The following is a 115,343-nucleotide window of genomic DNA, read 5'->3' as shown; positions in this document are numbered from 1 at the left end:
GTTGCGTACCACCAGAGATTGGTGACGATGGGGAAGAAGCTGGTGATTACTATGGAGGGGAATGTGGATCTGTTTATGATTGCGAATGCCGCCAGTAAGGTGAGACTCCAGAACAACAGTTCCCGCTCCATCAGCCATATGCGTTTGAAGTTTTGCTTAATGGACTGCGCGGAGTCGATGAAGAACCATGCAGAGATGGAGAAAAAGATGACAACGCCGATTTTGCCGCCGCTAAGGAAGAAGAATGAGAAGATTTCTCTGCCCGGTGTTAGTGGGAATTGTGAAAGAGGGCTTCCGTTGTGCACAATGAAATGATGGGAAATAATCATCAGCATGGCGATGATGCGTAGTAATTCGATGCTAGAGTTGCGTTGTTTGCGCTTGCCGGTGCTGCGCCGTCCCTTCAAGGCGACGTCGATCTGTGTGGTCATTAACCGTCCTTCATCATAGAAATCTCTGAAAATCTTCTGCGCTTATCTTGCCGAACCGTATCGACGGTGTGACGCACATATGAATCATGCCGCCGATGCAACGCGTGCAGTAAGGTGTACTGCATGAGCATTCCGTTGATTCTTGCCTCCAAGTCCCAGCCGCGTCGTGATGTGCTGTTCAACGCCGGCATCTGCCCGACGATTCGCGTGTCGCATGTCGACGAGGACGCCGTGATTGAGCGCAGGGCGCGGGAGCAGGGCGTGAGCGTGGACGAGCTGCCGATCGCCGACAAGGTGTGCACGTTGTCCCGTGCGAAGGCGATGGCCGTCTATGAGATCTACCGCAACGTCGTGCGCACGGCCTCGGAGGCCGCCGGCGAACGCGTCATCGGCCGTCCGCTCGAAGTGGCCGCGGAGCAGATGGTGACGGATGCGGGGTCGCCGGCCGCCGAATACACGGTCGAAGCCATCGCGTCGGCGCAGACGCGCGATTTCTCCGGCGTCGACATCCCGACCGAGTGCGAGCCGATCGATACGACCGGCGGTCTCTCAGACCGCAAGGTCGGTCCGCTTATCCTCGGCTGCGACTCGATGTTCCTGCTCAACGGCCACGCGTACGGCAAGCCGCACACCGAAGCGGTCGCGCGCGAACGCCTGCGGGCGATGAGCGGCGCGACCGGCGAACTGTGGACCGGGCACACGTTGATCGATTTCGCGACGGGGCGCATGGAGACCGCGGCGAGCATGGCGACGCTGACGTTCTGCGAGTTCACCGAGACGATGATCGACCGCTACATCGCCTCCGGGGAGCCGCTCGAGGTGGCGGGGTCGTTCACGCTGGACGGTCTCGGCGGCGCGTTCATCGATTCGATCACCGGTGCGCCGAGCGGCATCATCGGTTTGAGCCTGCCGCTGGCGCGTGAACTCGTCGAACGGATGGGCATCGAATGGACCGACCTGTGGAACGTGCCGCGCGACGAACGGTTCCAGGAATCCTCGGCGAAGGCGCCGAAGACGAACGTGCATCAGCCGGGCGACGGCTGGGTCGAATGCGCATGCGGACGCCGTCATTGGGGAACCAACGGCGCCGCGGGAGTGCTGCTTGCGCGCCGTGACGCGACGACCGGTAAGGTCACGCACGTCGTCATGCAGCACCGCGCCGCGTGGAGCGCCGAAGGCGGCACGTGGGGCATCCCGGGCGGTGCGATCGCCAACGGCGAGTCGACTCTTGAGGGCGCGCTGCGCGAAGCCGACGAGGAGGCGAACATCACGCCGGAGGACATCGAGGTCGTCGGCTCCTACTGCGAGGAGCACGGCCCGTGGTCCTACACGACGGTGTTCGCGTTCGAGAAGCCGGGGCATACGGTGCATCCGAAGGCGAATGACGACGAAAGCATGGAGATCGAATGGGTCGCGATCGACGAGGTCCCCGACCACAGGCTGCTCACGGCGATGCGCACCGACTGGCCTCGGTTCCGCACACGCCTCGACGCGCTCGCCGCCGAATACCAAGGACGCTGATGGCCGCGCGGCGATGACGGGGCCGACGATTTGCGTTCGCAGACGGGAACGCGTAGACGTAATGGCATGACACGCAGACGCTCCCAGCATTTCGGCCGCAAGTACATCAACGGCGCCGGCCTGTTCGAACGTATGCTCATCCTGCTCGTCATCCTCGTCGTCATCGGTGTGACGATCGGCCTTGTATTGCCCCGAGTCAGCCCGAAGCTCGCCGAGATGACCGGCAGATACCGTGCGACGGGCACGGCTGCGCAGACGCTCGACTCGCTCACCGTCGATGATCATCCGTCGTCGCGCGGCTACGACCGCGAGAAATTCGGCTACCGGCAGACCGACGTCGACGGCAACGGCTGCGACGTGCGCGACGACGTGCTGGGCCGCGACCTCGAAGACGTGCGCTACACGCAACGCGGCGGCTGCAAGGTCCAGTCGGGCGTCCTCGAAGACCCGTACACCGGCGACGAGATCCATTTCCAGCGGGGCAGGGACACGAGCGCAGCCGTGCAGATCGACCATGTCGTGGCGCTGCAGAACGCGTGGCAGTCGGGGGCGAGCACCTGGAGCGCGAAGAAACGCTACGAATTCGGCAACGACATGTACAACCTCATCGCCGTGGACGGCGCGGCGAACCAGGAGAAATCCTCGGCCTCGGCCGCATACTGGCTGCCGGAGAACAGCGGGTACCGCTGCGCATACGTCGCACGGCAGATCGGCGTCAAGGACAAGTACGGACTGACGGTCACCACACAGGAGAAACGTGCGATGCTCGCCGTGCTGCACAGCTGCCCCGGGCAGGCGGTGCCCGAGGAATGACGACGATTGAGCGAGCCGCGAACAGACGTCGATTCGTTATGTTGGCCCTCTAGGACTGCTTGATAGGGCAACGCGATGAGGAGCGGCGATGACACGGCGAAGCGAAACGAAACCGGATGGCACGGCGGACGGCATAGTGTGCGATGCAGCGGCCGGCGTCCAGAAGCCGGTGGACATCGATACGCTCGGACTCGACGCGGAGGCCGCGCAGGACATCGCCATCGCACGCCAGGACGAAGGCAGGCCGGAGAAGACGACGCATGCGCTCGCGAGCATGCTCGGGCCGGCATTCGTCGCGGCCGTCGCCTACGTCGACCCCGGCAACGTCGCCGCGAACCTCACCTCCGGCGCGAAATACGGATACATGCTCGTCTGGGTGCTCGTCGCCGCGAACTGCATGAGCGTGCTCATCCAGTATCAGGCGGCGAAGCTTGGCGTCGTGACCGGCAAAAGCCTGCCGCAGATCCTCGGCGAACGCATGGGCGCGGCCGGATGCTTCCTGTTCTTCATGCAGGCCGAGGTGATTGCGATCGCCACCGACCTGGCCGAGGTGATCGGCGGCGCGATCGCGCTCAACCTGCTATTCGGTATACCGATGCTGCTCGGCGGGTGCATCATCGGCGCTGTCTCCACATTGCTGCTGTTCGTCCAAGGCGGCGAAACGCACAGGATCTTCGAGCGGCTCGTCATCGGACTGCTGCTCGTCATTACCTTCGGATTCATCGCAGGGTTGTTCATGGACCCGCCGAACCCGCTCGCGGTGGCCGAAGGGCTCATGCCGCGCTTCTCGGATGGCGCCTCGGTGCTGATGGCCGCGTCGATGCTCGGCGCGACGGTCATGCCGCACGCGATCTACCTGCATTCGACGCTCGTGAATGACCACTTCGGCAAAGGCGTCGACCGGCCGAGCGTGCCCGAGATGATGCACGGCAGCCGCATCGACGTCGTGTGGGCGCTCGCTATCGCAGGCAGCGTGAACATCGCACTGCTCGTCATCGCGGCGAATTCATTGCATGGCATGGGCGGCACCGACACGATCGAAGGCGCGCAGCATGCGATCACGCAGGTGCTTGGGCCCACCGTCGGCACAATCTTCTCGATCGGGCTGCTCGCGTCCTCGCTGTCCTCCACGTCGGTCGGCACCTACGCCGGTTCGGAGATCATGAAGGGGCTGCTGCGGGTGAAGGCGCCGATGTGGGCGTGCCGCATCGTGACGCTTGTGCCGGCGCTCGTCGTACTCGCCTTCGCGAGCAATCCGACCGAGGCGCTGATCATCGGTCAGGTGGTGCTTTCGATCGGCATTCCCTTCGCGATCATCCCGCTGATGCGCTACACCCATGACCGAGAGATCATGGGCAAATACGCCGACGGCATGGTGAAGCACATCATCTGCCTCGCCGTGTGCGCCGTGATCGTGCTGCTCAACCTGGTGCTCATCGTGCTCACGGCGATGGGCAAGGCGTAGCGGCTACTTGCCAGAGACGGCCATAGCGGTGCGGGGAGCGGGCCGGTCCTTCTCATGGCCCAGCGCGCGGCGCACCGCGTCGCGCGCGGAGCCGGCGTCCTCGCCTTTGACGCCGAAGACGACCAGCAGGATCATGATGAAGTTGATGATCGCGCTGATGCGCAGCGCCCATTCGATGCCGATGACGTCCGCCGCGATCTCGGTGCGGACGGAGGACATCTGCCCCGCGGCGATTGAATACATCGTCAGGATCATGACCGGCGATCCGATCGCGCCGGCTATCTGCCGCACGGTGTTCGTGACCGCTGAACCTGCGGACACCTCGGCCGGCTTGAGGCAGTTGAGCGACCATGTGGTGATCGGCATCATGACGAAGCCCATGCCGATCTGCCGGATGAACTGGCAGATGGAGATGTACCAGATCCAGGTCTGTATGCCGATCATGCTCATCATCACGGTGCCGAGGCACAGCAATATCGTGCCGACCATCGCGACCGGACGCGCGCCGAACCGGTCGAGCGCGCGTCCGCCGAAGAACTGGGCGATCGCCTGCGCGATGGCGCCGGGCAGCATGACGAGACCGCTGATCGTGGCCGTGTAGCCGCGGCAGTTCTGGATGTACAGCGGAATGAGCACGACGAGGGAGCTGAACGCAAAGAAGCTCAATGCCGCGATGAGCGTGCCGACCGAGAAATGCGCGTTGCGCAGCACCGACAGATCAAGCAGCGCCGGACGTTTCGCGTTGCCGGCCTTGAAACGCTTCTCGTTATGGATCTGCCGCAGCACGAACCAGATGATGCCGGCGATGCCGATGACCATCGGGAGCCAGACGACGGGAGCCACAATCGGATAGGACTGGATGTTCGTGAACCCGAACATGAGCGCGCCGAAGCCGATGATCGACAGGCCCACCGAGAAGAAGTCCGCATGCGCCGTCTTGTCCGATGCCCCGAAATTGTGCAGTCCGCAGGCTGCGAGCACGATTGCGATGCAGCCGATGACGGTGAGCGTCAGGAAGATCGAGCGCCATCCGTTCATATCGGTCTGCAGGCCGCCGAGCGTCGGGCCGATCGCCGGGGCCACGGCCATCGCCATGCCGACGACGCCCATCGCCATGCCGCGCCGGTCCAACGGGAAGATCGAGAAGACGGTGATCTGCAGCACCGGCCACATGACGCCGGTGCCGGCAGCCTCGAGGAAACGGCCGAACAGCGCGAGCGAGAAGGTCGGGCTGAGCCACGCGAGCACCGATCCGACCGTGAACACGACCATCGATGTGATGACGATCTGCCGTGTGGAGAAACGCCGCGTCAGATACGCGGTCAGCGGCACCATGACGCCCATCGTCAGCTGGAAGATCGATGTCATCCATTGGCCGAGCGTCACCGAGATGCCGAAGTCGTCGACGAGCGTCGGCAGCGCGGCGCTCAGCTGCAGCTGAGTGAAGTTGCCGACGAAGGTGATGAAGGTCAGGATCGCGAGCGAGACGAACGCCGGACGCGTCAGATGGCCGTCCCGGTACGCATGTTCGCGGGTGAGCGCGGCGGACAGCCCGGCTATTCCGCGGTGCGTGGCCACATCCGGCTCCGGCTCGTGGTGCACCTCGCGGGTGTACGGACGCCCGGGGCGGATGGGCGGTGCGCCTCCTGTGTCGCCGGGTTGTTCGTGCTGTGGATGCTCCTGTTGTCCGTGTGCTGCCATGCGTTCCTAGGTTCTTGTCGGATGCGGCGCTTGCGCCGCGGTTTGATCAGTCTTCTGCGGTGGTGTCGTCTTCGATGGTCGTGATAGCCCCCGACACGATGGCTTCGTCGACGATCGGCGTCTCGCCGGTGGGGGTGTCGTCGGCCGACTGCTCGTCGTCCTGATACTGCGGGCTGTATTCGGCGACGTTGAGTACGGCGATGCCGTCCGCGGTGCGCACGAAGACGTTCGCGCGGCCGCCGATCTCCTCGATGCCCTCGAGCAGGTGCGCGATCGGCTCCGTGTCGAGCACCGGCAGCACCTGCGCGACGCCCTTCTCGTCGATGACGCGCAGCGTCTCGTCGAGTTCGCCGGTGGCGAGGATCTCGTCGATGCGGCGTTCGAACTGGTGGAGCTCGTCGTCCTCGATGGCGTCGTCGCTCTCGTCCTGCGTGGTCACGGCGTCGATCTCACCGGTCTGGATGTCGTCCTGTGTGTTCGACGTGGCGGTCGTCGTCTCCTCGATCACGTCGTCGGCCCCACCCTTGACGTGTTCCTTATACTCTGCCATTGTGGCCTCCTTCGAATCGGCATCCGCCGGCATGCGCGGAACGCAGGCTCGCGGATGCGGAAGGCGCACGGTGCGCGATCTCGCATTGGACGCGTGGAATCGGCGGGATGCTCGGTTTAGTTGAGATACCTCATCTCAATACTAGACGGAAGGCATTCCTTATTCACTGTTCGAGAAACGGCGGTCGGGCGGTCGCGGCGATGTGGAGGCTTTGTTGACAAGCGCCGTGCTGAACAGGGTTCGCGTTATGATGAATCTTCGTGTGCGCGGGAACTCATGATCCGTGCCATGATGCGACGTCGTTTACGCATCAGATGACCATGTCATTTCATCAGAGGGAGAATGATGAGCGGAATGCAGAGCGACGCGCAACTGGCTCAGCAGGTTGATCGTCAATCCGCCAAGGTGCTGCAGTGGCGGTTCGTCATGAACCTGGCTCTTATGGCGTTCGACGCGCTGGTGTTCTTCTGCGTGAATCTGGGCGTCATGGCGATGTACAGGGAGATGCGCGTCTTCACGACGCGACTGCAGTGGAACGTCACGATTAACCCGTATCTGTACGCGGCGGTGTGCGCGATCATCTGGGTGTTCTGCGCGCGCGTCGCCGGCGTCTACCATCGTCACGTGTTCGCCGACGGCTACCAGCTCAACGTCCTGCTGCTCAAGGCGGCCTGCATCAGCTGGATCAGCATCTGCGCCGTCAACTACATCATGCAGACGACCATTTCGCTGGCCGACGTCACCGTGGCCTGCCTGTGCGTCTGGATCGTCGAGATGATCGTGCGCATGGTCGCGAGGATGTTCCTGACGGCGCGCCACCGCAAAGGCGAATACGCCTATCCGACCGTCATCGTCGGCTCGCCGGAGGGCATCGGCCAGATCCTCAAGTTCCTCAACCAGCGCAAGCAGCTCAACTACAAGCCGGTGCGCGTCTGCCCGATCCGGGTGAGCCCGGCCACCGGCCTCATCGAAGCCGATCCGGACCGCAACCTCCTCAAGGCCGAGGTGGAGGAGTCCTGGGGCGAGTTCATCCAGCCGATCACCTACGGCGACGACCTTGCCGCGCGCATCGCGCAGACCGGTGCGCAGACCGTCATGGTGACCGACGTGCTCGACCGGTTCTCCGACAACCTGAGCACCTTCGCCGTGCAGATGGAGGCCCTCAACCTGGAGATCGCGCTGATCACGTCGGCGCTCGACATCGCCGAACATGCGACGCAGATGCGCAACATCCAGGGCATGAGCATCATGACGATCAGGCTGCCGCAGTATTCGCCGGCGTCTCGCATCAAGAAGCGCGTCTTCGATTTGGTCGTCTCCTCGATCGCGATCATCCTGTCGTCGCCGATCATGCTCATCGTCGCATTGGCGATCAAACTCGAGGACGGCGGCCCGATCTTCTACAAGCAGGAACGCATCGGCCAGCACGGCAAGCCGTTCTACATCCACAAGTTCCGTTCGATGCGCGTGGACGCCGACAAGCATCTCAAGGAGGTGCTCGAGGCGAACGGCCAGGAGATGGGCGCGCGCTACAAGCTCAAGCATGATCCGCGCATCACGAAGGTCGGCAATTTCATCCGCAAGACGAGCCTCGACGAGCTGCCGCAGTTCTTCGACGTGTTCACCGGGTCGATGAGCGTCGTGGGCCCGCGTCCGCAGCGCGACTTCGAAGTCGAGGAATACGATCAGGTCTATGCGACGCGCCTGTTGGTTAAGCCGGGCATCACCGGACCGTGGCAGGTCTCCGGCCGCAACGACCTGAATGAGGAGGAAAGCCGTCAGCTCGATGTGAGCTATGTGCAGGATTGGAGCGTTCTCGGCGACGTCGTCTACATCCTGCGCACAATCGGCATTGTCGTGCACCCGCACGGCGCGTACTGAGCGATGTTGTCCTAATCAACCAAACCAACCGAAACTAGAAGAATCGAGAATGAGATGAAAATTGCGGTCGCTGGAACCGGCTACGTGGGTTTGTCCGTGGCGTTGCTGCTCTCGCAGCACAACGAGGTGCATGCGTTGGACATCGTGCCGAAGAAGGTCGAGATGCTCAATGAGTGCACGAGCCCGATCGTGGACGTGGAGATCACACGCTTCCTCGATGGCAAGCGCGACGGTACGATGTCGCTCGATTTCCAGGCGACGACCGATCCGGCCGTGGCCTATACCGGCGCCGACTACGCGGTCGTCGCGACGCCGACGAACTACGACTCGAAGAAGAACTACTTCGACACGTCGAGCGTCGAGGCGGCGATCAAGGCAATCCGTGAATACGACCCGGACTGCTGGATCGTCATCAAGTCGACGATCCCGGTCGGCTACACGGCGCAGCTGCGCGAGAAGACCGGCGACGAGAAGATCATCTTCTCCCCGGAGTTCCTGCGCGAAGGCCATGCGCTGTACGACAACCTGCACCCGTCGCGCATCGTCGTCGGTGCGCCGATGGACGATCCACAGGCCGTCGACGCGGCGCACGTCTTCGCGAATCTGCTCGCCCAGGGCGCGGCTCCGGAGGAGCGCGAGCGCGTGAACGCGGACGGCACGACCGGCATCCCCGAGCTTGTTTGCGGAACGACCGAAGCGGAGGCGATCAAGCTGTTCGCCAACACCTTCCTGGCGTTGCGCGTCGCCTATTTCAACGAGCTGGACACCTATGCCGAGTCCCGCGGCCTCAACACGTCCGAGATCATCCGCGGCGTCTGCCTCGATCCACGCATCGGCGGCCACTACAACAACCCGTCCTTCGGCTACGGCGGCTACTGCCTGCCGAAGGATTCGAAGCAGCTGCTCGCGAACTACGCGGACGTGCCGCAGAACCTCATCGAGGCGATCGTCGCGTCCAACGGCACGCGCAAGGATTTCATCGCCGAGCAGATCCTGTCGAAGATCGAAGGCGCCGAGAAGCCAACCGTCGGCATCTACCGCCTGACGATGAAGTCCGGTTCGGACAACTTCCGCCAGTCGAGCATCCAGGGCATCATGAAGCGCATCAAGGCGAAGGGCGTCCCGGTCGTCGTCTACGAGCCGACGTTGGACGACGAGGAGTTCTTCGGCAGCCCGGTCATGCATGATCTGGACGCGTTCAAGGACGCGGCGACGATCATCGTCGCCAATCGTTGGAACGACGAACTCAAGGACGTGACGGACAAGGTCTACACGCGCGACCTGTTCAAGCGCGACTGAGGTCGCACCGTCCCATATGCGCGCAGGCGTGTAGGAACGTTGCCGCGCATATGGGACGTCGGCGTTGGCTGAAGGAGTGAAATGGGCCTGTCATCCTGGAACGCGAAGATCAGGAACCGGTTGCGTTATGTGGGCAGCGCATGGCGGCTGTTCGGCCCTCGCATGGGGATGACCAGCCTGATGCATCATCTGACGGGACGTGGCGGCGCCGTCTACTACGATCGGCTCGTCGAAGCAGTATGGCGCCGTTTCATGTGCGAACTGCCCCTTGACGTGCAGGCGCTCGCCGCCACGCCGGCCGTGAACGACGGGCCAATCTGGCTCATGTGGTGGCAGGGACTCGACGGCGGTGAACCGGACCTGGTGAAGGCCTGCGTGGCGAGCATACGCAGACATGCGGCGGGGCGTTCCGTCCATGTCATCACCCGTGACAACATCGCGCAGTATGCGACGATCGATTCGTCGGTCATGCGTAAGGTCGAGGAAGGGAAGATCACGCTCACGACGTTGTCGGACATCGTCCGTTTCGCCGTGCTGAGCGCGCACGGCGGCATGTGGATGGACGCGACGATCTATCTGACCGCCGACCTTCCGCAACGGATCGCCCATTGCCCGTTCTACTCGATTCCGAACCACGAGACGGCGCCGACGCGCAACTGGACCGGGAACTTCATCGGAGGCGCCCCGGGCAATCCGTTGTTCGCCTATATGTATCAGGCCTTCGTCACGTTGTACTCGCTCACCGACCATACGCCCGACTATTACATGATCGACGTCATGCTGTCGGCGGCCTACACGCATATTCCCGTCGTGCGTAAGATAATCGACGCGGTACCGCCGAACAACCTGCACCGGTTCTTCCTGGCGCAACATCTCGGCTCTGCGAAAACATCGCTGCCTGCGGATACCTATGCGTATAAATTGTCTTATAAGAACGTCGCACAGTACGAGGACAGGGACAATATGTACCGATGCGTCCTTAACGGCGAGCTGTAGCCAACGGTTGGGGGATTCGTAGTTTGTTAGCGCAGTGTGTCGAAATGCTAATGTAACGTGATTGAGTTGGTGATAATCCATAAGACTATCTCGGAAAGGAGCGCGGGAATTGGAACAGGCTAAAGTATCCGTGATCATCCCCACCCTCAACGCGGGAACGATGATCGGACCGCTGCTGACCAGGCTGGAGCAGCAGCACCGCGTCCCGGATGAGATCATCGTCGTCGATTCCTCCTCCGATGACGACACCGTCGCCGAGGTGCGGCGCCACCCAAACGTGCATCTGACGGTCATCGACCGCAAGGACTTCAACCATGGCGGTACGCGGGACCGTGCGTTGCGCGCAAGTACGGGCGACTATGTGTTGTTCCTGACGCAGGATGCGCTGCCAAAGGATGACGGATACATTGAACGCATTCTGCAGCCCTTTGAGGATGGACGTGTCGCTCTCGTCTATGGGCGACAGCTACCGCGGGAGGACGCGAATGCCGCCGAACGTCTGATTCGCGGCTATACCTATGGGCCGAATTCGTCCGTGATCACGCAGAGGGACGTGCACCGATTGGGGATCAACGCGTTCCGGGCAAGCGATGTCTGCGCCGCATACCGGCGCACCGCATACCTTGAAGTTGGTGGCTTCGAGAATCCGGTGCTCACCAACGAGGATATGTTCATCGCGGCCCGTTTTCTGCATGCGGATTGGAAGATCGTCTACGAGGCGAGTGCTGAGGTGATCCACTCGCACAACTTCACGTTCAGGCAGCAATACAAACGCAACTACATCCAGGGTGTGGAAATCGAAAAGCATCGCGACATCCTGGGCAATGCGCCGCTAACAGGGGAGGGGCTCGCGATGACAACCTACACGATAGGGCATCTGCTCAAGCAGGGGCGGCTCATCGCGGCTGGCCGCTTCATCATCGACTGCGGCTTCCGCTACGTGGGCAACCGCAAAGGCAAATTCGACGCCAAGCGCGAAGCTCGGCGTCATGCATGAGGACCATCATGGCTGATTCGGAACAAACCATCATCTACATTGTTTCCCATAAGGACTTTGTTGCCCCCAACATGGCTGGATACGTCCCGATCCTTGCCGGCGCCGCGCGCAACCATGCCGACATCGCGACGAGGGACGACGCCGGCGACAACATCTCCGCGAAGAATCCTCGGTACTGCGAACTGACTGCGCAGTACTGGGTGTGGCACAACGCGCTCGATTGTGCGCGCAACATCGGCTTCGTGCATTACCGGCGTTACTTCTATACGACGCGTACGAAGAAGCAGATCGTGTCGGTCGGGCAATTCGCCGAGGACCTGCGCCATTACGACGTCGTGCTGCCCGAACCGTGGATTCTGACGAAGACGGTGCGCGACCAGTTCACGCAGTTCCACAACATCGCCGATCTGGAGACGGTGCGTGCAATCCTGAGCGAACGCCACCCGGACTACGTGGCCGCCTTCGACGAGGTGCTCGACGGCCATGCGCTCTATAGCTACAACATGTTCGTCATGGACCACGCACACTTCGACGCCTATATGACTTGGCTGTTCGACGTGCTCGGCGAGGCGGAGCGCCGCATCGATGTCGGCTCCTACGACCAGTACAACCAGCGTCTGTTCGGATTCCTTTCGGAACGACTGCTTACCGTCTGGGTCAAGGCGCAGCGTCTAAAAATCAAGTGTTATCCCGTGTACAAGCCTGACGATTGTTGGTGGAGAGAGGCTGTTCGCAATGCAGTCAAAGAGATTATCTATCGCTAATATATGACTTAAGGCATTTGAGAGTATGAAATATCAAGAATATGCAGCTTCCGTTTTTGATAACTGTGTAAAAGAAAATAAAGCAGACTTGATTCTTGATTTCTTTCTAATTCTTACAATTATATATAACTCGAATTCTGTTTGGGCTCTTGCGAACGATCAGTTTGCGCTATCATGTTTTGCATTGTTTGGCGTGAGTTTAATATATTATTTATACTATTTAATGCAGAAGAAGTATCTACTGCAGAAGACTCTAGTTCCGGTACTTATAGTAGCATGCGCAACAATAATAGTGCAATTGTCGATTTCTTTGGCGCATAATGGTGAAGGTCTTTTGAATGGGTCTTGGATTCAGCTTACCTTTATTCTGCCTTTATTTATTGGGTGTATGCTGGCCAGAGGGAAGGAATATGTATATAATATATTCTTACTTCGAGTCGTGAAGATTTCTTCGGTATTATGTGGATTAAGCATTCTCTTTTGGATTCTTTGTAATTTTTTTGGCATGCCACCTGTGTCACAAACGAGTTTGAATTGGACCAGTGGAAGTAGCATGGGGTCGTATTATAACCTTTTTTATCAAATCCAAAGTATTGGTTTTGGTTCATCTAATCTCTGGAGGAATGTTTCCATTTTCCCTGAATCACCGCAGGCGGCGGTGTTTTATGGTCTGATGCTAGGGATCGATCTACTCCTCATCAAGAAGACTAATTATGTATGTGCTATTACCCTATCTATAGGTCTCTTCACTGCGTTATCTACAAGTGCATATCTTTATTTGCTCTTTCTATGGTTTTCATTTTTATTTATAAAGTTAATAAATAATAGCAATAAAAATGAGGCTAAAGTATTAATCTCTGCACTACTGATTGTCCTTATCTGCATTTCTTGTGTTGCGATAAGAATAGTTTCATCAAAGATAAGTGGTTCATACTCTGGGCTGACACATCTGACGGATATTACTGAAGGTGTGCGTATATGGCTCGATAATCCAGTTTTTGGTTTTGGTTTCGAATCCGATGAATATATATGGTCTCATTATCTTATCAACTATCGTAGTGGTATGGGGTATACAAGTGGATTAATATTCTGTCTCATTCATGGAGGTATACCTTTTTTACTTACTTATATTATACCGATTGTATTCTTTTTTACTTTCAGCAGTGATGCATTGCATAAGACTTTTGCGATATTCCTCTTACTTATTTATATAACAGTCGTTGTTCAAAACTTTGGCTTATTTATATATTGCTTGTCGCTGGGATATATTTCCTTTATATGGAGAAAGTGAGTTGTGCTATGTCAATAATGCGTTGTGCGGGAATTGTCTCCTACAATCCAGACATCGAACGTTTGCGTACGAACCTGCATGCCACTGTGCAGCAGGTGCGGGAAGTATTCGTGTATGAGAATGGTTCGAGGAACGCTCAAGCTGTGCAAAGGTTGTGCGAAGACGAGTTTACAAATGTGCGGGTCATCGCAGATACGCAGAATCGTGGTATCGCCTTTGCCCTCAATCGATTGCTTGCGGCTGCCCATGATTGCGGATATCCGCATATTCTGATGCTGGATCAGGATAGTGTACCCACCGAGGGCATGTGTGATGAACTTGAACGCCATTTGTCAGGGGATGTGGCGATAGTCAGTCCGTTCATCCTCGATCGCAACCGCATGACGATGGCTCAATACCAGGAGATGCGCCTGCCTGCGATTGAAAGGCTTAAACACGCAGCCAGATCCGGGGCAATTACATCCGGAACCCTGAACAATGTGTCGGCAGCTCTTGCCGTGGGCGGGTTCGACGACGAGTTGTTCATTGATTACGTGGATTTCGATTTCAATGAGAGATTGCTGCTGAACGGATACAGCATTGTAAAGGACAACCGTGCATGTCTTATCCATGAGAAGGGCAAATCCAGGCATACGCCGTTCAAGATTCCGCGCCGGCGTTCCGACGGCAAGATCGTCTGGGCGCCGCTGTTCACGTTGGGATACGGGCCGATGCGCTGCTACTATCAGGCGCGCAACCGCGTCGTCTACTGGAGGAAATACCACCGCTGGACGAAGCTCGAAGGTCTCGTCGAGCTGCCGCCGCTCATCGTGCTCTCGATGTTCGAGCCCCATCGCCTCGCTAAGCTCAAGGCGTATTGCCGCGGCATCAGGGACGGTGTGCGCATGCCTGTCAAGGAGTACCGCAAATGACGGATCCGAAGAACCCGGCCATCAGCGTGGTCGTGCCCGTCTACAATCAGCAGGACTACGTGGGCGCATGCATCGCGTCGATCCTCGCGCAGACGATGACCGATGCCGAGCTGCTGCTCGTCGACGACGGCTCGACCGATGATTCGCTGGCCGTCATTCGCCGCGTCGCCGCCGACGATTCGCGCTGCACGATCATCGAGCAGCCCAACCGCGGCGTCGCCGCGGCGCGCAACGCCGGACTGGACGCGGCCCGTGGCGCATGGGTCTGCTTCATCGACCCGGACGATGTCGTCGACGACGATTATCTGGCCACGCTGTTCGCACAGACCAGCGAGCATCCGCAGGCGGACGTGATCATGTCGACATGCGTCGCCTTCGACGACGCCGGTGAGCGCCGCCAGCATTTCTTCCCCGAGGATTTCACGGTGCGCGGCGACGAAGCGAAACGGCAGCTCTACCATCAGCTGATGGACGGGGCCTACCGGCAGCAGCCCGGATTCGTCACGGCGATCGGCGTGCCATGGGGCAAACTGTACCGCCGGGCGCTGCTGGACGAGGACGGACTGCGCTTCGATCCGAGGCTGCCGCGCATGCAGGACAACCTGTTCAACATGGAGGTCTTCCATGCGGCACGCGAGCTCGTCTACATCGACTACGCCGGCTACCGTTACCGCGTCGGCGGACTCGGCGCGCGCACATTGGCGAACACGGCGAAAGGCCTGTACCATCCGGCGATCGACGCGCGCAGCCGTCTGATGCGCGACTACCGGCTTGACGCGGACGACGAGCTGCGGCGGGCATGGCATATCGAGCAGGTCAATCTGTACTATCAGGAGCTCAAGGCCGTCGCGATGCTGCAGCCGCGCCGATGGAGCCGCATCCGCAAGGCGTGCCTGCGCCGTGCGCACGAACTGCGTGGGCGGCTCGACATGATCGACCCGGCCGTGCTGCCAAGGTCGATCCGCCTCAAATACCTGATGCTGACCAACCGGCTGATGAACGCGGCGGCGGCCACGCTGCTGTGGAAATCCCACGAACGCTGACAAGACAAGGGGAGACCATGTCCAAACTCCACGGATTGCCTGAACGGCTCTCCAAGATCAACTCCGCCGCGCGCAACTGCGTACGGCTGCTCGGCTGGAAGCCAGCGGCGCTCGGCGTCGTCTACCATTGCACGCATCTGCTGCGCGAACGCTACTACCGTGTGTTCGACGACGCGCTGTGGACGAAGGTGATGGCGGAGGTTCCCTTCGACGCGCAGGCGATCGCCGGGCTGCCGGAACACAACGACGGCCCGATCTGGGTCGCCTGGTGGCAGGGGCTCGACGAGCGCACGCCCGCGGTCATCAACGCGTGCATCGACAGCATCAGAAGGCACGCGAACGGCCGCGAGGTCATCATTGTGACGCGGGACAACTATGCGCAATACGCGGACATCGATCCGGTCCTCGTGCGCCGCCGCGAGGAGGGCACGTTGACGATCAACGCGTTCTGCAACGCGCTGCGCGTCAAACTGCTGTACGAGCACGGCGGCGTCTGGCTCGACGCGACGCTCTATCTGACCGCCGACCTGTCCGAGGATTTCGCCGATCACCCGTTCTACTCGATCCACGGCGAGCGCCCGGAATGCCATTGGACGACCTACTGCCTTGCGTCGGTGCCCGGCAACCCGCTGATGAAATACATCTACGACTGCTTTGTCGCCGTGTTCTCTCGGATCCCGGCCGTGCCCGAATACTTCCTCTTCGACGAGTTCTTCCACGACGCCTACATACACATCCCGCAGGTCAGGACGATGATTGACGCGATACCGGTGAGCAACGACGGCCGTTTCGAGCTGTCCGAGCAGATGGATTCGACGGCTGCCGAACCGACGGTGGCTCCGGGGACCTATATTCATAAACTCACCTACAAGATCGCCTATCCGACGACGGTGGGCGGCAAGCCGACGCTGTACCAGCGCGTGCTCGACGGCACCTTGTAGAACGGACGCCGATGGACGGGAAAGGAACTGTGATGCCAACCTTCGGATTCGTCGTGCTGCATTATCTGGTCGACGACGCCACGACGCAATGCGTCGAATCGATTCGCAAGCACTGCGCCGGCGGCGACTACCATGTCGTCGTCGTGGACAACAACTCCGCGAACGGCAGCTATGAGCGGCTGCGGGAACGCTATGCCGGCGCCGGCGACGTCACGCTGCTGCACAACGCCGCCAACGAGGGTTTCGCCCGCGGCAACAACAAAGGCTATGAGTATTGCTGCACGCAGTTGGGCTGCGACTACATCGTTACGTTGAACAACGACGTGGTGCTCGCGGACGATGGCCTAATGCGGTGGGCGGTTGCGGATTACACGGCGACCGGCTGTGCGGTGATTGGCCCGGACATCATCTCGGGCAAGGACGGCGACCATCAGAACCCAATGTCCGCGGTCGTCGACTCGCCACAGCAGATTCATGCGCTGCGTAAGCACATCCGTCGAAACATGCTGCTGCTGCGCACGCATCTGTATGGCGTGTTCAAACAGCTTAAAGGCGACGCGGGCTGTGGGCGCACCCCCGATAATGCAGCCTCCTTCGCACGGGAACATGCGGCGCAACGACCCTGTGTTCCGGTGAAGCTGCATGGATCATGTCTGATATTCACTCCAGCGTTCCTCAAGGCGTTTACGGAGCCATTCGACCCGGGTACCTTCCTGTACATGGAGGAAGACATTCTCGTGCTGCGATGCCGGCGGCAAGGACTGACGTTGTACTACGATCCGCGTATCGTCGTGCACCATGCCGAGGATGTGTCGACGGAGGCGCAGGTCAACTACGATCCGCGGCGCAAGCAGATTAACTATCTGCGTTACCATCGCGACTCGCTGCGCGTCGTCGAACATTATGTCTGAGCCGCAGCGTTCCGGTATTACACAACATCCGAGAGAAATCGATATGGCTTCACAGACCAAACTTCCGTCGCTGACGCGCAACGCATTGCTTAACTCGATGCGCACCGTGTCCAGCCTGCTGTTCCCGTTGATTACTTTCCCCTACGTGTCCCGTATTCTGGGTGCGGAGAACATCGGCAAGATCAATTATTCACAGTCGATTGTGTCGTATTTCGCACTGTTTGCGGGGCTCGGCATTACGAACTACGCGATTCGCGAAGGCGCGAAAATCAAGCGCGATCAGGAAAGCCTGACGCGATTCGTCCAGCAGATTTTCACAATCAATATCATCTCTTCGGCGATCGCCTATGTGGCCTTCTTTGTGACAGTCGCTGTCATCCCGAACCTGCATGCATATCTGGTGCTGCTGTTCATCCAATGCCTGACGATTGGTTTCACAACGTTGGGCGTCGAATGGCTATACTCGATTTTCGAAGACTACCTCTACATTTCGGTGCGCACAATCCTCGTGCAGGTCGTTTCGCTGATCCTCATGTTCGCGCTGGTGCACAAGCCCTCCGACTACATCATCTACGCGGCGATCAGCGTGTTCGCTACATCGGCGGCGAATATCTGGGGATTCTTCTATTCCCGGCGGTACGCAAAGCTCGCGCTGACACGCGCTCCGCAGGCTCGACGCCACTTTAGCCCGATTATGACGCTATTCATGAACAACGTAGCGACGGCCATATACAGCAACGCCGGCACGACCTTCGTCGGCGCGATGCTCGGCAACGTGCAAGTAGGCCTGTATAGCGTGGCAATGAAGGTGTACGTCATCATCCGACAAGCCATCAATTCGCTGACGGGCGTTTCGATGCCGCGCCTGTCATACCTGTCCACGAACGACCCGAAGGGTTATCTGCGGTTGCTCAACAAGCTGTTCAATGCGGTCATCGTCGTCTGTCTGCCAGCCGCGGTCTTGGTGTTCGCGCTCAGCAGGCCGATTGTGCTGATCATCAGCGGCCCGAAGTACATCGAAGCTGTGCCGATGCTCGAGATCATCGCTTTTGCGCTCGCATTCACCGCGCCGGGCGTGTTCCTGATGAACGGCATCCTGATTCCGCTGCGCAGGGAGAAGAAGGTCGTCATCTCAACGGCGAGCGGTGCGGCGATCAACATCGTCATCTATGCGCTGGGCATCCGCGCCTTCGGCGCGCCGGCGGCCTGCGTCAGCATCGTCGTCGCAGAGTGCACGGTATTCTCGCTGGCGTTGTGCTTCTCATGGGATCAGGTACGGCAGCTGCGGCTGGGCGCATCGATCATGCACGCCGTAGCAGGATGCCTGCTCGTTCTGCTGTGCAACGCGGTGTTCGCGCGCACCGTGCGCTTCGACAACGTCTTCATGGATTTTGCGGTGCGGGGAACGACGTATGCGGTCGTGTACGCGGCGACGTTGCTAGCGTTGCGCGACGAGAGCGCGCTGTTCTTTCTAAAGAAGCTGCTGCCGAGGAAGGGCTGAAGATAGCCCATAATTGCTAGGATGAAAACCATGACCGATACGTTTGAACCCAAGAACATCATCGTAACCGGAGGCTGCGGCTTCATCGGCTCGAATTTCGTGCACTACGTCGTGAACAACCATCCCGAGACGCATGTGACGGTGCTCGACGCGCTGACCTACGCCGGCAACCTCGAGAACATCAAACCGCTGCTCGGCGACCAGGTGGACTTCGTGCACGGCGACATCTGCGACGCGCAGCTGCTCGACGAGCTCGTGCCGGGCCACGATGCAATCGTGCACTACGCGGCCGAATCGCACAACGACAATTCGATCGCGAACCCGGAGCCCTTCCTCAGGACGAACGTCGAAGGTACGTTCCGCCTGCTCGAGGCGGCGCGCAAATACGACGTGCGCTTCCACCACGTGAGCACCGACGAGGTGTACGGCGACCTCGCGCTCGACGATCCGGCGAAGTTCACCGAGGAGACGCCGTACCATCCGTCGAGCCCGTATTCGTCGACGAAGGCGAGCTCGGACCTGCTCGTGCGCGCATGGCACCGCACCTACGGGCTGCGCACGACGATCTCGAACTGCTCGAACAACTACGGCCCGTACCAGCATGTCGAGAAGTTCATCCCGCGCCAGATCACGAACATCATCGAAGGCATTCGCCCGAAGCTGTACGGCGACGGCCTGAACGTGCGCGACTGGATCCACACCGAGGACCATTCGAGCGCGGTGTGGACGATCCTGACGACCGGCCGCCTCGGCGAGACCTATCTGATCGGCGCGAACGGCGAACGCAACAACCTGACGGTGCTCAAGGACATCCTGCGCGTCATGGGCCAGCCGGAGGACGCCTTCGACTGGGTCAAGGACCGACCGGGCCATGACCGCCGCTATGCGATCGACTCGACGAAGCTGCAGACCGAACTCGGCTGGCGTCCGACGCACACCGACTTCGAATCCGGACTGCGCCAGACCGTGCAGTGGTACGTGGACAACCCGCAGTGGTGGGAGCCGGCCAAGGCCGCCACCGAGGCGAAGTACAAGGCCCAGGGCCAGTGATTCTCGCCGATGATGGGCCCCATCAGCGTGGATGGGGCCCATCATCGCGTCGATACGGCAACCGTCAACAACAGTGTAAACAGTGTAGAAGGAACACGATGGAATTCGAAAAGGAACTCAAGGTCACGACGACGAACATCCCCGGACTGCTCGTCCTCGATCTGCCGGTGCACGGCGACAACCGCGGCTGGTTCAAGGAGAACTGGCAGAAGGCGAAGATGACGGCGCTCGGGCTGCCCGAGGACTTCGAACCGGTGCAGAACAACATCAGCTTCAACGCCAAGCGCGGCGTGACGCGCGGCATCCACGCCGAGCCGTGGGACAAGTTCATCTCCCTTGCCACCGGCGAGATCTTCGGCGCTTGGGTCGATCTGCGTCCCGGCGATTCCTTCGGGCAGGTCTTCACGACGCGCCTCGACCCCTCGCGCGCGATCTTCGTTCCCCGCGGCGTCGGCAACAGTTTCCAGGCGCTCGAGGACGGCACCGCCTACACCTATCTCGTCAATGCGCACTGGTCGCTCGAGATGAAGAAGACCTACACCTTCGTCAACCTCGCCGACCCGGAGCTGGGCATCCAGTGGCCGATCCCGCTTGAGGAATCGGAACGCAGCGAGGCGGATCTGCACCATCCGATGTTGAGGGACGCCAAGCCGATGGAGCCGAAGCGCACGTTGGTGACCGGTGCCAACGGCCAGCTCGGCCGCGCGATCCGCGCCTACGTCGAGGCGCACGGCCTCAAGGGCTACGAATTCACCGACATCGACGAATTCGACTTCTCCGATCCGGCGGCATACGCGCAGATCGACTGGAGCCTGTACGGCACGATCATCAACGCCGGCGCCTACACGGCCGTGGACAAGGCCGAGACCCCCGAAGGGCGTGCGCTCGCATGGAAGGCGAACGCCGAAGGCCCGGCGCTGCTCGCGAAGACGGCGCAGCGCCACCATCTGACGCTCGTCCATGTCAGCTCCGACTACGTGTTCGACGGCACGACCGAGCTGCACCGCGAGGACGAGCCCTTCGCGCCTCTCGGCGTCTACGGGCAGTCGAAGGCGGCCGGTGACATCGCCGTGGCGATGACCGACAAGCACTATATCCTGCGTTCGAGCTGGGTGATCGGCGACGGCCATAATTTCGTCAGGACGATGATGGCGTTGTCCGATCGCGTCGCCAATGACGGCGATGCGCTGAACGAGGTGACGGTCGTCGACGACCAATTCGGCCGCCTCACCTTCACCGACGACATGGCGAAGGCGATCTTCTTCCTGCTCGACACGGACGCCGCCTACGGCACCTACGACCTGACCGGCTCCGGCGACGTGGTCAGCTGGGCGGCGATCGCCAAGGAGGTCTTCGCCGAGACGAACGGCAACGGCGAACATGTGCGCCCGATCAGCACCGCGGAGTACTTCGCGAACGCGACGGCGCCGGTCAGCCCGCGGCCGACCTACAGCGCGCTCGACCTCGCGAAGATCGAGCAGGCCGGATTCGAGACGACCGACTGGCGTACGTCGCTGCACGACTACGTGCGCGCGGCGAAGGCCTGAAAGGACAAGACATGAAGGGCATCATCCTCGCCGGCGGTTCCGGCACGCGACTGTACCCGCTGACGACGGTCACATCGAAGCAGCTGCTGCCGGTCTACGACAAGCCGATGATCTTCTATCCGCTGAGCACGCTGATGCTCGCCGGCATCCGCGACATCCTGATCATCTCGACGCCGAAGGACCTGCCGAACTTCGAACGGCTGCTCGGCGACGGCTCCCAATACGGCGTCTCGCTGCACTACAAGGTGCAGCCGAGCCCCGACGGGCTTGCGCAGGCCTTCCTGCTCGGCGAGGAGTTCATCGACGGCGACGCCTGCGCGCTCGTGCTCGGCGACAACATCTTCTACGGCAACGGGCTGGGACGTCAGCTGCGGCGCGCCGCCACGCTCGAGCACGGCGCGACCGTCTTCGGCTATTATGTGGACGATCCGGAACGCTACGGCGTCGTCGAATTCGACAAGGACCACAAGGCCGTGAGCATCGTCGAGAAGCCGGAGCATCCGACCTCGAACTACGCGGTGACCGGCCTGTACTTCTATGACGATCGCGTCGTCGACTTCGCGAAGCAGGTCAGGCCATCGCCGCGCGGCGAACTGGAGATCACCGACCTCAACCGCATGTACCTCGATGACGGCAGCCTGCATGTGCAGACGCTCGGCCGCGGCTATGCGTGGCTCGACACAGGCACGATGGACAGCCTCTTCGAAGCGGGTGAGTTCGTCCGCACGATCCAGCGCGCGCAGAACATGCCGATCTCGGTCATCGAGGAGATCGCCTACGAGAACGGATGGATCACGAAGGAGCAGCTCGTCGAAGCCGGCCGCAAGTATGGCAAGAGCCCCTACGGGCAGCATCTGCTCGACGTGGCCGACGACAAGATCATGTTCGGCCATGACGACTGAACCGGTGCGTTGAGCTCGGCGAGTTCGCCGTGCATGGCTACAATGGCATACCGGCGTGCGCGCGCCTTTCGCGCACCGCGTCGGTGACATGCCGTCCGTGGGATCAGACGTGGACGGCGTCGCAATGCGTTTTTGCATGTTGAGAATGACCACCGAGAGGAATCGTGATGCCCACACATGACGACGAGCATGATATCGAAGCCGTGCAGGACGGCATGACGACGCCGGACGTCGGCGACGCCGGGCCGGCGGATGACGCCACGATGGACGACGTCGCAGAGCGCATCGGCGCCGCCGACGGCGCAGATACGGCGGCAGCCGAGGCGGACGGGGACGACAAGGACAAGCCGGCATGGTATCGGCGAGTGCGTTGGTGGGGGTGGGTCCTCATCGCGATCGCCGCGGTCGTCGTCGCCTTCATCGGCACGGTCGGCACGCAGGCGCTGCTCGTCAAGCATCATGAGGAGGCGGCGATCGCCGTCGTCAAGGACGCCGTCAAAAACAATCGCCTCAACGACCTCGACGGCGTCGTCGCCGACGTGCAGCAGCAGACGCGCGCCGCGAGGGACATCACGAACGGCGGATTGTGGTCGTTCACCGAGAAGATCCCCGGCATCAAAGGCAGCATGCGCGTCGTGCGGATGATGACCGACGTCGTCGACGAGATGGCGCAGGACACGGCGCCGAAATTCGTCGACGTCGCGCAGCGGATCGACGTCAAGTCGATCTACAAGAACGGACGCATCAACGTCGAGCCCATCATGCAGTCGCTGCCGGAACTCGAAACGGCCGCGCAGTCGCTGCAGCGGTACACCGAGGAATTCGACAAGATCCCCGAACCGGGTATCGGCGTCGTCGCGAACGCGCTCAACAGCAGCCGCGGCATGCTTGACAAGGCCAATCGGTATCTGCAGGATGGCGTCTACGAATATGCGCCGAAACTGCCCGAATGGCTCGGATACGACGGCAAGCAGACCTACGCGGTGCTGGCGATGACTCCTGGGGAGATGCGTGCCAGCGGCGGTCTCATCGGCGCCGTCGGCACCGTCACGATCGACGACGGCAAGATTGAGATCGGCGATTTCCAGAGCAATCTGAAATTCTCTGGATCTAAAACCACGGCGCGTAACCTGTCCGAGGACGAACAACGTCTGTACAAGGAAGAAGGCCCGATGAGCCTGAACTACGATATACGCGACATCGCGAATTCGCCGGATAACGTGCGCGTCGCCGAATACTTCAAGGACATCTGGGATCAGACGGATATGGGCAAGCACACCGAACTCAACGGCGTCATCCTTGCAGATCCGCTGATGGTGCAGGGGCTCGTCAAGGTCCTCGGGGACGTGAAGCTCTCCGACGGAACGGTGCTGACCGGCACGAACACCGCCGAATTCCTGCTGAACACCGCCTACAAGGAGTATGAGCCCGAGGACACCGACGCGATGTTCGGCACGGTGGCGAAGGCCTGCGTCAAGCGGCTTATGGGCGATCTGAGTGCGGGGAAGATGGTGAGCCTCGTGTCCGAGATGCTCACGCTCGCGCATGACCGGCATCTGTCCGTCTACTCCTTCGATCCAACCTTGCAGCAGATTCTCTGGGAGCGCGGATTGACGTCCACGGTGCCGCTCGATGAGGCCAAGCCGGAGATCGGCATCTACATCACCGAGAACAACCCGTCGAAGATGGGCTGGTACATCAAGCGCTCCACGAAGATCACGCAGCTCGACTGCGGTGAGGAAGGCGCGGCGAAGTACCATGTGGAATACACGATCCAGAACACGATGACGGATGAGGAATCGAAGACGCTGCCGGAGTACATCACCGGCATCAGATCCGAGTATCCCGACAGCCACGGCACGAGCTTCGAGAAGATCATGTTCATGCCGCCGGCGGGAGGCACGATGAGCAACTTCGAGGTCACCGGCAACGGCGCGGATCCGGTCGCCGACTCGCTCAACTTCAGGCTCATCTACACGACGATGACGCAGGTGCAGCCGGAAAGCAGCGTCACCTACTCCTTCGACGTGACGGTGTCGCCGGACGCGACGCAGAAGCTCGGCGTCGACGAGACGCCGACGACGTCGGCGAAGCCGGACGTCACCTACACGAAGCTGTGCCGCGTGCAGTGACGGACGGCATCGTGACGGTGCCGCTGCGCCGCATACGCTGATGGTGCGAATGGGGCGGAACGAATATTCGTTCCGCCCCGTTTTCTTATTCGCTTATGCTTATCGTGGAGACCTATCAGCAATGCACGACACTTCGATTTTTAAAAATACGATATATGGTATATAGTTTAAGGGCAAGCAATCAAAATCACGACGTAAGGAAGTTCGAATATGTCGGTTTTACAAGGTTTTGAGCCTGTCAATCCTGTCAGCGCCGCTGGCAACGCCGTGCTCACGGTGACGCCCCGGTACATGCGGTTCAACAAGAACACGGTGCAGGAATTGGATGCTCCCAGCTATGTGCAGATCCTGACGAACCCCCATACCAAGCAGGTCGCCATCCGTGAATGCGCGGAGACGGACCCCAACGCCATCGAATTCGTCACGCCGAGCCGCAAGACCGTGTCGGTCACGCTGAACAACCCGGTCGTGCTCAGCGCCGTGCTTCGATTCTTCGATTTCCCCGAGGTCGCCGATGATGAGGTCGCCTTCGCGCAGCTCAAGGGCACACCGTTCCCGGAAGACAAGACGGTCATCTTCGACGTGCGCGATTGCCGTCAGGGCGTCATGAAGAAGCGCGGCCGCAAAAAGGGCGTCGATTACAACGCGCCGGAGCGGGAATCGGCCCCCAAGCACGCCGCCTGATTGTTTCCGGCGCGTCAATGCGCATTGAGGCCCCATGGCACATGCCATGGGGCCTCAATGTTGCTTGGACGGACGGAACCGCCGGGGGATGCCCGGAATCGGTATCGGGATCAGTACCAGTGGTTCGCCTGCCAGAACGAGTACGCGCCCTGGATCGAGCCGTAGCGGTCCTTGCAGTAATCCCAGAACCACTTGAGCTGCGTCTGGTAGTTCGTCGCCCAGTCGGCGCCGTGCGAGGCCATCTTGCTACCGGGCAGCGCCTGCGCCAGACCGTAGGCGCCGGAGGACGGGTTCGTGGCCGTGACCGACCAGCCGGACTCGTGGGAGATGATGAAGACGGTGGCCGTGAAATCGGCTTCGGTGCCGCCGTTCGCGAGCAGGTAGTCATGCGCCCACTGCTGCATCTCGCCGACCGGGGCGGTCGTGCCGATGCTGTTGCTCGCTGCCGGCTGCGACGCGTTGCCCGAATCTGACGAGGCGCCGCTCGATGAGGCGCTGTCCGACGTGTCCGTCGTGGGCTGCGGCTGCTCCGTGGGCTGCGGGTCCGCGGTGCCGACGAGGATGACCTTCTCGACCGGGGCCTTCTTCACCCACGAGGCGAAGGTGTTCGACGAGATGACCTTGTCACCGCTGCGTTCGACGAGGTTCGTCTTCTCGAGGATGCCCTCCTGGCCTTCGGTCTCGACCTGCTCGGTGCCCTTCGGCAGCGACGACGTCTCCTTCTTGATGGTGTTGAACGGAATCTTCGATTCCTCGGTCTCCATCTTCGCGCCGGCGCGGTTGATCGTGATCGTCGTCGATTCGTCGACCTTCGTCTTCAGCGAAGGTTCGACGGTGTCACCGCTCTCCAGCGTGATGTCACCGGCGTCAAGCACCGACTTCACGTCGGTGAAGTCCGTGCCGAGCACGGTGCGCGTCTTGCCGTTGATCGTGACGTTCACGTAGGTCGGCGCGCCATCGAGCGCGTCACGTGCGTTGCCGCGGGAGGCCGCGTGTTCATCGGAGATTGAGTAGGCGGTCGGCTGCGCGGTGGGGGTGCCGCTGGCATGGGAGTAGATGCTTCGCGTGGCCGCACCTCCAGCCACGACCAGACCCACTGCTGCGCACACGGAGGCGATGCGGATCCACTGCCTCTTGGTGAGTGAACGAAGCGTCGGTTGGTCTGCTTTGTGACGGGTAGCCATTGTGCTCCTCAACGTACGTCTGATAATCCTCGGCGGTATTCGCGGCCCCGATCGTGCAAAGGGCGTCGCGGTGCGCGCGGTCTCATATGACCGCCGCCGGAATACACACTAAACAACAGTATATCGCACGCCTCTCGGCATGGCATGGGAATACCGATATCTTCACAGTTCGGGCATCAGGGTCCACGATTCGTCGGCACAGGGGAGAAGTGCAGGACGGCGCCGCGTCACGCACGGTGCTGTGACGGCCGCTGATGCGCCGACGGCGGAACACCGAAGTCCGGACGGACGAAGAACGCCCGCCCCGGCATAAGGCCGGGACGGGCGTTCTTCTCTGGTGAACGGTCGGCTTACTTGTCCTCGTTCTCCTCGAGGATCTCATGCGGATCCTCATCGTTCTTCTGCGCCTCCTCAAGCGCGGCCTGCACGTCAAGCTTCTTCGCCTGATCGATGATGTCATCGAGATCCGGTGCGCGCAGCGCACCCGGCTCCTGATAGATGATGTGGCCATCCTTGACGATCATCAGCGTCGGCACGGCCTGGACGTTCGCCTGCGCGGCGAGGTCCTGGTTCTTGTCGATGTCGATCTTGCCGAAGAAGACGTCCGGGTTCGCCTCGCTAGCCTTCTCGAAGATCGGGCCGAAGGCGCGGCACGGGCCGCACCAGGTGGCGAAGAAGTCGAAGAACGCGATCTGATGGTCCTTGACTGCCTGCGGGAAGGTCTCGGTGGTGATTTCCTGAACTGCCATGGTGGTCTCCTTAATGACGTTCGTGTTCGATACAGCTGCCATAAACAACCGCATCGTCTCCTCCAGCATTCCACAAACACGCACGAACGCCCCCGAATCAGCCAGCGGGGTAATCGCGGCGAAGCCGGCGTGCGTCGGATAGTCGGATATAGGCGTCCGCGTTGCGCAGCGGCGCCGACACGCCGCTTCCATGCAAGCGCCCGCGCATCGATAATGGGTACATGCCAGTTCTGAATGACGAAGTGCCGGACGACGACGATTACGACGCGGGACGTCGCCGCGGCGAGTTCGACCACATCACCCCCGAGGACTTCACCCGCGCGCGCGGTTCGGGACGCGTCACGCCTCCCGGATGGATCGACGAACATGAACTCGGCCGCGTGCGCCGCGAGATGCCGGTCGCATACGTGGAGGTCGTGCCGGTGCGCGTCGACGACTTCGGCCGCGTGACGAGCATCGGCTCGCTGCTGCGCGTCTCCGACGGCGGCACGATCGTCGAACGCACGCTCATCGCGGGCCGCGTGCTCTACCATGAGACGATCCGTGAGGCGATCGCGCGCAACGTCGCGAAGGACCTCGGCGACATCGCGTTGCCGGTGCTGCCGCAGGGGCTGACGCCGTTCACCGTCGCCGAGTTCTTCCCGACGCCCGGCGTCTCGCCGTACCACGACGAACGGCAGCACGCGATCGCGCTGTGCTACATCGTGCCGATCGCCGGCGATTGCAAACCCCAGGACGAGACGCTCGACGTCGAATGGGTCGACCCGCACTCGGACGCCTTCGACGAATTCCTCGAGCAGATGAGCGACGGCCACGACTATATTGTGCGGCAGGCGCTCGCATGGACGGGGCTGTGACGCGATCGTGACGGCACCGGCGACGGGTGCACGACGTGAAGGACGCGGACAAGGAGACGCAAGGATGACGCTGACGATCGAAAACCACATCCACAGGGACGGCGAGGGGACGCCGCTCGTCCTCGTGCACGGATTCCCGGTCGACCACAGGATGTGGGACCGCTGCGCGACGGCGTTGATGGAGACGACGGACGCGCAGGAGCTCGTGCAGTTCCCGATCTGGGCGCCCGACATGCCGGGAGCCGGGGCGTCGCCGGTGCCGACGCCGCAGGAAAGCGGCACGGTCGCCGCCGACGGCGCGTATCCGCAGGCGCTGGACCTGATCGCCGACGCCTACGTCGAGCTGCTGCATGCGGCCGGCTACCGGCAGGCGATCTGGGCAGGGCTGTCGATGGGCGGATACGTCGTGCTCGACATCCAGCGGCGGCATCCCGAGACGGTCGCCGGCATCGCGCTGCTCGACACGAAAGGCGACTCCGACAGCGAACGGGCGCGCGAGAACCGCGTGCGGATCGCGCGTGAATGCGTCGAACGGCATACGACCGAACCGGTCATGTTCTTCACCGACGTGCACCCCGGCGATTCGAGCGTCAAACGTTCTCCGGCCTACATCGAGCAGTTCGGCACATGGATCCGCGAACAGCAGCCGGCGGGCGTCGCATGGCGCGAACTGATGGCGGCGGGGCGCCCCGACCTCAACGACCAGTTCGCGCGGATCACGGCGCCGGCGGCCGTCATCTGCGGGATCGACGATCCGTCGAGCAGCCCGAAGGTCATGCGACCGATCGCGGACGCGATGACGCACACCGACGTCAAAGTCACCGAAATCGAGGACTGCGGGCACTTCAGCGCGTGGGAACGGCCGCAGATCGTGGCGGACGCGCTGCTCGACCTCATCGCGCGCGTGCCGCGCGCCGTCGACGAGAACCGGTAGACGCCGACGTCGGCGAGCGTGGGGAGCGCGTCGTGCGGTCCACGGCGGAATATCGGCCGGTGGCGCAAGCCGTATCGCGCAACGCGTAGCCGCCGCGGCGGCGTCATAGGGCGTCGTGCCCTACAGTGGAGGGAAGGGCCGCGCCGGCCGGACGGCTGCGGATTCCACGGCCCCCGACGGAGAAGACGACGACCGGAAACGGTTCCGAGGAGATGATGCCGATGTTCTCATCGCTCGCATTGACGCAGGCGCTGCCATATCTGCCGCTCGCACAGGGCGACATCGATTACGGCGTGGAGCGTCGCGCCGACCCGCATCTTATCGACGACGTGCTGCGCGAAGCGGGCACGAGCGTCGTGCTCACGCGCGCGGGACTGCTCGCCGTGCCCTTCGGACAGCGCGCGCTCGTACGGCAGTCGGCCGCGCATATGCGGCTCGCGACATTGCCCGGGCAATATGTCGCCGACGCGCTGCCGCACCATCCGGAGGTCAAGGCGATCTACCTCGGCTCCTACACGGGAGCGACGCCGCAGCACGTCGTCGCGCTCGACCTGACCGACGTCGCGCACGAGACGCCCGAGGACGATGCCGCGCGGCACGTCGACGACGACTTCGACGACGCGGACAGCGGACATGACATGAACGACGGCGTCTTCGCATCGGCGATCGCACGATTCGACTGGGTCGATCTGCGCGGATTCGCGCCGCGCGCGTCGGCACGGGAGATCGGGCAGGCGACGACGATGCTCGCCTTGTCGAACTGGTTCGCCTACCAGCGGCACTGCCCGCACTGCGGATATCCGGTCGAGCAGGCGATGAGCGGATGGGCGCAGCGCTGCACGAACGAGCAGGACGACTTCAGGCTGCTGTTCCCGCGCGTGGAGCCGGCCGTCATCATGACGGTCGTGGATGCGCAGGACCGGCTGCTCATCCAGCACAACAAGGCGTGGAAGAACCCGCTGCTGTACTCGGTGTCCGCGGGATTCGTCGAGGCGGGCGAGAACCTCGAACACGCATGCCGGCGCGAAACGCTCGAGGAGACGGGCATCCGCGTCGGCGAGGTCAAGTATCTGGGATCGCAGCCATGGCCGTACACGCTGTCGCTGATGATGGGCTTCAAGGGGCAGGCGCTCAACACCGACGTGCAGGTGGACGGCGAGGAGGTCGCCGACGCGCGATGGGTGACGCGCGACGAATACACCGAGCTGCTCGTGACCGGGCAGATCGAAGCGCCGGGCAAGGCGACGATCGCGCGCGTCATGATCGAGGAATGGTACGGCCGGCAGATCTGAGCGTGGCCGCCGGCGGGGGCCGGCCGCGGCGAAAGCTGGCATAATGGCAACGGCAACGGCGTCGCCGGCATACGGCCGACGTGGACCGTCGGACGGCGCAACAGCGTAGGAAACCCAAAAAATCAAGGAAACCAAGGAAACGAGGCAAACATGGCACAGGAGGAACAGGCGGACAGGCTCGACATCCCGCGGCACCTGCAGTACAGCGAGGACCACGTGTGGGTGGACGACTCGGTCGAACCGGCCGTCATCGGCATCACAGAATACGCGGCCGAACGCATGGGCGACATCGTGTTCGTCGACCTACCGCAGATCGGCACGCGCGTGGAGGCGGGCGACGAGCTCATGCAGATCGAATCGGCGAAGGCCGTCGAACCGGTCATCAGCCCGGTCGCCGGCACCGTGAAATACGTCAACCACGAAGCCGAGGACGACGCCGCAATCATCAACGACGACCCCTACGGCGAGGGCTGGCTCGTCAAGATCGAGCTCGACGACGACGTCCCCGAGCTGCTGGGCGCGGACGAATACGCGGCCGTCATCAAGCAATAGAAGCAACGGCGGCGGCGTGCCGTGGGACGGGATCGGCACGCCGCACGACCACGGCGCACAGATACGGGCGCACGCATACGTACGGACGTACACATAGGTAGGGAATGAAGGGAGCTGACATGAGCGATCCGGAAGCATCAGAACGACGGCTGCGGACGACGAAACGGCTGCTCGACCGCGCGCTGAACGAAATCGAGCGCGAAGGCCGCGCCGGCGTGCGCCGTGTGCGCAGCACGGCCAGACCCGGCGCCGAAATCGTCGAGGACGACGCCGCGCTCGCCGCGCTCACGGCGCAGGGGGACGGCGAGGCGGCCCCCGCCGCCGTCGCGCTGCGCACGACGTCGGCGGCGACGGCGACCGACGACATGCCGACGGTCGCCGTGCCGCTCGGCGAGATCGCGACCGGCGTGCCGCGCCACCGCTTCGTGCGTCGGCGTCGGCTGCAGATGACGAATCCGGTCAAGGCGATCGCGCGCAAGGCCGTCATCGCCCTGTTCGGCGTGTGGATCAAGGTCTCGACGTCGCTCGTGCGCAAGCTCAACTGGTTCCCGAGCGTCAAATCGTACGTCGGATACGGCACCGAGGAGTATTCGCGCCTCGTCTGCCGCACGATCTATGCGCCGACGCACGCCAAGCCGCATACGCCGATGCGCGGCATCCACGCGATGCTCGAAGTGCCGGCGGCGCATGAACGCGTGCGCATCGACATCGACGACGTGCCGCTCAAGACGGTGCAGGTCGGCACGATGGAGGTCTACGATCCGATGGATCCCTCGCGCAGCCAGACGATGGACTATTCGATCTCCGACTCGGCCGGGTACCTCGACCTGCTCGCCGAGCACCGGCTGCGGCCGGGCGTCCACACGATCAGCTGCATGGTGCCGCGCCGTCCGCCGGTCGAGGCGGAACTGTTCACGATCCCGAGCGACACGAAGGTGGGCGTCATCTCCGACGTGGACGACACGATCATGGTCACGCAGGTGCCGACCGTGTGGAAGGCCGCCTACAACATGCTGCTGCTGTCGCCGCACAAGCGGGCGTCGGTGCCGGGCATGGCCGTGATGTACAACAAGATTCGCGCGATGTTCCCGAACGCGCCGTTCTTCTATCTGTCGACGTCGCCGTGGAACGTCGAAAGCCAGATCCGCGGATTCATCACCGACTACGGATTCCCGGACGGTCCGCTGCTGCTGCGCGACCTCGACCCCAGGCCGAAGACCTTCGTGCCTTCCGGCGTGCAGCACAAGCTTGAATACGCCGAACAGCTGATGGAGGACTTCCCGGACATGAAGTTCATCCTGATCGGCGACGACGGGCAGAAGGATCCGACGACGTACGCGCAGATCGTGCGCCGGTATCCGGGACGTGTGCTCGCGATCGGCATCCGGCAGCTGTCGCCGCGCGAGGCGGGCGGCGGCCTCGCGTCGATGACCGGATTAGCGGCGACGCAGCCGGTGCCGGACACCGACGTGCCGGTGTTCACCGGCGCGACCGGCGCGAACATGATGAAGACGATGCTGCCATACCTCGAGCAGTTCGTCTGACGCCGGGCTGTGACGTCCTGCGCCCAATGTGCCGCGGGGCTCTGTCGTCCTGCGGCGCGTACATGTGCGCGGATCGGGACGCCGGGCAGGGTGCTGGCGGCCTGTAGCGCGTATGCATGCGCGGATTGGGCCGCTGGGCGCAGTGCTGGCGACTCAGAGGGCGTACATGTGCGCGGATCGGGACGCCGGAAAAGGGGCTGGCGATCCAGAGGGCGTATGGTTGCGCGGATTGCGACGTCGGACGGGATGCTGGCGGCCTGCGGCGCGTATATGGGCGCTGGCCGGGACGCGTGCGTGCGTATAATCGGCGCATGACCAACGAGCAGAACGCGCAGGCGGGCACCCGGCCGCCGCAGGCCGCGCGGATCAACAACGAGCGCAGTTTCCACGACGACGTCTTCGTCGACCCCTACGAGTGGATGAGGGACAAGGAGTCGCCGCGTCTCAAGCAGTACGTGGCCGACGAGAACGCATACACCGAGTCGCGCATGGCGCATCTCGAACCGTTACGCAATCGGCTTTTCGAGGAGTTCCGTTCGCATGTCCAGGAGACCGACATGTCGGTGCCGACGCGCATGGACGGCTACTGGTACTACGCGCGCACACAGGAGGGCAGGCAGTACGCGGTGCAATGCCGGCTGCCGGTGCGTGATGAGGACGACTGGAATCCGCCGGAAATCGACGCGACGCAGCGTCCGGGGGAGCTCGAGGGCGAACAGGTCATCCTTGACGCGAACGTCGAGGCGCAAGGCCATGACTTCTACCGCATCGGCGGCATGGACATCAGCAAGGACGGTCGTTGGATGCTGCTCGGCGTCGACACGAACGGCGACGAACGCTACGATTTCACGATCCGAGAGATCGCGACCGGGCATGAGCTGCCGGAACGATTCGAAGGCATCGCGGCCGCCTGCTTCACGCCGGACGCGCGCTACGTGTTCTATACGGTGCTCGACGAGGCGCAGCGGCCGTGGCTCATCCGCCGGCACAAGGTCGGCACCGACGTCGCCGACGACGTGGACGTCTACCGTGAGGAGGACGAACGCTTCTGGACCGGCATCGGCGTGTCCTTCGACGAGCGGCATCTGGTGATCGGCACCGGCTCGAAGACGACGAGCGAGGTGCTGATGCTGCCGGTGAGCGACCCGGAGGGCGAGTTCACGCCGTTCATTCCGCGCCGGGAGGGCGTCGAGTACGACGTGAGCTTCGCGACCTTCGAAGGCGCCGGCGAGCGCGGCGAGGACGTGCCGGCCGCCGTCGTCTACCACAACGCGACGAACCCGAATTTCGAGATCGACGTCATCGACATGCGCGCGCATGCCGCGCCGTACTCGCTCGGCGACGGCACGATGATCGCGTGCGGATCGCCGTACGGCTGCGAGCTTGGCGACGCCGTCATCGAGGGGGCGTCGGCGATGCCGGTCGGCACGCCGTTCGACGACCCGCGCAACCCGGAGCTGCTGCGCGGCGTGCGCGGCCTGGCGATCGACGGCATCGCGCTGCACCGGCATTTCGTCGCATTGTCCTACCGTGCCGACGGCCTGCCGCGTCTCGCCGTCATGGGCAAGGACGCGGCGGCCGATGATTTCCTCCATGGCCGTCCGTGGCGGTTCGAGGCGGTCACGCCGCCCGCGCTCGACGGCGACTGGACGCCGCGGGACGTGCCGGTGCCGGCGCTCGACGGCTTCGACGGCGAGGCGGGACGGCTCTATTCGATCGGCACGGCCGGCAATCCCTCGTATGACGCGCCGCGCATGCGTTACCTGTTCACGAGCTACACGCGTCCCGGCGAGCTGCACGAGCTCGACACGCGCGACGGCGCCGACGTGCTGCTCAAGGAGGCGACGGTGCTCGGCGGTTACGATCCGCGCGACTATGCGGAGCGCCGTGTCTGGGTGACGGCGCGCGACGGCGAACGCATCCCCGTCTCCCTCGTCTACCGGCGTGACGCGATGCGCGAGCGTATGCCGATGTTCGTCATCGGCTACGGCGCCTATGAGATCAGTTCCGATCCGGGTTTCTCGATCGCGCGGCTGAGCCTGCTCGACCGCGGTGTGCTGTATGCGGTGCCGCATGTGCGCGGCGGCGGCGAGATGGGACGCGCATGGTATGAGAACGGCCGCAGGTTGCGCAAGAAGCACACTTTCGAGGATTTCGTCGACGTGACCGCCGCGCTGCAGGACTGCGGACTCGCCGACCCGGCGCGCACCGTCGCCAACGGCGGATCGGCGGGAGGATTGCTGATGGGCGCCGTCGCGAACATGGCGCCGGAGCGGTACGCCGGCATCGAGGCGGACGTGCCGTTCGTCGACGCGTTGACGACGATGCTCGACCCGTCGCTGCCGCTGACGGTGACCGAATGGGACGAGTGGGGCGATCCGCTGCACGACGCCGAGGCCTACCGCTACATGCGCGACTACTCGCCGTATGAGAACGCGCCGATGCCGGAGCCGGCCGCCGACGACGCGGCGCACGCCGTGTGGCGCGACGGCGAGGCCGTGGCACGGTACCCGAGGATCTTCGTGACGACGTCGATGAACGATTCGCGCGTCCTCGTCGTCGAACCGCTCAAATGGGTCGCGCGGCTGCAGTCGGCGGGGCTTGACGCGCTCATCAGGATCGAGGTCGAGGCCGGGCACGGCGGCGGCACCGGACGCTACAGGCAGTGGCGTGACGTCTGCTATGAGAACGCGTGGTGCCTGGAGGCGATGGGCGCCGAGGAGCTGCTCGAAACAGCCGTGCGCTGACGGGGGCGGTGCCGACGCGGCCGGCGCCGGCACGATGTCTCAATCGAAATCCCACTATATGGAATCGAATGGCGGCGCTGTCCACGGAATGAACGGCGCCGCATGCGCGCCGTCCGCGCGCGTGTACGCTCGCATGTCATGAGCGAACACAAGCAGTACACGATCGCCGTCATTCCCGGCGACGGCATCGGCAAGGAAGTAACCCCGTGGGCGCAGCAGGCGCTGGAGAAGGCGGCCGCGGACGTGGCGGCATTCAACTACGTGCCCTTCGATCTCGGCGCCGAACGTTATCTGCGCGACGGCGAGATCCTGCCGGACGAGGACCTCGAGGCCATCAAGAAGACCGACGCGATCCTGCTCGGCGCGGTCGGCGACCCGCGCGTCAAGGCCGGCGTCCTCGAACGCGGCCTGCTGCTCAAGCTGCGCTTCGCGCTCGACCAGTACGTGAACCTGCGCCCGTCGAAGCTGTACAAGGGCGTCACGTCGCCGCTCGCGCAGCCGGGCGACATCGACTTCGTCGTCGTGCGCGAAGGCACCGAAGGCCTGTACTGCGGCGCCGGCGGCGCGATCCGCAAGGGCACCGAGCACGAAGTGGCCACCGAAGTCTCGATCAACACGGCCTACGGCGTCGAACGCGTCGTGCGCTACGCGTTCGAGCTGGCGATGAAGCGCCGCAAGCATGTGACGCTCGTGCACAAGAAGAACGTGCTCGTCAACGCCGGCGACATGTGGCAGCGCATCGTCGACAAGGTCGGCGAGGAGTACCCCGAGGTCACGCACGACTACAACCACATCGACGCGGCCACGATCTACCTCGTCAACGATCCGCAGCGTTTCGACGTCATCCTCACCGACAACCTCTTCGGCGACATCCTCACCGATGAGGCGGGCGCCGTCGTCGGCGGCGTCGGCTATTCGGCGTCCGGCTGCATCAACGCGATCGACGAGTATCCGTCGATGTTCGAGCCGATTCACGGTTCGGCGCCGGACATCGCCGGCAAGGGCATCGCGAATCCGACGGCCGCGATCCTGTCGGCCGCGATGCTGCTGCGTCACCTCGGATTCGACGACGCCGCGGCGCGCATCGACGCGGCGGTCGAGGCGGATATCGCCGAGCTCGGCTCGACGGCGCGCTCGACCGATGAGGTCGGCCGCGACATCCTCGCGCGCATCTGAACGCCTGCGGGACGTCCGGATGATGCGGCCGGCGGCGTCTGCGCGATGCGTAAACGGCTCCGGCCGTTCTTCGGCCCTCGGCTGTAGAATGAGCGCCGTATGTGCAACGAACCGCGCAAGCGGTTCCCGGTAACGAAACCACGGCACGACCACGTGCCGTACGAAAGAGGTAATCATGTGCTGCAACTGTGAAGAAGCGTCGATGAACTACAGCAACGGCTTCCAGACCTATGCGCGTCCGACGTCGGGCCCGTACATCGCGACGACCCACGTTCCGAGCGAGTACGGTCCGGTCTACGTCGCCTGAGCGCGTCGGCCACAACGCTTCGACGGACGTCCGCATGCACGCGGGCGTCCGTTTTTCGTTGTTGCGTGGCGGGTCGCCGATGGGTGTGCGGCGGCAGTGGATAGGTGAGTTTACCTGAATACTGCCGTCGACGTTGTTATGCGGCGGCGTTCCGTGAATGAGAATACGCGGACGCCGACGCGTTGCCGATCGCCGCGGGTGCGGGTCGGGACGGTGGCGTTCGCTAGGGGGGGCGGCTACCTTCGCGGACGAGGCGGTTGCGATCGGCGTGGGTGCGGATTGGGGCGGATGTGCTCGCTGAGCGGTGTGGCCGCGATCATCAGGGGTGCGGTTTGCGGCGGCGGTGTTCGTTAAAGGGCGGCGACGGTCGCTAAGAGGCGGTTGCGGGTATCGGGTGGGCTGGTTGGATGCGGCTGCAGGTGCCGATGGCGCAGGTGCGCGCGAGGCGATCGGCTGGGGCAGATGCGTTGTGTGCGCGGATGTGCGGTACGTTACGCTGAAAGTCGGGAAACGTGCAGCCAACTCCCATCGGAGGCGGCTACCGTTGACGTTAGAGCCAACGGCAACGGCATGTGTGCGCCGCGCATATGCATGAGGAAATCGAGGAACCGATGACACAACCACAGACCAATCCGGACAATCCAACCAACCCGACCGATCCGGACAACCTGAACGACGCGAGCGCCGATCTGCAGGCCGACCCGCAGACGGTGGCCTTCGAGCAGACGAGCGTGACCGACCCGGCGGGCGACACGGTCACCGAGACGATCGCGGCCGAGGACGTCGCGGACGCGACCGTCACGGAGGCGATTTCCGACGCGCCGTCCTCCGCTGCGACCGCTTTCGACATGGCGCCGGACGGCGCGCAGCCCACCTTCGGCAATCCGTCCGCCTACGGTGCGCCGGCCCCCGCCTCCAACGTTGCGCCGACGACCACCGACACGCCGACTTCGGCCACGCCCGGCATGCCGACCGCGATCTATGCGCAGACGTCGGCGCCGGCCGCGCAGACCGTCGACTCGATGGGCAACCCGTATACGGCGGCCCCGACGTCGAGCCCGTATGGGCAGCCGTCAACCGATGCCTTCACCGACCACACGATGCCGGCGGACGCCTACACCGCGCCGACCTATGCCGCGCCGGGCTCCGCGCAGCAGCCGTATACGCAGCAGCCTGCCTATGGTGCGCCGAACGGCGCGCAGCCGGCCTATGCGGCGCCGGCGACCTACTACATCGCGCGCAACAAGATCCTCGCGGGCCTGCTCGCGCTCTTCTTCGGCATGTTCGGCATCCACAACTTCTACCTCGGCTACACCGGCCGCGGCATCGCGCAGCTGCTGCTGACGGCGCTCGGCTGGGTCGCGCTCGGCCTGGGACCGCTCGCCGCGCTGATCTGGTCGTGGATCGAAGGCGTGCGCATCCTCACCTCCGACTACGGCACGCCCGAGCATCGCGACGCGCGCGGCGTCGAACTGATGGACTGACGGGATGCGGCCATGACCGAACGTTCCGGTTCCGTCAAAGTGCCCGGCGGCAAGCTCGTCCGTGTGACGCTTGCCGCCGGCGCATGTCTCGACGGCGATTTCTTCGCCGACGATGATGCGCGCGCCGCCATCGACGCCGTCGAAAACGTCATCGCCGACGCCGCCCGCGAACTCGATATGACGCTCGCCGATGCCGCGTCGGCCGACGGCGGTGCGATGGCTGGCGTCGCCGCGCCGGATGACGGATTCGTTCCGACAGCCGATGCCGTCGATGACGTTGATTCCGTTGATGCCGATCCGCGTATACGCGCGGACGAGATCCATGTCAAAGAGGATGATGACGGGGACCTTCGCGATGCCGATCCGCGCATGCGCGCGACGGAGAACGCGGTGGAGGCATGGTACCGACGCACGGTGCGGCGCATCGACGATGTGCTCGGCGATCGGCTCATCGGTGCGAACGCCGACGCGATCGCGTTGGCGGCGCTGCGCGCGGCGGCCGGGGACGACGGCGCCGCGCGCGCCTTCGAGGAACGCCATACGGCGCGGGTGCGCCGTTCGTGGCGGGCCGCGCAGCATCCGCGGACGCCGTCGCCGATATGCATCGGCGCCGACGAGATCCGTTCGCGCTGGGCGGCGCTGCGGCCGCATGTCGTCGTCGACCGGCCGCGGATGCCCGAGGAGCAGATGGCGCTCGAACCACAATGGGCGCGCCAGATGGCCGACGGCGAGCGCCCGCCGACGATCCGCGTCTGGCACTGGGCGGCGCCGGCCGTCGTCTGCGGCCGCTACCAGTCGATCGAGGATGAGGTGGACGTGGCGGCGGCGCATGCGCGCGGCGTGCACATCGTGCGCCGCGGCACCGGCGGCGGCGCGATGTTCGTCGAACCGGCCGACACGATCACCTATTCGCTGTACGCGCCGTTGTGGTTCGCCGACGGACTCGACGCCGTGCAGGTCTATCAGCTGTGCGACGCGTGGCTGCTCGCGGCGCTCGCCGAGTGCGGCGTGCGCGCATGCTATGCGGGGCTCAACGACATCGCCGCCGTGCATGACGGCGGCGCCGGCGAGACCGTCGTCGGCGGCAAGATCGGCGGCGCGGCGCAGATGCGCGTACCCGCGCGCGACGGCGGCCCCGGCTGCCTGCTGCACCACGTCACGCTCGCGTATGCGATCGACGCGGCCGCGATGGGCGACGTCCTCATCACCGATCCGGAGAAGATGTCGGACAAGGCCGTGAAATCGGCGCGTCGGCGCGTCGAGCCGATGACGGCGCAGACGACGATGACGCGCGAGGAGGTCATCGCGACGATGGCGCGGGTCGCGGCGTCGTTCGGCTCGCAGACGTCTATGCGGGCATAGGGCATAGCAGGACCAATGCGCAGGATCGTCTCCGCGCTCCGGAAGGCGACGGCCATCGGCGGCGCGCTCGATGCGTCGGTCGTGTCCGTGTTCGCCGCCGGCGGCGGTTTGACGGCGTCGCGGCGCCGCTTGTACAGACCGCCGCCGTCCGCGATCGGGTATGCCGCGGCGCGGACGGCGGCATGTCGCGGGATACGCCGGGCATGACGCGCTGCACAAGGGCGCCGGCGCATGGGGCGGCGGACGGCCGCCGCCTCCGGGTTGGCGGCGGCGATGCGACGACGGTACAATGGACGTCGGCGCGCGCGCCGCGCGGCCGTGTGAAACAACCGTGAAACGAGGTGGTCATGGCATCGGACGAGACGTACAGGGAGGACAATGCGCTGCTGCAGACGGCGTTGTTCAGGCACGTCTCCGCCGAACAAGCCGAGGAACTGCTGCCGGCGCTGCACCATGAGACCGTGCAGAAGGGCGATTGCATCTTCCGCGAGGGGGACACCGACCAGCGGATGTACGTCATCGAGAGCGGACGCGTCAAGCTGACGCGCAAGTCGATCGACGACCGTGTGCAGCTGCTCAGCATCCAGGCGCGCGGCGAGGTGCTTGGCGAGATCCCGGTCTTCGATCCCGACGGCGGCCCGCGCACGGCGTCGGCGATCGCGATGATGAACGACACGCGCCTCGTCTGGCTTGAGCATGACGCGCTGTTCCGGTGGCTCGACAAGTATCCGCGCGTCGCCGTCGACATGCTGCAGGTGCTCGCGCACCGCATGCGCGCGAACAACGAACGCATCGCCGACCTCGTGTTCATGGACGTGCCGGCCAGGCTCGCGAAGACGCTGCTCGACCTCGCGTCGCGCTTCGGCAAGCCGGTCGAAGCCGGGCTGCAGGTGCCGCACGACCTCACGCAGGAGGAGATGGCGCAGCTCGTCGGCTCGTCGAGGGAGACGGTGAACAAGGCGCTTATGGATTTCGCGAACCGCGGATGGATCGCGCGCGAGGGGCGCACGATCGTCATCTACCAGCCGGGCAAGCTCATCCGCAGATCGCAGCGCTGAACGGATTCGCGGCCGTACGGGCGCGGCAATGCTGGCGATGCGCTGTGAACAACGTGTGAAATCGCTGGATGCGTGTCGCGCGAAGGGCGCGGAATGTGGCCAATGCCACGATTGACGCCTCTGGTGTCGGTAGAGCCGGCAACATAGAATGGTGCGCATGCCCAAGAAGAAGAAAACCCTGAGCGGAGTGCGCATTCTCGCACTCGCGCTGGCGTTCATCACGCTGTGCGTCGCCGGCGGCGCGACGACGTGCCTGCTGTTCCTTCCCGCGGTCATGGGTGCGAACAACGTGGCGCGGGCGGTGTCGCCGTCGATGGAGGTCGAAGGCATCGACTTCGACGTGACGAACCTGCCGCAGAAATCGACGATGTACGCGAACGACGGCAAGACCGTCATCGCTGAGTTCTACGCGCAGAACCGCGAGGTCGTGCCGCTCAAGGACATCTCGAAGCCGATGATGCAGGCCGTCGTGGCCCGCGAGGACAAGCGCTTCTGGGAGCACTCGGGCGTCGATGTGCAGGGCGTCATGCGCGCCTTCGTGCAGACGTACATGAAGCAGGGCGACCAGCAGGGCGGATCGAGCCTCACGCAGCAGTACGTGAAGAACGTGCTCGCAACGAAGGCGCGCGAAAGCGACGACCCGATCGGCGAATACCACGCGACCGAGGACACGATCGCCCGCAAGCTGCGCGAGATGCTGCTGTCGGTGCAGATGGAGAAGAAGTACTCGAAGCAGGAGATCCTGCAGGGCTACCTGAACATCGCGCAGTTCGGCTCGAACTCGCTCTACGGCGTGCAGGCGGCCGCCGAGCGCTACTTCAACACGACCGCCGACAAGCTCACCGTCGTCCAGGCGGCGACGATCGCGATGGTCACGAAGAACCCGTCGAAGTACGATCCGTCGATCCCCGAGAACCAGGAGGAGGCGCAGAAGCAGCGCGACATCGTGCTCAAGCTGATGCTCGACCAGAAGTTCATCACGCAGCAGGAGTACGAGGAGGCCGTCAACACGCCGCTCAAGGACACGCTGCAGCTGACCGACGTGAGCCGCGGATGCATGGCCGCGAAGTACAACACCGGCTTCTTCTGCGACTACGTCGTGCACAAGATCGAGAACTCGCCCGAGTTCGGCAAGACGGCCGAGGAACGCGAGAAGCTGCTGCAGGAGGGCGGCCTCAAGATCGTCACGACGCTCGACCTGGACGCGAGCAACGCGATGATGGAGACGGCGAACCAGACGATCCCGGCGAACGATCCCTCCGGCATGGAGATCGTCATGGCCTCGGTCAAGCCGGGAACCGGCGAAGTGCTCGGCTTCGGCCTCAACCGCACCTACGACGCGACCGATGCGGCCGCGACCGATCCGACGAAATCGTCGATGAACTACGCCGTCGACCAGATCGACGGCGGCGGCCAGGGCTTCCCGATCGGTTCGTCGTGGAAGCCGATCAACCTCATCGCGTGGATGCAGCAGGGACGTTCGATCAACGAGATGCTCGTCGCGCCGACCGACTTCCTGACGAACCGCTTCAACTGCAACGGCTACGTCGGCGGCACCGACAACTGGCACGTGACGAACGCGTTGACGAACGGCACCGTCTCGCCGGAAAGCCCGTTCCTCGGCCTCGTCCACTCGCACAACACGACGATGGCGGCGATGGGCGCGCAGATCGGCCTGTGCGCGGTCGCCGACGCGGCGAAGGCCGTCGGCTACCACAACGCGAAGATCGGCCAGGAGGACGTCTACTCGGACATCTCGATGCACCCGGCGCTGCTCATCGGCGGCACTACCTCGGTCTCGCCGCTGACGATGGCGAACGTCTACGCGACGTACGCGGCCGACGGCGTGCAGTGCACGCCGATCGCGATCAAGTCGGTCGAGAACACCGACGGCGAACAGCTCGACGTGCCGAAGGCGAATTGCCATCAGGCGGTCGACAAGGACATCATCCAGACGCTCGCGTACACGATGAACCAGGGCGTGACGCGCTCCGACGGCGCGGCCGGCGCGGCGCAGCTCGCCAACAACCGCAAGACCTTCGCGAAGACCGGTACGAACGAGAACATGTACGTGACGACCGGCGGCTTCATCCCGAACCAGATCGCGACCTTCGTGCTCGTCGGCGACGCGCAGGACCCGACGAACCACCCGATCGAGAACATCGCGATCAACGGCAACTACCACGGCTACTGGGACGGTTCGACGATCGCGGCCCCGGCCTTCAGCCAGGCCGTGAGCAAATACGCGGAGAAGAAGAACCTGCCGATGGACAACGACTACGGACAACCGGTCGACAAATATATGCGCTCGACCGGGCAGACGACCGGCACGACCGGTACGACCGGTACGACCGGCACGCAGCAGGGCACGACGACCACACAGTAGTCGGCCACGGACCGCGGCCGTGCGCTCCGGTCCGAACGGCGACGCGAGGGGCGCCCTTCCGGCATGGAGGGGCGCCCCTCGCGTCGCCATGGCCTTGTTCCCCGCATCGCCGGCGGGATCTGCGGCCCGCGACGTCCGCGCGCGCATGTGCTACAGTGCGCGGTATGGGAAAAGCAAAGAAGCAGAAGCGAGGCTCGGCACAGCGCACGGCGGCGCGTCCGATCCTGTTCGAACCGATCACGATCCGCGGCGCGAGCGCGCGCAACCGCATCTGGCTGCCGCCGATGTGCATGTACTCGGTGACGGCATGCGACGGCAGGCCGACTGATTTCCACTACCAGCATTACGTGTCCCGGGCGCTCGGCGGCTTCGGGCTCATCATCGTCGAGGCGACGGCCGTCACGCCCGAGGGGCGCATCTCGCCATGCGACCTCGGCCTGTGGGAGGACGGGCAGATCGACGCCTACCGGTGGATCGTCGACGGCATGAAGCGCGCCGGCGCGACGCCGGCGATCCAGCTGGGCCATGCGGGACGCAAGGCGTCGACAGGCTGTTTCGACATCGGCGTGCCGGGGGAGGGCCTCGCGCCCGACGAAGGCGGCTGGCGCACCGTCGCGCCGTCGGCGATCGCCTACGGCGACCTTCCCGAGCCGCGCGCGCTCGGCGTCGACGAGATCCACGCCATCGAGGACCGTTTCCGCGACGCCGCCTGGCGCGCGCAGGAGGCCGGGTTCGAGGCGATCGAGATCCATGCGGCCCACGGCTACCTGTTGTCCGAGTTCCTCGATCCGCTGACGAACGTGCGCGACGACGAGTACGGCGGATCGCCCCGGAACCGCGCGCGCATGCTCATCGAGACGGTGGACAAGGTGCGCGCCGTCGTGCGCGACGACATGCCGGTGTTCGTGCGCATCTCGGCGACCGACTGGGCCGAGGGCGGATTCGGCGCCGACGACGCCGTCGCGCTCGCGAGGACGCTCAAGGACCACGGCGTCGACCTGATCGACGTCTCGACCGGCGGCGTGCTGCCGCGGGTGACGATTCCGGAGGGCCCCGGCTACCAGGTGCCGTTCGCCGACCGCGTGCGCAACGAGGCCGGCATCGCGACGACGGCGGTCGGTCTGATCACGAAGCCGCGTCAGGCGCTCAGGATCCTCACGCACGGGCAGGCCGACGCCGTCGAGATCGGCCGTGCGGCCCTGCGCGAGCCGTACTGGCCGCTGCGCGCCGCCGCGAAGCTCGGCATGGCGCGCGACGAGATCGACTATCCGTCGCAGCTCGTGCGCGGCGCGTGGCGCGACGGCGAAAACTGGTGAGCGCCGCGTGAACGAAGGAGGCCCGGACGCCGTCAATGGCGTCCGGGCCTCCTCATGTTCGCCGGCGGTTCCTCACGCGTCGACGCCGACGGCGTCGGCCACGTTCTCGAAGCCGTCGCGGCGCAGCAGCTCGGCGAGTCCGCGCTTGAGCACGGTGATTTGCTGCGGGCCGCGGTACATCAGCGCCGAGACGAACATGACGAGCGACGAGCCGGCGCGGATCTTCTCATACGCCTGCTTCGGCGTGAAGACGCCGCCGATGCCGGCGATCGCGAAACGGTCGCCGTAGTCGCGGTGGACGCGGCGGATCAGCTCGGTGCTGTCGACGGTGCAGGGGCCGCCCGACAGTCCGCCGAGCCACGAGGGCGGGATGTCGAGTCCGGTGCGGTCCTTCTGCAGGTTCGCGATCGACAGGCCCTGCACGTTGTGGTCGGCGAGCACGTCGATGAGCTCGCGGAACTCCTCCCACGTCTTGTTGAGCGGCATCTTGACGAGCGTCGGCTGCGGGCGCTCGATCTTGTCGAGCTCGGTGAACAGGCGGTCGAGTGCCTTCGGGTCCTCGTTGAACGGCTCGCCGACCGCCGTGTTCGGGCATGAGATGTTCACCTCGACCATCGCCGTGCGGCCGGCCGCACGGCGCATCGAGACGCAGTAGTCCTCGATGCCTTCGTCGATGCCGCCGACGAGGTCGTCGTTCGTGCGCGCGATCGACACCGACATCTGCATCGTGCGCGTGCGGCGCCACGCCTGCTCGGTCTTCGCGATGATCTTGTCGGAGCCCTCGTTCGCCAGGCCCACATGCACCATCATCGAATCGTATTCGGGCAGCCGGTGGAACCACGGGCGCGGATTGCCGGCGCACGGACGCGCCGTCGTCGAACCGACCGTCTCGAAGCCGAAGCCGGCGTTGTCGAGCAGCGTCGCCATCTCGCAGTCCTTGTCGAGGCCGGCGGACAGGCCGAAGGGGTTGGCGAAGTCGACGCCCATGACCGAGGTCTCGAGGATCGGGTCGGTGTAGTCGAGCATCTGGCGCAGCAGCCACATCAGCGGCGCGATGTTGCGCGTGGCCTTGCAGAACTCGGTCATCTGGGCGTGCGCCTGGTCCGGCGGCTTGTTGAAGACGAAATGGGGTTTGATGACGTGCTTGTACGCGCAGGTGAACAGGTCGGTCGTCGCCTTGTTGACCGCGTCGTGCAAGCTGTTTTCGGAAACGTAAGCCATCGTTCCATTGTGCCATGGCCGGCGCTGGAACGCACGTGCGAACCGCGGGGGAGCGGCGGGCGCGCCCGTGTGCGCGGACGCCGAGGCCCGTCCGCCTGCACGGCGTGGCAGACACGCGCGGCGAAGGGCGCGCGGTTTTGCCGATGGCTGCACGATATGCGGCGGCGGGGCGCGCTGACTACAGTCGGTATGCAGATCGGAGGCCGGGCGGGCGCCGCCGCGCCATGCGGTAAAGTCGGGTGCAGACGGCCGGCGGCGGCCGACGGACGGGAGGCGGATATGACAGGTCGTGTATGCGTGGTCATGCCGACGTACAACGAGCGCGCGAACCTTGAACCGACGCTCAGCGGCGTCTTCGAGCGCAACCCGGACGTCGACGTGCTCATCGTCGACGACAACTCGCCCGACGGCACCGGCAGGCTCGCCGACGTCATCGCGAAGGCCACGCATATGACGCCCGGACTGAGCGTCGAGGTCAAAAGCAACGACATCGCGCAGGACGTCGCGTTCCGCAAGGACGACGACGATGCGGCGCTGCTGTCCGATGCGAACGTGAGCACCGCCGACCTCAAGATCGCGAACCGCGTCAACGCGACGACGACAGGCTCGAAGCTGCACGTGCTGCACCGCGCCGGCAAGCTCGGCCTCGGCTCCGCGTACATCGACGGCTTCAACTGGGCGCTCGCGCGCGGCTACGACGTGATCTGCGAGATGGACATGGACGGCTCCCACCGTCCCGACGACCTGCGGCGCATCCTGCAGCGGATCCGCGGCGACGAGCGCGTCGACCTCGTGCTCGGCTCGAGGCGCGTCCCCGGCGGCACGACGCAGAACTGGCCGTGGTACCGCGACGTCATCTCGCGCGCCGGCTCCTCCTACGCGCGCTTCATGCTCGGGCTCAAGGTGCGCGACATGACGAGCGGCTTCCGCGCCTACCGCGCGCGCATCCTGCGCAGGATCGACCTCGACGGCATCGACGACAACGGCTACGTGTTCCAGATCGACATGACGCGGCGCGTCGTGGCGGCCGGGGGCGTCGTCGTCGAGGTGCCGATCGTGTTCCCGGAGCGCGCGCTCGGCACCTCGAAGATGGACGGCGCGATCGTGCACGAGGCGATGCGCAAGGTGACCGGGTGGGGGTTCTCGCGCATGCACCGGCAGCTGCGCGACCCGCGCGAACGCGAGTTCAAGCGTCTCGCGGCGCGCCGTCAGATCGCCGACGCGCCCGACGACGAGTTCGGCGACGACCTCGAGGCCGAGGCCGAGAACATCGACTGACAAGCACGAGGACACCGGCTGACGCGGACGTTGTCCGACGGGGAGGCCAGCCGGTGCGGACGCCTGCGTCCGTTTTGCATACGTGTGTAAAAGATCGATTCATGTGAACTTCTGTTTGGAAAACACGCCGAAATGTTTGTTTCGAGTTGTCTGATGAAATGAAATGTGCGATAATGTTCACATGATTTCCTCACAACGACAGCATCTCATCCTGAGCCGCTTGCGCACGCGTGGCGCGGTGCGCATCACCGCGCTGTCCAAGGAGCTCGGCGTCTCGGCGATGACGATCCGCAGGGACATCGCCGAACTCGCGGACAAGGGCCTGCTGCGCCGCGTGCACGGCGGCGCCGTGTCGACGAGCACATTGCTGAGCGAACCGCTGTTCTCGGTCAAGTCGCAGATGGACATCGGCCTCAAGGACGCGATCGCGCAGCAGGCGATCGACTACGTCTCGCCGGGCGACGTCATCGCGATCGGAGGCGGCACGACCGCCTACGTCTTCGCGCAGCACCTGCTCGAGTCGCAGCGCTCGAACGGCATCACGATCCTGACGAACTCGATCCCGGTCGCCGAACTCGTGCAGGCCCTTGAATCGAAGGACGTCGAGGTCATCGTCACCGGAGGCGTCATCACGCGATCGAACTCGCTCGTCGGGCCGATCGCCGACAAGGTCATCGCGTCGCTGCGCGTGAACACCGTGTTCCTCGGCACCCACTCGGTGTCGATCCCGCGCGGCTTCCTGATGCCGAACTCGCTCGAGGCGGCGACCGACATGGCGATGATGGACATCGCCGACCGCACGATCATCCTCACCGACCACACGAAGTGGAGCAGCACGTCGCTGTCGCTGTTCGCGCGCTTCGACCAGGTGGACACGGTCATCACCGACGACGGCCTCGACGCGGATTCGGTGACGAAGACGCGCGACCTCGTCAAGGAACTCGTACTCGCCCACGACAGGGCGTCCGAAGAAACAGAAAGCGAATGACGACAATGTCACGATATGCACAATACGAACCCGGTGACTACGCGAAGGAGCACATCCGCATCACGCCGACGACGCTCGCCGACGGACGCGACTTCTTCTACCTCGACGACGAGCCCGAGTTCGTCTCCGGCGAGCGCGCGCGCCGCATCGACGATCCGCGCGGGCTGCCGTACCGTTTCGCGCCGCATCTGGACGCCGACGGCGTCGAGGTGCGCTACCAGGCGCCGCAGATGCGCCGCGACCCGCTCACCGGCGACTGGATACCGATGGCGACGGCGCGCATGAACCGCCCGATCACGGCCGGCGCCGGTGCGACGGCGAAGGGCAATCCGCTCGCCGCGCGCAAGCCCGGCGACCCGTATCAGGACGGCGAGGTTCCGGACACCGACTACGACGTCGTCATCTTCGAGAACCGCTTCCCGTCGATGGTGCAGGTGCCCGGCGCGCCCGACGAGGCCGGCTGCGTCGACGGCAACCCGCTGTGGCAGGTGCGCCCGGCGGGCGGCCGCTGCGAGGTCATCTGCTTCGACCCGGACGAGGACGGCCTGCCCGCCGACCTGCCGGTGTCGCGTCTGCGCACCGTCGTCGAGGCGTGGGCCTTCCGCACCGCCGAACTGAGCACGATCGACGGCATCGAGCAGATCTTCCCCTTCGAGAACCACGGCGAGGAGATCGGCGTCTCGCTCGCGCACCCGCACGGCCAGATCTACGCGTACCCGTTCATCGCGCCGAAGCTCGAGACCGAGCTGGAGCACACCGAGGCCTACTTCGAGCGCACCGGCGGCAACCTGCTGCACGACCTGATGGCCGCCGAGATCGACGCGCGGCACCGCGTCGTCATGCGCAACCACAGCTGGGTCGCCTACGTGCCGGCCGCCGCGCGCTGGCCGCTCGAGGTGCACGTCGCGCCGCTGCGCGACGGCGTCCTCACTCTCGACCAGCTCGACGACCAGGAGCGCTGGGACCTCGCGCAGATGTATTCGACGCTGCTCAAGCGCGGCAACCGTTTCTTCGACAAGGGCGACGGCAAGGGCATGGACCTGCCGTACATCGCCGCCTGGCATCAGGCGCCGGTGCGCGACGCGCGCCGCGACCACTACCGGCTCAACCTGCAGTTCTTCTCGTTCCGCCGCGCGGCGAACAAGATCAAGTACCTCGCCGGCTCCGAATCAGGCATGGCCGCGTGGGTCTCGGACACGACCCCCGAGCTCATCGCCGCGCGCTTCCACGAGCTCGGCCCGGTCGACATCGCCGACGAAGGCTGAACGGCGGCGCCGACGCAGGCGCCGCCGACGCGGCCGATCACCAACCAGACATCACCAATACAGACATCGCACCCCGCGTCGCACACGACCATCGACGCGGACGACAGACACGGAAGAACAGCACTATGGCACAGGTGGAATTCATCGAAGCGATGGGCGACGAAGACGGCGCGCGCAAGGCGGCCGCGCTGTTCCGAGCACGCTACGGCAACGAGCCGGACGGCGTATGGGCGGCGCCCGGACGCGTCAACCTCATCGGCGAGCACACGGACTACAACGGCGGCCTCTGCCTGCCGATCGCGCTGCCGCACCGCACCTACGTGGCGCTCGCCGCGCGCGACGACACGACGGTGCGCGTCGTCTCCGACGTCGCGCCCGAGACGGTCGCCGAAGCCGGGCTCGACGGCCTCGAGGCCGGCGGCGTCGACGGATGGGCGGCCTACCCGGTCGGCGTCGCATGGGCGCTGCGCGAAGTCGGCTTCGACCAGGTGCGCGGCTTCGACGCGGCCTTCGCCTCCTGCGTGCCGCTCGGCTCGGGGCTGAGTTCGTCGGCGGCGATGACCTGCTCGACGGCGCTCGCGCTCGACGACGTGCACGCGCTCGGCTTCGGCGGCGACGACGCCGGCCGCCTCACGCTGATCGACGCGGCGATCCGCGCGGAGAACGACATGGCCGGCGCCTCGACCGGCGGCCTCGACCAGAGCGCGTCGATGCGCTGCGCCGAGGGCCGTGCGCTGCGCCTCGACTGCCGGCCCGGCCTGAGCGCGCTCGAGAGCGTCGAGCAGGAGCCCTTCGATCTGGCAGGCCACGGCCTCGAGCTGCTCGTGCTCGACACGCGCGCGCCGCACCAGCTCAACGACGGCCAGTACGAGGCGCGCCGCACGATGTGCGAGCAGGCGGCGGCGATCCTCGGCGCCGCGAACCTGCGCGAGGTCGCCGACGCCGTCAACGCCGCCGACGATCCGCAGCGGGCGCTCGCGGACGTGCTCGCGCGGCTCGACGACGGGACGATGCGCCGCCGCGTGCGGCACGTCGTCACCGAGATCGGGCGCGTCGACCGTTTCGTCGACGCCTTCGCGCGCGGCGACATGCGGCAGGCCGGCGCGTTGTTCGACGCGTCGCACGATTCGCTGCGCGACGACTACGAGGTGACGGTGCCCGAGCTCGACATGGCCGTCGACGTCGCGCGCGCCGAGGGCGCGTACGGCGCGCGCATGACCGGCGGCGGCTTCGGCGGCTCGATCATCGCGCTCGTCGATACCGGGGCGAGCGAAGGCGTCGCGCATGCGATCGCCGACGAATTCGGCCGCCGCGGCTTCCGCGCCCCTCGCGCGTTGCCGGCCCATGCGGCCGCCGCGGCGCGTCGTGTGCGCTGACCGCGCGCCGGCATCCCCTGATCCCCCACGGCCGTCCCCGCCCCGTCCACCGACGCGGCGGGGACGGCCGTCGTCGACGCCGCCGGCCGCGGGGCGGGGCGCACGCGAAACGTAAAGGTTTGGGAAGGCGGCGTGCGTACGCGCGTCGGTGCGGTTATGCTCTAAACGGACAACAGACGGCAGCGACGTCCGCGGCGCGGACGCGGCACGGCGGGAGGGTGAACGCGCGATGGCTGACAGGTGGGACGACGGCAACCACGACGGACACGACGGCGACCACGACGACTGGGACATGTGGGAAGACATGCGCGGCGACGCGGATGAGGGCGGCGCGGACGCGGACGCCATGCACGCGGGGGGAGAGACGCCGGCGCACGACGGCGCGCAGGAGGCCGCGACGGACGGCGTCGGCGGCGCCGAAGGCTTCGGTGACATCATCGACCCGCACGAGCCCGGCGCGCCGAGGCTGACGGCGCAACAGCTCGCCGTCAAGCGCAGGAAGGACAACCGCAGGTTCTTCGCGATGCTCGCCGCGATGAGCGCGCTGCTGCTCATCGGCGTCGGCCTGATCCTGTATCCGACGGTCGCCGACGCCTGGAACCGCCACGTCGCGTCGCGCGCCGTCGCGGGATACATCGAGAAGGTCGCCGACACCTCGAAGGAGGACCGCGACAAGGAGCTCGCGCGCGCGAAGGAATACAACGAGTCGCTCATCGGGCAGGGCACCTCCAGGTTCCTGCCGACGCCCGAGGAGAAGAAGACGTACGAGTCGATCCTCGACGTGAGCGGCACCGGCATCATGGGCTATGTGACGATCCCGAAGATCAAGGCGCGTCTGCCGATCTACCACGGCACCGACGAGACGGTGCTGCAGATCGCTGCCGGCCATCTCGAAGGCTCGAGCCTGCCGATCGGCGGCGAGTCGACGCACACGGTGCTCACCGGCCACACCGGCCTGCCGAGCGCGATGCTGTTCACCGGCCTCGACACGCTCGGCGAGGGAGACAAGTTCACGGTCACCGTCTACGACGAGGTGCTCACCTACGAGGTCGAGTCGACGCACACGGTGCTGCCGAACGAGGTCGAGGACCTCGCGATCCAGGAGGGACGCGACCTGGCGAGCCTCGTGACCTGCACGCCGTACGGCGTCAACTCGCACCGCCTCATCGTCACCGGGCACCGGATCCCGACCGAGTCGCCGCAGCAGCACATGCCGTACCGCGACGACGGCCTGACGCAGGACATCACGGTGACGGCGATCATCGTCACGCTCGTCGTCGCCGCGTTCATCGCCGTGTTCGTCGTGCAGCGCCGGCGCCTGCGCGAACAGCCGACGCACCACGCGAAGCGCTGAGCGACCCGGCACAGGCGGCCCGCGCCGCGCCCCGTACCGGCGGGCGCGGCGCGGGCCGCCGGCCGTATGCGCCCGACGTCCTGACATGCGGAACGCCGTCGAACTTGGCACAGCTCTTCCCTATACTTGGGGCTTGCCGGTACTTTTCAAGGCGACCGCGCCCGAGACCCAGGGAGATCCATGAACAAGGCAATCATCACCGTCGTCGGTCAGGACACCGTCGGCATCATCGCTCGTGTCTGCACGTACCTCTCCGAGCACCACACGAACGTGCTCGACATTTCGCAGACGATCATCGACGGATTCTTCAACATGATGATGATCGTCGACTACTCGGACGCCGACGTCGCGTTCGAGACGATCGTCGACGACCTCGAGGCCCTCGGCGAGGACATCGGCGTGCGCATCCGCTGCCAGCGCGAGGAGATCTTCACGAAGATGCACCGCGTCTGAGGACGCGCGGCGGCCGGCGCGGCCGCCAACCCGAACGCAACAGGCCAGAGGCCGGAAGGAACCAGCATGCTGAATATCATGGAGGTCCACGAGACCAACCAGATGATCGAGCAGGAGAAGCTCGACGTGCGCACGATCACGATGGGCATCAGCCTCATGGATTGCGCGACGACCGACGTCGACGAGACCTGCGGCAAGATCTACGACAAAATCACGACCTACGCGAAGGACCTCGTCTCCACCGGCGAGTCGATCGAACGCGACTTCGGCATCCCGATCGTCAACAAGCGCATCACGGTGACGCCGATCGCGCTCGTCGGCGCGAGCTGCTGCAGGACGAGCGCCGACTTCGTCAAGATCGCGCACGCGCTCGACCGCGCCGCGAAGACGGTCGGCGTCGACCTCATCGGCGGCTACTCGGCGCTCGTATCGAAGTCGATGACGCCGGCCGAGGAGCTGCTCATCCGCTCGCTGCCGGCCGCGCTGAGCGAGACCGACATCGTCTGCTCGTCGGTCAACGTCGGCTCGACGAAGACCGGCATCGACATGAACGCCGTCGACATGCTCGGCCACATCATCAAGGAGATCGCCGAGGCGACCGCCGACAACGACTCCTACGGCTGCGTCAAGTTCGTCGCGTTCTGCAACGCGCCGGACGACAACCCGTTCATGGCGGGCGGCTTCCACGGCGTGACCGAGGGCGACGCCGTCATCAACGTCGGCGTATCCGGGCCGGGCGTCGTCTCGCGCGCGCTCGACGCCGCCGTCGGCAAGGACTTCGAGTTCCTGTGCGAGACGATCAAGCGCACCGCGTTCAAGATCACGCGCGTCGGCCAGCTCGTCGCACAGGAGGCGTCGAAGCGCCTCGGCGTGCCCTTCGGCATCATCGACCTGTCGCTCGCGCCGACGCCGGCCGTCGGCGACTCGGTCGGCGAGGTGCTCGAGAAGATGGGTCTGGCGCAGGTGGGCGGCCCCGGCACGACGGCCGCGCTCGCGATGCTCAACGACCAGGTCAAGAAGGGCGGCATCATGGCGTCCTCGTACGTCGGCGGTCTGTCCGGCGCGTTCATCCCGGTCTCCGAGGACAAGAACATGATCGACGCGGCCGAAAGCGGCTGCCTGACGATCGAGAAGCTCGAGGCGATGACCTGCGTGTGCTCGGTCGGCCTCGACATGATCGCGATCCCCGGCGACACGCCGGCCTCGACGATCTCCGGCATCATCGCCGACGAATCCGCGATCGGCATGGTCAACCAGAAGACGACGGCGGTGCGCATCATCCCGGTCGTAGGCAAGACCGTCGGCCAGATGGCGAACTTCGGCGGCCTGATGGGCTACGCGCCGATCATGCCGGTGAACACGGCGAGCTGCGAGGCCTTCGTGACGCGCGGCGGCCGCATCCCGGCCCCGATTCACAGCTTCAAGAACTGAGACCCCACCCCGAAATGCGAGATGGGCGTGCGTCAACCGGTTGACGCACGCCCATCTCGCATTTCGGGGTGGATGTTCATCGGCCCCCATCAAATCCGAGCTGCCTCCACGCCTCGTAGATCGCGATCGACGCGCAGTTCGTCAGGTTCAGGCTGCGCAGGCTCGGGCGCATCGGCAGGCGCACCTGCTCGGCGACATGCGGGCCGAACATGATGTCGGTCGGATCGGGGATGTTGCCCGGCTCGGGGCCGAACAGCAGGATGTCGGTCGGCCTGTACTCGACCTCGGTGTACAGCTTCGTCGCATGCGCGGTGAACGCGATGATGCGCGAATCGGGCATCGACTCGACGAGGTCCTCGAAGTCCGGATGGAGCACGACATGCGCCATGTCATGGTAGTCGAGGCCGGCGCGGCGCAGCTTCGTGTCGCGCAGATTGAAGCCGAGCGGCTCCACGAGGTGCAGGATCGTGCCGGTGACCGCGCACAGGCGGATCGCCGAGCCGGTGTTGCCGGGGATGCGCGGGGAGTAGTAGCACAGATGCGGCGTCGACGTCGGCGTGTTCGCCGCCTCCTTCGCCGACATCATCGCGTCGACGACCGAGATCGGATTGCCGTGCGCGTCGGTCACGAGTTCGTCGGGGCCGTAGTTCGACTTGCGGTAGCCGTACTCGAACATCTTCTCCACCTGGGCTTCCGGATCGACGCCGGCGGCCGCGGCGTGCGCGGGATTCGTTGCTTCATTCGTCACGTGACACACGATATTGCCCCGGTGCGACGCGCGCTTTCCCAACCGCGCGCGCTCCACTACAATGGCGTGGCTATGGTCACACGAACGAAGACGGCGCGCACGAAGCAGCCCGCCGATCCGCGCGACGTCCTCGGCGTCCCGCGCGCCCGGGCCGCGCGGCGGCTCGCCGAACAGCTGCGCCGGCCGTTGTTCGCATGGTGGGACATGCACGCGCGCGAGCTGCCGTGGCGCGACGGCCGCACATCGCCATGGGGCGTCCTCGTGTGCGAGGTCATGAGCCAGCAGACGCAGATGGGCAGGGTCGTGCCGTACTGGAGCGCGTGGATGCGACGATGGCCCGACGCCGCCGCCCTCGCCGCCGCGCCGCGCGCCGACGTCCTCGAGGCGTGGGGGCGCTTGGGCTACCCGCGCCGCGCGCTGCGGCTGCAGGAATGCGCGCGCGTCGTCGCCGCCGAATGCCGCGACGGGCTGCCGCGCGACTACGCGGCGCTCACGGCGCTTCCCGGCATCGGCGACTACACGGCGAGCGCCGTGCTCAGTTTCGCCTACGGCGAGCGCATCGTCGTCATCGACACGAACATCCGCCGCGTGCTCAGCCGCGTGTTCCTCGGCGAGGAGTCGCTCGGCGGCGCCGCGAGCGCGCTCGAGCGCGCGCTCGCCGACGTCGTGCTGCCGGACGACGCGGGCGCGAGCGCGACATGGAACCAGGCGGTCATGGAGCTCGGCGCGCTCGTGTGCACGGCGAAACAGCCGGAGTGCGACGACTGCCCGCTGCGGGAGCGCTGCCTCTTCCTGGCCGCCGGTCGGCCGCGTCTGGGGGAGCGGCGCACGAGGCCGCGGCAGCGTTTCGCCGGCACCGACCGGCAGGTGCGCGGCCTCGTCATGCAGGCGCTGCGCGAGCTGCCGGACGACGCGCACGGCGTCCTGTCGCATGAGGCGGCGGCGCGGCTGTGGGCGGACGGCGTGCAGCTCGACCGCTGCATCGCCTCGCTCGATGAGGACGGCCTGGTCGAGATCGTCGACGGCCACGGCGTGCGGCTGCCGGCGTAGCGGCCGTCGGTTTCGGGTGGGCGGCGTGGATAAGATGGTGACCATGCCGAAGCCACCACATCAGCGCACGTCGTCGAACCGTCCGCAGCGTTCGTCGGGCGCGTCGTCGTCCCGATCGCCGCGTCCAGCGCCGAAGGGGGGCGCGAAGCCGCGCAAGCGCGCGATGTCCAAGCGCCGTCGCGCGATGTACCGCAAGCGGCGCCTTGTGTTCTTCGCCGGCCTGCTCGTGTTCCTGATCGTGTGCGTGCTGTGCGTCTACAGCCTGATCCGCGGCGCCGTGGCCGCGCATGACTGGATCGGCGCCGCTGACCGCATGGCCGTGTCGCGTTCCGCGGTGCCGGCGCCGCCGCAGACGAGCAAGGTGAAGGACTGCACGGCGAAGAACCTGCAGATGACGCTGACGCCGGCGGCCGACGTCGTGCCGCTCGGCGGCTCGCTCGAGTTCACGGCGACGATGACGTACGTCGGCTCCGACCCGGCCGGCTGTTTCGTCGACGGCGCCGACGACTCGCGCGTGCTCGTCATCAAGTCGGGCGAGGACACGGTGTGGCGTTCCGACGCCTGCGAGGCGACGTACCGTCCGCTGCTGATGATGGAGGGCGTGACCGACGAGCAGAAGATCGTCTGGGACACGGTGCGCTCCGGCGACGAATGCAAGGCGTCGGCGGATCTGCCGCATGTCGACCGCGGCTCGTACACGGCGCAGCTCGTCATCGACGGCGACACGCATGTCGAGAGCAAGTCGGTGGCCTTCACCGTCGGGTGAGCGGCGCGGGCGGACGTCGGCGGCGACGCGCATTGTTATGTGATATTGCTCACATTTTTGGAATACCGATTGCGACCGTTGGTTGGAAACGGTAGTATATTGATTTCGTGTCTTAGTATGTCATATGGCGGGCATGCTATCGAAGACGAAGCGCCCGCGCACCCAGGCATATGGCGGCCGGTGACCGCGCTTCTGACCGTGAGCATAGTTACGAACAACAAGCAGCGATAAGGAACGTCCATTGTCTGAGACTACGACGAACACCACTTCCATCATCGCGCGTGCCGACCAGCGGGACATCGACCTGCACAAGGCGTCGGATCGCGTGAACTTCGGCTCGATCGCCGAACCCATCGACGTGCCGTACCTGCTCGGCGTGCAGACCGACAGCTTCGACTGGCTGATCGGCAACGAGCGCTGGCGGGCCCGCGTCCAGGAGGACGAGGAGAAGGGCACGCACACCGTCGCGCACATCTCCGGCCTCGACGAGGTCTTCCAGGAGATCTCCCCGATCGAGAACTACTCGCAGACGATGAGCCTGACGTTCTCCGACCCGTACTTCGAGGAGCCGCGCCACACCGTGCAGGAATGCAAGGAGAAGGACTACACCTACTCGGCGCCGCTGTACGTCAACGCGGAGTTCGAGAACGGCGACACCGGCGAGATCAAGTCGCAGACCGTCTTCATGGGCGACTTCCCGCTGCAGACGCCGCACGGCACCTTCATCATCGGCGGCACCGAGCGCGTCATCGTCTCGCAGCTCGTGCGCTCCCCGGGCGTCTACTTCGACCGCCAGCAGGACCGTTCGTCGGACAAGGAGATCTTCGGTGCGAAGATCATCCCGAGCCGCGGCGCGTGGCTCGAGTTCGAGATCGACAAGCGCGACTTCCTCGGCGTGCGCGTCGACCGCAAGCGCAAGCAGTCGGCGATCGTCTTCCTGATGGCGATCGGCATGTCCCGCTCCGAGATCCGCGAGGCCTTCGAAGGCTACCCGCTCGTGCTCGACGCGCTCGACAACGAGAAGATCGACAGCCAGGACGAGGCCCTCGTCGACCTGTACCGCAAGATCCGCCCGACCGACGCGGCGACGCCGGAGGCCGGCAAGAACCTGCTCGACTCCTTCTACTTCAACACGAAGCGCTACGACCTGGCGCGCGTCGGCCGCTACAAGATCAACCGCAAGCTCGGCCTCGAGAAGGACTACAACGACCGTTCGCTCAGCCGCGAGGACATCATCGCGACGCTCAAGTACCTCGTGACGCTGCACGCCGGCGCCGCGACGTTCCCGGGCAAGCGCGACGGCGAGGACATCGAGCTGCGCGTCGACGTCGACGACATCGACCACTTCGGCAACCGCCGCATCCGCCAGGTCGGCGAGCTGATCCAGAACCAGCTGCGCACCGGCCTGAGCCGCATGGAGCGCGTCGTGCGCGAACGCATGACGACGCAGGACGCCGAGGCTATCACGCCGCAGTCGCTGATCAACATCCGTCCGGTCAACGCGACGATCAAGGAGTTCTTCGGCACGTCCCAGCTCTCGCAGTTCATGGACCAGAACAACCCGCTCGCCGGCGTCACGAACAAGCGCCGCCTCTCGGCCCTCGGCCCCGGCGGCCTGTCGCGCGACCGCGCGTCGATGGAGGTGCGCGACGTGCACCCGTCCCACTTCGGGCGCATGTGCCCGATCGAATCCCCTGAAGGCCCGAACATCGGCCTCATCGGCTCGCTCGCGACCTTCGGCCGCATCAACCCCTTCGGCTTCATCGAGACGCCGTACCGCAAGGTCGTCAACGGCCATGTGACCGACGAGGTCGAGTACATGACTGCGGACCGCGACATCGAGCACGTCATCGCGCAGGCGAACCAGAAGCTCGACGAGCACGGCGACTTCGTCGAGAAGGAAGCGCTCGTGCGAGACGCGGCCGGCGAGGCGGAGGACGTCCCGGTCGAGATGGTCGACTACATGGACGTCTCCCCGCGCCAGATGGTCTCCGTCGGCGCGTCGCTGATCCCGTTCCTCGAGCACGACGAGGGCCACCGCGCGCTCATGGGCACGAACATGCAGCGCCAGGCCGTCCCGCTGATCAAGTCCGAGCGTCCGCTCGTGGGCACCGGCGCCGAATGGCGCGCGGCCGTCGACTCCGGCGACGTCATCCTCGCCGAGAAGCCGGGCGTCGTCACCTACGTGTCCGCGGACATCATCCGCGTCATGAACGACGACGGCACGACGAGCTCCTACAAGCTCGCGAAGTTCCAGCGCTCGAACCAGACGACGTGCTACAACCAGGTCCCGCTCATCCACGACGGCGAACGCGTCGAGGAAGGCACCGTGCTGGCCGACGGCCCGGCGACCGAGAAGGGCGAGATGGCGCTCGGCAAGAACCTGCTCGTCGCGTTCATGCCGTGGAACGGCTACAACTACGAGGACGCCGTCATCATCTCGCAGCGCCTCGTCCAGGACGATACGCTCTCCTCGATTCACATCGAGGAGTACGAGATCGACGCGCGCGAGACGAAGCTCGGCGCCGAGGAGATCACGCGCGACCTGCCGAACGTCGGCGAGGACGCGGTCGCGAACCTCGACGAGCGCGGCATCATCCGCATCGGCGCCGAGGTCGAGGCCGGCGACATCCTCGTCGGCAAGGTCACGCCGAAGGGCGAGACCGAGCTGACCCCGGAGGAGCGCCTGCTGCGTGCGATCTTCGGCGAGAAGAGCCGCGAGGTGCGCGACACCTCGCTGCGCGTGCCCCACGGCGAGACCGGCACCGTCATCGCCGTCAAGGAGATCACGCGCGAGGACGCCGAGGAGGACGGCGACGAGCTGCCCAACGGCGTCAACCAGATGATCCGCGTCTACATCGCGCAGCACCGCAAGATCACGCAGGGTGACAAGCTCTCGGGCCGCCACGGCAACAAGGGCGTCATCTCGCGCATCCTGCCGGAGGAGGACATGCCGTTCCTCGCGGACGGCACCCCGGTCGACATCATGCTCAACCCGCTCGGCGTGCCTTCGCGAATGAACCTCGGCCAGGTGCTCGAACTGCACCTCGGCTGGGTCGCGCACGCGGGCTGGGACATCTCGCTCGACCCGGACCTCGAGGCCGCCTGGAAGCAGTACGTGCCGAAGGGCGCCGAGAAGGGCGCGCCGGGCACCCCGGTCGCCACGCCGGTCTTCGACGGCGTGCGCCAGGAGACGCTCAAGGGCCTGCTGTCGACGACGCTGACCGACCGCGACGGCAACAAGCTCGTCGGCGAGGACGGCAAGGCGACGCTGTTCGACGGCCGCACCGGCGAACCGTTCCCGAAGCCGATCTCGGTGGGCTACATGTACATGCTCAAGCTGCACCACCTCGTCGACGACAAGATCCACGCGCGTTCGACCGGCCCGTACTCGATGATCACGCAGCAGCCGCTCGGCGGCAAGGCGCAGTTCGGCGGCCAGCGCTTCGGCGAGATGGAGGTGTGGGCCCTCGAGGCCTATGGCGCCGCGTACACGCTGCACGAGATGATGACCACGAAGTCCGATGACGTCGACGGCCGCGTGCGCGTCTACGGCGCGATCGTCAAGGGCGATAACCTGCCGCCGGCGGGCATCCCCGAGTCGTTCAAGGTGCTCCTCAAGGAAATGCAGTCCCTGTCCCTCAACGTCGAAGTGCTCAACGCCGAAGGCGTCGCGATCGACATGAAGGAAGAGGACGACGATCCGGTCTCCTCCTCCAACGACCTCGGCTTCAACATCGGCGCCCGCCCGGACGCCGCCGCGAAGGCCGACCAAATCGTTGATGAACCTGAATACAAGTAATCACACGAGTCATTCAAGAGAAACAAGAACCTACACAGACAGGACAAACGTAAGTGCTGGACGTCAACGCATTTGACAAACTGAAAATCGGTCTGGCCACCGCGGACGACATCCGCGGCTGGAGCTACGGCGAAGTCAAGAAGCCGGAGACCATCAACTACCGCACGCTCAAGCCGGAGAAGGACGGCCTGTTCGGCGAGCAGATCTTCGGACCGACGCGCGACTGGGAGTGCGCGTGCGGCAAGTACAAGCGCGTGCGCTTCAAGGGCATCGTGTGCGAGCGCTGCGGCGTCGAGGTGACCCGCAGCCGCGTGCGTCGCGAGCGCATGGGCCACATCGAGCTGGCCGCGCCGGTCACGCACATCTGGTTCTTCAAGGGTGTGCCGAGCCGTCTGGGCTACCTGCTCGGCATCGCGCCGAAGGAGCTCGAGAAGGTCATCTACTTCGCGTCCTACATGGTCACGAAGGTCGACGACGAGCAGCGCCATCAGGATCTGCCGGACCTGCAGGAGGAGTTCGACACCGAGGTGAAGAACCTCGAACGCCGCCGCGACAACGAGATCGAGGAGCGCGCGAAGAAGGTCGAGGCCGATCTGGCCGAACTCGAGGCCGACGGCGAGGTCAAGGGCAGCGCCCGCACGAAGCTGCGCAACGGCGCCGAGCGCGACATGGCGGCGATCCGCCAGCGCTACGACGACCAGATCGCGCGCCTCGGCGCGGTCTTCGACAAGTTCAAGAACCTCAAGCCGGGCGACATGGAGAACGACGTCGACCTGTGGCGCGAGATGGAGGACCGCTACGGCGACTACTTCGAAGGCTGCATGGGCGCCGAGGCGATCAAGAAGCGCCTGCAGGACTTCGACCTCGAGGCCGCCGCGAAGGAACTGCGCGAGGAGATCGAGACCGGCACCGGCCAGCGCAAGGCCCGCGCCCTCAAGCGTCTCAAGGTCGTCAACGCGTTCCTGACCACCGGCAACAAGCCGGAGGCGATGGTCCTCGACGTGATCCCGGTCATCCCGCCGGACCTGCGCCCGATGGTGCAGCTCGACGGCGGCCGCTTCGCGACCTCCGACCTCAACGACCTGTACCGCCGCGTCATCAACCGCAACAACCGACTCAAGCGCCTCATCGAGCTCGGCGCCCCGGAGATCATGCTCAACAACGAGAAGCGCATGCTCCAGGAGGCCGTCGACTCGCTGTTCGACAACGGCCGCCGCGGCCGTCCGGTCACCGGCGCCTCGAACCGTCCGCTCAAGTCGCTGTCCGACATGCTCAAGGGCAAGCAGGGCCGTTTCCGCCAGAACCTGCTCGGCAAGCGCGTCGACTACTCGGGCCGTTCGGTCATCGTCGTCGGCCCGTCGCTGCGCATGCACCAGTGCGGCCTGCCGAAGCCGATGGCGCTCGAGCTGTTCAAGCCCTTCGTCATCAAGCGCCTCGTCGACCTCAACTACGCGCAGAACATGAAGAGCGCGAAGCGCCTCGTCGACCGCGGCGACGCCGAGGTCTGGGGCGTGCTCGAGGAGGTCATCTCCGAGCATCCGGTCCTGCTCAACCGTGCGCCTACGCTGCACCGTCTGGGCATCCAGGCCTTCGAGCCGATCCTCGTCGAAGGCAAGGCCATCCACCTGCCGCCGCTCGCCTGCGCCGCGTTCAACGCGGACTTCGACGGCGACCAGATGGCGGTCCATCTGCCGCTGAGCGCCGAGGCGCAGGCCGAGGCCCGCTCGCTGATGCTGGCCTCCGACAACATCCTCAAGCCGGCCGACGGCCACACCGTCACGATGCCGTCGCAGGACATGATCCTGGGCCTGTACTACCTGAGCACCGTCGTCGACGGCGCGAAGGGCCAGGGCCGCGTCTTCTCGTCGCTCGACGAGGCGCAGATGGCGCTCGATCGCCACGAGATCGATATGCAGGCCAAGGTGCTCATCCGCCTTCCCCAGGACTTCGTGCTGCCGAAGGACTGGGAGCCGGGCGAGGTCAAGGTCGTCGACCCGGAGCCGGGCAGCCCGGACGTCGTCAAGGAGGAGCGCTTCACCGACGGCACCGTGCTGTTCGCGACGTCGCTCGGCCGCATCCTGTTCAACGGGACGCTGCCGGTGAACTACCCGTTCATCAACGAGCAGTGCCCGAAGGGCAGGCTCTCGAAGATCGTCGACGACATCGCGACGCGTTACTCGACGCAGCAGGTCGCCGCCGTCCTCGACGCGCTCAAGGACCTCGGCTTCACGCGCGCGCCGTGGTCGGGCGTCACGATGGCCTTCTCGGACATCGTCGCCCCGTCGGACCGCGAGGAGATCATCAAGGGCTATGAGGACGAGGCCGCCAAGGTCAACAGCCAGTACGACCTCGGCCTGCTCACCGAGGAGGAGCGCCGCCAGGAGCTCATCAACCTGTGGACCGAGTGCACCGACAAGGTCGCCGAGGCGATGCGCGAGAACTTCCATGACGACAACAACGTGAACATCATGGTGCAGTCCGGCGCACGAGGCAACTGGATGCAGATCCGCCAGATCGCCGGCATGCGAGGCCTCGTGGCGAACCCGAAGGGCGAGATCATCCCCCGACCGGTCAAGTCGAACTACCGCGACGGCCTGTCCGTGCTCGAGTACTTCATCTCCCAGCACGGCGCGCGCAAGGGTCTGGCCGATACGGCACTGCGTACCGCGGAATCCGGTTACCTCACCCGTCGACTCGTCGACGTCTCGCAGGAGGTCATCGTCCGCGAGGAGGACTGCGGCACGAAGCGCGGCCTGGCGATGACGGTCGCCGAACGCGACGAGGACGGCAACCTCGTGCTCGTCAAGGCGGCCGACGGCGGTCCGTACTCGCGTCTGCTCGCGGCCGACGTCATCGACCCGGCCGACGGCGAGACCGTGCTCTACCATGCCGGTGACGCGCTGTCGATGGACGTGCTCAACGACCTCGTCGCGCACGGCGTCGAGGAGGTCAAGGGCCGTTCGGTGCTCACCTGCGAGTCGAAGCGCGGCGTGTGCGCGAAGTGCTACGGCTGGTCGCTCGCGACGAACAAGCTCGTCGACGTCGGCGAGGCGGTCGGCATCGTCGCCGCGCAGTCGATCGGCGAACCGGGCACGCAGCTGACGCTGCGTTCGTTCCACTCCGGCGGCGTCGCGTCGGCGTCGGATATCACGCAGGGTCTGCCGCGTGTCACCGAGCTCTTCGAGGCGCGTACGCCGAAGGGCGAGGCGCCGATCGCGCAGGTCGCCGGCACCGTGAGGATCGAGGACAGCGAACGCGGTCGTCAGGTCTTCATCAAGCCCGACGACGGCAGCGACGAGGAGACCTATCCGGTGACGCGCCGCGCGCCGCTCCTCGTCAAGGACGGCGAGCACGTCGAGGCCGGCACGCAGCTGATCGAAGGCTCGGTCGACCCGAAGAAGATCCTGCGCATCCTCGGACCGAACGCCGCCCAGAAGAACATCGTCGAGGAGGTGCACAACGTGTACCGCTCGCAGGGCGTCGACATCCACGACAAGCACATCGAGGTCATCGTCCACCAGATGCTGCGCCGCATCACCGTCATCGATTCCGGTGACACGACGCTGCTGCCGGGCGAACTCGTCGACCGTGCGCGCTTCACCGAGGCGAACCGCGCGGCCGTCGCCAACGGCGGCAAGCCGGCGGCCGGCCGTCCGGAGCTCATGGGCATCACGAAGGCGTCGCTCGCGACCGACTCGTGGCTGTCCGCGGCGTCGTTCCAGGAGACGACGCGCGTGCTCACCGAAGCCGCGCTCAACGAGAAGGAAGACGACCTCAAGGGCCTCAAGGAGAACGTCATCATCGGCAAGCTCATCCCTGCCGGCACCGGACTGGCGCGTTACCGCAACGCCGTCGTCGAGCCGGACAAGGCGATCCGCGACACGATCTACCCGAACTTCGGTCTCGGCGACGACGCGCTCGGCGGCGAGTTCGGCGATGGCGACATGTCCGACGTCGACTTCTCGAACATCGACTTCGGCGATCTCAAGCTCGGCGACGACTTCAACCCGGACGACTTCCTGGATGACAACGGCGGCCAGGAGGACCTCGGCGGCGATCTCGGCGACGACTTCAAGTTCTGACCGATGCTGACCGGCGACCGTCGGCGCGATGCGCGCCGGCGGCGGTCTGAATGAGGGGCGCGGTCCGTGCATGCATGCACGGACCGCGCCCCTTTGCCGTATCCGTCCGGCCTTGGCGGCGGCGTTGCCGGACACGGCCTTCCGCGGGCCGTCCATACCGTGGCGGCAGTGCGCGGTTTTCCAATCCGGTGTGCTAAGACTGGAATATGCAGAAATTACCGTATCCTCCGGCGCCCGAGATGGGCTGGTACGCCGACGATGAAGTCGAAGCGGACATGCTCGTCCCCGAACACGGCGATGCCGCGCCGCAGCAGACCACCCAGCAGGACATCTTCGAGGCGCGGCCCGCGTCGACGGACGCGCAGCCGGTCGCCACAGCGCAGCCGGAGCCGGCCGTGGCCGGAGCGGGCGCGATGGACGGGCAACCGTCCTCCGACGCCGCGTCGGCATTCGCGCAGCCCGAGCCGGTTGCGGCCGCGGAGTCGCTCCACGCGGAGGCGCATATCGGCGCGACGACGTCGGAACAGCCGGCGCTCATCCCGGACGATTCCTACAACGCGCATCTGGGCGACGACCTCGAGTACACGGCCGAGGAAGGCGCCGAGGGCAGCGACGAATGGGACGGCACCGTGCTGTCGACGGCTTTCATGAAGAAGGAGCCGCGCCACGTCTACCGCCTCGTCAACGAGGTCACCGGCCAGAGCATCGTCGTCGACATGGGCGTGCTCATGGGACGCAAGCCGTCGCAGGACATCCCGCAGGGTGCGAAGTCGGTGCGGCTCGTCGACCCGACGCGCACCGTCTCGCGCAACCATGCGGCGATCAGCTTCGACCAGGACGGTTCGCTGTGGATCGAGGACTACGGTTCGCTCAACGGCACCTACGTAGTCGACGGCGAAGACGAGCGCCAGGTCGTCAAAGGCACGCCGATGAGGCTCACGGCGCCGTGCAAGGTGCGCATCGGCGACCAGATCTTCGATTTCGAGGACGCCGCCGAATAGCTGGCATACGCCAAACCGTCCGGATCACCCGCCGACCCGGGCAAGTCGGACGTCTGGCTGACCGGTTCCGTCCGGTTTGCGATCATGCCGGGTCGTGGCCCGCACGGGATGCTCGCAAACCGAATTGAACCGCATACGACCGCGGGGCCGGCCGGGGAATCCGCATGATCCCCGTCCGGCCCCGCGGTCGTATGCGTGTGGGCTCAGTGCTGCTGGCGCTGGGCGATCGACGCGTTCGTCGCCGGTTCGCCGAGCATGCCGAGCCAGTTGAGCAGTTCCGGATAGATGTACGGGTTCTGCGCGAGCGCCGGATGCAGTTCGGGCGCGTACTGCGCGATCTGCTGCATGACCGTCGTATCCGGCGTCGTCATCGCGATCTCGGCCGTGAATCCGTAGGGGTTCGTCGCCTGGATCTGCGCGTACGCCTGCGCCGGCTGCGCCTGATCCACCGCCGGCTGTTCGGCCTGCGCCATGTCGGGTGCGGCGACGGCGGGGGAGAGGGCGGGCTGCGAGGCGTCCATGTTCGTTTGCGACGCGTCCATGCCGATGTCGTCGAAATGCGCGCTGAGCATGTCGACTCCGGTCTGCTGCGCCGGCTCGAAGGAGACCGGCTGCGCCTCGGCGCTCGCGTATTCGACGGTGCCGGTCTGGGATGCAATCGGATGCGAGTTGGCGCCGGCGGACGCGGCATCCATGACGAGGCCGGCGGCCGCGTTGTTCGCGGCCGGGCGTGCGGCGGCGTTCGCCTGCGCGGCGTCGATCGCCGTGGCGATGGCGGCGGCCTCGTCCATTGCGGCGTCATCGACCTGACGGTCCTCGACGGCGCCGAGCTGCGCCTGATAGCCGAGCTGCGCGACGGTCGTGCGCGCGCGCTCGTCGCCGAACTGCGCGATCCAACGCAGCAGTCCCGGATAGGCGCGCGGATGCGCGGCTACGTTCGCGCCGAATTCCGGATTCTCGTAGGCGACCTTCGCGAGCGTGACCGGGTCGGCCTGCGGGTCCTGGATGATCGCCACGGCGTCGTCGTAACTGACCATGATGTGCTCCTCTTTCCCTCGCCTCGTTCCGGCGCGTGGAACATGCGCCGGAGCAGGACGAATCCATGTCCTTGTCTTCTTAACTTATCGTCTTCGCGGCTTTCGATCGCACGCCGTCTCACATCCGCCGTGCAATCGTATTCACGGCCGTACGGCGCCCGTCAGCGGCCGCGTTCACGTCTGCAGCGTCGCGTCGTCGATGTCCGAGAGGTCCTCGTCGACCTCGAGCCGTTCGCAGTGCCATGCCTCGGCGCGCTCGGCGTCCCACGGCATGTCGACGACGATGACGGTGACGTTGTCGCCGCCACCAGCCTCCAGCGACGCGTCGATCAACGCGCGCGCCGCGGCGTCGGCCGTGTCGTGCTGCGCTGCAACGTGTGCAATCGTAGCATCATCGATCTCTCCGTGGCAGCCGTCGGAGCAGATGATGAACCGTCCGGCCGCGTCCGCCATGAAGAAATCCGGGCGGATGCCCATCGGCGAGCCGATGCACTGCGTGATGACGTTGCGCGCGATCGAACGCTGCGCCTCCTCGGGCGTCATCTCGCCGGACTCGATCGCCTCCTGCCGGCGCGAATGGTCGTGCGTGATCTGCGTGAGCGACGCCGCGTCCCAGCGGCCGTCGGCGCCGGGGGCCATATGGTAGGTGCGCGAATCGCCGACGTTGACGACGTAGCACACGTGCGGTTCGGCGTCCGGCAGCAGCTGCCTGATTGCGATCGACCATGCGTCCGGCGCGACGTCGGCGCGGTGTTCGCCGAAGCGCGCGCCGTCATCGGACGCGGCCGGCTCGGCGTCCGCCGCGGCCCCGTCCGCCGCGTCCGCGCCGGGCTGCGTCATGTCCCAGTCGTCGCCGAATCCGGACAACGGCCGCAGCTCGTCGATCGCGCCGAGCGTCGCGATCGCGTTGTACCGCGCGCTGTGCTTCGGATGATGCGTCGTCGTCGGCTTCCTGTGCGCGTCGGCGAAATGCGTCGCCCCGTCCGCGCGGCCGCATTCGAGTTCGTCGGCCGTCGCGACGTCCGCGGCGTCGTCGTCCGCGCCGCCGACGGCATGCCGCGCGCCGGTGGCCGCGAACCACTGCGGCAGCACGACGCCGGTGACCGTCGTGCCGGCGATGCCGCCGAGCGTGAGCCCGAGCGCACGGGTGCGCGACTGCGCGCGTTCGAGCGTCTCGTCGATCGAGTCGCGCGTGCGCGACGCCTCCCGCGCGAGCTGGGCGAGCTCCTCGACGGCGATCGCGCTTGCGCGCTCGCCGCCCGATTCGCCGCCCATGCCGTCGCAGACCATGTAGACGCCGCGCTCGGCGAGCCAGCTGTCCTGGTTCGTGCGGCGCCTGCGTCCGATGTCGGTGAGCGCAGCGACACTGATGACCGCCTGTTGCATGCGCATCCTTCCTACCCGTCTCCCCGTGCCGTGCCGTCAGTGACGTGCATGGGAGAAACGGCGCTTCGTGTGCTTCCTGTCCGCCGATCCGGATTCGCCGGCGCGACGCGGCCCCGACTGCTGCGCGTCGGTGGCCTCGGCCTTATGATACCCGACCGTCACATCGACCGGTTTCATCTGCCGCACGCCGCGCAGCGACAGCTTCGTGCGCCAGCGCCGCATGCGCGGCAGCGTCGCGAGCATCGCCGCACGCAGCTCGTCGATGCCCTTCCAGTACGCCGACGCCTGCTCGTCGCTGACATCCTGCCCGGAGAAGGTCGCGTAGTCGGCCTGACGGCATGCGGACTGCATCGCCGTCGGATCGAGCTTGAGCTGCTCGGTGATCTGGTGCGCCTGCTCACGGCGTGTGCCGTGCGCGTCGATGCCGCTCTGCCGTGCGAGCACGGCGATCGACTGCCAGCCCGAGGCCATGCGCATCTGCGGCCGTCCGCGCTTGCGCAGCATCGCGAGCTGGATGGCCTTGCCCAGCAGGATCGCGCCGCATATGAGCAGGATGATCCACACCGGCGAGCCGTAGAGCGCGACCTGGCCGATGACATGCCCCGCCTGCGCCCACTTCGACGGCTCCGGCGCCTCGGCCGCCTCGGCGCCGCCGAACGACGACTGGCTCGTCGTGTTCGTCTCGTCGCGCAAGGGGTCGGTCAGCGGCAGCGGGGGCTGACGCACGAGGTTCTGCGGATTCGGCGGCGTGAGGTTCTGGTCGTCGTCCGGCGTCTTCGTCTCCTTCGGCGTCGGATAGAACGGAACCCAGCCGTATCCTTCGAGGTTGATCTCGACCCATGCGGTCACGTCGTTGCCGGTGAAGTCGATGACGGTGCCGTCGCCGTCGGTCTGCGTGCGCGCGTTCGAGATGTCGCCGTCCTCGTTCTTCGGCAGGAAGCCGAGCACGACGCGGCTGGGCAGGCCGAGCTCGCGCGCCATCAGCGCCATCGCCGACGCGTACTGTTCGCTGTCGCCGACCATTTCGCCGCCGAGCAGCTGCGCGATGCGATGGTTGCCGTGTCCCGGACTCGACTGGTAGTCGGAGCCGAGGCCGTGCGAGAACCAGCCCTGCTCGCGCAGCATCGCGACGAGCTGCTGCGCCGCCTCGCCGCCGTGCGCCTTGCCGCCGGCCGTCGCCGACGCGAGCTTGCCGACCTCGTTCGGCACGTCGTCGGCCTTCGGCTGGTCGATGCGCGCCGCCTCGGCCTCGGCGACCTGCTTGTCGTTCGGCTCGTTGGGGAGGATGCCGCTTTCCGTGTACGTCAGCCCCTTCTTCACGCCGTCGCGCAGCAGGCCGGAGTCGGTGCCGACGTTGTAGTAGAAGGATTCGGCGTTCTTCTCGTCGCCGAAGCGCACCGACGTGGCCGCGCCGGCGAGCGGCAGCCAGTCGTCGCCGAGGCCGTCGTGCACCGTGAACGTCGCCGTGAACGGCGTGCCTTCGGCGTCGTTGCGGATCGACGTGCCGACGCGCGTGTAGTTCGCCGAATCGCGCGACTCACGCGAATCGGAGAGGTTCCAGACGTTGCCGTCGAAGCGGTCCATGACGGCGAGGCGTACGCCCGTGCCCTCCGGCAGGCCGCGCACGGTGAGCACCGTCGTGTCCTTGTACGATTTGATGTAGGCGCGCATCGTGCTCAACGGGCTCGTGTAGTCGTTCGGGCTCAGCGGCGGCTCGTAGTGGTCGCGCAGGATCGTGCGCTGCGCCGGCAGCAGCAGGCAGCCGCCGAAGGCGACGGCCGCGGCGAGCACGACGATGACGAGCGAACTGATCCAGCGTCCCGACTCGAACATCCGCATCCGCCACGACAGCCAGACGATGAGCGTCAACGCGAACGCGATGCCGCAGGGGACGCGCGCGACGCCGTCCGCGGTGCCGAGCAGCGCGCACCCGCACATCGTCGCGATCTCGAGCGCGATCGACGCGACCGACCAGCGCGGGTCGTCGAGCAATGCGAAGAAGCCGGCGATCGCCGCCGTCCACAGGCACAGCGTCCACACGGCGAGCAGCGCGCCCTGCGCGTCGCCGACCGGGGGTTCGATCGCGATCAGGTACTTGAACGAGCCGAAGGTCTCGCGCCAGCCGAGCCGCAGCGTATCGAGCGAGGGGATGACATGGCCGATCGTCGTGTCGTTGAGGCAGACGACCGGACCGACGATCCACTGCGCGAACACGAGGAAGAACAGCTGCCACCACAGCCTCAGGCTCGGAGCGACGCCGGCGAAGGCGATGAGCGCGCCGATCACGGCGGCCGGCACGGCGGCGGCCGCCCATGCGCCGGCCGATCCGTACACGTCGATGAGGTTCGCGGCGCACAGCAGCGTCGCGACGGCGACGACGGCGCACGAGACGAGCGCGGGGCGCGCCTCGGTCTTCTCGCGCACGATGCGGTGCGTCGGCCTGCCGGTGTTCGTCGACCAGATGACCGAATGCGTCGTCATCGCCCACGAACCGGTCTCGGTCGACGTCTGCGTGCCGCCGGTCGTCAACGAGACGTCGGGAATCGGAGTCGGTGCCATGCTCATCTCAGTGCCCCCATGATCTGCGGAAGGTCGTCGAGCGTGTTGACGGTCGCCAACGTGAAGTCGGGGAAGCGGCGCAGCGTGCGCGGCTCGTTCGGCGTCGTCTGCAGCACGAGGCAGGTCGCGTTCGGCGGCAGCGCCATCATCATGCGGCGGATGTCGTCGAGCGGCTTCGCATGGCCCACGGTGAAGCAGTAGAAGGACGCGTCCGGCGTCGCGGCGAGCGCCTCCTGCGCGAGGTTGCGCCGGTCGCGGAAGTCGGGTTCGATCGCGCTGCACATGTCGAGCAGCTCCATCGGGTTGCGCGGGTTGAGGTTCGTGCGCGCCACATGCGTGTAGAGCGGCCGGTCCTCGAGCAGCGCCTGCACGCCGATCGACGCGTGCACGCTGACGGCGAGCTCGAACTCGTCCTTGCTCATGTAGTCGTCCGGGTTGACGTCGAGCGTCACCGACGTGTCGGTGCGGCGCGTCGCCTCGTACTGGCGCAGCATCAATGTGCGCGTGCGCGCCGAGCTGAGCCAGTGGACGTGGCGCACGTCGTCGCCGGGCTCGTATTCGCGCAGGCCGTAGAAGTCGAGGTCGTCGTCGACGATGTCGCCGCTCGGGTTGCCTTCGAGATCGCGCGGGATGCCGGCGTGCAGCGAGTCGAGCATGACGATGTCCGGATGGATGTAGACGTTGAAGTGCTCGGCGAGCTGATGCTCATGCCGCATCAGGCCGAAGGGGTCGCCCTTGCGGATCGTCAGCGGGCCGACGTCGAGCACCGAGCGCGACAGTGCGCGGAACGTGACCGTCGTGTGCTTCGACTGGCGCGCCGCGAGCATCGGGATCGAGAACCGTTCGTGCTCGTGGCCGAGCGGAAGGTCGGCGCGGGCGCTCGCCGTCGGCGTCGTGCCCGGGTTGGTGACGTCGACCTGCACCGCGACCTCGTCGCCGACGCCGACGCGGCGGTCGGAGACTTCGATCGCCGCGTCGAAGGACGTGTTGCCGATCGACAGGACGAGCGCGGCGAGCAGCATCGTCACGAGCACGAGGCACAGCGCGAGCATCTCCGCCCATCCGAGCGTGAGGTAGAGGACGAGCCCGGCGACGGCGAGCGCGAGCGCCGTCCATCCGAGCGGCGAGACGTAGGCGGTGACGACGTGGCGCGCGCGGCGCGTGAATCGGCTCCAGCCGCGGATGAACGCGCGTTTGCGCGCTCTGGCGCGCAGTGCGGAATCGGTCATGGGATGAACCTTCCGATGGGACGACGAGGTGAGGGGGGAAAAACGGGATTGGCGATGTCGGCGGCGATGTGGATTGTCGGCGGCGAAGTTCCACATCGCAATCCACATCGGTGCACAATGCGGCGATCAGCGCACGTCGAGCTGCGGCGCGGGGATCTCGCCGAGGATCCGCGTGAGCACGTCCTCGGGGGTGTTCGCCGCGAACACGGCGTCCGACGTCAGCAGGATGCGGTGGGCGAGTACCGGCACGGCGAGCGCCTTGACGTCGTCGGGGATCACGTAGCCGCGGCCGTCGGCGGCCGCCCAGACGCGGGCGCAGCGCGTGAGCGCGAGCGCGCCGCGCATCGACGAGCCGACGGCGATGCTTTCGTCATGGCGGGTGCTTTCGACGATGCGCATGATGTATTCGAGGATCGCGTCGGCGACCCTGACCTTGTTCGCGATCGTGCGCATCGCGAGGATGTCGTCGCCGCCCGCGACGGCCTTGAGCTCGCCGGCGCGGTCGGTGATGTTTACCTGGCGCAGGATGTCGAGGCTGTATTCGGTGGACGGGTAGCCGATCGTCGTCTTGATCAGGAAACGGTCCATCTGTGCTTCGGGCAGTTTGTAGGTGCCGAGCTGCTCGACCGGGTTCTGCGTCGCGATGACGATGAAGGGCTGCGGCACCGGATGCGTATGGCCGTCGACGGTCACCTTCTGCTCCTCCATGACCTCGAGCATCGCCGACTGCGTCTTCGGCGAGGCTCGGTTGATCTCGTCGGCGAGGACGATCGATGCGAAGATCGGGCCTTCGCGGAAGCTGAACTCGCCGGTCTTCTGGTCGTAGAACGTGACGCCGACGACGTCCGACGGCAGCAGGTCCGGCGTGAATTGGATGCGCTTGAACGAGACGCTGACCGAGTTCGCAAGCGCGCGGGCGAGCTGCGTCTTGCCGGTGCCCGGATTGTCCTCGAGCAGCACGTGGCCGCCGGCGACGAGCGCGGTGACGCACTGGCGGACCGGTGTCTCCTTGCCGACGACGGCCTGCGAGACGTTGTCGACGATCGCCGAGAAGTGGCGCTTGAAGTCGGCGATCTCCTCGTTGCTCGCCGTGCCGGCGCCGGCGACGGCGCCGATCGGCGGCAGCGCGTTGTGGACGGTCGCCGTCGTGCCGCCGAGCGCGGGGGAGGAGGGCGCGGACGGCGTGTGCGCGGCGGACGCGACGGACGGGGCGGCCGCCGGCGCCGCCGTCTGGGACGAGGCGACGAGCGTCTCGGCGACGCGGACCGGCGTGGCCGGAGTTGTCGACGCCGACGAAGCGGCCGGCGCACTTGTCGAGGCGGCCGGCGTCGAGGCGAGGACCGTGCCGTCGCCGTCGAGGTCGGTGTCGCCCGCCGTATGCGTGTGCTCGAACATCTCGCGCGTCGGCAGATCGGGCATGACGACATGCGGCACCGACGGCCTCGGCGTCGACGCGCCCGCGAGCACCGTCTCGTCGGCGCTCGCGGCGGCCGCGTCCTCGACGGCCGATTCATGTGCGCCGGCGAGCACCGTCTCCTCGTCGATGTCCTGCCCGTGCGGGGTCTCGTTGTGCTTCGTCATCTGCTGACTCCTTGTGTTGATGATGGTTCGATGTGTTGATGAGTTGTTGCGTCGATGATTCGTCCGTGGTGCGACCGGTCACAGGAACACCATCGACTGCCTGCCCGGCACGGCGACGAGCCGCCCGTAGGGGCGCAGCGAACGCTCGAGGAAGGCGCTCGGCTGCGTCTCGCCGTCCTCCGATGGCGATGGCGACGGCTCCGGCTCGCTCGGCGATGGCGAAGGATCGGGCGTCGGGGCGGGCTTCGGCTTGCGTATGCCGTTGATCGTACCGTCCGCAGTGGCGGAATACTGCGGTTCCTTCTCGAACTGCACGAGGAGCTCCCAGCGAGCCGTATCGCCGGTGTCCTCGTCCACATCGACGAATGTGGACGTTTGATTGAATGGGTATGTCTTGTCGCCAATCGTCAGAGTGAAGGATGCCTTCTGACTGTAAAGGTCGAATCCGTTGTTGACGATCTGAATCCTGTTGCGCTCGTTCGTATCCCATTTCAGCGCGAATCCGGAGTGGATGCCCGGGTTCGTCTTGTAGATGTAGCCATGATCCTTCGAGACCGGAGTGCCGTTCTGCCCCTTGAAGCGTGGCGTTACCGTGATCGTCGGGCACTGCTCCCACTGTCCGATGCGCACTTCGGCGGAATCGCTGGCGCCTTTCGTGCCGGATTCCGGGCCGAAGGTGAACTGCACGTCGTCGACCTTGCCGCTATGCGACCACGCCGCCGTGCAGATGTTGTTATCGCGCACCGAGACATCGGTGATCGTGACGGTGCCGGTGTCCGCCGTGATCCTGATCGTGTTCGACGTCGCCTTCGCCTCGGATGCTTTTGCCTTGGCTGGTTTGAGGATCGCATCGACCTTGAAATCGGTGAGGTACATCTCATGCGTGATCGGAATCTCCATGGAAACGCCGCATCCAATCGATTTGTGGCCGACGATTTCGATCGTCGAGCATCCGGCGCCATGCAGGTTGCCGGTCTTCGTCGTGACGAGGATGTTGTCATCCTTCGTCTGCGCGATGGTGATGTTCGGCGGCTCAGGGTCGCCATACGCATCGTTCACCGGTATGGGCTCGCTCGGCTTGCCGGCGCCGATCTTGTTCGTCGCGCTGACGGTGATCGAAAGCTTGCCGTCCCCATCCACGGGAATGTCGAGATCCGTGCGCGTGCCTTCAGAGGCGTGCGGCGTGCCGTTGACCATGACCGTGTACCCGGTCGGCGCGCTCGCCGTGTCTTTCGGCGCGGTCCAGGACACATGCACGTTCTTGTAGCCTCCGGTGGCCTTCACGTTCTGCGGCGCGTCGGGCACCTTGTCCGGCGTCGCGGAGACCGGCTTCGACGAATCGGACCAGCCGACCTCGTTCTGCGCACGCACGGTGAACGTGTATTCGGTGCCGTTCTTGAGCCCGGTGATCTGGCAGGCGGTCACGGCGCCGCACGACTTCTTGCCGCCGTCCCAGCTGACCTCGTAGTCGGTGATCGGGCTGCCGTTCGCGTTGCCCGGCGTCCAGGACAGCGACACGGCGCTGTCCTGCGCTTCGCCTGAGATCGCGGAGAAGATCGGCGCGTCCGGCCTGTCGACGACCGAGAACGTGTAGGTGGCCGTCACCTGGCGGTCGGCGCTGCCGGTCGCGTCGCCCACCGTCACGAGGACACGCGTCGACGATGCGCCGATGTCCTTCGCCGCCGTCACCGAGATGCGCGAGCCGTCGACCGACACGGACAGCTTGCCGCCGTCGTCGCAGGACGCGGACACGATCTTGAGCGGCGAATCGGGGAACGGGTTGTAGGCGTCGGCGAGCACGTCGACATGCTTCGTCTCGCCGGCCTTGATCCGCGTCGTCGTGCCGTTGACGCGCGCGAGCGGACGCGTCGACGCCGTCACGCGCGCGGTGATGCCCGCCTGCACGACGCCGCCGTTGTCGCCGTAGGCGATCGAGATCGGGATCGACGCGGTCGCGCCCGGCTTCGCCGTCGTGTCGGCGCTCACGGTGAGCTTGCCGTCGGCGTTCACGCTCGCCGTGATGGCGCCGGAGTCCGTGCCTCCCGAATACCTGAACTTCGCGTCCTCGTCGGATTCGGTCGTGTGCGTCAACGCGCGCAGGTCGATCGTCGTCGGGCTTTCGCCGGCCACGACGTCGACGGTCGTCGACGAGAAGGTCGGCGCCGGCACCTCATGGCCGATGACGGTGATCGGCAACGTGATGACCGACGAATTGATGATCTTCACGTTGCCCTTGCCCTCGCGCTTGCCGTCGGTCACCGTGAAGGTGATCGACGCGGGGCCGCCGTAGTCCTTCGCCGCCGTGAACTTGAGCGTCTGGTCGTTGACGTAGAGGTCGGAGTTCGCGGCCTTCGTCGCGCTGACCGAATCCTTCTCGACGACGGCCGTCTTGCCGACGCCGACGCGCACGTAGTCGGCGACGTTGATCGTGATCGACGAGCCGGCGTTGACGGTCAGCGGCGGCGCCTTCGGGCGCAGCTGCGGCGGGAAGACGCCGTAGGCGGGCACCATGATGAAGGCCGTCGACGTGATGCCGTGCTCGGTGTTCGTGACCGTGTACGGCACGGCGCGCGCCTCGTCGGTCAGTTCGATCGAGATCGTCGTCGGCTTGCCGGAGGCCATGTGCGCGTGGTCGCGCGCCGACTCGTCGACGTCGACGGCGAGCACGTCGCTCGAGCCGGAGGGGTTCGCGATGAACTTCGAGACGTCGACGTCGACCGAGCGCTTGTCGATCGTCGCGATCGCCGGCACATGGTAGTCGTAGGCGGTCGGCGGTTCGATCGGTGCATCCGGGTCGACGTTGACGGTGAGCGTCGCGCGGTCGGTGATGCCCGCCTTGTTGCTGATCGTGTAGACGATGTAGCCGGTGCCGGCGGTCGACGGCGTCGTGAACGAGACCATGTCGTTCGTCACCTTCGCGTCGGTGACGCCCTGCGCCTCGAGCTCCTTCGCGACGGTGAGCTCGCCGTCGTCGCTCGAGACGTCGTTGAGCAGCACCGGCACCGTCGTCGCCGTGTTCGGGCGCAATGTCACCGTGTCGTCTCGCGCGTAGACGCTCGAGTTCGCGCCGCTCTTGAAGATGCCGACGCGCACGTTCGCCTGCGCGCGCCGCCCGGTCCAGTCCTCGACCGCGTAGCTGAACTCGTCGGTGCCCGACGAATCCTCATAGGCCTCGTAGACGAGGTAGTCGGCGCCGACCTCGCTGATGCGGCCGAGCTGGGGCGCCGTGTTGCCCAGGCCGAGCAGCTGCACGTCGTCGCCGTCGTTGTCGATGCCGCGCAGCGTGATCGGGATGCGGATCTTCTGGCCGGCGGCGACCTGCGCCTCGACGTCCTTCGGGCTCGCGGCGGCCTTCGCGTCGGCGTCGGCGCGGTGGACGTTGAAGGTGATCGTCGCGGACGCGCTGTTGCCGAGCGTGTCGGTGACGGTGTAGGTCACCGGGTAGGAGCCCGGTTCGCCCGGCGCCTGGTAGCGTACGATGTCGGAGGAGACGAACACGAGTCCCTTGAACGTGCTCGTGTCGTACTGCAGCTTGTTGCTCAACGTGATCGTCGTGCCGTCCGCGTAGGTGACATGGTCGGGCACGTCGACGGAGACGATGCCGCCGGTGCGCACCGAGACGTCGACGTTGCTCGCCTTCGGCGCGCTGCTCGCGCCGGACAACGCCGGCGGCTGCAGCACGATCGTGCCGGTCGACGATCCGGACGCGTTCGCGACCGTGTATTCGATCTCGACGGGCGCCGTCGGCAGCTGCATGGCCGTCAGGTAGACGCGCTTGTTCGAGACGATGCCGGCCTTGATGCTCGAATCGGCCGGCGCCCTCACGTCGGTCACCGAAAGGACGCCGCCGAGCGGGTCGACGTCGTTCGACAGCGGCTCGACGATCGCCGTGTTGTCGGCGCCGAGCAGCGCGACGTCGTTCGCGGCGACCGGGCGCGCCTCGTCCTTCGCGAGCGCCTCGACCTCGACGCGCACGAGGCCGGTCGCCGGGATCGCGCCCTGCGTGGCCGTGTAGGAGACGTAGTAGGTGCCGGTCTGCTGCGCCGTGAACGTGAAGCCCATGTCCGAGGGGTGCGGCGAGGCCGTCGTCTTGTCGGGGGCTTCGACGTCGCTGATCTTGACCGGGTCGACGGATGTGCCGTGCACATAGGGTTTGAGGTCGATCTGCGTCGGCGTGTTCGGCGTCGTCTTCTTGACGACCGGGTCGATGCTCGCCGGCAGCGTGTGCGCCGGGCGCACGGCGAAGTACATCGTGCCGGTCGCAGTCTCCTTGCCGTCGGAGACGGTGAGTTTGACGGTCGCGCGTCCCGAGTTCATCGATCCGGCGTTGAACGTGAGCTGGCCGTCGGCGCGCGTCGAGACGGTGGCCTCCTCGGTGTTCTCGACGTGCGCGTCGACGAGCGTGAGCGGGTCGCCGTCCTCGTCGGTGAAGCCGCCGAGCGCGTTGCCGGTGTAGCTCGCGCCCTGTTCGACGTCGATCTGCTCGGGCGTCTCGACCTGGCGCGGCGCGTGGTTGCCGGAGTTGGATTCGATTTTGAGCGTGACCGTCGCCGAGCTCGTCTGGTCGCGGCCGTCGCTGATCTCGTAGGTGAAGGTCGCCGTGCCGGCCGACGCGTCGGAGGCGTTGAGCTGCAGGTAGCGGCCGTCGTAGATCGGCGAGACGGTGAGCGAGCTGTTCTTCGGCGCGCTCACCGACGTGATGCGCAGCACCGAGCAGTCGGTCTGCTCGTCGTTCCTGAGCACGTCGAGGATCTGGTGGGAGCCGACGCGCGCGCCGAACTCGTCGTCCTCGGCCTTGATCTGGCCGGATTTCGACGAGCACTGCTTCTCGAAGTTGCGCTTGCTGTTCGTCGACTCGTCGCTGTTCTGCTCGCGGCTTTCCTGTTTGGTCTCGATCTTCTTCCACTGGATCTTGATGACGCTCGTGTCGACGTCCGGGTCCCACAGGTTGCCGTTGAGCACGTCGTTGAGCACGGCGCGGCGGTGGTTGACGCGGTAGACGAGCTGCGAGGTGGGCGTGACCTCCTCGAGCGTCTTGAACTGCGCGTCCGAGCCGGCCGAGCACACCTTGATCGCGTTGTGCGCCTTCTGCGCCCACGCGCCCTGCACGCAGCCGCCGACCGAGACCGGCTGCGCCGGTTCGCCCTTGGCCCCCGAGCTCAGCAGGCGCGGGTCGCCGTTCTTCGATGAGAGGTCGACGAGCGCCAGGCCGCTTTGCGCGCCGGCGGCGACCCAGTCGGTCTGTCCTCCGTCGGCGCTCGGCGCCTGCAGCGTCAGCGGACCCGCGTCCTTGAACTCGGCGCCGCCGTCGTCCCAGATGAGACGGTCGCCGGAGGCGATGACCGGATGGTCGCCGACGACGGTGAACGAGTCGGCGCTTTGCGCGCCGTCGGCGAGTTTCGCGACCTCGCGCGGCTCCATCGACGTGCCCGGTTCGACGGCGAGGACCTTCGCGTCGCGCGGACGGTAGCCGTAGACGGTGCCGTCGTGCGTGACGACGACCTTGCCGCCGACGCCGAGCTTCATCGTCGGGTCGCTGTCGACGGGACGGATCGATTTGATGTCGGAGGCGTCGCCGACCCAGACGCTGCCGCGCTGCGTGTCGACCATCGCGACGGTCTCGCCGCCCACATAGGTGCGGATGCCGTTCTTCGTCGGCGTCGTGTCGGCCATCGACACCGTCGACTGGTCGATCGACGCCGTCGACGCGTCCTCGTCGAGCATCGTGACGGCGCCCGCCTGCGCGACGTCGAACTGCGCGCCGGTGGCCATGACGGCCACGTCCGCCTCCTGCAGCGTCACGTTGAAGCGCGCCGCCTTGCCGTCGTTGAGCGACGTCACCCACACGGTGCCGTCGTCGAGCTTGAGGTGGCGTTCGGTGACCGAGCTGACGATGAACGCGCCGATGATGACGGCGAGCACGGCGAGCAGGCACACGAGCGGCACGATCCATGGCCTCCTGCCGGTGCGCATGATCGAGCGCAGCCGTTCCTTGCGCCGCGTGCCACGTTCGTATCCGTCGTTCGTGCGCCTGCCGTTGAACTTCATCGTTGCCTCTTCTCCGTCGTCCCCGTAGTGCCTGTGCCGCCGTCCGTGCCGTTCACTTGACCGCGCAGGCGGTCGCCGGCGTAGACGACATGCGCCGGTCCTGGCGCACGATGCTCACCTGGATGCAGGTCTGCGCGCCGTCCGAGGCCGGGACCTCGACCGACGTCCCCTCGATCAGCTTCGCGTTCGCCTGCCCGGAGCCCGTGCCGTTGATGACCGACCATGCGTAGCGGTCGCCGTCCTGCGGGTCGGGGTTGCTCCACGTGAACTTGACGGTGTCGCCCGCATAGGCGCCGGACAGTTCGATCGGCGAGGGCACCGTCGTCGTGGTGCCGTCGTCATCGTCGTCGCCTCCCGAGGTGCCGTTCATGCCCGGGTTGACGACGGCGGCCGTCCCCGTGTCCCCCGAATGGTCGATGTTCGGCAGGATGACGGCGGCGAAGACGACGCCGAGCACGGCGAGCACGACGAGCACGACGGCCGCGATGATGAGCGGCCTGCGGTCCTTCGGCTTCGCCGGCGCGGCCGGCAGCGCGCCCTGCGCGCCCGCCGTCGCCATCGCGGCGCGCGTCGGATACGGCTCGATGCCCTGCACGTTGACCGGCGTGGCGTGCCCGTACAGCTGGATCTGCACCTCCTGCAACGCGCGCGCGAACTCGACGGCCGTGAAATAGCGGTTCGCCGGGTCCGGGGCGAGCGCCTTGAGCAGCACCTGCTGCAGCGACTGCGGCACGTCGGCGCGGTTGATCGGCGGCACCGGCTTGTGCATGATGCAGTCGACGAGCTCGTCGATCGTGTGCGGGTCGTACGCGTATTCGAACGGCGACTTGCCGGCGAGCATCGCGTACAGCGTCGCCGCGAGCGAGTAGATGTCGCTGCGGTCGTCGCCCGAGCCGCGCGAGGCGATGACCTCCGGCGGCGCCCACGGCGGCGAATAGCCGGTGCTGCGGTGGTCGTAGATGTTCGTCGCGATGCCGAAGTCGGCGATCGCCGGCACGCCCTGCGCCGTGATCAGGATGTTGCTCGTCTTGAGGTCTCGGTGCACGGTGTTGTTGCGGTGCGCCAGATACAGCGCGCTCGCGAGCTGCACGCCGTAGTCGAGCGTCCTGTCGACCGGGTAGACGCCCTGCGTGGCGATGATGTCCTTGACCGAGCCGGCGGGAGCGTATTCGAAGATCGTGTACGGGCGTCCGTCGTCGGTGACGCCGGCGCCGTGGACGGTGAGGATGTTCGGATGCTGCAGCGACGCCATGAAGACCGCTTCGGTCTTGAAGCGCGCGCCGGCCTTCGAGTCGAGGTGCGTCGTGCCGACCTTGATCGCCACGTCGCGTTCGGTCGCCTCCTGCCGGTAGCGGAAGACGTAGGCCGTCGACCCCTTGCCGATGACGCCCACGTAGCGGTAGCCCCGCAGGCGCGGGGGCGCCGGGGTGCCCGCCGGTGTATGTGCGGCCGTGGATGCGGTCCTCTGTGGCATGAATCCGATTCCGTTCCTCTTCGCGGCCCCGCCGACGCGGTTCCGCCCCCGGGGCCGCCTCGAAACGCGCGCGCATCATCAGTTTCCTCTAGTGCATAATAATGGCCGAAACGGTGGTCAAGCGGGGCCTTGTATTCACGATGCGGATGTTCCCGGCCGCGATCCGCTCCGGCGCCGCGCCGGTGGCGCGTGCGCCGCGCGGACGGTATGCTGGGGTTTTCGGACCGGACGCCGACGTCGGCGTCCGGATGAAGGCGACAATCGAGGGGAACGGGGGCGCGGTGCGGGAATCGGCAGCGAGCGAATCGGAGGAGACGATGATGCGGGAACGGGACCACGACGGCCGGACACGGGCCGCGGAAGACCTCGATCGGCGGATGGGCGGCGCCGAGGCGGCGGTGCGCCGGACGGTGCATGAGGCGCTCATGAGCGAGCCGGTGCGCGCGGCGCTCGACGCGCGGGACGCACGTGCGCCGCAGAACGGGCAGACGCCGGCCGTCCTCGTCGTCGGGCCGCCGCGCAGCGGCAAGACGTCCTTCGCGATCGACGCGGCGAAGGAGGCGATGACGGCCTTCGGCGCGCAGGGCGCCGTGCTCGCCGTGACGAACCGCCGGCTCGCCGACGACTACACGCCCGAACTCATCCGCCATGTCGGCGTGAGCACGAGCACACGTCCGGCGACGACGCTCAACGCGCTCGCGTTCCGCCTCGTAGCCGCGCGCCGCGCGCATGACGGCGAGCCGGCGCCGAGGCTGCTCAACGGCGCCGAGCAGGACGCGCTGCTGCGCCGCGTGCTCGCCGTGCATCTCGACCATGTGCGTTCGGGCGACATGTGCGGCACGTGCCGCCTGCTGCGCGACTACTTCCGCAACGAGCGGTGGGCGGCCTTCGTCGCCGACGGCGACGCGGCCATGGGCGACGACGACCCGTCGGGCGCCGTGACGACCGAGGCGCTGCTCGAGGAGGGCGTCAGCGCCGCCTTCGTCGCCCAGCTGCGCGACATGCTCGCACGCATGGACGAGGTCGGCGCCGGCGCAGGCAGCGAGGAGGCGATGCTCGCCGCCGTCGGGCGCTGCGGCATGCGCGGCGAACGGCTGCGCATCCAGTGGCGGCTCGCATACGCGCTGCGCGCCGAATACATCGCGACGATGCGTGCGGCCCATCCCGACGAGTACCGGCTCGACGCCAGCTATCTGCAGGTCGCCGGCACCGAGGCCGTCCGCACGCTCGACGAGAGCGACCTGCCGCGCATCGTCATCGTCGACGACGTGCAGGACCTGACGCTCGCCGGCTTCGGCTTCCTCGAGGCGCTGCATGCGCGCGGCGTGCGGCTCGTGCTCGCCGGCAATCCGGACGAGTCGGTGCAGTCGTTCCGCGGCTCGTACCCCGAATACCTGTTCAGGCAGATCGACGAACATCTGCGCCCGGCGCGGCTCGTGCTCGCCGACGCCGGCGACGACGACTACCTGCGCACCGTGCAGGCGCGCGTGAGCCTGTCGGTCGCGACGAGCGAGGACGGCCTCGCGCCGATGCCGCAGCGGCCCGGCAAGATGCCGGCGCTGCCCGGCGCCTACCCGATCGCGCCGGTCACGCCCGACGACTCGGTGCTCGCGGCCCTCTACCGCACGCCGGTCGAGGAGGGCGACGACGTCGTGTGGCACATCAAGACCGAGCATCTGCTCAACGGCACGCCGTGGAACGACATGGCCGTCATCATGCACGACAACGGCGCGATCCGCGCCTACGGTGAACGCCTGCGCCGCGACGGCGTCCCGGTGCGCTTCTCGTCGGTGACGCGTCCGCTCGCCGACGAGCCCTTCGTCGAAGGCCTGTTCTCGCTCATCGAACTCGCGCAGCTGCGCTGCGACGGCGTCGCGGGGCGCGCGACGCCGCTCAAGGCGCTCGCCGCCTTCGTGCGCTCGCGTGTGCGCGCGATCGTCGCGAGCCCGCTGCTCGACGTCGCGCCGAAACGGCGTGACGGCGCGGACGACGACGCGACGCATCCGATGGACATGCACATGATCGACGCCGCGATGCGCGCGCTGCAGTCGATCGCCGACGTGCAGGACCGCGCCGAGCTGATCCGCAAGGTCCATGACGACGAGGCCGCCGATCCGGCGCGCGCCGCGCTCGACACGCTCGCCGAGACCTGCGCCGAGGTTGACGCGGCCGCCCCCGCGCAGGCCCTCGACATGATCGCCGACGACGCGCGCGACGCGGCCGACGGAGACGGTGAGGGCGGTGCGGACGTCGACGGTGCCGCCGGCGGCGCGGCCGCGGGCTCGTCGCTCGGCGAGCTGCGCGGGATGTGGACGGCGCTGCACGACGCGGCCGCCGCCGCGCACGCCGCCGGCAACGTGCATGTGCTCGGCGACGAGGACGGCGACGACGTCGGCTTCGGCGTCGATGCGCTGTATCTGCTGCTCGCCGACGACGGCGCGCCGAAGGTCGTCGAGACGGTCGCCTCGATCTGCGGCGCCGGGGCCGGCGACCGCCGCCACGTCGGACGCAACGCGCCCGCGCGCCGCTTCGCGCGGCTGTGGGAGTACGTCGGCCGGATCGCGCGGCAGCTGCGCACGTTGGCGGCGCAGGACGCCGCACGGCCGCGCTTCGCGCTCGAGGCCGCATGGGGCGTGTGCGACGTCGCCGCGCATTGGCAGCGCCTCTCATTGTTCAACACGCCGGTCGGGCGCGCCGCGAACGACCGCCTCGACGTGGCGATGCGCCTGTTCGACTACGTGGACCGCAACGGCGGCACGATGTCGATCACGACCTTCATCAACCAGGTGCGCCAGCTGCAGATCGAAGCCGATTCGCTCGCGAGGACGGCGCCGCTCGACCAGGCCGTCACGCTGACGACGCCCGCCGGCGCCGTCGGACGGCACTGGCGCCATGTGTGGCTGCCGGGCGTGCAGGAGGGCGTATGGCCGAACCTCGCGGCGCGCAACACGATGTTCGGCGGCGAGGACCTCGTCGACATCCGCCTGTACGGCGAACTCGACATGACGCGCGGCGAACGCACCGGGCAGCGCGACATCGCGCTGCAGGAGGTGCTCGGCACCGAGCAGAAGAGCTTCCTCGTCGCGCTGACGCGCGCCGACGTGCAGGCGCATGTCAGCGCGACGCTCAACGACGACGCCGTGCCCTCCGAGTTCCTCTACGGCTATATGCCCGAGCATTTCGACCGCGCACGCGACGCGAAGCCGGAGACGCGCGTCTACACGCAGCCCGGCGACGGCGACGGGCTGGCGCTCGACGCCGACGCGCGCGGCCTCATCGCACTCGCGCGCGCACGGCTCGCGGCGTCGGCCGACGGCGGCGTGGACGACGCCGAGGTGGACGACGCCATCGACGCGCTCGCCCTGCTCGCCGTCAACGGCTACGCCGACGCCGGCCCCGGCAACTGGCCGTTCCTCGGCCTGTGGGGCGAATACCGCCCGGAGCGCAAGCCGGGGGAGGACGCCGCGTCCGCCGCCGACGCCGCGGCGAGCGCCAACACGAACACCGCTGTGGAACGCGGCGTGGAACATAGTCGCGGCGACGGCAGCAGCCTGCTGCGCGCTACGATCCCGAGCATCTCGAACGTGCCGTTCATCCCCTGGAGGCATGGGGAGGCGGCCGCGTCGCACGGGGCGGACGCGCCGGACGCCGCCGGCGGGGCGCCGACCGTCACCCTGTCGCCGTCCGCCGTCGACGCGCTGTGGGGATGCCCGGTGTGCGCGCGCATGGAACGCGAGTTCTTCGGGCCGACCGTGCAGCCGTTCACGCTCGACTACGGCTCGATCGTGCACGCCGTGCTCGAGCATGCGACGCGGATGGGATGGGACATGCCCGACTACCAGGACCGGCTCGACCTGGGAGACGCGCAGCTCGAGGCGCGATTCCGCGAATCGGATTCGCCCGACTACGCGACGTGGGACGAGGTCGCGCGCCGGCGCGCCGAACGCCTCGCCGGACAGATGATCGCCTACTACGAGACGCTGCGCATCGACCCGGAGACGATCCGCGACGCCGACGAACGCTACGACGCGACGCTGCGCGACGAACGCACGCGGCGGACCCTGCTCAACGCGGCCGACTACCTCGTGCGCTCGAACCTGCCAATCTACGAGCAGGGGCCGGAGTCGACCGAGGAGGTCACGGTGACCTCCATCGGCCGCAACGGCAAGGAGAAGACGAAGACCGAACGCCACCCGCGCCGCTACACGCACAGCAGCCTGCCGACGGTAGGCAGGCTCGTCGAGGCCGAGGCGGAGATCTCCTTCGACGCGTCCTTCACGCTCGCCGACGTCACGGCGGCGTTCAACGACGCGACGAAGCTGCAGCTCGACGCCGACCAGCTCGCCGCGGTCATGGGAGCGCTCATCGGCGGATGGCCGTGCGAATGGGACCATCGGATGCGCATCCGCCTAGCCGGCCGCATCGACCGCCGCGAGACGCGCCGCGACGAGGGCGGCGCGCTGAGCTGGCGTCTCATCGACTACAAGACCGGACGCATGCACGGGCGCGCCGAGAGCTTCAGCGACCTGCAGCTCGTGTGCTACCAGCTGGCGATGCGCTTCCCGCACGTCGAGGACGGCGGCGCCGGCGCGCGGGGAGCGCGGCTGCCGGTCGCGCGCGCCGCATTGTTCGACGTCGCCGAGGTGACCTATCCGTCGGCGAAGAAGTCGAAGGCGGAGATGCACTACCAGGAGCCGCTGTTCGCCGGCGACGCGCTCAACGCCGGCGACGTGGGCCGGCGCGACGACCCGAACAGCACCTACGCGATCGCGAAGCTCGGCGGCCTGTTCCCGCAGATCAGGACCTTCGGGGACATCAAGCCGCCCGACGGTGTGGACGAGGAGGTCTGGGGGATGCTGGCGGCGAGCGCGCGCGGCGAATCGAAACTGCTCGTGTGGTCGTTGACGATGATCGCGCGCGTGTTCTACGCGGCCGCCGCGAGCTTGGCGTCGACGATCGACGCGCATCCGACGCCGGAGCACGTCAGGTACTGCCACGACAAGCCGATCTGCCCGGCATGCGCCGAGAAGATGCAGACCGTGTACGAGACGAAGGGAATGTGACGATGGGCATGCAGCGCACGCAGGCGCAGGAACCGCAGCCGGGGCGCCCGGCGAAGAAGACGCCGAGCCGCCAGCAGCGGGCGATCATCGACGCGGCCGCCGACGAGGACCTGCTCGTCGTCGCCGGCGCGGGAAGCGGCAAGACCTTCACGATGACCGAACGCATCATCGCGCTCATCGCGGAGCCGAACAACGTGCCGCCCGAGCGCATCCTCGGCCTGACCTTCACGAAGAAGGCCGCCTCCGAGCTGCTCACGCGCGTCTCGGCGGCCGTGGACGCGCGCGCGAGGACGTCGATGTTCATGAAACCGGACGTGTACACCTACGACGCGTTCTTCCAGTCGATCGTGCGCCAGTACGGGCTGCTCGTCGGCTTCGACCAGCAGACGCAGCCGCTGAGCGAGGCCGGCGCGCGCCAGCTCATCGCGACGACCGTCGGCGAGCATATGGACGTCGTCAAGGACAGCGGCGTCGCGTTCACGCGCTTCACGGCGATCGTCGACGCCGTCTTCGCGCTTTCGTCGAACATCGCGAGTTCGATGATCGGCGGCGACTGCGACGGAGTCGACGAGGCGATCGCACGCATCCGCGCATGGGACCGCGCGTTCCTCGAGCGCATCGACGCCATGGGCGTCGACTTCGACGCCGTCGGCGACGAGGCGCCGTCGGTCCCCGACCTGAGCGCCAAATCGAAGCGGCTGAGCAAATACCAGTACGACCGCCGCGTCAAGGCGAACGGCGAACCGTACGCGCAGGCGGCGCGCACGAACGAGAAGATCGATCACTGGCGCGACCACATCCAGCAGTTCCACATCAAGCAGATGCGCGAGGCGACCGTCAAGCGCGAGCTGCTGCTCACGCTCGTGCAGCTGTACACGGACGCGAAGCGGCGCAACCACATGGCCGAGTTCAGCGACTTCACGGTGGCCGCCTACCAGCTCGTCACCCGCTTCCCGTCGATCGGCGAACGCTACCGCGCCCGCTACACGCATGTGCTGCTCGACGAATACCAGGACACATCCACGACGCAGGCGATGCTGCTCGCGAAGCTGTTCTGCGGGCCCGACGGCAAATCGGCGGTGAGCGCCGTCGGCGACCCGTTCCAGTCGATCTACGCGTGGCGAGGCGCGAGCCCGGGCGCCTTCCGCCTGTTCCAGCGCTCCTTCGGGCTGCCCGACGACTACCGGCCGTACGAACTGTCCGAGACGCGGCGCAACGCCGTCGTCGTGCTCGAGGCCGCGAACAACCTGACGGCCGCGCTGCGCGACCAGGCGCACGACGGCAGCAGCGTGCGGGTGCGCGAAGTGGATGTGCGCACCTTGTCGATCCCCCGCGACGGCAACACCGAGGTGCACGAGGGCACGCTCGGCGTCCTCGGCTACGCGACGCGCGGCCAGGAGATCGACGGCGTCGTGCGCTTCGCGAAGCATGCGATCGCCAGACACGAACGCGACGACGCCGAACGCGCCGCGCGCGGCGAGGGGCCGCGGGGCACGAAGCCGCACGTCGCCGTGCTGTTCCGCGGCAAGGCGCAGATCCCGTACTTCCAGGCCGCGCTCGAGGAGGCGGGGCTGACGACCTTCGCCGTCGGCACGTCGTCGCTGCTCGAACAGCCCGAGGTGCTCGACGTGCTCGCGCTCATGCACGTCGTCTCCGACCGCTCCGACGCCGCGTCGCTGATGCGGCTGCTCGCGACGCCGCGCTTCGGCCTGGGCGCCGCCGACCTGCGCAGGCTCGCGCGCATGGCCGACGAACGCAACGTCGACTACCGCTACCGCGCGCTCGTCGAGGCGGGCGTCGTGGCAGGGCCTCAGGCGGCCGGGGCGGACGCCGCCGCGCGCCGGCGCACCGTGCGCGACCACGCGCGCGAGGTGCCGAACGCCGTCTTCGCCGCCGACCTGCTGATGGACGACGACGCCGACGGGACGATCGAAGGCTCGCGCATCTCCGAGGCCGGCAAACGCGCGCTGCACCACGCCGGCGCCGTGCTGCGGCGCGTGCGCCGGGTCGCCTACGGGCCTATCGAGGAGGTCATGCGCGCCGCCGTCGAGGCGCTCGACCTCGACGTCGACATGCTCGTCGCGGACGCCGAACGCCGCCGGCGGGGCATGGGGCGCGAGGCGACGGCGAACGTCGCGGCGACGCGCGCGTCGATCGACGCGCTGCTGGGCACCGTGCGCACCTACGTCCAGGAGATCGCGACGATGCAGACGCCGACGCTGCGCGGCTACCTGTCGTGGATCGACGCGCAGCGCTCCGTCGACGAAGGCGCCGCGCCGATGCCTGACACGCCGGTCGACGTCATCCTGATGACGGTGCACCAGTCGAAGGGCCTCGAATGGGACGCCGTCGCCGTCGTCGGCCTGCAGCGCAACAAGTTCCCGTCCAACCAGGGCGAGCGGCTCAAGGTCGAATACGCCGACCGTCCGGGCGTCGAGACGGCCGACGACCCGCTCGACATGCTCGGCGCGTGGACGCCGCCCGACTACAAGGCGCAGGCGCACACCTGGATCACCGACCCGGCCGCCGTGCCGGTGCCGGTGCGCTCCGACGCGGCGATCCTGCCCGCCTTCCCCGGCGACGCGCGCAAGATCGCCGGCTCGAACGACTACGATCCGATCGCCGCGCTCGCCGCCGACGACGAGGTCGGACTGCTCGACGACGACGTGTTCGGCAGCCTGCGCGAATACAACATCGTCAACGACGAAGGCTTCCCGCGCAACGCCGACGCGTTGTGGGGCGACGCCGAACTGTGGACGATGCCGCAGACCGAGGAGTTCGGCCGGCGGCTGTACGCCGACGAACGCCGCCTGATGTACGTGGCGCTGACGCGCGCCCGCGACGAGGCGCTGCTCACCTACAGCGAGGACGCGTCGATGGCGCGCATGTCGGACGCGGCCGCCTCGCCGCGCACGGCCGCCGCGGTGCGCGCGGTGGCCTGCGCCGCCGGATACGCCGCATGGGACGACCCCGAGGAGCGTGAAGCCGTCGCGCCGAACGACTCGTCGATGTTCTGGAGGGAGGTCCACGATTCGCTGATGCTCAACCCCTCCACGCATGTCGATGCCGTCGAGGCGGCGCGCGAAGGCGACACGGGCGACGAGGCCGCCGCGCTCGACGCGCAGTGGACGCGTTCGATGCGCCGCCCCGCGCTCATCGCCCGCTACAACACGGCTCGCGCCGCGAAGAAGCAGGCGGCGCAGGCGAAGCGCACGCTCGAACAGGCGCATGCGGACGGCCTGCCCAAGGAGGAGCTCGAAGCGCTCGGGGAACGGGCGCACGAGCTCGAACAGCGGGCATGCGAATGCGCGTTCGCGCTCGCGGACGACGAGGTCGGCGACGACGCGCCGGCGACATGGACGCTCGACGAGATCGGCGAGGCACGCCCCGCCGGCTACTTCGTCGGCGAGCATGCGCGCGATTTCGCCGACGCCGTCGTCGGCGACGCATGGAACACGCCGATCGAGGAGCGCGCGGACGCCGTGTCCCGGCCGTGGCCCTTCGCGCTGAGCGACGCGCTGGCCGAGCGGCTGCGCGTCGGCGTCGAGGGCATCGGCAGGAAAATGGAGGACTGGGAGCGCTCAGGCAAAGCCGAACCCGGGCCGGACGGCGTGCGCGCCGGCTCGCTCGTCGCGCACGCGCTGGCGTTGATCAGCGACCCGAGCTTCGGCGCGCTGCCGGACATGCCGGCCGACCAGCTGCTGGCGCTGCTCAAGGACAAGGCGCGCCGCGCCCTGCGCACACAGCGCATGAACGCGACGGCGTTGCAGCGCGGCGCGGACCTGGGCCGCGCCGCCGCGGACGGGGAGGCCTTAAGCGGAGCCGTCGACGAGAGGGAACGCCGTAGCCGCGCCGAACGGGACCTCGACCTCGTCGCCGGCGTGCTGCGGCCGATCCCGGCGATGAGCTCGCCGCAGGCCGCGGACGGCACGCGCCTGCACGCATGGGCAGAACGCTTCGTGCGCGCAGGCCTCGACGGCGACGACGCCGCGCGCACGCGGATGGTCGCCGACGTCGAGCATGCGCTCGCGGACGGGACGCCGGCGGACGCCGACGCGCGCCGCTTCGCGCTCTGGCAGCGCCGGCTCATCGATTCGCCGTGGGCGTCGCGGCTGCCGGAATCCGCCGAGGAGTCGATCGTCGTCGCGATCGACGGCGTCGACAACCTCGTCCAGGGCAAGCTCGACGCCGTCTTCGTCGGCGGCCTCGACCCGCACGACGACGCGAAACGCCTCACCGTCGTCGACTGGAAGACCGGACGCCGCCCGCGCGACGCGAAGGACGTCGAGGAGAAGCTGCGCCAGCTCGACTTCTACCGGCTCATGCTCGCCAAGGCACGCGGCGTGCCGCTCGATGCGGTCGACGGCGCGCTGTACTACGTCTCCGAAGCGAAGGAGGCCGACCGCCAGATCGACGCCGAGCCGAAGGACGAGGCGACGATCATCCGCGAGATCCACGAAGGCATCGCCTTCGACGATGACGACGCCGCCTGAGGCCGCCTGACGGGCGCCGCGGAGCCCGCGGCACGCCGCCGTACGCGGACGGCATGGCGGCCGGCCGCAATCGACGCCGCTGGCTACACTGATGCGCTGACGGCACGGGCGCCGCCGGAGGCACGCTCCGGCAGCGCCGCGCGCATCCGGGACCCGGGTCAACCGGTCCGGCGCAGGGGAACGCACTGCGGGGTGCGCGCGATCGGAAGCCGTGCCACGGCATGCGTGGGCGGGCACACATGCGCAATGCGAATGCATGATGAATGAAGGAGCAATGCACATGGATGCGAACAACAATGCACGTCACGTCGACTACCGTCCGATGCGCTGGGAGGACCTCGACGCCGTCGCCGCCTGCTTCGACCGCGTCTGGCCGCAGCGCGAGGGCATCGCCGGCACGCCTCTCGCGCCGCTCATCGCGCGCTACCTGACACTGCACTACCTCGAGGCGAGCACATGGTCGAACCTCGCCGAAACGGGCGACGGCGTCCTCGCCGGCATCACGCTCGCGCGCGTCGCCGGCGCGCCGACGCTGTTCTCCCGGGCCCACGACGAGCTCGAACGCGTCCGCGCCCTCATCGTCGCCGACCCGCGCGGCGCCGCCGTCGTCACGATGTTCGAGGACGGCTTCTTCGTGCGCGAACGCATCCTCGAGGAGGACGCCGACGTCGACGAGACGACGCAGGCCGAACTCGAACTGTTCATGGTCAGCCCCGACGCGCGCGGCATCGGCGTCGGCGGCGCGCTGTGGCGCCGGCTGCTCGCCCATCTGCGCGCCGACGGCGTGCGCGCGTTCTTCCTGCACACCGATTCAAGCTGCGACTACGGCTTCTACGACCACAAGGGCCTGACGCGCGCCTCCGAACGCATCGCCGCCGACCATCCCGAGGACGCCGAACTGGCCGAGGGACTGAACACCGACGACCAGTTCATCTACCGCGCCGACCTCGCCGACACGGCGCTCGCCGGCGCCGTCGACCCGAACGAGGACACGGAGGTGCGCGGCGCATGAGCGGCCAGACCACGACGAAGCCGCGCTCGCCGTACGCGCGCATGTTCGCGCTGCCCGGCGCGAAGGCGTTCTGCGCGTCCGCCGCGCTCGCGCGCCTGCCGATGAGCATGATGAGCCTCGGCATCGTGCTCGCGCTCAACCACCTGTACGACAACTGGACGATCGCCGGTTCGATGAGCGGCGCCTACATCCTCGCCGTCGCCGCCGTCACGCCGTTCTACGCGCGCATGTTCGACCGCTTCGGCCAGCGCAGGGTCGGCCGCGTCGCGCTCGCCGTGCAGGTCGTCGCGATGCTCGTGTTCGCGTTCAGCGCGCTCGCGCGCGTGCCGATCCCGCTGCTGTTCGTGCTCGCGCTCGTCATGGGCGCCACGCAGTTCTCCTTCGGCGCGCTCGTGCGCACGCGCTGGACGTATCTGCTCGAACGCACCGGCAACATGGATCTGCTCAACACGGCCTATGCGCTCGAATCGGCGATCGACGAGATCGTCTTCATCTTCGGCCCGATCCTCGCGGCGACGCTCGCCACGTCCGTGCACCCGGTCTCGCAGCTGTTCGTCCCGACCGCCGCCTGCGCGGTCGGCGGCACGGCCTTCTTCTCGCTCAAGAGGTCCGAGCCCCCGGTGCTGCGCGTCGTCGAGACGAACCCGGTCGCCGCCGACGACCCCGACCTGCGCCTGGCGCGCGGCGACTTCGACGACGGCGCGCAGGGCGCCGCGCCGCAGGATCCGCAGCGCAAACGCAACTCGCTCGCCGCGTCGTCGCGCAAGGCGACGCGCAACGTGCTGCTGTACGCCGGCATCCTGCCGCTCATGCTCACGTTCATCTGCTTCAACATGAGCTTCACGACCTTCGACGTCTCGATCACGGCGGCGATGGAGCACGACCATCTCGACCGCTTCCTCGGGCTGCAGCTCGCGATGATCGCCGCCGGATCGTGCATCGGCGCGCTGTACTTCGGCTCGCGCAACCACCGCGGCCCGCATTGGCGGCGCATGATCGTCTGCCTGGCGATCCTCGCCGTCGGCTTCGCCTGCATGCGCGCGACGATGGACAACTACCTCGTTCTGGGCGCCGTCGAGCTGCTCGCCGGCCTCGTCGTCTCGCCGCTGTTCGCGACCGGCAACCTGATCGTGCGCGAGACGGTGCCCGAGCGGTCGCTGACCGAGGGCCTGTCGTGGCTGTCGACGGCCGGCCAGATCGGCGCGTCGCTCGGCTCGCTGCTCGGCGGCATGATCCTCGACCATCTCGACTCGCACGCCGGCGTCATGATGACGTGGGTCTACACGGCCGCCGCGATCCCCTTCGCCCTGATCGGCTGGTGGGTCTTCATGCGCAAGAACGCCGACGCCGAGCGCGACAGCGGCGATACGCTCTGACGCGGCTCCTGCCCGCGCACCCCGGCCGCTACACTGGTCGTGGAACAAGCCCTAACCCCACAACCACAGGCAGAAAGCTGGTGCAACATGATCAAGGTTTCCGTAGTCGGCGCACAGGGCCGCATGGGTTCGCACGTCGTCGACGCCGTCAACGCGGCGCCCGACGCCGAACTCGCGCTCGCGCTCGACGCCGGCGACGACCTCACGCAGATCACGCCCGAGAACACCGATGTCGTCGTCGAATTCACGGTGCCGTCGGTCGCGCTCGGCAACGTGCTCGCGCTCGTCGGCCAGGGCGTCGACGTCGTCGTCGGCACGACCGGTTGGACCGATGACAAGCTTGACGCGGTGCGCGCAGCGCTCGCCGATGCGCCGCGTGAAGGCCAGAGCGTCTTCATCGCGCCGAACTTCGCGATCTCCGCCGTCCTCGCCGATTATTTCGCGCGCCTCGCCGCCCCGTACTTCGAATCGGCCGAGGTCATCGAGCTGCACCATCCGGACAAGGTCGACGCGCCTTCGGGCACGGCGATCCACACCGCGCAGGGCATCGGCGCGGCCCGCGCGAAGGCGGGGCTCGGCGCCGTCCCGGACAACACGCAGACGGACGGCGGCTCGCGCGGCCAGGTCGTCGACGGCGTCCATGTGCACGCGGTGCGCCTGCGCGGCCTCAACGCGCACGAGGAGGTGCTCTTCGGCAACGCCGGCGAGCAGCTCGTCATCCGCGCCGACAGCTTCGACCGCGGCTCGTTCATGCCCGGCGTGCTGCTCGCCGTGCGCAAGGTCGCCTCGGGCGGGTTCCCGGGACTGACCGTCGGCCTCGACCATTTCCTCGACCTGTGAGCGGCCGGGGCGATCCGATCGCCATGGGCCTACGGGGAGGCGGACCTGCTGCGGGGCCGCCTCCCCGTAGGTGTTTCAGGGGCCCCGCGCCCGGCGCGGACGGCCCCGGGCGCGTCCTAACCGCCCAGTACCGTTGCAGCTATGACTGACGGAACAATGCATCTTCTCGATCCCGCCCCCTTCGGGCGTGTACTCCCCGCGATGGTGACGCCGATGAAGGCCGACGGATCCATCGACTACGACGCCGCGCAGCGCGTCGCGAAGCAGCTCGTCGCCGACGGCGCCGACGGTCTCGTCGTCAACGGCACGACCGGCGAATCGCCGACGACGCACATGGACGAGAAGGTCGACCTCGTCCGCGCCGTCAAGGAGGTCGTCGACGTCCCAGTCATCTCCGGCGCGGGTTCGAACGACACGGCGCACACGGTGCGCATGGTCGAGCAGACGCAGGAGGCGGGCGCCGACGCGGTGCTCGTCGTCTGCCCGTATTATTCGCGTCCCTCGCAGCAGGGCATCTTCTACCATTACCGCGCCGTCGACGAGTCGGCCGACAAGCCGATCATCGTCTACGACGTGCCGGGGCGCACCGGCGTGCGCATCGCGCTCGACACCTACTGCCACCTGTCCGAGCTCGACCACGTCAAGGCCGTCAAGGACGCGACCGGGGACATCGCCGGCGCCGTGCGCAAGCGCCTGGAGACCGGCCTGACGTGGTATTCGGGCGACGACGCGCTCTATCTGCCGTTCCTGTCGATCGGCGCCGTCGGCATCATCTCCGTCGTCGCCCATGCGGCCGCGCATCCGATGCGCGAACTCGCCGAAGCCTTCGACCGCGGCGACATCCACCGCGCCCAGGAGCTCGCGAACCGCATCGCGCCGGCGATCGACGCGATGAACGGCACCGGCTTCCAGGCCGTCATGGCGAAGGCGGCGCTGCATGTGCGCGGCGTCCTCGAAAGCACGCAGATGCGCCTGCCGAACGTCGGCCCCACGCCCGAGCAGATCGAGGCCGTCCGCGACGGCCTGCGGGCGAGCGACCTGATCGACTGAACGCGGAACGCGGATCCCACGCAGGACGCCCCGCGCATGATGACTGTGCATGACGGCGGCGCATGACGGCGGCGCGATCGCATACGCGGGCGTGCGATCGCGTTGCCGTATCGGCGAAGAAGGGGCGCATCCGCCGTCCTCGCCGCCGGCATGGTTTGCGCCGATAGCTGTAAGCAAGCCCTGCGCCGGCCATCCCCGTCCGCGACGGCGATACACTGTGAGCATAATGAACGACAATCGTGAGCCGATGGCCATCCGCCTCGTCGCCGTACCGCATGGGCCGTACGCGCATCCGCGCAGGCGCCGGACACGATGATATGAAGCCCCGCCGCACGCATAGGCGGGCGGCACCGAAGAGAAACCAACAAAAGAAACCATGACAGAGACAGCAGCAGCCACGCATGTGCGTGGATCGAAGAGGAAGGCCGCGCAGACGGCGCAGGACACGGCCGCGCAGACGCGCCGCCGGTCGACGCGACGTTCGGACGACCAGATCGAGGCGGCCGAGCTCGCCGTCGAATCGATCGGCGAGGGCGGCGCGAAGAAGACGCGCACGCGCAAGGCCGCGTCGAAGGCCGCGTCCGCGAAGTCGGGCGAGAAGAAGACGACGCGCAGCCGCAAGGCCGCCTCGAAGGGGGATGCGAAGTCGGGCGCGGGCAAGACGCGCACGCGCGCGCTCGCCACGTCGGACACGAGCGACGAGAACCGCATCGCGCCGCCGAAGTACCGCAAGGGCTCGATGCGCATCGTGCCGCTCGGCGGCCTGGGCGAGATCGGCCGCAACATGAACGTCATCGAATACAACGGCCACATCCTGCTCATCGACTGCGGCGTGCTGTTCCCGGAGGAGGAGCAGCCGGGCGTCGACCTGATCCTGCCGGACTTCAACTACATCAAGGACAGGCTGGACAAGGTGGACGCGCTCGTGCTCACGCACGGCCATGAGGACCACATCGGCGGCGTGCCGTATCTGCTCAAGATGCGCCCCGACATCCCGCTCATCGGCTCGAAGCTCACGCTCGGCTTCGTCGAGGCGAAGTGCAAGGAGCACCGCCTCGAACCGGAGATGATCGAGGTCAAGGGCCGCGACAAGCTCAAGGTCGGCCCCTTCAACCTCGAATTCGTCTCGGTGACGCATTCGATCCCGGACGCGCTCGCCGTGTGCGTGCGCACGCCCGCCGGCTCGCTCATCGACACCGGCGACATCAAGCTCGACCAGCTGCCGCTCGACCACCGCGTCACCGACCTCGTCGAGTTCGGCAAGCTCGGCGAGCAGGGCATCGACCTGCTGATGATGGATTCGACGAACGCCGAGGTGCCCGGGTTCGTCAAGCCGGAGACGTCGATCGGCCCGGCGCTCGACCAGGTCTTCGCGACGGCGACGCGCAAGATCATCGTCGCGAGCTTCTCGAGCCATGTGCACCGCGTGCAGCAGGTCGTCGACGCCGCCCACAAGTACGGGCGCAAGGTCGTCTTCGTCGGCCGTTCGATGGTGCGCAACATGGCGATCGCCGCCGACCTCGGCTACCTGCACCTGCCGGAGGACACCGTCATCGACCTGAAGAAGGCGAAGGACTACCCGGACAACAAGCTCGTCTACATGTGCACCGGCTCGCAGGGCGAGCCCATGGCCGCGCTCGGCCGCATCGCCGACGGCAACCACCGCGACATCACGATCAACGAGTTCGACACCGTCATCCTCGCCAGCTCGCTGATCCCGGGCAACGAGCACGGCGTGTACAAGGTCATCAACAAGCTCGTGCAGCTCGGCGCGCGCGTCGTCAACCGCGACAACGCGGCCGTGCACGTCTCCGGCCACTGCAACGAGGGCGAGCTGCTGTACATGTACAACATCGTCAAGCCGAAGAACGCGATGCCGATCCACGGCGAGAACCGCCACCTCGTCGCCAACGGCCTGATCGCCGTGAAGACCGGCATCGAACCGGAGAGCGTCGTGCTCGCCGAGGACGGCGACGTCGTCGACCTCTACCACGGCAAGGCCGCGATCGTCGGATCGGTGCCGTGCGGCTACATCTACGTCGACGGCGACTCGGTCGGCGAACTGACCGACGAGGAGCTCGAGAAGCGCCGCATCCTCGGATCCGAGGGCTTCGTCTCGTGCTTCGCCGTCGTCGACACGGACGCCTCCGAGGTCGTCTCCGGCCCGAAGGTGTACCTCAACGCCGTCGCCGAGGACGAGAAGGAGTTCGAGAAGGTGCGCCACCAGATCGTCGAGCAGCTGCGCGACGCGATGATGACCGGCACGAAGGACGTCCACAGGCTGCAGCAGATCATGCGCCGCACGCTCGGCAGCTGGGTCGCGCGCGAACTGCACCGCAAGCCGATGATCGTCCCGGTCGTCGCGGACATCGCCGCCGACATGGACGCGATGGAGGGCCACACGCACTGACGTGCACGGCCGTGCGCGCCCCGGGACGTGCAGCGGCAGCCAGAAACCAAGCAGAGCAAGCAAGGAGCACTATGCCAGGAGCCAATCTCACGCGCGTCGAAGCGCAGGAACGCAAATCGATCGTGCAGTATCCGATCCGCTACGCCGTCGACCTCGATCTGACGCAGGGCGGCACGACCTTCGTCTCCACGTCGACGGTCGAATTCGACGCGAAGCCGGGGGAGAGCACATTCCTCGACCTCATCGCCGACGAGGTGACGAAGGTCGTCGTCAACGGCGCCGACGTCGACCCGAACGAGGTCTTCGACGACGACCGCATCCAGCTCAACGACCTCGCCGAACACAACACCGTCACCGTGACGGCGCTGTGCCGCTACTCGACGACCGGCGAAGGCCTGCACAGGAGCGTCGACCCGTCCGACGGCAACGTCTACCTCTACTCGCAGTTCGAAGTGCCCGACGCGCGCCGCGTCTACGCCGTCTTCGACCAGCCCGACCTCAAGGCCGTCTTCAACTTCACGGTGACGGCGCCGAAGTCGTGGATCGTCACGTCGAACATGCCGGTGGCCGCCGTCGAGGACCTCGACCGCATGACGATGGACGGCACGCTCGCCGACAAGCCGGCCGAAGCGACGAAGCGCTGGACCTTCGCGCCGACGCCGACGATGAGCTCCTACCTGACCGCGATCTGCGCGGGCCCGTACGCCGAATGGCACACGACCTACGAGAACGAGGACGGCCGCACGATCCCGATGGCGCAGTACTGCCGCCAGGCGCTCAAAGACGACTTCGCGAAGGACGTCGACTACCTGTTCGACATCACGAAGAAAGGCTTCGCGTTCTACGCGAAGACCTGGGGCGTGCCGTACCCGTACGCGAAGTACGACCAGATCTACGTGCCCGAATACAACGCGGGCGCGATGGAGAACATCGGCATGGTCACGATCCGCGACTCCTACGTCTTCTCGTCAAAGGTCACCGACGCGCTCGCCGAACGCCGCGTCGTCACCGTGCTGCACGAGCTCGCGCACATGTGGTTCGGCGACTACGTGACGATGAAATGGTGGAACGACCTGTGGCTCAACGAATCCTTCGCCGAGTTCACGTCGACGCTCGCCACCGCCGAGGCGACCGACTGGAAGGACGCATGGGCGACCTTCTGCTCCGGCGAGAAAAGCTGGGCGCTCAACCAGGACCAGCTGAGCACGACCCACCCGATCGTCGCGCCGATCAACGACCTCAACGACACCTACGTCAACTTCGACGGCATCACCTACGCGAAGGGCGCCTCCGTGCTCAAGCAGCTCGTCGCCTACGTCGGCCGCGACAAGTTCTTCGAAGGCATCAACCACTACCTGTACCGCCACGCCTACTCGAACGCGACGCTCGACGACCTGCTCGCCGAACTCGAGGGCACCTCCGGCCGCGACCTCAAGACGTGGAGCGAGAAATGGCTCGAGGAATCGGGCATCAACACGATCGCGACCGACGTGGCATGCGCCGACGACGGCACGATCGCGACGCTCACGCTCACGCAGAGCGCACCCGAAGCGCATCCGGTGCTGCGCCCGCACCGCCTCGCCGTCGGCTTCTACAATGAGGACGCAGCCACCGGCAGGATCGTGCGCACCGACCGCATCGAACTCGACGTCGACGGCGAGACGACCGACGTGCCGGCGCAAGGCAAGGCGAAGCCGGCGTTCATCCTCGCGAACGACGACGACCTGACCTACACGAAGCTCAGGTTCGACGACGACTCGCTCGCCTTCGCGCTCGCGAACCTGCAGCGCTTCGACGACGCGCTCACCCGCGCCGTCGTCTGGCTCGCGCTGTGGGACATGACCCGCGACGCCGAACTCGCCGCGACCGACTTCATCGACACGACGCTCAGGCTGCTGTCGACCGAAACGGAATCGACGACCTTCCGCTACGCGCTCGCGACGCTTTCGACGACCGTCTGGCACTACACCGACCCGGACAGGCGCGCCGGCATCGCACGCCACGTCGCCGAACAGCTGCTCGCGCTCGCCAAGGACGCGCCCGCCGGCTCCGACATGCAGTTCCAGCTCGCCTCCGCCTACCTCAGCTACGGCGTCGAAGGAGACAGCGCGTTCGCCGACACGGTGCGCGGCCTGCTCGACGGCTCGCTCGTGCTCGAAGGACTCGAACTCGACAACAACTTCCGTTGGTCGCTCGTGCGTGCGCTCGCGTCCGTTAACGCGATCAAGGATGAGGACATCGAGGCCGAACTCAAGCGCCGCGACACGACTGAGAACCGTGAATTCGCCTACGGCGCCCGCGCCGTGCGCGCGACCGCCGACGCGAAGCGTTGGGCGTGGGACCAGGCGCTGCACAACGACGCGTTGACGAACAGCCAGCTCGAGGAGGTCGCGCGCGGCTTCGCCGGCACGCCGAGCCAGGCGCTCGCCGACCCGTATGTGGACGCCTACTTCGACCAAGCGGCATGGATCTGGGAGAACAAGTCCTTCCATATGGCCGAGGCGCTGCTCGAGGGCCTCTATCCGGGCTTCGCCGATCCTGCAAAACTTGTTGAAGCCGGCAACGCGTGGCTCGACGAGCACAAGGACGCGGACAACGCGCTCAAGCGCATCGTTCGCGGCAATGTCGAGGCGTCCGAACGCACGCGCGACGTCGCCGCGTTCAACACGTCGGTCACTGGAACCGAGAACTGAGCGTCCATTCACATGAGGGTGTGTTCCTGAATGACTAGGGGCGCACCCTCGTTGATTTCGCTGTCAGCCGGATGAAATCGTTGATCATACAAGGTATCTAGGGGATTCATCGCAAAGGTGGGATGTGCCGAATCCTCTGGGACTGGTACGCTGCGTAATTGTATTCCCCATGGGTGGGGATGGGATAAAATCCGTGCGTTCGAGCACTATAATTAAAGGAATACATTGATGGCTGCTGAAATATTATCTAATATAATGCTTTTTTTGTTTGCGATTTTAGGTATTTCTGTTCTGCTTTCAAACTTTATGGAACCGGTTCATCGGACTCGAAAAAGCATGCGCGTTATTCAGGAAGGGTATTTACGGGCGGCGGGAATGCATGGTGATCCATCTGCTGATGTCAATGCCATAACGGTGGAACCTTGCGGGAATAGAACTCTGGCTTGGGCTTGGGAGAATGGTTACATGGATTATCTGAGTTCCAGGGGCTTGGCTCCTGATGATAAGGATATGAAATTATTGACCAATAATCCCTATGTCAAGGAAGATGCGACCAATGCTTTGTTGCGTGCCACGCATTCAAGATATAATCACATCAAATAGCGAATATAGAAAGGTATGCCAATAATGAGATCAGCAACAAGGAACACGATACTTGATATATGTCTTTTTTTGTGTTTGTTCGCACTGCTGATGTCGGCCATTTTCTTGCCGAAGTTGTTCAGGGCAAGAAAAGCCTTAAGAATGGGCTATGAGGCGGCGGCCAAAGTGTATAATCCGACGGGCCAAGAAGTGTATGATCTGGATATCAAGCCCAACGTCACTGTGCCTCCTGGCATCATGTGGGATCGAGGGTATAGGGGGGTATTTGAAGAAGCATGGTCTTCCTCTGACCCATGAGGATGAGTGGCGGATGAGGCATAGCCCCTACACGTATCGGGATGACTCGCTGCGCTTCGAGCAAGAGTAGATGTGCCGTCTGTTCCCTTCACCCGAGGGTGTGTTCCCATATATATACATAAATATAAGAGAGCACACCCTCACGAGTGTTTTTCGTCATTCCGCTTCCTTGTTTGTCGTCAAACATGATGATGAGGTCATGAAACGGCGTCTCGCCTGCCGAGAACGATGAATCCCGATACCGCCGCCATAACCAGTGTGCCTATTGCGGATACGCCGACAATGGTCTTTGCTTGCTTATCAGGGTCCTCAACGGCTGTGAGGGTGATGGCCTCATCGGATTGTGCGAGCGCCATTGGCTGGTTTGGCGCCTGTCCTTGTGCATTCGGTCCGCGTAGATTGTCTGAAAGCTGAACCGAGATGGAGCTTATCGGATCGACGACGCCCCACCCTTCCATGTCATCACGCTGATCCGGATGCGGACGGTTCGCCGTCGTGCGGATGCGCTGCCGCCATTGCGCCGGGGTCTCGTCCGGATGGGCTTCGGCGATAAGCGCCGCCTGCGCGCTGACGAATGCCGTCGCATAGCTCGAAGCCGGTGCGTCTTGTGCGAATACGCAATCAACCCCATCCGGAATCGTTGATGCGATGTTCATTCCGGGGGCGGCCACATCCACTTGGGCGCCATGCAACGAGTCGTCGGTGACCTGCAGATTCGTGTTGACGGCAGACACGCCAAGCACTTCCGGGTATGCCGCCGGATAGCGCAACCCTCCTGTGGTGTCGGATGTGGTCTGCCGATTACCGGCGGACGCAACGATAAGCGCACCATGTGATTCTGCGTAGTCGACGGCTTCCCGCATCGCCGGTACGTCACGACTGTCGCTCATTGAGATGTTGATGATATCCGCTTCTCGATCCACGGCAAGATGCACCGCTTCGGCGATGGTCTCGAGCCTCGGGCCTCCCGTGGTCCGCCCCTGCTCCTCCTTGATTGAGTCGAAGACGCGAATCGGCATGATCTTCGCATCGGGGGCGAGCCCCTGAACGGTCGAACCGTCGATTTTCCGCGCTGCGATGATGCCCGCCACAACGGTACCGTGTCCGTACACGTCCTCTGCGCCGTTCGCCATATCATTCTTGAGATAGGACGTGCCGTCCACGATTGCATCTTGAAAATGTGGATTTGCCGTGTTTACGCCGGAATCGATGACCGCGACTGTTACACCTTTGCCGGTCGCATATTGATGCACCGTGCTGTATTCATACAGCTCGTTCGTCCAAGGCTGTTCCGTGACATAGTTCTTGATGCCGGCACGGCATTGTGCATTCGCGGCCGCATTGTCATCGGCTGACGATGTGGCCGTATTCGACTGTGATGATTCGCCTTCGGTGTCATCAAGGCTCGTTGCCGCCGCCGTGCCATTGCGCTCCGGCGGCGAGCCGGCGGCCTGCATGGTGAGTGCTACGCCCGTCGGGAAGACGTCAATCCATGCTCGAGGTATGTTGCGAACGTCGGAACTGGAGTATCCGAGGCGATTGAGCAGCTCCTCATCGGCAGACGGGAGCGGATAGGCGGTTCCGGTGGAATCGATGGCGAACATGGTTCCGTAGTCGGAGTCTCCGATCGATGTGCGGACGAGTGCGCCGCTGCCGCCTTGGAAGCGTGTCCGTGCCGAAAACGTCGATGCGGGCTGCGCATCCGTGGAGGTGCCAGATGGTGAGGCATCCGGAGCCATCGTGACGAATTGAGCATGTTGATGCTCATCCGTGGTGTTCAATGGGAGTGCCGCACACATCTGTTGATTCTCATTGACTGCGGTGAGCTTATGCTTGGGCCAGTCGTCAGGCAACGGGGAGGCTTCTGCGTTCCTGAGACCTTGGAACGCAGTGGTGCCCAATGAGGTCGGGATCGTCTGCAGATCGGTCTTGCCGACCGAATAGAGATTGAATGCGAAATCATCGAGCTGACTGATGGTTCCTTCGGAGGTCACGACGTACTTCGTCTGGGTGTTGTCCGACTGCTGCGTGACGATCGTGCCCGGTTTCACGCCATCCGGCAGATTCGCGGGAAGATGGTCGTAGGACATGGTGAGCGGTTCGAACGCGCTTGCCTCCGTAAAGAGATTGAGCCACTGGATGGGGGCGGAGATACGTGCCGTCTGCGGAACGCCAAGCGCGCGGAGGAACCCGTCGCGCAGTTCGGCGTCCTTGGGAAGATGGTATCTCTTCGAATCGGTGATGAGGTAATCCTCGCCGTCAACATGTGCCACAATCGCTGTATCGGAGGCGGTTTTCGGTAGCTGTTCGGAGGTCAATATGTTGTTGACGCCGTTGATTTGTGCGCAACTGGTCATCGTTCCAGTGACGAGATCATGTGAGGCCGGCAGGGAATCCGGGGCGCCGAGAATTCCTAATGTGGAATCGATTGGTATGCCCGAAAGCTGGTCGTCGTCCACGGTGATGACTTCGAAGTCGGAGGACGGAATCATCAATCGTGCGCTTGTGGCGTTGATGACCGGATGCAGTCTGCCCTTGACGCTTACGTACCGTGCGGCGGAGCTCTTCGTGACGATGAGTTTGTTGTTTTCCCAATTGGAGGGCAGCGACGGTTTCATGTAGCCATAGAAGATGCCGATGATGATGGCGATGACGGTCAATCCGATACCGACGATGACCGGTATCTGGTTCTTTTTGGGAGCAAGTTCACGACCGTCCGGGATGCCGCTGGTGAACGCTGTGACGAGCCGTCGGCGTGAGTAGCTTTGGGCTTCAGAGAGGTCTTTCTTACTGGCCATGTGGTTCCTTATGGTGGAAGATCGAACTGGACATCAGGCCATGATCGCAAGATATGCGAGCGGTAATATGGCGACCAGACAGATGATTTCCGCGGCATCGGCGACACGCGTCGCGAACAGCGATTGCTTATGTGTCAGATAAGTGATGACGATGGCAAGCAACGCGCAGCAAATCAGGAAGATCGTGAGTATCGGCGCATATTGGCCATGTGCCGAAGCGAAGGCCAGACACGTGATGATCAGTCCGGCTCCGGCGGCACCGACGGTGGCGATCATCTCCTGCATGGTGTAAATCTGCCTGGATCCGATGAGCATCCCGAGATACGCCGCGACGCATATGCATCCAGCGAAAGGGGAAGGAAGTGCGGCAAGCAGCGGAGTGGCGATGAGCAATAACGCGGCTGCGGCGATGCGGGCGATGAAGAGCAGCGTGGAACCGAAAACGTATCGAGAGCGAACATCGTTGATATCCACGGCTTCTGGAAGTTCAAAGATCTCGGCTTCGGACTGTGGGCTGTGCACACTGATACGAGAGAATGAAAGGCATATCCAAGGCATCAGATTTCCGATGACCGCGACGACCGCTGCGGTACCGATCCATATTGCGACATGTGCGGAGGGGATGAGCATGCTGAGCGCCGACGGAATCAGGATGACGGTTCCGATGGCGATGGGGATGAGCGAGTAGGGGCGCGTCGACGAGCACAGGAAGGTCTGTGCGATTCCGATGAGGAACAGTCCAAGACAGCCTCCGGCAAGGGCCGCGCCCGCATAGAAGGGTTGCGGATGAAGCGTCATGACCAGCTGGAATCCACCGATTGCAGCAAACACCGCAGCGACAAGGGATGTCGTCAGTGATTGCACTTTGAGTCGCTGTGCATTGAGCGCTGCGCCGAGTGCAATCAATACTATGGCGAATCCGAGCGCCAACGAAGCGGTGAGGATGGACGGTGCGATGGTGGCGAGGATTCCCGCGCCCATGAGCAACATGCCGGTGCTGATGATGAGTGAGGTAATCGTCGTTTGCTCGTTCGTCCATGGCCGATAGACCTTGGCGACACTGTCGCCGACAGCCTCCACGACATCATCGTAGACGATCTCATTATCCTCGAGAACGCCTGGGCGCAATGTAAGTACACCATGGTCGGTGACCTGTTGGGAGGGGAGGTTTTGCGCAGGGGAGAGCGTGCGTCCGTCTTCGGTGACAAGCGTGTAGCCGCCGTGCACGATCGTGGGGTCGAGCGCTCCGAGTTTGCGTGCGATATCCGGAATCAGGTCGGCGACGATGCAGTCAGGCCCGGCATCCACGGTAATGGCGCGGGATTTGTAGGATATGGTCACTTGAATGCGCTCGCGTTCCGGCGCCGGCATGGATGGCTCCTGCATGGGGAGGCCGACGGCGTATGGGGCTGGCACTGGAACGGGTGGAGCGATGGCGTTGTCCGGGCCGATTGGCATTGGAGGCGCTGCTGGGGGCGCGATCGCGGTGGGTGACAACGATGTCATTGGAAAAGGTTGGTTTGGCGGGCACGGTGCCGTTGGTCGTTGTCTTTTCAATTGCTGCCCCTTTGCTCTGATCTCCCAAGCGTCGGGCTCCATTATACGATATATGCAGAATCGCCCGATGAGTATTGTTATGCAGGATATGGACCATTATGACGAGATGTGGATGATATCAGGGAAGATGACTGGTTCTATTTTGAAATGCGCAATGAGCATAATTTGGTGATTCGCGCGTGTATGTGTTACCTTTCCAACATGTCGCATCACCATGTGGCTACCATTAGGGATGGGAGGCGTTGCGGAGCTACTTCGCAATGCTGATCAAACGCTAGTGACAACGTTTCCAGTGCCCCACAAGGGCATAACTGAGCAATGGGGCGCATCCCAAGGGGTTGTCAGGCTGCAATGCTTGGCAAGATGTATATATAGACAGTCTCTAATATTTAGGAGGGATAATGGCTGAAAAGATTGCTGCCGGCGAAGGCGCGCTTGAACGGGGTGCTGTAGCCGTCGATGACGCCAAGGCGGGCATCAAGGGCTATATCGACGACATTGAGGCGAAGATGGGAGAGCTGCGTTCCTACTGGAGCGGCGATGCTGCGACGGCCTATGCGACGCTTATGTCGAATTGGCAGTCGAAGGCCAATGACATCAACAACATTCTCGATACGCTCTCGGCGAATCTGCGTGGAACCGCCAAGGTCCAGGCGGCCAACGAAGAGGAGAACCAGTCGCTGACCAGCAACCTGCAGGCGTTGCTCGGCTGATCGATCACAACAGTTACGGCACAAAACACTAGAGCAAAGAAGGTAAAACGATGGTTGGATCTATTTCCGTCAAGCCGGCGCAGGTGCAGACGCTTGCACAGGACATCATGACCGATTCGCGCGGCATCGATGCGAAGTTCGAGGAGCTTGAAGGGCAGGTGCGTACGCTCATCGGCCAGTGGGACGGCGAGGCGCGCGAAGCGTATTACGATGCGCAGCGCAAATGGAACGCCCGTCTTCAGGAGATGAACCAGATTCTCGCGAAGATCTCGAACGCGACGACGCAGATCGCCCAGCAGTACGTGGACACCGATAACCGCGCCGCAGGCTTCTTCGGCAACTGAGTCGCGATGTGAATGCTGTTTGGGGTGGCACGTTCGATGCGTCACCCCAAACCTTCACTGTTGGCAACGCGTAAGATACCGGTAAATCGTGTCATAGGGACAGAGACAAGGAAGAGGGGCAAGGTATGGCTGAGACGCAACGCATGGATTTTGATGTGATGAAGGCACAGGCTTCGCGCATAGGTGCCGAGGCGTTGAATGTGTCCAGTGGCACGGATTCTAATTGGGACGGAACCGCCCGTAAGAAGTCAAATCCAAATAAACTTGAAGAGCAGTTTAATGAGCAGATGAAGTATTATGCCACTCTGTTCGATGAATCGCGCCACAACCTCAATGCATCTCTGCAGCAGCTGTTCGATGGAATGAAGGATGCCATGGGTGTCTATGCGCAGACCGAGCAGTCGATCACTGGTGCAATGCAACGTGAGGATGGTTCATTGACCGGCGAAACCACCGCCGACGCGCTAAGCAGCCAATTGGATGAAGACGCAAAGGACCAATATCAATACAGACTGAAATATGAACAGATGGAGGATGCTAATTTGACAGAGAAAACCCAAGCAGAGTTCAATGCGCTGACTGAGGAAGCGGATAAAAAATGATGAATCCGACAACGAGGAAGAATAGCGTATATCTGCCATGCGTGGCGTGGTGGCGTCGTGGTTTGGTGGCGGTGTGTGCCTTTGTGGTGGCTGTTGTGTTGGCGTTGGCTCCGTGTGTGCCGGCGTCGGCTGGTGAGGCTGGTTTGTGGTACATCGATGATCTTGGTGTGCGTGATGCGTGGGCTCAGGGGATTACGGGCAAGGGTGTGAAGGTCGCGGTGCTGGATTCGGATGTGGTGTCCGATTATCCGGCGTTGACGGACGCAGACGTGTCATACAAGCTGGTGCTGAAGGAGGATGGGGCCACGCGGTGCCATGCACAGGATCACGAGGATATTGTGTTGACGACGGATGAGCCGTTCAGGAAGAGCTCCGATATTCTGTCGACCCATGGCACGGAAGTGGTGGGCATGATCGTGGGGTCGGGTAAGGGCTATGACGGCAATCCGGGCGTGACGGGGATTGCCCCTGACGCGAGCGTGACCGCCTATCCCATCGATGTATCCAAGTCCAATCTGTCAGACAGCGATGCAACTTGTATGACTGACAGTGGGCGAGGCATAGCCATCAATCGTGTGTTGTCTGCGGCGATTGATGATGGTGCGCGTGTGGTGAACATGTCATTTACTTCAATGCAGGATCCGGATGTGGACACGTATGTCAAGGCGTTGCGCAAGGGCGTGATCATCGTGAACGCTCGTTGGAACACGAATACGCCCGGGACAGATGATCTGGTGGGCGAGCCGATGGATATGACGTATTTCCCCGGCACGGTGACGGTGAGCGCTGTGGGTCCGGAAGGCAAGTTGAGCGAAGGGCCGTCGGATACGAAGGACGGCAACGTGTCATTCGTGGCGCCCGGAACAAGGATGTTGATTCCGAATTCGAGTAACCCCAAGGTATTGAGTGCCGATGGTGAAGGTAATTCATATGCGGCGCCGATGGTGGCGGGGTATGTGGCGTTGGCGATGCAGAAGTGGCCTGATGCGACGGGTAATCAGATTCTGCAGGCGTTGGTGCGTTCGACGAAGAACAACCCGTGGGGTGCGGGCAAGCTTGATCCGGAGCACAGGTACGGGTATGGGCAGCCTGATGTGGCGAAGCTGTTGTCGACGGATCCGTCGCAGTATCCGGACATCAACCCTCTGTTGGAGGCGGCGGTGACCAACAGCGACGCGCATGAGGAGACGCAGGGCATGTACACCGACCGCACCGACCCCATCTGGAAGAAGACGTTGTGGGCGGATACGCAGCCGTTCCCCGACAAGATCAATGTGCAGCGTGATGCGGTGAAGGTCGGTGTGGAGTATGAGCGTCAGAAGACGGCGTGGGCGAAGGTGGAGCAGTGCCGCAAGGACGGCGGTGCCGATTGCATGCAGTATTCGGCGACGGCGACGGCGGATGAGGCGGATGAGTTCGTGCCCAAGGAGGTCAAGCCGGGCTCGTTCACCGAGTACGACTATCTGGGGTTGTCGGGGGATGCGGATGGTGCCGGCAAGGATGGCGCCGCTTCGGCGTCGTCGGCGCAAGAGGCCACGTGGTTGGGGCTGCCGGTGTGGGCGTGGGTGTCGATCATCGTGGCCGTCGTGCTGCTCCTGCTGATCGCCGTACTGGCAATCGCCCATCATAATCAGTCAATCAAACAACAGAAACGAGCGGAGTAGTCATGTCGAATTTCACGGTAAGCTCATCAGCATGCAGTGGGTCTTTTGAGTCACTGTTGCAGGGGTTGGCTGAGACTCCGGAGTTTTCGGTGCCGGATGAGGTGATAAGTTATACGCGTGCAGTCTCTCATGCGAGGGAGACGGTGGAGGATGTGCGTCGTGTGATGGCGGATGGGTCGGGGGCAGACGGTGCATACGCGCAGGCGATTGAGCAATATTGCGTGAATATCGAGCGTATGATCGAGGACCATCATCTGGAGCAGGTGGCGGCAAGTGTGCAGGAGCGCGTGAACTATTACAACGGGCTGATCAAGCAGGCGCAAGCAGAGCATCTGCAAGGCACGTTCCTGACGGCTGCGAATAGTGAATCGATCTTAGGCGCCAGTGAGGATTGTGCTGTGGATGTGCAGGTGCCTGGCTTGCCGCTGGTATGTGGAGTACATGGTCAGCAGGGTTTGGACTATATGAATGGACTGCTTGCACAAGCGCGTGAGAACGAAGCTCATGAAAAATACGACGAGATTATAGAAGCTGCAACTCCTACTAGACAGAATATACATTCTATCGGTAAGGCAGAGAGTGTTGAGATTCCGAAACAGGATCCAGGTCCTATGCCTGTTCCTATTCCTGATGGTGTAGGGGCATCTGCTGGTTCTGCTGGTTCTGCTGGTTCTGCTGGTTCTGCCGGTTCTGCCGGTTCTGCCGGTTCTGCCGGTTCTGTTGGTGTGGCGTTGCCGTCGTTTGGTGCGGCAGGTGCGGCTGCGGCTGCCGGTGTGGCTGCTGGCGTAGCCATGCCGCGGTTGCGTGCTGCCTCGTTCGGTATGCCTTCTTCGTCGTCTTCGGGCGTGAGTGTTGGTGTGCCGTTGGTGCAGGGTGTTGCGGGTGCCGGATCATCGTTGACTGGGGCCGGATCGGGTGGCCACCACAATTCGTATGCTTCTTTGCCTTCTTTTGACGATGCTGCTGAGGTGAGTGGCTCCGGTGGTGATTATGTCTTTGATCCGGTGTCCGGTCAGTGGGTGAAGCGGGATTCGCTTGGAGCATCGGTGGATAGCGCCGGTTCGGTGAATGGTTTCGGCGCTGGTATTGCGGGTACCGCGGTTGGTGCGGGCAGTGCGGTCGCGGGCGCTCGTCTGGGTTCGTCTGCTGTACCGTCGGCGTCGTCAGGCGTGGGGGCGGCTGGTGGTGTCGCGTTGCCGTCGTTCGGGGCGGCTTCTGGCGTGGCCGGGTCGGCTGGTGGTTCCGCTGTGGGGTCGTATTTCGCGAATACGCCGGTGGCTGCGACGGTGACGCCGTCGTCGTCGATTCGTGGCGCGCAGGGCATGGCGGCTGGTTTGCCGCAGTCTACGGTCGCTGCGCAGTCGGCCGCGAAGTCGGGGACGTCGTCGCCTGCGATGATGGCGGGTGGTCAGGGCGCCGGCGCGAACAATGAGAAGCGTGAGCGTCGTGGCATGGCATATGTGGCTCCCCGACTCGAGGATGAGGAGGAGGATGTCATCGTCAAACCACGCGCCGCCATGGCGGGGCACCGCAAGCAAATGGACATCTAACTATTAGACGTTATGGAAATAACAGAGAAGGAAGTGGGATATGAACGATTGGATTGCTTGTAATCCTGAGACGTTCGATCAGGTCAGTGGTTCACTGCGAGAAGGATCGAAAACCTATGAGCGAGCGAAGGATGTGTTCCTTACCTCGTCCTCAGTGGATTGTGGAGTCTTGCTGCAGCCTGTGGAAAGCGCCTATAATGCTGCAGTAATTAATTTTCAGCAGTATCTGACATCCATTGCTGAAATGATGTCCAGTATGGTAATTAGTGCTAAAGATGCTAAGGAGGAGTTTGAGAGGTCGGAAGGTGAGATTAAGGACATTATTCAGGATATCAATATAGAGATACTGTCATCGTTGAATTCGAATTCTTCATTTGACGGAGCTCAGTAGTAAGGAGGTTGGATATGGCTGATGATGATCAGAAGGATCTTTATTTTGGGCAAGATGGGTATGACGAGCGTATACTCGAATCGGGCCAAGTGATAGAGATTGGGAATAACGTATTCAGTCTAGGGTTTGATCTCGCGACAAGTGGCGGGAAGTTGAAGAACACTGACATATCGAATTATGCTAATTTGGCATCATCCTTTGCAAAAGCAAAGGATGATGATGAGGCAGTTAAGCGCGGAGTTGTAAGCAGTTCTCTTGGTCTTATGGAGAAACAGCTTGAATTCTGTAATGATAGTTTGAAGACGTTTGAGGACTTGGAATGGGAAGATTTTGTATCCAATCTTCCGAAGAGTTCAAGATGTGCGCTTACGTTGAAGATAACGAATGCGTATGATAAATTGTCGGCGGGGATAAAACTCTTTGATAGCTTGTGTCAGGCTATAATACATCTCAGTCCAGTGGATGAGTTGATTAAAAAACCTTTCTTTGGGGATTGGGGTGCAATTACAGGTACTTCAGAACAATGGGGTGCGATTGCGCAACAGCTTGTTTCTGCAAAGCAAACCTTGATCGGCGTACAGTCCATTGCATCCAGTGGTGGGTGGGAAGGCAAGGCGCGTGATTGCTTTGACGAGCGCATAGAGAATCTTGCCGATGCTGTTCAGATCGCAGTCGATCCCAGCCGGAAGATGCAAAGTGCTTTGGAGTTGCTTTCGAGCATTGTTGAAAATGCGCTTGATTTGATTATATCTACGATTGAGCAGATTATTGGTTTGCTTGAGCTGCTGATGGGTGAGTGTAGCTTTGGGCCTTTGGGATGGGCTGTGGCGACGGTGACGGCGGCAAGTAAGGCGTATGATGTCTATAATTTATACTGTGATGCTAGAGATATGGTAGAAAAAGTAAGCTCTTTCCTTTCAGACTTCCAAAGTGCAACTGCTAATATTGCAAATGCGCTTAATGATGCGAAAGACATCAGAGACTTGTTTCCAAATTAAGGATTGATATGACCGATGTAACTTTTGAAGAATTTATGAAAAATGGCAATGCCTTGCTTAAGGACATTGCTGAAAAGAAAAAAGAAATCGATGAGAAGGGCGCGCAGGTTGAGGCGATGCGAGTCAAGCAGTCCGAGCGGCTTGCGGTCCAACGCCGCAACGGCGAATGCGGCCGCGCATGGCAGGTGCTCCAGCAGCGCATCGATTTGGGTGAAACCACGGAGCGGGATGTGTATTCGGGCGTCGATGACAGTCCTGAAGCGCAACAGGCAAGGAAGGATATACAGGCGCATATCGACGAGCTCAAGCATCGTCTGCAGGATGAGCCGTGGTATAAGGACCTCGACGAATAATTCTTGCCGTGGATAATCGCATGCTGTGAGGAAAGAGAAAGGAGGAAAGCGCGTGCGTGTGAGAGGGACGGTGCGTGGAAGAAGCGTGGCAGCGTGGCGGCGTGACAATACGCTCATCGCTGCATACGGTTCGGGATTGCTTATATCCGTATGCATGGTGCTCATCGCGTTTCCTGCGTCGGATATGCCCTCGACGGCGCGCTTGGCATACGCCTTCGGCCTCGGTGCGGTTTTCCTCGTGTGCCTGATATCCGTCGATGTGTTATGCGTGACCAAGGCATTGGCGACAAACCGGATCATCCAGTTCAGTGTATTGGGTTTGACGGTGCTTTGTTCGTGCGGCCTGGGCATCGTGATCTCCCAGACCATCGTCGCCACCGATTCGGCATTGCTTGGATTGTGCATGGCCATGGGTTGCATTGCGGTGAACTGTTCGGTTTTGATCTGTTGCTTGAAAGAGCCTCACCTATACGGAGCGGTGTCCATGGTGTGGATGTTGGCTCTTCTTGTATTCGTATCGGTGGCGATCGTCTTCTTGTTTGATTTGCCCTCAGCGGTTGCCGCGGCGACCATGGTGGCATTGGGCGTATACGGCATACAGCTCATGCCGAACCTCGTAGTGCACGTCCCTGACCGGTATCTTGTTCAATGGCGTGATTACATGACGCAGCGGTGGACTGTGCGAGGTGCCATTCCGGAGAACGCCAGGGCGCTGTCCTTGTCTGATGTAGACAAGGACATGTCGCGGTTCTTATCACGCTACGATGCGGGCGTCACGATGTGTGGCATATGCGCGCTGGCCGGCTATGTGATGCTTATCCGGGATATCGACGGCTCCAGTCCTTTGGTGCGGATCGGCATGATTGCATTGTCGGTGGCGCTTATCGTGTTCCTTGAATTGAAGCCACGGCAGTCGGGACGTGTCTTCGAGCGCATGATGATGCGGTTCCTTGGATTGGCCGTGCTGTTGATGGCGCTCATGGACATGGGTACGATGGTGCCTGCCGTCCATAAGGCTGACATGCTGTGGCCCATGTTGGCATGCGTGATAGTGGGCTTGGCGATGGTGGTGGCCATACTTGCGCAGCATGGCGGATTCTATTCGTTGCTGTTGTCTCGCATCGGCGACGGGTTGTGCGTCTTATCCGTGCTGGTGCTGCTTCCTTCGGCGTTTTTCGCGGCAGGAGGATTCGAGTTGCTCAGAGGAGGGATGTGATGTTGCCTCGACAGTCGGACGGCGAGAGATTGCTCATGACGCGTTATGGCGCGGCGTCCGCGAGCCGGCAATGTGCTGCGGCGTTCATCGATCTTCTGCTGCTTGCCGTGACCTCCGTTGCCGTCTATCTTCTGACGCGGAACGTGGCCCTTACGGCGCTTTGGGCATTCCAGTGCGTCGTGCTTATGGCGATTGTGGAAGGGACGCGAGGCGCTACGCCGTCAAAGGCGCTGATGGGGCTTCGGTCCGTCCGCGCTGATGGCTTGGTGCAACCTGCTGCAGGCGTGATGCCCGCTGGAATGAGGCGCATCACGATCAAATACCTCGTATTGATGGGGTGTGGATGCATTCCTGTCATCGGTCTGCTGGTCGCGTTTGCCTCGCCGCTGTTTTCGAAAGACGGCAAGCAAGGATGGGCGGAGCGACTTGCCGGCATCGTGATCGTGGACGTGCATGATGCATCGTTGGTGTCAGTGGAACGAACCATGCGGGGACCCGCTGGACATGCCGATGTGTCCGCAGCCGACGATTCGTTGGATATGCGGCTGGTTCCTGACGCCCAGCACCGCGACTCGGCGGTGAACCGTCAGGTCATGGCGATGGCTGAACGGTCACAGCACGAATTCCCGCAAGCCGTCGCGAAGCATGCAGCGTCGTCTTATCGTCCAGATATGCCTGCGCCGGCGGTTCCTGTGGCACCAATCGCTGTGCCACCGGCACCTGTGGCGCCTACGGCATCTGTGCCTGAAGGCCGGATGCCGAACATTGCCGGAAAAGCTGGTAAGCATGGGCGCAGTCCAATTGCGGCTGAGAAAAAGCCGACCGGCGAGCGACGGGCACATGCCCGCTTGATGGTGCCGGATTTGCCGAGTCGCCCGGCTGGGGACGTCGCTTCGGCGGCACAAACCCCGCAACTGTTGTTGTTCTTCGAGAATGCGCAGGGCATCCCGTTGGCATCGTCTGCAACGATTGTGCTGGGCCGTAAACCACAGAAACAGTCCGCTGGGGATATGCTCATCCCGGTCAAGGACGACACCGGTACGGTCTCACGCAACCATGTGCGCATGGAGATTGAGAACGGACGGATTTGGCTGACCGATTTGGGCAGTACTAACGGCACCCAAGTCATTTGCGATGGGGAGGAAAAGCGTCTTGACGCCCATGTCAGAACGGAAATCAGCAGCGGCACCAGGATTTCACTGGGGGATGTCGGTTGCAGCATCGCGACGTCAAGAAAGGGAACGCGCGCATGAGCGATGAGACGACGCGGCATGAGCGATTGGACGCTCCGCGCGTGCCGCACGGAAAAGTGGTGCTGCAGGTGCCGCCGGAACTCGAACCCAGTGACGGTGTGAACACGCTACTGACTTCGTTGGTGCCCATGCTGGGCGCAGTGAGCTCGATCGTCATGATGCTCATGACGAATTCCGGGTTGACGGGTCTGCTGACCGGCGGCATGTTCATGGTGTCGTCATTGGGATTCGTCGCGGTGAACGGCATGCGGCAACGGATGCAGCGCAATGCGAAACTGACTGCGGCGAGGAGGGATTATCTGACGTATCTGGCCGATCTGCGCAAGACGGTGCGTTCGGCCGGGAAACGTCAGCGCAATGCCGCGCTGTGGACGGCCCCCGCACCCACGGCCTTGGCGGGCGTCGCCGAAGAAGAGGGACGCCGGTGGGAGAGGATGCGCACCGACGATGATTTCATGACGCTGCGTTTCGGCGTGCGCGAAGAACCGTTATGCATACGGTTGGAGGCCCCCGAGCTTCCACCGCTCGCGCAGCTCGATCCTGTTTCGGCCTCGGCGTCTCAGCGGTTCATGATGTCGCATATGAATTTGAGGAATGTGCCTTACGCACATGATGTTCGTTCGTACAAGCGCATAGAGGTGCTTGGTGATTTGGGGCCATGCACATCGTTCGTGCGGGCCTTGATCTGTCAGGCGGCTGTCTGGCATGCGCCGCAGGATTTGCGTATTGTGATCGTTGCCACGCCGAAGCGCATGGACGAATGGGAATGGGCACGAACACTGCCGCACGTTGCTGTGGATCAGGACTGTCGGCATGGCATTGGAGATCCGGTGCTCATGACGACCAATCCGCATGAGGTGGATGAATTGGTGGGGGCGTCGATTACCGAACGCGGACGTTTCACGGGCAATCCCAACGATGCGGATGCGCACGTCCTGGTCGTCAATGATGGTTTTGATCTGGATGTGCTTTCCAAGGAGACGATTCTCTTCGATGAAGGCGGTTTTGAAGGCGTGACCGTCATCGACATGCCCGCATCGTGGGGGGAGCTGGAATCGAACAATGTGCTTCGTGTGCATTTCTCCGCCTCTTCGGTGGAGGAAGGGCTCAATGCCCTTGAGACCCATGACCGCGATGTCATCGAGTTGTGCTCCACCGCGATGGAGCCGATAGTTCTCCAACCGGATGCTTTGTCCATGGAAGAAGCGGCAGTGGTGGCGCAGCGCCTGAACGTGGCGATGGTTGAATCTGAAGCCGAGGAACGCAATGATGGCCAAGGTGCGAAGAGCCGTAGAAAATCTTCCGAGCTGCCTGACTTGCTGGGCATCGAGGACATTCGCCACATTGATTTCGCGAGTATGTGGGGGTATCGCACCGGGCGTGATCGCCTTAATGTGCCGATCGGACTGCATGACGATCTGACGACGGCGATGCTGGACATCAAGGAGATGGGTCAGCGCGGCATGGGTCCGCACGGCGTGCTCGTCGGCGCGACCGGTTCGGGCAAGTCGGAGGTGCTGCGCACGTTGGTGCTTTCGCTCGCCTTGAGCCATTCTCCCGATCAGCTCAATTTCGTGCTCATCGATTTCAAGGGCGGCGCGACCTTCGCCGGCATGGACGGCATGCCGCATATTTCTTCGATCATCACGAATCTCGGAC

Annotated in this window: 81 protein-coding genes (2 of these 81 cut by a window edge); 65 read left to right on the top strand and 16 right to left on the bottom strand. The window is 64.9% G+C overall.

Annotated elements, in window-relative coordinates; translation table 11 throughout:
• Positions 1-431: the beginning of an acyltransferase family protein gene (locus tag D2E22_RS07180; RefSeq protein WP_126032413.1), read on the bottom strand. Its footprint begins 790 nt before the window's first position; the window shows 431 of its 1,221 coding nt (coding positions 1-431); its start codon is at positions 429-431; its stop codon lies off the left edge, out of view.
• A gap of 123 nt (positions 432-554) precedes the next feature.
• Between D2E22_RS07180 and D2E22_RS07175 the strand changes: the two genes are divergently transcribed.
• From D2E22_RS07175 to D2E22_RS07165, 3 genes are all read left to right on the top strand, one after another.
• A complete protein-coding gene (locus D2E22_RS07175) occupies positions 555-1,952 on the top strand; it encodes a Maf family nucleotide pyrophosphatase (RefSeq protein ID WP_126032412.1) in 1,398 nt (465 codons plus the stop codon).
• A gap of 66 nt (positions 1,953-2,018) precedes the next feature.
• Positions 2,019-2,765, top strand: coding sequence for an HNH endonuclease family protein (locus D2E22_RS07170; RefSeq protein ID WP_126032411.1), 747 nt, complete (start codon positions 2,019-2,021; stop codon positions 2,763-2,765).
• A gap of 274 nt (positions 2,766-3,039) precedes the next feature.
• Entirely contained in the window at positions 3,040-4,230 is a 1,191-nt protein-coding gene (locus D2E22_RS07165; protein WP_241218303.1) for an Nramp family divalent metal transporter, read from the top strand.
• Between the two features lie 3 nt (positions 4,231-4,233).
• Here D2E22_RS07165 and D2E22_RS07160 read toward each other — a convergent pair whose 3' ends face one another.
• Entirely contained in the window at positions 4,234-5,931 is a 1,698-nt protein-coding gene (locus D2E22_RS07160) for an MDR family MFS transporter (RefSeq protein ID WP_126032409.1), read from the bottom strand.
• A gap of 46 nt (positions 5,932-5,977) precedes the next feature.
• Complete coding sequence (locus tag D2E22_RS07155; RefSeq protein WP_126032408.1) at positions 5,978-6,481, bottom strand: hypothetical protein; 504 nt, start codon at positions 6,479-6,481, stop codon at positions 5,978-5,980.
• Positions 6,482-6,826: 345 nt separating this feature from the next.
• Between D2E22_RS07155 and D2E22_RS07150 the strand changes: the two genes are divergently transcribed.
• The 16 genes from D2E22_RS07150 (at position 6,827) to D2E22_RS07075 (ending at position 25,331) form a co-directional block, all read left to right on the top strand.
• Positions 6,827-8,362, top strand: coding sequence for a sugar transferase (locus D2E22_RS07150; RefSeq protein WP_126032407.1), 1,536 nt, complete (start codon positions 6,827-6,829; stop codon positions 8,360-8,362).
• Positions 8,363-8,416: 54 nt separating this feature from the next.
• Positions 8,417-9,661, top strand: a complete 1,245-nt coding sequence (locus D2E22_RS07145) for a nucleotide sugar dehydrogenase (RefSeq protein ID WP_126032406.1) — start codon at positions 8,417-8,419, stop codon at positions 9,659-9,661.
• An 81-nt stretch (positions 9,662-9,742) separates the two neighbouring features.
• Complete coding sequence (locus D2E22_RS07140; protein WP_126032405.1) at positions 9,743-10,657, top strand: capsular polysaccharide synthesis protein; 915 nt, start codon at positions 9,743-9,745, stop codon at positions 10,655-10,657.
• Positions 10,658-10,766: 109 nt separating this feature from the next.
• A complete protein-coding gene (locus D2E22_RS07135) occupies positions 10,767-11,654 on the top strand; it encodes a glycosyltransferase family 2 protein (RefSeq protein WP_277600013.1) in 888 nt (295 codons plus the stop codon).
• Positions 11,655-11,662: 8 nt separating this feature from the next.
• Complete coding sequence (locus tag D2E22_RS07130; RefSeq protein WP_126032404.1) at positions 11,663-12,418, top strand: DUF4422 domain-containing protein; 756 nt, start codon at positions 11,663-11,665, stop codon at positions 12,416-12,418.
• Between the two features lie 25 nt (positions 12,419-12,443).
• A complete protein-coding gene (locus D2E22_RS07125) occupies positions 12,444-13,709 on the top strand; it encodes a polymerase (RefSeq protein WP_126032403.1) in 1,266 nt (421 codons plus the stop codon).
• Positions 13,697-14,620 carry a glycosyltransferase gene (locus D2E22_RS07120; RefSeq protein ID WP_241218287.1) on the top strand — a complete coding sequence of 308 codons (924 nt, stop codon included), beginning with the start codon at positions 13,697-13,699 and terminating at the stop codon, positions 14,618-14,620. Before D2E22_RS07125 ends, D2E22_RS07120 begins: the two co-directional genes overlap by 13 nt.
• Positions 14,617-15,663, top strand: a complete 1,047-nt coding sequence (locus D2E22_RS07115; RefSeq protein ID WP_126032402.1) for a glycosyltransferase family 2 protein — start codon at positions 14,617-14,619, stop codon at positions 15,661-15,663. Before D2E22_RS07120 ends, D2E22_RS07115 begins: the two co-directional genes overlap by 4 nt.
• A 17-nt stretch (positions 15,664-15,680) precedes the next feature.
• The gene (locus D2E22_RS07110) at positions 15,681-16,604 is read left to right on the top strand and encodes a capsular polysaccharide synthesis protein (RefSeq protein WP_164518455.1); all 924 of its coding nucleotides are present in this window, start codon (positions 15,681-15,683) and stop codon (positions 16,602-16,604) included.
• Positions 16,605-16,636: 32 nt separating this feature from the next.
• On the top strand, positions 16,637-17,515 hold the full coding sequence (locus tag D2E22_RS07105) for a glycosyltransferase family 2 protein (protein WP_164518454.1): 879 nt from the start codon (positions 16,637-16,639) through the stop codon (positions 17,513-17,515).
• Between the two features lie 43 nt (positions 17,516-17,558).
• Entirely contained in the window at positions 17,559-19,016 is a 1,458-nt protein-coding gene (locus D2E22_RS07100; protein WP_164518453.1) for a flippase, read from the top strand.
• A gap of 30 nt (positions 19,017-19,046) precedes the next feature.
• Positions 19,047-20,066, top strand: coding sequence for a dTDP-glucose 4,6-dehydratase (gene rfbB, locus D2E22_RS07095; protein ID WP_126032398.1), 1,020 nt, complete (start codon positions 19,047-19,049; stop codon positions 20,064-20,066).
• A gap of 98 nt (positions 20,067-20,164) precedes the next feature.
• Positions 20,165-21,613, top strand: a complete 1,449-nt coding sequence (locus D2E22_RS07090) for a sugar nucleotide-binding protein (protein ID WP_126032397.1) — start codon at positions 20,165-20,167, stop codon at positions 21,611-21,613.
• An 11-nt stretch (positions 21,614-21,624) separates the two neighbouring features.
• Positions 21,625-22,515: a glucose-1-phosphate thymidylyltransferase RfbA gene (gene rfbA / locus D2E22_RS07085; protein WP_126032396.1), complete on the top strand. Its 891-nt coding sequence runs from the start codon at positions 21,625-21,627 to the stop codon at positions 22,513-22,515.
• 167 nt (positions 22,516-22,682) lie between these two features.
• The gene (locus tag D2E22_RS07080; protein WP_126032395.1) at positions 22,683-24,647 is read left to right on the top strand and encodes a DUF4012 domain-containing protein; all 1,965 of its coding nucleotides are present in this window, start codon (positions 22,683-22,685) and stop codon (positions 24,645-24,647) included.
• A 210-nt stretch (positions 24,648-24,857) separates the two neighbouring features.
• A complete protein-coding gene (locus tag D2E22_RS07075) occupies positions 24,858-25,331 on the top strand; it encodes a hypothetical protein (RefSeq protein WP_126032394.1) in 474 nt (157 codons plus the stop codon).
• A 110-nt stretch (positions 25,332-25,441) separates the two neighbouring features.
• On the opposite strand, the gene D2E22_RS07070 is transcribed toward D2E22_RS07075, so the two are convergent.
• Complete coding sequence (locus tag D2E22_RS07070) at positions 25,442-26,515, bottom strand: aggregation-promoting factor C-terminal-like domain-containing protein (protein ID WP_126032393.1); 1,074 nt, start codon at positions 26,513-26,515, stop codon at positions 25,442-25,444.
• Between the two features lie 350 nt (positions 26,516-26,865).
• Positions 26,866-27,264, bottom strand: a complete 399-nt coding sequence (locus D2E22_RS07065) for a thioredoxin family protein (protein WP_095612494.1) — start codon at positions 27,262-27,264, stop codon at positions 26,866-26,868.
• 221 nt (positions 27,265-27,485) lie between these two features.
• Between D2E22_RS07065 and D2E22_RS07060 the strand changes: the two genes are divergently transcribed.
• The 13 genes from D2E22_RS07060 to D2E22_RS07005 all read left to right on the top strand — a co-directional run bounded on the left by D2E22_RS07060 (position 27,486) and on the right by D2E22_RS07005 (position 44,279).
• The gene (locus D2E22_RS07060; protein ID WP_126032392.1) at positions 27,486-28,121 is read left to right on the top strand and encodes an NUDIX hydrolase family protein; all 636 of its coding nucleotides are present in this window, start codon (positions 27,486-27,488) and stop codon (positions 28,119-28,121) included.
• A gap of 64 nt (positions 28,122-28,185) precedes the next feature.
• Positions 28,186-29,055: an alpha/beta fold hydrolase gene (locus D2E22_RS07055; RefSeq protein WP_126032391.1), complete on the top strand. Its 870-nt coding sequence runs from the start codon at positions 28,186-28,188 to the stop codon at positions 29,053-29,055.
• 221 nt (positions 29,056-29,276) lie between these two features.
• A complete protein-coding gene (nudC, locus tag D2E22_RS07050) occupies positions 29,277-30,347 on the top strand; it encodes an NAD(+) diphosphatase (RefSeq protein ID WP_126032390.1) in 1,071 nt (356 codons plus the stop codon).
• Between the two features lie 150 nt (positions 30,348-30,497).
• The gene (gcvH, locus tag D2E22_RS07045; RefSeq protein ID WP_126032389.1) at positions 30,498-30,899 is read left to right on the top strand and encodes a glycine cleavage system protein GcvH; all 402 of its coding nucleotides are present in this window, start codon (positions 30,498-30,500) and stop codon (positions 30,897-30,899) included.
• A 365-nt stretch (positions 30,900-31,264) separates the two neighbouring features.
• Positions 31,265-32,443 (top strand): App1 family protein, encoded by a 1,179-nt coding sequence (locus D2E22_RS07040; protein WP_420897248.1) that lies wholly within the window; start codon positions 31,265-31,267, stop codon positions 32,441-32,443.
• Positions 32,444-32,754: 311 nt separating this feature from the next.
• Positions 32,755-35,190: a S9 family peptidase gene (locus D2E22_RS07035; RefSeq protein WP_126032387.1), complete on the top strand. Its 2,436-nt coding sequence runs from the start codon at positions 32,755-32,757 to the stop codon at positions 35,188-35,190.
• 138 nt (positions 35,191-35,328) lie between these two features.
• Positions 35,329-36,366, top strand: a complete 1,038-nt coding sequence (locus D2E22_RS07030; protein ID WP_126032386.1) for a 3-isopropylmalate dehydrogenase — start codon at positions 35,329-35,331, stop codon at positions 36,364-36,366.
• 175 nt (positions 36,367-36,541) lie between these two features.
• Positions 36,542-36,673, top strand: a complete 132-nt coding sequence (locus D2E22_RS10865) for a hypothetical protein (protein ID WP_277600012.1) — start codon at positions 36,542-36,544, stop codon at positions 36,671-36,673.
• Between the two features lie 611 nt (positions 36,674-37,284).
• Positions 37,285-38,157 carry a TM2 domain-containing protein gene (locus tag D2E22_RS07025; RefSeq protein WP_126032385.1) on the top strand — a complete coding sequence of 291 codons (873 nt, stop codon included), beginning with the start codon at positions 37,285-37,287 and terminating at the stop codon, positions 38,155-38,157.
• A gap of 12 nt (positions 38,158-38,169) precedes the next feature.
• Positions 38,170-39,519 (top strand): lipoate--protein ligase family protein, encoded by a 1,350-nt coding sequence (locus D2E22_RS07020; RefSeq protein WP_126032384.1) that lies wholly within the window; start codon positions 38,170-38,172, stop codon positions 39,517-39,519.
• Positions 39,520-39,866: 347 nt separating this feature from the next.
• Positions 39,867-40,577 (top strand): Crp/Fnr family transcriptional regulator, encoded by a 711-nt coding sequence (locus D2E22_RS07015; protein ID WP_126032383.1) that lies wholly within the window; start codon positions 39,867-39,869, stop codon positions 40,575-40,577.
• Between the two features lie 148 nt (positions 40,578-40,725).
• A complete protein-coding gene (locus D2E22_RS07010) occupies positions 40,726-42,963 on the top strand; it encodes a transglycosylase domain-containing protein (RefSeq protein ID WP_420897247.1) in 2,238 nt (745 codons plus the stop codon).
• 164 nt (positions 42,964-43,127) lie between these two features.
• Positions 43,128-44,279, top strand: a complete 1,152-nt coding sequence (locus D2E22_RS07005) for an NADH:flavin oxidoreductase/NADH oxidase (protein WP_126032381.1) — start codon at positions 43,128-43,130, stop codon at positions 44,277-44,279.
• Positions 44,280-44,351: 72 nt separating this feature from the next.
• Here D2E22_RS07005 and D2E22_RS07000 read toward each other — a convergent pair whose 3' ends face one another.
• A complete protein-coding gene (locus tag D2E22_RS07000) occupies positions 44,352-45,500 on the bottom strand; it encodes a quinone-dependent dihydroorotate dehydrogenase (RefSeq protein WP_126032380.1) in 1,149 nt (382 codons plus the stop codon).
• Between the two features lie 279 nt (positions 45,501-45,779).
• Between D2E22_RS07000 and D2E22_RS06995 the strand changes: the two genes are divergently transcribed.
• The 7 genes from D2E22_RS06995 to D2E22_RS06965 all read left to right on the top strand — a co-directional run bounded on the left by D2E22_RS06995 (position 45,780) and on the right by D2E22_RS06965 (position 53,645).
• Positions 45,780-46,778 carry a polyprenol monophosphomannose synthase gene (locus D2E22_RS06995; protein WP_126032379.1) on the top strand — a complete coding sequence of 333 codons (999 nt, stop codon included), beginning with the start codon at positions 45,780-45,782 and terminating at the stop codon, positions 46,776-46,778.
• Positions 46,779-46,959: 181 nt separating this feature from the next.
• Entirely contained in the window at positions 46,960-47,766 is an 807-nt protein-coding gene (locus tag D2E22_RS06990; RefSeq protein WP_126032378.1) for a DeoR/GlpR family DNA-binding transcription regulator, read from the top strand.
• Between the two features lie 5 nt (positions 47,767-47,771).
• The gene (galT, locus tag D2E22_RS06985) at positions 47,772-49,031 is read left to right on the top strand and encodes a galactose-1-phosphate uridylyltransferase (protein ID WP_126032377.1); all 1,260 of its coding nucleotides are present in this window, start codon (positions 47,772-47,774) and stop codon (positions 49,029-49,031) included.
• 125 nt (positions 49,032-49,156) lie between these two features.
• A complete protein-coding gene (gene galK, locus D2E22_RS06980; RefSeq protein ID WP_126032376.1) occupies positions 49,157-50,407 on the top strand; it encodes a galactokinase in 1,251 nt (416 codons plus the stop codon).
• 229 nt (positions 50,408-50,636) lie between these two features.
• Complete coding sequence (locus tag D2E22_RS06975) at positions 50,637-51,761, top strand: class C sortase (protein ID WP_241218285.1); 1,125 nt, start codon at positions 50,637-50,639, stop codon at positions 51,759-51,761.
• 180 nt (positions 51,762-51,941) lie between these two features.
• Positions 51,942-52,214, top strand: a complete 273-nt coding sequence (locus D2E22_RS06970) for an ACT domain-containing protein (protein WP_095614216.1) — start codon at positions 51,942-51,944, stop codon at positions 52,212-52,214.
• 66 nt (positions 52,215-52,280) lie between these two features.
• A complete protein-coding gene (locus tag D2E22_RS06965; protein WP_126032375.1) occupies positions 52,281-53,645 on the top strand; it encodes a PFL family protein in 1,365 nt (454 codons plus the stop codon).
• A gap of 76 nt (positions 53,646-53,721) precedes the next feature.
• Here D2E22_RS06965 and D2E22_RS06960 read toward each other — a convergent pair whose 3' ends face one another.
• The gene (locus D2E22_RS06960) at positions 53,722-54,393 is read right to left on the bottom strand and encodes a tRNA (cytidine(34)-2'-O)-methyltransferase (protein WP_126032374.1); all 672 of its coding nucleotides are present in this window, start codon (positions 54,391-54,393) and stop codon (positions 53,722-53,724) included.
• Between the two features lie 72 nt (positions 54,394-54,465).
• On the opposite strand from D2E22_RS06960, the gene D2E22_RS06955 reads away from it, so the two are divergent.
• The 5 genes from D2E22_RS06955 to D2E22_RS06935 all read left to right on the top strand — a co-directional run bounded on the left by D2E22_RS06955 (position 54,466) and on the right by D2E22_RS06935 (position 65,094).
• The gene (locus D2E22_RS06955; RefSeq protein ID WP_126032373.1) at positions 54,466-55,443 is read left to right on the top strand and encodes an HhH-GPD family protein; all 978 of its coding nucleotides are present in this window, start codon (positions 54,466-54,468) and stop codon (positions 55,441-55,443) included.
• A gap of 43 nt (positions 55,444-55,486) precedes the next feature.
• The gene (locus tag D2E22_RS06950; protein ID WP_241218284.1) at positions 55,487-56,209 is read left to right on the top strand and encodes a hypothetical protein; all 723 of its coding nucleotides are present in this window, start codon (positions 55,487-55,489) and stop codon (positions 56,207-56,209) included.
• A gap of 241 nt (positions 56,210-56,450) precedes the next feature.
• Positions 56,451-60,011, top strand: coding sequence for a DNA-directed RNA polymerase subunit beta (gene rpoB, locus D2E22_RS06945; RefSeq protein WP_126032372.1), 3,561 nt, complete (start codon positions 56,451-56,453; stop codon positions 60,009-60,011).
• 53 nt (positions 60,012-60,064) lie between these two features.
• On the top strand, positions 60,065-64,093 hold the full coding sequence (locus D2E22_RS06940) for a DNA-directed RNA polymerase subunit beta' (protein WP_126032371.1): 4,029 nt from the start codon (positions 60,065-60,067) through the stop codon (positions 64,091-64,093).
• A gap of 206 nt (positions 64,094-64,299) precedes the next feature.
• Entirely contained in the window at positions 64,300-65,094 is a 795-nt protein-coding gene (locus tag D2E22_RS06935) for an FHA domain-containing protein (protein WP_241218282.1), read from the top strand.
• A 203-nt stretch (positions 65,095-65,297) separates the two neighbouring features.
• Here D2E22_RS06935 and D2E22_RS06930 read toward each other — a convergent pair whose 3' ends face one another.
• From D2E22_RS06930 to D2E22_RS06900, 7 genes are all read right to left on the bottom strand, one after another.
• A complete protein-coding gene (locus D2E22_RS06930; RefSeq protein ID WP_478212999.1) occupies positions 65,298-66,134 on the bottom strand; it encodes a variant leucine-rich repeat-containing protein in 837 nt (278 codons plus the stop codon).
• A gap of 171 nt (positions 66,135-66,305) precedes the next feature.
• Positions 66,306-67,517, bottom strand: coding sequence for a PP2C family protein-serine/threonine phosphatase (locus D2E22_RS06925; RefSeq protein WP_126032369.1), 1,212 nt, complete (start codon positions 67,515-67,517; stop codon positions 66,306-66,308).
• Positions 67,518-67,553: 36 nt separating this feature from the next.
• Positions 67,554-70,082: a transglutaminase TgpA family protein gene (locus D2E22_RS06920; RefSeq protein WP_241218280.1), complete on the bottom strand. Its 2,529-nt coding sequence runs from the start codon at positions 70,080-70,082 to the stop codon at positions 67,554-67,556.
• Complete coding sequence (locus tag D2E22_RS06915; RefSeq protein WP_126032368.1) at positions 70,079-71,305, bottom strand: DUF58 domain-containing protein; 1,227 nt, start codon at positions 71,303-71,305, stop codon at positions 70,079-70,081. The genes D2E22_RS06920 and D2E22_RS06915 overlap by 4 nt, the downstream gene beginning before the upstream one ends.
• Positions 71,306-71,431: 126 nt before the next feature.
• Complete coding sequence (locus tag D2E22_RS06910; protein WP_126032367.1) at positions 71,432-72,886, bottom strand: AAA family ATPase; 1,455 nt, start codon at positions 72,884-72,886, stop codon at positions 71,432-71,434.
• 78 nt (positions 72,887-72,964) lie between these two features.
• Complete coding sequence (locus D2E22_RS06905) at positions 72,965-78,934, bottom strand: fibronectin type III domain-containing protein (protein ID WP_126032366.1); 5,970 nt, start codon at positions 78,932-78,934, stop codon at positions 72,965-72,967.
• A gap of 52 nt (positions 78,935-78,986) precedes the next feature.
• Positions 78,987-80,408: a serine/threonine-protein kinase gene (locus D2E22_RS06900; protein WP_126032365.1), complete on the bottom strand. Its 1,422-nt coding sequence runs from the start codon at positions 80,406-80,408 to the stop codon at positions 78,987-78,989.
• A 101-nt stretch (positions 80,409-80,509) separates the two neighbouring features.
• On the opposite strand from D2E22_RS06900, the gene D2E22_RS06895 reads away from it, so the two are divergent.
• The 10 genes from D2E22_RS06895 (at position 80,510) to D2E22_RS06850 (ending at position 100,245) form a co-directional block, all read left to right on the top strand.
• Positions 80,510-85,471 (top strand): PD-(D/E)XK nuclease family protein, encoded by a 4,962-nt coding sequence (locus tag D2E22_RS06895; RefSeq protein WP_126032364.1) that lies wholly within the window; start codon positions 80,510-80,512, stop codon positions 85,469-85,471.
• 2 nt (positions 85,472-85,473) lie between these two features.
• Positions 85,474-89,964: an ATP-dependent DNA helicase gene (locus D2E22_RS06890; protein WP_164518451.1), complete on the top strand. Its 4,491-nt coding sequence runs from the start codon at positions 85,474-85,476 to the stop codon at positions 89,962-89,964.
• Between the two features lie 280 nt (positions 89,965-90,244).
• Positions 90,245-90,976 carry a GNAT family N-acetyltransferase gene (locus D2E22_RS06885; protein WP_164518450.1) on the top strand — a complete coding sequence of 244 codons (732 nt, stop codon included), beginning with the start codon at positions 90,245-90,247 and terminating at the stop codon, positions 90,974-90,976.
• On the top strand, positions 90,973-92,352 hold the full coding sequence (locus D2E22_RS06880; protein WP_241218278.1) for an MFS transporter: 1,380 nt from the start codon (positions 90,973-90,975) through the stop codon (positions 92,350-92,352). Before D2E22_RS06885 ends, D2E22_RS06880 begins: the two co-directional genes overlap by 4 nt.
• 87 nt (positions 92,353-92,439) lie before the next feature.
• Complete coding sequence (dapB, locus tag D2E22_RS06875; protein ID WP_126032361.1) at positions 92,440-93,192, top strand: 4-hydroxy-tetrahydrodipicolinate reductase; 753 nt, start codon at positions 92,440-92,442, stop codon at positions 93,190-93,192.
• Between the two features lie 141 nt (positions 93,193-93,333).
• On the top strand, positions 93,334-94,242 hold the full coding sequence (dapA, locus tag D2E22_RS06870; protein ID WP_126032360.1) for a 4-hydroxy-tetrahydrodipicolinate synthase: 909 nt from the start codon (positions 93,334-93,336) through the stop codon (positions 94,240-94,242).
• A 376-nt stretch (positions 94,243-94,618) separates the two neighbouring features.
• Positions 94,619-96,652, top strand: coding sequence for a ribonuclease J (locus D2E22_RS06865; protein WP_241218277.1), 2,034 nt, complete (start codon positions 94,619-94,621; stop codon positions 96,650-96,652).
• 71 nt (positions 96,653-96,723) lie between these two features.
• Positions 96,724-99,345, top strand: a complete 2,622-nt coding sequence (gene pepN, locus D2E22_RS06860) for an aminopeptidase N (RefSeq protein ID WP_126032359.1) — start codon at positions 96,724-96,726, stop codon at positions 99,343-99,345.
• A gap of 228 nt (positions 99,346-99,573) precedes the next feature.
• Complete coding sequence (locus D2E22_RS06855) at positions 99,574-99,948, top strand: hypothetical protein (protein ID WP_126032358.1); 375 nt, start codon at positions 99,574-99,576, stop codon at positions 99,946-99,948.
• Between the two features lie 24 nt (positions 99,949-99,972).
• A complete protein-coding gene (locus D2E22_RS06850; RefSeq protein ID WP_126032357.1) occupies positions 99,973-100,245 on the top strand; it encodes a hypothetical protein in 273 nt (90 codons plus the stop codon).
• A 197-nt stretch (positions 100,246-100,442) separates the two neighbouring features.
• Here the strand turns inward: D2E22_RS06850 and eccB are convergent, their stop codons facing one another.
• Both eccB and D2E22_RS06840 read right to left on the bottom strand, forming a co-directional pair.
• Positions 100,443-103,043 carry a type VII secretion protein EccB gene (gene eccB / locus D2E22_RS06845; protein WP_126032356.1) on the bottom strand — a complete coding sequence of 867 codons (2,601 nt, stop codon included), beginning with the start codon at positions 103,041-103,043 and terminating at the stop codon, positions 100,443-100,445.
• Positions 103,044-103,076: 33 nt separating this feature from the next.
• Positions 103,077-104,414, bottom strand: coding sequence for an EsaB/YukD family protein (locus D2E22_RS06840; protein ID WP_126032355.1), 1,338 nt, complete (start codon positions 104,412-104,414; stop codon positions 103,077-103,079).
• A 587-nt stretch (positions 104,415-105,001) separates the two neighbouring features.
• Between D2E22_RS06840 and D2E22_RS06835 the strand changes: the two genes are divergently transcribed.
• From D2E22_RS06835 to eccCb, 11 genes are all read left to right on the top strand, one after another.
• The gene (locus tag D2E22_RS06835) at positions 105,002-105,313 is read left to right on the top strand and encodes a WXG100 family type VII secretion target (protein WP_126032354.1); all 312 of its coding nucleotides are present in this window, start codon (positions 105,002-105,004) and stop codon (positions 105,311-105,313) included.
• Between the two features lie 50 nt (positions 105,314-105,363).
• Positions 105,364-105,657, top strand: coding sequence for a WXG100 family type VII secretion target (locus D2E22_RS06830; RefSeq protein WP_126032353.1), 294 nt, complete (start codon positions 105,364-105,366; stop codon positions 105,655-105,657).
• Positions 105,658-105,782: 125 nt separating this feature from the next.
• Positions 105,783-106,259: a hypothetical protein gene (locus tag D2E22_RS06825; protein WP_126032352.1), complete on the top strand. Its 477-nt coding sequence runs from the start codon at positions 105,783-105,785 to the stop codon at positions 106,257-106,259.
• The gene (locus D2E22_RS06820) at positions 106,256-107,923 is read left to right on the top strand and encodes a S8 family peptidase (protein WP_126032351.1); all 1,668 of its coding nucleotides are present in this window, start codon (positions 106,256-106,258) and stop codon (positions 107,921-107,923) included. The genes D2E22_RS06825 and D2E22_RS06820 overlap by 4 nt, the downstream gene beginning before the upstream one ends.
• Positions 107,924-108,066: 143 nt before the next feature.
• On the top strand, positions 108,067-109,473 hold the full coding sequence (locus D2E22_RS10550; protein WP_164518449.1) for a TrbL/VirB6 family protein: 1,407 nt from the start codon (positions 108,067-108,069) through the stop codon (positions 109,471-109,473).
• Between the two features lie 40 nt (positions 109,474-109,513).
• A complete protein-coding gene (locus D2E22_RS06805) occupies positions 109,514-109,864 on the top strand; it encodes a hypothetical protein (RefSeq protein WP_126032349.1) in 351 nt (116 codons plus the stop codon).
• 14 nt (positions 109,865-109,878) lie between these two features.
• On the top strand, positions 109,879-110,862 hold the full coding sequence (locus D2E22_RS06800; protein WP_126032348.1) for a hypothetical protein: 984 nt from the start codon (positions 109,879-109,881) through the stop codon (positions 110,860-110,862).
• A gap of 8 nt (positions 110,863-110,870) precedes the next feature.
• Positions 110,871-111,215 carry a hypothetical protein gene (locus tag D2E22_RS06795; protein ID WP_126032347.1) on the top strand — a complete coding sequence of 115 codons (345 nt, stop codon included), beginning with the start codon at positions 110,871-110,873 and terminating at the stop codon, positions 111,213-111,215.
• A 154-nt stretch (positions 111,216-111,369) separates the two neighbouring features.
• Positions 111,370-112,431 carry a hypothetical protein gene (locus tag D2E22_RS10545; protein WP_164518448.1) on the top strand — a complete coding sequence of 354 codons (1,062 nt, stop codon included), beginning with the start codon at positions 111,370-111,372 and terminating at the stop codon, positions 112,429-112,431.
• Positions 112,431-113,684, top strand: a complete 1,254-nt coding sequence (locus D2E22_RS06790) for an FHA domain-containing protein (RefSeq protein WP_164518447.1) — start codon at positions 112,431-112,433, stop codon at positions 113,682-113,684. Before D2E22_RS10545 ends, D2E22_RS06790 begins: the two co-directional genes overlap by 1 nt.
• A gap of 56 nt (positions 113,685-113,740) precedes the next feature.
• Positions 113,741-115,343, top strand: the 5' portion of a protein-coding gene (gene eccCb / locus D2E22_RS06785) for a type VII secretion protein EccCb (protein ID WP_241218275.1). 2,264 nt of this gene lie beyond the right edge of the window; 1,603 of the gene's 3,867 nt are visible here — the first part of the coding sequence; its start codon is at positions 113,741-113,743; the stop codon falls past the right edge of the window.

The sequence above is a fragment of the Bifidobacterium castoris genome, assembly GCF_003952025.1.
Classification (GTDB): Bacteria; Actinomycetota; Actinomycetes; order Actinomycetales; family Bifidobacteriaceae; genus Bifidobacterium; species Bifidobacterium castoris.
Note: the sequence above shows the minus strand (reverse complement) of the source record. Positions and strands in the feature narration are given on the sequence as shown.

What these genes read in the sequence shown, in the direction of transcription:
- galK (WP_126032376.1), top strand. Translation starts at nt 49,157, where the DNA reads ATGGCACAGGTGGAATTCATCGAAGCGATGGGCGACGAAGACGGCGCG.
- D2E22_RS07160 (WP_126032409.1), bottom strand. Translation starts at nt 5,931, where the DNA reads ATGGCAGCACACGGACAACAGGAGCATCCACAGCACGAACAACCCGGC.
- D2E22_RS06925 (WP_126032369.1), bottom strand. Translation starts at nt 67,517, where the DNA reads ATGCAACAGGCGGTCATCAGTGTCGCTGCGCTCACCGACATCGGACGC.
- D2E22_RS07120 (WP_241218287.1), top strand. Translation starts at nt 13,697, where the DNA reads ATGGAGAAAGTGAGTTGTGCTATGTCAATAATGCGTTGTGCGGGAATT.
- D2E22_RS06970 (WP_095614216.1), top strand. Translation starts at nt 51,942, where the DNA reads ATGAACAAGGCAATCATCACCGTCGTCGGTCAGGACACCGTCGGCATC.
- D2E22_RS06905 (WP_126032366.1), bottom strand. Translation starts at nt 78,934, where the DNA reads ATGAAGTTCAACGGCAGGCGCACGAACGACGGATACGAACGTGGCACG.
- D2E22_RS07145 (WP_126032406.1), top strand. Translation starts at nt 8,417, where the DNA reads ATGAAAATTGCGGTCGCTGGAACCGGCTACGTGGGTTTGTCCGTGGCG.
- D2E22_RS07080 (WP_126032395.1), top strand. Translation starts at nt 22,683, where the DNA reads ATGCCCACACATGACGACGAGCATGATATCGAAGCCGTGCAGGACGGC.
- dapA (WP_126032360.1), top strand. Translation starts at nt 93,334, where the DNA reads ATGACTGACGGAACAATGCATCTTCTCGATCCCGCCCCCTTCGGGCGT.
- D2E22_RS06950 (WP_241218284.1), top strand. Translation starts at nt 55,487, where the DNA reads ATGCCGAAGCCACCACATCAGCGCACGTCGTCGAACCGTCCGCAGCGT.
- eccB (WP_126032356.1), bottom strand. Translation starts at nt 103,043, where the DNA reads ATGGCCAGTAAGAAAGACCTCTCTGAAGCCCAAAGCTACTCACGCCGA.
- D2E22_RS07090 (WP_126032397.1), top strand. Translation starts at nt 20,165, where the DNA reads ATGGAATTCGAAAAGGAACTCAAGGTCACGACGACGAACATCCCCGGA.
- D2E22_RS07175 (WP_126032412.1), top strand. Translation starts at nt 555, where the DNA reads ATGAGCATTCCGTTGATTCTTGCCTCCAAGTCCCAGCCGCGTCGTGAT.
- D2E22_RS10545 (WP_164518448.1), top strand. Translation starts at nt 111,370, where the DNA reads ATGGTGCTCATCGCGTTTCCTGCGTCGGATATGCCCTCGACGGCGCGC.
- D2E22_RS07020 (WP_126032384.1), top strand. Translation starts at nt 38,170, where the DNA reads ATGACCGAACGTTCCGGTTCCGTCAAAGTGCCCGGCGGCAAGCTCGTC.
- D2E22_RS06865 (WP_241218277.1), top strand. Translation starts at nt 94,619, where the DNA reads ATGACAGAGACAGCAGCAGCCACGCATGTGCGTGGATCGAAGAGGAAG.
- D2E22_RS07155 (WP_126032408.1), bottom strand. Translation starts at nt 6,481, where the DNA reads ATGGCAGAGTATAAGGAACACGTCAAGGGTGGGGCCGACGACGTGATC.
- D2E22_RS07030 (WP_126032386.1), top strand. Translation starts at nt 35,329, where the DNA reads ATGAGCGAACACAAGCAGTACACGATCGCCGTCATTCCCGGCGACGGC.
- D2E22_RS06840 (WP_126032355.1), bottom strand. Translation starts at nt 104,414, where the DNA reads ATGCCGGCGCCGGAACGCGAGCGCATTCAAGTGACCATATCCTACAAA.
- D2E22_RS06820 (WP_126032351.1), top strand. Translation starts at nt 106,256, where the DNA reads ATGATGAATCCGACAACGAGGAAGAATAGCGTATATCTGCCATGCGTG.
- D2E22_RS06885 (WP_164518450.1), top strand. Translation starts at nt 90,245, where the DNA reads ATGGATGCGAACAACAATGCACGTCACGTCGACTACCGTCCGATGCGC.
- D2E22_RS07015 (WP_126032383.1), top strand. Translation starts at nt 39,867, where the DNA reads ATGGCATCGGACGAGACGTACAGGGAGGACAATGCGCTGCTGCAGACG.
- D2E22_RS06805 (WP_126032349.1), top strand. Translation starts at nt 109,514, where the DNA reads ATGAACGATTGGATTGCTTGTAATCCTGAGACGTTCGATCAGGTCAGT.
- D2E22_RS06895 (WP_126032364.1), top strand. Translation starts at nt 80,510, where the DNA reads ATGGCCGAAACGGTGGTCAAGCGGGGCCTTGTATTCACGATGCGGATG.
- D2E22_RS07110 (WP_164518455.1), top strand. Translation starts at nt 15,681, where the DNA reads ATGTCCAAACTCCACGGATTGCCTGAACGGCTCTCCAAGATCAACTCC.
- D2E22_RS06835 (WP_126032354.1), top strand. Translation starts at nt 105,002, where the DNA reads ATGGCTGAAAAGATTGCTGCCGGCGAAGGCGCGCTTGAACGGGGTGCT.
- D2E22_RS06995 (WP_126032379.1), top strand. Translation starts at nt 45,780, where the DNA reads ATGACAGGTCGTGTATGCGTGGTCATGCCGACGTACAACGAGCGCGCG.
- D2E22_RS07040 (WP_420897248.1), top strand. Translation starts at nt 31,265, where the DNA reads ATGCCGACGGTCGCCGTGCCGCTCGGCGAGATCGCGACCGGCGTGCCG.
- nudC (WP_126032390.1), top strand. Translation starts at nt 29,277, where the DNA reads ATGTTCTCATCGCTCGCATTGACGCAGGCGCTGCCATATCTGCCGCTC.
- D2E22_RS10865 (WP_277600012.1), top strand. Translation starts at nt 36,542, where the DNA reads ATGTGCTGCAACTGTGAAGAAGCGTCGATGAACTACAGCAACGGCTTC.
- D2E22_RS06975 (WP_241218285.1), top strand. Translation starts at nt 50,637, where the DNA reads ATGGCTGACAGGTGGGACGACGGCAACCACGACGGACACGACGGCGAC.
- galT (WP_126032377.1), top strand. Translation starts at nt 47,772, where the DNA reads ATGTCACGATATGCACAATACGAACCCGGTGACTACGCGAAGGAGCAC.
- D2E22_RS07005 (WP_126032381.1), top strand. Translation starts at nt 43,128, where the DNA reads ATGGGAAAAGCAAAGAAGCAGAAGCGAGGCTCGGCACAGCGCACGGCG.
- D2E22_RS06990 (WP_126032378.1), top strand. Translation starts at nt 46,960, where the DNA reads ATGATTTCCTCACAACGACAGCATCTCATCCTGAGCCGCTTGCGCACG.
- D2E22_RS07105 (WP_164518454.1), top strand. Translation starts at nt 16,637, where the DNA reads ATGCCAACCTTCGGATTCGTCGTGCTGCATTATCTGGTCGACGACGCC.
- pepN (WP_126032359.1), top strand. Translation starts at nt 96,724, where the DNA reads ATGCCAGGAGCCAATCTCACGCGCGTCGAAGCGCAGGAACGCAAATCG.
- D2E22_RS06900 (WP_126032365.1), bottom strand. Translation starts at nt 80,408, where the DNA reads ATGCCACAGAGGACCGCATCCACGGCCGCACATACACCGGCGGGCACC.
- D2E22_RS06965 (WP_126032375.1), top strand. Translation starts at nt 52,281, where the DNA reads ATGCTGAATATCATGGAGGTCCACGAGACCAACCAGATGATCGAGCAG.
- rfbB (WP_126032398.1), top strand. Translation starts at nt 19,047, where the DNA reads ATGACCGATACGTTTGAACCCAAGAACATCATCGTAACCGGAGGCTGC.
- D2E22_RS07000 (WP_126032380.1), bottom strand. Translation starts at nt 45,500, where the DNA reads ATGGCTTACGTTTCCGAAAACAGCTTGCACGACGCGGTCAACAAGGCG.
- rfbA (WP_126032396.1), top strand. Translation starts at nt 21,625, where the DNA reads ATGAAGGGCATCATCCTCGCCGGCGGTTCCGGCACGCGACTGTACCCG.
- D2E22_RS06910 (WP_126032367.1), bottom strand. Translation starts at nt 72,886, where the DNA reads ATGACGAAGCACAACGAGACCCCGCACGGGCAGGACATCGACGAGGAG.
- D2E22_RS07100 (WP_164518453.1), top strand. Translation starts at nt 17,559, where the DNA reads ATGGCTTCACAGACCAAACTTCCGTCGCTGACGCGCAACGCATTGCTT.
- D2E22_RS06855 (WP_126032358.1), top strand. Translation starts at nt 99,574, where the DNA reads ATGGCTGCTGAAATATTATCTAATATAATGCTTTTTTTGTTTGCGATT.
- D2E22_RS07060 (WP_126032392.1), top strand. Translation starts at nt 27,486, where the DNA reads ATGCCAGTTCTGAATGACGAAGTGCCGGACGACGACGATTACGACGCG.
- D2E22_RS06830 (WP_126032353.1), top strand. Translation starts at nt 105,364, where the DNA reads ATGGTTGGATCTATTTCCGTCAAGCCGGCGCAGGTGCAGACGCTTGCA.
- D2E22_RS07035 (WP_126032387.1), top strand. Translation starts at nt 32,755, where the DNA reads ATGACCAACGAGCAGAACGCGCAGGCGGGCACCCGGCCGCCGCAGGCC.
- D2E22_RS06890 (WP_164518451.1), top strand. Translation starts at nt 85,474, where the DNA reads ATGGGCATGCAGCGCACGCAGGCGCAGGAACCGCAGCCGGGGCGCCCG.
- D2E22_RS06825 (WP_126032352.1), top strand. Translation starts at nt 105,783, where the DNA reads ATGGCTGAGACGCAACGCATGGATTTTGATGTGATGAAGGCACAGGCT.
- D2E22_RS06800 (WP_126032348.1), top strand. Translation starts at nt 109,879, where the DNA reads ATGGCTGATGATGATCAGAAGGATCTTTATTTTGGGCAAGATGGGTAT.
- D2E22_RS06880 (WP_241218278.1), top strand. Translation starts at nt 90,973, where the DNA reads ATGAGCGGCCAGACCACGACGAAGCCGCGCTCGCCGTACGCGCGCATG.
- D2E22_RS06920 (WP_241218280.1), bottom strand. Translation starts at nt 70,082, where the DNA reads ATGAGCATGGCACCGACTCCGATTCCCGACGTCTCGTTGACGACCGGC.
- D2E22_RS07070 (WP_126032393.1), bottom strand. Translation starts at nt 26,515, where the DNA reads ATGGCTACCCGTCACAAAGCAGACCAACCGACGCTTCGTTCACTCACC.
- D2E22_RS06915 (WP_126032368.1), bottom strand. Translation starts at nt 71,305, where the DNA reads ATGACCGATTCCGCACTGCGCGCCAGAGCGCGCAAACGCGCGTTCATC.
- D2E22_RS07170 (WP_126032411.1), top strand. Translation starts at nt 2,019, where the DNA reads ATGACACGCAGACGCTCCCAGCATTTCGGCCGCAAGTACATCAACGGC.
- D2E22_RS07165 (WP_241218303.1), top strand. Translation starts at nt 3,040, where the DNA reads ATGCTCGGGCCGGCATTCGTCGCGGCCGTCGCCTACGTCGACCCCGGC.
- D2E22_RS07065 (WP_095612494.1), bottom strand. Translation starts at nt 27,264, where the DNA reads ATGGCAGTTCAGGAAATCACCACCGAGACCTTCCCGCAGGCAGTCAAG.
- D2E22_RS07055 (WP_126032391.1), top strand. Translation starts at nt 28,186, where the DNA reads ATGACGCTGACGATCGAAAACCACATCCACAGGGACGGCGAGGGGACG.
- D2E22_RS07125 (WP_126032403.1), top strand. Translation starts at nt 12,444, where the DNA reads ATGAAATATCAAGAATATGCAGCTTCCGTTTTTGATAACTGTGTAAAA.
- D2E22_RS07140 (WP_126032405.1), top strand. Translation starts at nt 9,743, where the DNA reads ATGGGCCTGTCATCCTGGAACGCGAAGATCAGGAACCGGTTGCGTTAT.
- D2E22_RS07010 (WP_420897247.1), top strand. Translation starts at nt 40,726, where the DNA reads ATGGTGCGCATGCCCAAGAAGAAGAAAACCCTGAGCGGAGTGCGCATT.
- D2E22_RS07150 (WP_126032407.1), top strand. Translation starts at nt 6,827, where the DNA reads ATGAGCGGAATGCAGAGCGACGCGCAACTGGCTCAGCAGGTTGATCGT.
- gcvH (WP_126032389.1), top strand. Translation starts at nt 30,498, where the DNA reads ATGGCACAGGAGGAACAGGCGGACAGGCTCGACATCCCGCGGCACCTG.
- D2E22_RS06850 (WP_126032357.1), top strand. Translation starts at nt 99,973, where the DNA reads ATGAGATCAGCAACAAGGAACACGATACTTGATATATGTCTTTTTTTG.
- D2E22_RS06790 (WP_164518447.1), top strand. Translation starts at nt 112,431, where the DNA reads ATGTTGCCTCGACAGTCGGACGGCGAGAGATTGCTCATGACGCGTTAT.
- D2E22_RS06955 (WP_126032373.1), top strand. Translation starts at nt 54,466, where the DNA reads ATGGTCACACGAACGAAGACGGCGCGCACGAAGCAGCCCGCCGATCCG.
- D2E22_RS06935 (WP_241218282.1), top strand. Translation starts at nt 64,300, where the DNA reads ATGCAGAAATTACCGTATCCTCCGGCGCCCGAGATGGGCTGGTACGCC.
- D2E22_RS07130 (WP_126032404.1), top strand. Translation starts at nt 11,663, where the DNA reads ATGGCTGATTCGGAACAAACCATCATCTACATTGTTTCCCATAAGGAC.
- dapB (WP_126032361.1), top strand. Translation starts at nt 92,440, where the DNA reads ATGATCAAGGTTTCCGTAGTCGGCGCACAGGGCCGCATGGGTTCGCAC.
- D2E22_RS06795 (WP_126032347.1), top strand. Translation starts at nt 110,871, where the DNA reads ATGACCGATGTAACTTTTGAAGAATTTATGAAAAATGGCAATGCCTTG.
- D2E22_RS07025 (WP_126032385.1), top strand. Translation starts at nt 37,285, where the DNA reads ATGACACAACCACAGACCAATCCGGACAATCCAACCAACCCGACCGAT.
- D2E22_RS07075 (WP_126032394.1), top strand. Translation starts at nt 24,858, where the DNA reads ATGTCGGTTTTACAAGGTTTTGAGCCTGTCAATCCTGTCAGCGCCGCT.
- D2E22_RS07115 (WP_126032402.1), top strand. Translation starts at nt 14,617, where the DNA reads ATGACGGATCCGAAGAACCCGGCCATCAGCGTGGTCGTGCCCGTCTAC.